116 protein-coding genes, 9 tRNA genes, 1 other RNA gene and 1 other annotated feature (1 of these 127 running past the window's edge) are annotated in these 115343 nt (G+C 47.5%); of the genes, 50 read left to right on the top strand and 76 right to left on the bottom strand.

From position 1 onward, the window contains the following. Together alaS and AWU56_RS05855 are read right to left on the bottom strand one after the other, a co-directional pair. Positions 1–175 carry the beginning of an alanine--tRNA ligase gene (gene alaS, locus AWU56_RS05860; RefSeq protein WP_006956591.1) on the bottom strand. Its footprint begins 2429 nt before the window's first position, so only the first 175 of its 2604 coding nucleotides appear in the window; the start codon lies at positions 173–175; the stop codon falls past the left edge of the window. Between the two features lie 73 nt (positions 176–248). Next, a complete protein-coding gene (locus AWU56_RS05855) occupies positions 249–716 on the bottom strand; it encodes a regulatory protein RecX (RefSeq protein WP_286681996.1) in 468 nt (155 codons plus the stop codon). A gap of 46 nt (positions 717–762) precedes the next feature. Between AWU56_RS05855 and AWU56_RS05850 the strand changes: the two genes are divergently transcribed. Then, positions 763–1467 carry an SIMPL domain-containing protein gene (locus AWU56_RS05850; RefSeq protein WP_006956582.1) on the top strand — a complete coding sequence of 235 codons (705 nt, stop codon included), beginning with the start codon at positions 763–765 and terminating at the stop codon, positions 1465–1467. On the opposite strand, the gene AWU56_RS05845 is transcribed toward AWU56_RS05850, so the two are convergent. From AWU56_RS05845 to AWU56_RS05815, 7 genes are read right to left on the bottom strand one after another with little or no spacing between them, the layout of a single operon-like run. Further along, the gene (locus tag AWU56_RS05845) at positions 1460–2449 is read right to left on the bottom strand and encodes an agmatine deiminase family protein (protein WP_286681995.1); all 990 of its coding nucleotides are present in this window, start codon (positions 2447–2449) and stop codon (positions 1460–1462) included. The genes AWU56_RS05850 and AWU56_RS05845 overlap by 8 nt on opposite strands. Before the next feature lie 8 nt (positions 2450–2457). Beyond that, positions 2458–3333, bottom strand: coding sequence for a 23S rRNA pseudouridine(2605) synthase RluB (gene rluB / locus AWU56_RS05840; RefSeq protein WP_286681994.1), 876 nt, complete (start codon positions 3331–3333; stop codon positions 2458–2460). Continuing rightward, positions 3326–3892 carry an SMC-Scp complex subunit ScpB gene (gene scpB, locus AWU56_RS05835; protein ID WP_006956576.1) on the bottom strand — a complete coding sequence of 189 codons (567 nt, stop codon included), beginning with the start codon at positions 3890–3892 and terminating at the stop codon, positions 3326–3328. Before scpB ends, rluB begins: the two co-directional genes overlap by 8 nt. Then, entirely contained in the window at positions 3861–4685 is an 825-nt protein-coding gene (locus tag AWU56_RS05830; RefSeq protein ID WP_006956575.1) for a segregation and condensation protein A, read from the bottom strand. Before AWU56_RS05830 ends, scpB begins: the two co-directional genes overlap by 32 nt. 18 nt (positions 4686–4703) lie before the next feature. After that, the gene (locus tag AWU56_RS05825; RefSeq protein ID WP_006956574.1) at positions 4704–5327 is read right to left on the bottom strand and encodes an L-threonylcarbamoyladenylate synthase; all 624 of its coding nucleotides are present in this window, start codon (positions 5325–5327) and stop codon (positions 4704–4706) included. 26 nt (positions 5328–5353) lie between these two features. Beyond that, entirely contained in the window at positions 5354–6169 is an 816-nt protein-coding gene (locus tag AWU56_RS05820; protein ID WP_286681993.1) for a PHP domain-containing protein, read from the bottom strand. Between the two features lies 1 nt (position 6170). Next, the gene (locus AWU56_RS05815) at positions 6171–8201 is read right to left on the bottom strand and encodes an NADPH-dependent 2,4-dienoyl-CoA reductase (RefSeq protein WP_286682008.1); all 2031 of its coding nucleotides are present in this window, start codon (positions 8199–8201) and stop codon (positions 6171–6173) included. A gap of 173 nt (positions 8202–8374) precedes the next feature. On the opposite strand from AWU56_RS05815, the gene AWU56_RS05810 reads away from it, so the two are divergent. From AWU56_RS05810 to AWU56_RS05765, 10 genes are all read left to right on the top strand, one after another. Then, positions 8375–9928, top strand: coding sequence for a S10 family peptidase (locus tag AWU56_RS05810; RefSeq protein ID WP_416361502.1), 1554 nt, complete (start codon positions 8375–8377; stop codon positions 9926–9928). A 111-nt stretch (positions 9929–10039) separates the two neighbouring features. Then, positions 10040–10142 (top strand) — a sequence feature (Trp leader region). 33 nt (positions 10143–10175) lie between these two features. Next, positions 10176–11774: an anthranilate synthase component 1 gene (locus AWU56_RS05805; protein WP_006956563.1), complete on the top strand. Its 1599-nt coding sequence runs from the start codon at positions 10176–10178 to the stop codon at positions 11772–11774. Beyond that, positions 11771–12400, top strand: a complete 630-nt coding sequence (locus tag AWU56_RS05800; RefSeq protein WP_006956562.1) for an anthranilate synthase component II — start codon at positions 11771–11773, stop codon at positions 12398–12400. The genes AWU56_RS05805 and AWU56_RS05800 overlap by 4 nt, the downstream gene beginning before the upstream one ends. Continuing rightward, positions 12393–13409: an anthranilate phosphoribosyltransferase gene (trpD, locus tag AWU56_RS05795; RefSeq protein WP_006956561.1), complete on the top strand. Its 1017-nt coding sequence runs from the start codon at positions 12393–12395 to the stop codon at positions 13407–13409. The genes AWU56_RS05800 and trpD overlap by 8 nt, the downstream gene beginning before the upstream one ends. Continuing rightward, on the top strand, positions 13399–14835 hold the full coding sequence (gene trpCF / locus AWU56_RS05790; protein ID WP_272977864.1) for a bifunctional indole-3-glycerol-phosphate synthase TrpC/phosphoribosylanthranilate isomerase TrpF: 1437 nt from the start codon (positions 13399–13401) through the stop codon (positions 14833–14835). Before trpD ends, trpCF begins: the two co-directional genes overlap by 11 nt. Then, a complete protein-coding gene (gene trpB, locus AWU56_RS05785; protein ID WP_272977865.1) occupies positions 14832–16028 on the top strand; it encodes a tryptophan synthase subunit beta in 1197 nt (398 codons plus the stop codon). The genes trpCF and trpB overlap by 4 nt, the downstream gene beginning before the upstream one ends. An 11-nt stretch (positions 16029–16039) precedes the next feature. Next, positions 16040–16843, top strand: coding sequence for a tryptophan synthase subunit alpha (gene trpA / locus AWU56_RS05780; protein WP_272977866.1), 804 nt, complete (start codon positions 16040–16042; stop codon positions 16841–16843). Positions 16844–16854: 11 nt separating this feature from the next. Beyond that, on the top strand, positions 16855–17397 hold the full coding sequence (locus tag AWU56_RS05775; protein ID WP_286681992.1) for an inner membrane-spanning protein YciB: 543 nt from the start codon (positions 16855–16857) through the stop codon (positions 17395–17397). Between the two features lie 3 nt (positions 17398–17400). Beyond that, positions 17401–17700, top strand: a complete 300-nt coding sequence (locus tag AWU56_RS05770; RefSeq protein ID WP_006956556.1) for a YciI family protein — start codon at positions 17401–17403, stop codon at positions 17698–17700. 6 nt (positions 17701–17706) lie between these two features. Further along, positions 17707–18579 carry an alpha/beta hydrolase family protein gene (locus tag AWU56_RS05765; protein ID WP_272977867.1) on the top strand — a complete coding sequence of 291 codons (873 nt, stop codon included), beginning with the start codon at positions 17707–17709 and terminating at the stop codon, positions 18577–18579. Here AWU56_RS05765 and AWU56_RS05760 read toward each other — a convergent pair. Genes AWU56_RS05760 through AWU56_RS05750 form a run of 3 tightly spaced genes read right to left on the bottom strand, consistent with a single transcriptional unit; the run spans position 18536 to position 22617 of the window. Next, on the bottom strand, positions 18536–19426 hold the full coding sequence (locus AWU56_RS05760; RefSeq protein ID WP_286681991.1) for a TIGR01777 family oxidoreductase: 891 nt from the start codon (positions 19424–19426) through the stop codon (positions 18536–18538). The two genes, AWU56_RS05765 and AWU56_RS05760, sit on opposite strands and share 44 nt — an antisense overlap. A 13-nt stretch (positions 19427–19439) precedes the next feature. Continuing rightward, a complete protein-coding gene (locus AWU56_RS05755) occupies positions 19440–21947 on the bottom strand; it encodes an ABC transporter permease (protein ID WP_272977869.1) in 2508 nt (835 codons plus the stop codon). Further along, positions 21937–22617 carry an ABC transporter ATP-binding protein gene (locus AWU56_RS05750; protein ID WP_006956552.1) on the bottom strand — a complete coding sequence of 227 codons (681 nt, stop codon included), beginning with the start codon at positions 22615–22617 and terminating at the stop codon, positions 21937–21939. Before AWU56_RS05750 ends, AWU56_RS05755 begins: the two co-directional genes overlap by 11 nt. Positions 22618–22620: 3 nt before the next feature. On the opposite strand from AWU56_RS05750, the gene AWU56_RS05745 reads away from it, so the two are divergent. Beyond that, complete coding sequence (locus AWU56_RS05745; RefSeq protein WP_006956551.1) at positions 22621–23256, top strand: arylesterase; 636 nt, start codon at positions 22621–22623, stop codon at positions 23254–23256. A 51-nt stretch (positions 23257–23307) separates the two neighbouring features. On the opposite strand, the gene AWU56_RS05740 is transcribed toward AWU56_RS05745, so the two are convergent. From AWU56_RS05740 to gltX, 5 genes are all read right to left on the bottom strand, one after another. Then, positions 23308–23383 (bottom strand) — tRNA-Glu (locus tag AWU56_RS05740). A 27-nt stretch (positions 23384–23410) separates the two neighbouring features. Next, positions 23411–23486, bottom strand: a tRNA-Glu gene (locus AWU56_RS05735). A 30-nt stretch (positions 23487–23516) separates the two neighbouring features. After that, positions 23517–23592: transfer RNA gene (locus tag AWU56_RS05730), tRNA-Glu, on the bottom strand. A 32-nt stretch (positions 23593–23624) separates the two neighbouring features. Further along, a tRNA-Ala gene (locus tag AWU56_RS05725) sits at positions 23625–23700 on the bottom strand. 140 nt (positions 23701–23840) lie between these two features. Beyond that, a complete protein-coding gene (gene gltX, locus AWU56_RS05720) occupies positions 23841–25250 on the bottom strand; it encodes a glutamate--tRNA ligase (protein WP_286681990.1) in 1410 nt (469 codons plus the stop codon). Positions 25251–25442: 192 nt separating this feature from the next. Between gltX and AWU56_RS05715 the strand changes: the two genes are divergently transcribed. Together AWU56_RS05715 and AWU56_RS05710 are read left to right on the top strand one after the other, a co-directional pair. Next, positions 25443–25518: transfer RNA gene (locus tag AWU56_RS05715), tRNA-Val, on the top strand. Between the two features lie 31 nt (positions 25519–25549). Next, positions 25550–25625, top strand: a tRNA-Val gene (locus AWU56_RS05710). Between the two features lie 42 nt (positions 25626–25667). Here AWU56_RS05710 and AWU56_RS05705 read toward each other — a convergent pair. Continuing rightward, positions 25668–26546 (bottom strand): LysR family transcriptional regulator, encoded by an 879-nt coding sequence (locus AWU56_RS05705; RefSeq protein WP_006956549.1) that lies wholly within the window; start codon positions 26544–26546, stop codon positions 25668–25670. A gap of 123 nt (positions 26547–26669) precedes the next feature. Between AWU56_RS05705 and AWU56_RS05700 the strand changes: the two genes are divergently transcribed. Then, positions 26670–27788 (top strand): S-(hydroxymethyl)glutathione dehydrogenase/class III alcohol dehydrogenase, encoded by a 1119-nt coding sequence (locus AWU56_RS05700; protein WP_006956548.1) that lies wholly within the window; start codon positions 26670–26672, stop codon positions 27786–27788. Positions 27789–27806: 18 nt separating this feature from the next. Then, entirely contained in the window at positions 27807–28634 is an 828-nt protein-coding gene (gene fghA, locus AWU56_RS05695) for an S-formylglutathione hydrolase (RefSeq protein WP_272977334.1), read from the top strand. An 11-nt stretch (positions 28635–28645) separates the two neighbouring features. On the opposite strand, the gene AWU56_RS05690 is transcribed toward fghA, so the two are convergent. The 4 genes from AWU56_RS05690 to AWU56_RS05675 all read right to left on the bottom strand — a co-directional run bounded on the left by AWU56_RS05690 (position 28646) and on the right by AWU56_RS05675 (position 32765). Continuing rightward, positions 28646–29176, bottom strand: coding sequence for a DUF2919 family protein (locus AWU56_RS05690; RefSeq protein WP_006956546.1), 531 nt, complete (start codon positions 29174–29176; stop codon positions 28646–28648). Further along, positions 29121–29315, bottom strand: coding sequence for a DUF2061 domain-containing protein (locus tag AWU56_RS05685; protein ID WP_083404989.1), 195 nt, complete (start codon positions 29313–29315; stop codon positions 29121–29123). Before AWU56_RS05685 ends, AWU56_RS05690 begins: the two co-directional genes overlap by 56 nt. 68 nt (positions 29316–29383) lie before the next feature. Then, positions 29384–31414 carry an excinuclease ABC subunit UvrB gene (gene uvrB, locus AWU56_RS05680; protein ID WP_006956544.1) on the bottom strand — a complete coding sequence of 677 codons (2031 nt, stop codon included), beginning with the start codon at positions 31412–31414 and terminating at the stop codon, positions 29384–29386. Beyond that, a complete protein-coding gene (locus AWU56_RS05675; RefSeq protein WP_006956543.1) occupies positions 31407–32765 on the bottom strand; it encodes an MATE family efflux transporter in 1359 nt (452 codons plus the stop codon). The genes uvrB and AWU56_RS05675 overlap by 8 nt, the downstream gene beginning before the upstream one ends. A 135-nt stretch (positions 32766–32900) precedes the next feature. Here AWU56_RS05675 and AWU56_RS05670 point away from each other — a divergent pair, with 135 nt between their 5' ends. The 3 genes from AWU56_RS05670 (at position 32901) to AWU56_RS05660 (ending at position 34996) form a co-directional block, all read left to right on the top strand. Continuing rightward, the gene (locus AWU56_RS05670) at positions 32901–34091 is read left to right on the top strand and encodes a pyridoxal phosphate-dependent aminotransferase (RefSeq protein WP_272977333.1); all 1191 of its coding nucleotides are present in this window, start codon (positions 32901–32903) and stop codon (positions 34089–34091) included. A gap of 727 nt (positions 34092–34818) precedes the next feature. Beyond that, positions 34819–34895, top strand: a tRNA-Asn gene (locus tag AWU56_RS05665). A gap of 24 nt (positions 34896–34919) precedes the next feature. Beyond that, a tRNA-Asn gene (locus tag AWU56_RS05660) sits at positions 34920–34996 on the top strand. A gap of 20 nt (positions 34997–35016) precedes the next feature. On the opposite strand, the gene AWU56_RS05655 is transcribed toward AWU56_RS05660, so the two are convergent. Both AWU56_RS05655 and AWU56_RS05650 read right to left on the bottom strand, forming a co-directional pair. Then, the gene (locus AWU56_RS05655) at positions 35017–36042 is read right to left on the bottom strand and encodes a glycosyltransferase family protein (protein ID WP_286681989.1); all 1026 of its coding nucleotides are present in this window, start codon (positions 36040–36042) and stop codon (positions 35017–35019) included. A gap of 8 nt (positions 36043–36050) precedes the next feature. Further along, positions 36051–36587, bottom strand: a complete 537-nt coding sequence (locus tag AWU56_RS05650) for a phosphatase PAP2 family protein (protein WP_286681988.1) — start codon at positions 36585–36587, stop codon at positions 36051–36053. A gap of 188 nt (positions 36588–36775) precedes the next feature. On the opposite strand from AWU56_RS05650, the gene rsxA reads away from it, so the two are divergent. The 7 genes from rsxA to nth are packed head-to-tail and all read left to right on the top strand — an operon-like array spanning position 36776 to position 42856. Then, entirely contained in the window at positions 36776–37357 is a 582-nt protein-coding gene (rsxA, locus tag AWU56_RS05645) for an electron transport complex subunit RsxA (RefSeq protein ID WP_006956531.1), read from the top strand. After that, positions 37357–37941 (top strand): electron transport complex subunit RsxB, encoded by a 585-nt coding sequence (gene rsxB / locus AWU56_RS05640; protein WP_286681987.1) that lies wholly within the window; start codon positions 37357–37359, stop codon positions 37939–37941. The genes rsxA and rsxB overlap by 1 nt, the downstream gene beginning before the upstream one ends. Positions 37942–37945: 4 nt before the next feature. Next, the gene (gene rsxC / locus AWU56_RS05635; protein ID WP_286681986.1) at positions 37946–39820 is read left to right on the top strand and encodes an electron transport complex subunit RsxC; all 1875 of its coding nucleotides are present in this window, start codon (positions 37946–37948) and stop codon (positions 39818–39820) included. Continuing rightward, complete coding sequence (gene rsxD / locus AWU56_RS05630; RefSeq protein ID WP_286681985.1) at positions 39820–40893, top strand: electron transport complex subunit RsxD; 1074 nt, start codon at positions 39820–39822, stop codon at positions 40891–40893. Before rsxC ends, rsxD begins: the two co-directional genes overlap by 1 nt. Continuing rightward, a complete protein-coding gene (rsxG, locus tag AWU56_RS05625; protein ID WP_286681984.1) occupies positions 40880–41533 on the top strand; it encodes an electron transport complex subunit RsxG in 654 nt (217 codons plus the stop codon). The genes rsxD and rsxG overlap by 14 nt, the downstream gene beginning before the upstream one ends. After that, positions 41526–42215, top strand: coding sequence for an electron transport complex subunit E (locus tag AWU56_RS05620; protein WP_286681983.1), 690 nt, complete (start codon positions 41526–41528; stop codon positions 42213–42215). Before rsxG ends, AWU56_RS05620 begins: the two co-directional genes overlap by 8 nt. 5 nt (positions 42216–42220) lie before the next feature. Then, positions 42221–42856, top strand: coding sequence for an endonuclease III (nth, locus tag AWU56_RS05615; protein WP_006956537.1), 636 nt, complete (start codon positions 42221–42223; stop codon positions 42854–42856). A gap of 5 nt (positions 42857–42861) precedes the next feature. Here nth and AWU56_RS05610 read toward each other — a convergent pair whose 3' ends face one another. After that, positions 42862–43773, bottom strand: coding sequence for a flagellar protein MotY (locus AWU56_RS05610; RefSeq protein WP_286681982.1), 912 nt, complete (start codon positions 43771–43773; stop codon positions 42862–42864). A 128-nt stretch (positions 43774–43901) separates the two neighbouring features. Here AWU56_RS05610 and rnt point away from each other — a divergent pair, with 128 nt between their 5' ends. Next, positions 43902–44534 carry a ribonuclease T gene (gene rnt / locus AWU56_RS05605; protein WP_040488155.1) on the top strand — a complete coding sequence of 211 codons (633 nt, stop codon included), beginning with the start codon at positions 43902–43904 and terminating at the stop codon, positions 44532–44534. A 57-nt stretch (positions 44535–44591) separates the two neighbouring features. Here rnt and AWU56_RS05600 read toward each other — a convergent pair whose 3' ends face one another. Beyond that, complete coding sequence (locus tag AWU56_RS05600; RefSeq protein ID WP_006956540.1) at positions 44592–45197, bottom strand: peroxiredoxin; 606 nt, start codon at positions 45195–45197, stop codon at positions 44592–44594. Positions 45198–45303: 106 nt separating this feature from the next. Beyond that, entirely contained in the window at positions 45304–45648 is a 345-nt protein-coding gene (locus AWU56_RS05595; protein WP_272977324.1) for a Grx4 family monothiol glutaredoxin, read from the bottom strand. A gap of 235 nt (positions 45649–45883) precedes the next feature. On the opposite strand from AWU56_RS05595, the gene AWU56_RS05590 reads away from it, so the two are divergent. Beyond that, entirely contained in the window at positions 45884–46465 is a 582-nt protein-coding gene (locus AWU56_RS05590; protein ID WP_272977323.1) for a superoxide dismutase, read from the top strand. Positions 46466–46549: 84 nt separating this feature from the next. Here AWU56_RS05590 and fadR read toward each other — a convergent pair whose 3' ends face one another. Further along, the gene (gene fadR / locus AWU56_RS05585) at positions 46550–47260 is read right to left on the bottom strand and encodes a fatty acid metabolism transcriptional regulator FadR (protein WP_286681981.1); all 711 of its coding nucleotides are present in this window, start codon (positions 47258–47260) and stop codon (positions 46550–46552) included. A 137-nt stretch (positions 47261–47397) separates the two neighbouring features. Here fadR and dsbB point away from each other — a divergent pair, with 137 nt between their 5' ends. After that, complete coding sequence (gene dsbB, locus AWU56_RS05580; RefSeq protein ID WP_286682006.1) at positions 47398–47913, top strand: disulfide bond formation protein DsbB; 516 nt, start codon at positions 47398–47400, stop codon at positions 47911–47913. Here the strand turns inward: dsbB and AWU56_RS05575 are convergent. The 11 genes from AWU56_RS05575 to AWU56_RS05525 form a co-directional block, all read right to left on the bottom strand. Beyond that, positions 47910–48338, bottom strand: a complete 429-nt coding sequence (locus AWU56_RS05575; protein WP_272977321.1) for a YcgN family cysteine cluster protein — start codon at positions 48336–48338, stop codon at positions 47910–47912. The genes dsbB and AWU56_RS05575 overlap by 4 nt on opposite strands. Next, positions 48335–49366: a lytic murein transglycosylase gene (locus tag AWU56_RS05570; RefSeq protein WP_286681980.1), complete on the bottom strand. Its 1032-nt coding sequence runs from the start codon at positions 49364–49366 to the stop codon at positions 48335–48337. Before AWU56_RS05570 ends, AWU56_RS05575 begins: the two co-directional genes overlap by 4 nt. Further along, positions 49363–49608: a YcgL domain-containing protein gene (locus AWU56_RS05565; protein WP_006956524.1), complete on the bottom strand. Its 246-nt coding sequence runs from the start codon at positions 49606–49608 to the stop codon at positions 49363–49365. Before AWU56_RS05565 ends, AWU56_RS05570 begins: the two co-directional genes overlap by 4 nt. Before the next feature lie 15 nt (positions 49609–49623). Beyond that, on the bottom strand, positions 49624–50781 hold the full coding sequence (rnd, locus tag AWU56_RS05560; RefSeq protein WP_040488130.1) for a ribonuclease D: 1158 nt from the start codon (positions 50779–50781) through the stop codon (positions 49624–49626). Then, positions 50778–52445 (bottom strand): long-chain-fatty-acid--CoA ligase FadD, encoded by a 1668-nt coding sequence (gene fadD / locus AWU56_RS05555; protein WP_286681979.1) that lies wholly within the window; start codon positions 52443–52445, stop codon positions 50778–50780. Before fadD ends, rnd begins: the two co-directional genes overlap by 4 nt. Positions 52446–52543: 98 nt before the next feature. Then, complete coding sequence (locus AWU56_RS05550) at positions 52544–53419, bottom strand: alpha/beta fold hydrolase (protein ID WP_286681978.1); 876 nt, start codon at positions 53417–53419, stop codon at positions 52544–52546. A 1-nt stretch (position 53420) separates the two neighbouring features. Then, positions 53421–54005: a Slp family lipoprotein gene (locus AWU56_RS05545; RefSeq protein WP_286681977.1), complete on the bottom strand. Its 585-nt coding sequence runs from the start codon at positions 54003–54005 to the stop codon at positions 53421–53423. A 9-nt stretch (positions 54006–54014) separates the two neighbouring features. After that, entirely contained in the window at positions 54015–54320 is a 306-nt protein-coding gene (locus tag AWU56_RS05540) for a hypothetical protein (RefSeq protein WP_006956519.1), read from the bottom strand. 62 nt (positions 54321–54382) lie between these two features. Beyond that, positions 54383–55093: a tRNA (adenosine(37)-N6)-threonylcarbamoyltransferase complex dimerization subunit type 1 TsaB gene (gene tsaB / locus AWU56_RS05535; RefSeq protein WP_286681976.1), complete on the bottom strand. Its 711-nt coding sequence runs from the start codon at positions 55091–55093 to the stop codon at positions 54383–54385. Then, positions 55068–57005, bottom strand: coding sequence for a DNA repair helicase YoaA (gene yoaA, locus AWU56_RS05530; protein WP_286681975.1), 1938 nt, complete (start codon positions 57003–57005; stop codon positions 55068–55070). The genes tsaB and yoaA overlap by 26 nt, the downstream gene beginning before the upstream one ends. Positions 57006–57138: 133 nt before the next feature. Further along, complete coding sequence (locus AWU56_RS05525) at positions 57139–57408, bottom strand: hypothetical protein (RefSeq protein ID WP_286681974.1); 270 nt, start codon at positions 57406–57408, stop codon at positions 57139–57141. 307 nt (positions 57409–57715) lie between these two features. On the opposite strand from AWU56_RS05525, the gene hisG reads away from it, so the two are divergent. From hisG to hisIE, 8 genes are read left to right on the top strand one after another with little or no spacing between them, the layout of a single operon-like run. After that, positions 57716–58609 (top strand): ATP phosphoribosyltransferase, encoded by an 894-nt coding sequence (hisG, locus tag AWU56_RS05520; protein WP_006956515.1) that lies wholly within the window; start codon positions 57716–57718, stop codon positions 58607–58609. Between the two features lie 5 nt (positions 58610–58614). Beyond that, positions 58615–59940: a histidinol dehydrogenase gene (gene hisD / locus AWU56_RS05515; RefSeq protein ID WP_286681973.1), complete on the top strand. Its 1326-nt coding sequence runs from the start codon at positions 58615–58617 to the stop codon at positions 59938–59940. Beyond that, positions 59937–61004 (top strand): histidinol-phosphate transaminase, encoded by a 1068-nt coding sequence (gene hisC / locus AWU56_RS05510; protein WP_286681972.1) that lies wholly within the window; start codon positions 59937–59939, stop codon positions 61002–61004. The genes hisD and hisC overlap by 4 nt, the downstream gene beginning before the upstream one ends. Beyond that, a complete protein-coding gene (hisB, locus tag AWU56_RS05505; protein ID WP_286681971.1) occupies positions 61001–62077 on the top strand; it encodes a bifunctional histidinol-phosphatase/imidazoleglycerol-phosphate dehydratase HisB in 1077 nt (358 codons plus the stop codon). The genes hisC and hisB overlap by 4 nt, the downstream gene beginning before the upstream one ends. Further along, entirely contained in the window at positions 62074–62664 is a 591-nt protein-coding gene (gene hisH, locus AWU56_RS05500) for an imidazole glycerol phosphate synthase subunit HisH (RefSeq protein WP_286681970.1), read from the top strand. The genes hisB and hisH overlap by 4 nt, the downstream gene beginning before the upstream one ends. Further along, positions 62661–63410 (top strand): 1-(5-phosphoribosyl)-5-[(5-phosphoribosylamino)methylideneamino]imidazole-4-carboxamide isomerase, encoded by a 750-nt coding sequence (hisA, locus tag AWU56_RS05495; RefSeq protein WP_286681969.1) that lies wholly within the window; start codon positions 62661–62663, stop codon positions 63408–63410. The genes hisH and hisA overlap by 4 nt, the downstream gene beginning before the upstream one ends. Then, the gene (hisF, locus tag AWU56_RS05490) at positions 63380–64171 is read left to right on the top strand and encodes an imidazole glycerol phosphate synthase subunit HisF (protein ID WP_286681968.1); all 792 of its coding nucleotides are present in this window, start codon (positions 63380–63382) and stop codon (positions 64169–64171) included. Before hisA ends, hisF begins: the two co-directional genes overlap by 31 nt. Before the next feature lies 1 nt (position 64172). Next, positions 64173–64781, top strand: a complete 609-nt coding sequence (gene hisIE / locus AWU56_RS05485) for a bifunctional phosphoribosyl-AMP cyclohydrolase/phosphoribosyl-ATP diphosphatase HisIE (RefSeq protein WP_272977457.1) — start codon at positions 64173–64175, stop codon at positions 64779–64781. Here the strand turns inward: hisIE and AWU56_RS05480 are convergent. The 16 genes from AWU56_RS05480 to AWU56_RS05405 all read right to left on the bottom strand — a co-directional run bounded on the left by AWU56_RS05480 (position 64778) and on the right by AWU56_RS05405 (position 79319). Further along, positions 64778–66157 carry an MATE family efflux transporter gene (locus tag AWU56_RS05480; RefSeq protein ID WP_272977458.1) on the bottom strand — a complete coding sequence of 460 codons (1380 nt, stop codon included), beginning with the start codon at positions 66155–66157 and terminating at the stop codon, positions 64778–64780. The genes hisIE and AWU56_RS05480 overlap by 4 nt on opposite strands. 13 nt (positions 66158–66170) lie before the next feature. Further along, complete coding sequence (locus AWU56_RS05475; RefSeq protein ID WP_286681967.1) at positions 66171–66953, bottom strand: alpha/beta fold hydrolase; 783 nt, start codon at positions 66951–66953, stop codon at positions 66171–66173. A gap of 11 nt (positions 66954–66964) precedes the next feature. Beyond that, the gene (locus AWU56_RS05470; RefSeq protein ID WP_286681966.1) at positions 66965–67363 is read right to left on the bottom strand and encodes an MAPEG family protein; all 399 of its coding nucleotides are present in this window, start codon (positions 67361–67363) and stop codon (positions 66965–66967) included. Positions 67364–67450: 87 nt separating this feature from the next. Further along, entirely contained in the window at positions 67451–68095 is a 645-nt protein-coding gene (gene adk, locus AWU56_RS05465; protein ID WP_006956504.1) for an adenylate kinase, read from the bottom strand. A 117-nt stretch (positions 68096–68212) separates the two neighbouring features. Then, on the bottom strand, positions 68213–70129 hold the full coding sequence (gene htpG, locus AWU56_RS05460) for a molecular chaperone HtpG (protein WP_286681965.1): 1917 nt from the start codon (positions 70127–70129) through the stop codon (positions 68213–68215). Between the two features lie 68 nt (positions 70130–70197). Continuing rightward, a complete protein-coding gene (recR, locus tag AWU56_RS05455) occupies positions 70198–70806 on the bottom strand; it encodes a recombination mediator RecR (RefSeq protein ID WP_286681964.1) in 609 nt (202 codons plus the stop codon). 9 nt (positions 70807–70815) lie between these two features. Then, positions 70816–71142 (bottom strand): YbaB/EbfC family nucleoid-associated protein, encoded by a 327-nt coding sequence (locus tag AWU56_RS05450; protein WP_006956501.1) that lies wholly within the window; start codon positions 71140–71142, stop codon positions 70816–70818. A gap of 24 nt (positions 71143–71166) precedes the next feature. Further along, positions 71167–73089 carry a DNA polymerase III subunit gamma/tau gene (dnaX, locus tag AWU56_RS05445; RefSeq protein WP_006956500.1) on the bottom strand — a complete coding sequence of 641 codons (1923 nt, stop codon included), beginning with the start codon at positions 73087–73089 and terminating at the stop codon, positions 71167–71169. 18 nt (positions 73090–73107) lie between these two features. Next, entirely contained in the window at positions 73108–73638 is a 531-nt protein-coding gene (locus AWU56_RS05440; RefSeq protein WP_286681963.1) for an adenine phosphoribosyltransferase, read from the bottom strand. Positions 73639–73646: 8 nt separating this feature from the next. Beyond that, positions 73647–74024: a response regulator gene (locus tag AWU56_RS05435; protein WP_006956498.1), complete on the bottom strand. Its 378-nt coding sequence runs from the start codon at positions 74022–74024 to the stop codon at positions 73647–73649. A gap of 284 nt (positions 74025–74308) precedes the next feature. Continuing rightward, entirely contained in the window at positions 74309–75589 is a 1281-nt protein-coding gene (locus tag AWU56_RS05430) for a tetratricopeptide repeat protein (RefSeq protein ID WP_006956496.1), read from the bottom strand. Positions 75590–75604: 15 nt separating this feature from the next. Next, positions 75605–76219 (bottom strand): energy transducer TonB, encoded by a 615-nt coding sequence (locus tag AWU56_RS05425; RefSeq protein ID WP_006956495.1) that lies wholly within the window; start codon positions 76217–76219, stop codon positions 75605–75607. Position 76220: 1 nt separating this feature from the next. Beyond that, positions 76221–76622 (bottom strand): ExbD/TolR family protein, encoded by a 402-nt coding sequence (locus tag AWU56_RS05420; protein ID WP_006956494.1) that lies wholly within the window; start codon positions 76620–76622, stop codon positions 76221–76223. A 12-nt stretch (positions 76623–76634) separates the two neighbouring features. After that, positions 76635–77159, bottom strand: a complete 525-nt coding sequence (locus AWU56_RS05415; RefSeq protein WP_006956493.1) for a MotA/TolQ/ExbB proton channel family protein — start codon at positions 77157–77159, stop codon at positions 76635–76637. 4 nt (positions 77160–77163) lie between these two features. Then, positions 77164–78534, bottom strand: coding sequence for a MotA/TolQ/ExbB proton channel family protein (locus AWU56_RS05410; RefSeq protein ID WP_006956492.1), 1371 nt, complete (start codon positions 78532–78534; stop codon positions 77164–77166). Beyond that, positions 78531–79319, bottom strand: a complete 789-nt coding sequence (locus AWU56_RS05405) for a DUF3450 domain-containing protein (protein ID WP_006956491.1) — start codon at positions 79317–79319, stop codon at positions 78531–78533. The genes AWU56_RS05410 and AWU56_RS05405 overlap by 4 nt, the downstream gene beginning before the upstream one ends. A gap of 470 nt (positions 79320–79789) precedes the next feature. Here AWU56_RS05405 and priC point away from each other — a divergent pair, with 470 nt between their 5' ends. Further along, positions 79790–80302, top strand: a complete 513-nt coding sequence (priC, locus tag AWU56_RS05400) for a primosomal replication protein PriC (protein WP_286681962.1) — start codon at positions 79790–79792, stop codon at positions 80300–80302. After that, positions 80302–81210, top strand: a complete 909-nt coding sequence (locus tag AWU56_RS05395) for a histone deacetylase family protein (RefSeq protein ID WP_286681961.1) — start codon at positions 80302–80304, stop codon at positions 81208–81210. The genes priC and AWU56_RS05395 overlap by 1 nt, the downstream gene beginning before the upstream one ends. 22 nt (positions 81211–81232) lie before the next feature. Here AWU56_RS05395 and ffs read toward each other — a convergent pair. The 3 genes from ffs to AWU56_RS05380 all read right to left on the bottom strand — a co-directional run bounded on the left by ffs (position 81233) and on the right by AWU56_RS05380 (position 83331). Next, an RNA gene (ffs, locus tag AWU56_RS05390) (signal recognition particle sRNA small type) lies at positions 81233–81329 on the bottom strand. A gap of 73 nt (positions 81330–81402) precedes the next feature. Further along, the gene (locus AWU56_RS05385) at positions 81403–82152 is read right to left on the bottom strand and encodes an enoyl-CoA hydratase-related protein (protein ID WP_286681960.1); all 750 of its coding nucleotides are present in this window, start codon (positions 82150–82152) and stop codon (positions 81403–81405) included. A 90-nt stretch (positions 82153–82242) separates the two neighbouring features. Further along, a complete protein-coding gene (locus AWU56_RS05380; protein ID WP_286681959.1) occupies positions 82243–83331 on the bottom strand; it encodes a ketoacyl-ACP synthase III in 1089 nt (362 codons plus the stop codon). Positions 83332–83475: 144 nt separating this feature from the next. Between AWU56_RS05380 and AWU56_RS05375 the strand changes: the two genes are divergently transcribed. Genes AWU56_RS05375 through AWU56_RS05360 form a run of 4 tightly spaced genes read left to right on the top strand, consistent with a single transcriptional unit; the run spans position 83476 to position 86827 of the window. Next, positions 83476–84036, top strand: a complete 561-nt coding sequence (locus tag AWU56_RS05375; protein WP_006956486.1) for a YajG family lipoprotein — start codon at positions 83476–83478, stop codon at positions 84034–84036. A gap of 1 nt (position 84037) precedes the next feature. Then, a complete protein-coding gene (locus AWU56_RS05370; protein ID WP_006956485.1) occupies positions 84038–84625 on the top strand; it encodes a peptidylprolyl isomerase in 588 nt (195 codons plus the stop codon). Next, positions 84622–85944, top strand: a complete 1323-nt coding sequence (locus AWU56_RS05365) for an AmpG family muropeptide MFS transporter (protein WP_272978382.1) — start codon at positions 84622–84624, stop codon at positions 85942–85944. Before AWU56_RS05370 ends, AWU56_RS05365 begins: the two co-directional genes overlap by 4 nt. Continuing rightward, complete coding sequence (locus tag AWU56_RS05360; RefSeq protein WP_272978381.1) at positions 85937–86827, top strand: ketopantoate reductase family protein; 891 nt, start codon at positions 85937–85939, stop codon at positions 86825–86827. The genes AWU56_RS05365 and AWU56_RS05360 overlap by 8 nt, the downstream gene beginning before the upstream one ends. Here the strand turns inward: AWU56_RS05360 and ribBA are convergent. From ribBA to glyA, 4 genes are read right to left on the bottom strand one after another with little or no spacing between them, the layout of a single operon-like run. Further along, positions 86805–87923, bottom strand: coding sequence for a bifunctional 3,4-dihydroxy-2-butanone-4-phosphate synthase/GTP cyclohydrolase II (gene ribBA, locus AWU56_RS05355; RefSeq protein ID WP_006956482.1), 1119 nt, complete (start codon positions 87921–87923; stop codon positions 86805–86807). The genes AWU56_RS05360 and ribBA overlap by 23 nt on opposite strands. Positions 87924–87931: 8 nt before the next feature. Beyond that, on the bottom strand, positions 87932–89053 hold the full coding sequence (ribD, locus tag AWU56_RS05350; protein WP_286681958.1) for a bifunctional diaminohydroxyphosphoribosylaminopyrimidine deaminase/5-amino-6-(5-phosphoribosylamino)uracil reductase RibD: 1122 nt from the start codon (positions 89051–89053) through the stop codon (positions 87932–87934). Beyond that, positions 89046–89495 carry a transcriptional regulator NrdR gene (nrdR, locus tag AWU56_RS05345; protein WP_006956480.1) on the bottom strand — a complete coding sequence of 150 codons (450 nt, stop codon included), beginning with the start codon at positions 89493–89495 and terminating at the stop codon, positions 89046–89048. Before nrdR ends, ribD begins: the two co-directional genes overlap by 8 nt. A 20-nt stretch (positions 89496–89515) precedes the next feature. After that, positions 89516–90772: a serine hydroxymethyltransferase gene (gene glyA, locus AWU56_RS05340; protein WP_006956479.1), complete on the bottom strand. Its 1257-nt coding sequence runs from the start codon at positions 90770–90772 to the stop codon at positions 89516–89518. 183 nt (positions 90773–90955) lie between these two features. Here glyA and ettA point away from each other — a divergent pair, with 183 nt between their 5' ends. Continuing rightward, positions 90956–92620: an energy-dependent translational throttle protein EttA gene (gene ettA, locus AWU56_RS05335; protein ID WP_006956478.1), complete on the top strand. Its 1665-nt coding sequence runs from the start codon at positions 90956–90958 to the stop codon at positions 92618–92620. On the opposite strand, the gene AWU56_RS05330 is transcribed toward ettA, so the two are convergent. From AWU56_RS05330 to radA, 4 genes are read right to left on the bottom strand one after another with little or no spacing between them, the layout of a single operon-like run. Next, the gene (locus AWU56_RS05330) at positions 92617–93363 is read right to left on the bottom strand and encodes an ABC transporter ATP-binding protein (RefSeq protein ID WP_286681957.1); all 747 of its coding nucleotides are present in this window, start codon (positions 93361–93363) and stop codon (positions 92617–92619) included. The genes ettA and AWU56_RS05330 overlap by 4 nt on opposite strands. Beyond that, positions 93356–94327 (bottom strand): FecCD family ABC transporter permease, encoded by a 972-nt coding sequence (locus tag AWU56_RS05325; protein ID WP_272978377.1) that lies wholly within the window; start codon positions 94325–94327, stop codon positions 93356–93358. The genes AWU56_RS05330 and AWU56_RS05325 overlap by 8 nt, the downstream gene beginning before the upstream one ends. After that, a complete protein-coding gene (locus tag AWU56_RS05320) occupies positions 94324–95091 on the bottom strand; it encodes an ABC transporter substrate-binding protein (RefSeq protein WP_286681956.1) in 768 nt (255 codons plus the stop codon). The genes AWU56_RS05325 and AWU56_RS05320 overlap by 4 nt, the downstream gene beginning before the upstream one ends. Further along, entirely contained in the window at positions 95081–96445 is a 1365-nt protein-coding gene (gene radA, locus AWU56_RS05315; protein ID WP_286681955.1) for a DNA repair protein RadA, read from the bottom strand. The genes AWU56_RS05320 and radA overlap by 11 nt, the downstream gene beginning before the upstream one ends. 63 nt (positions 96446–96508) lie before the next feature. Between radA and AWU56_RS05310 the strand changes: the two genes are divergently transcribed. Next, a complete protein-coding gene (locus AWU56_RS05310) occupies positions 96509–98983 on the top strand; it encodes a PilZ domain-containing protein (RefSeq protein WP_286681954.1) in 2475 nt (824 codons plus the stop codon). Here AWU56_RS05310 and serB read toward each other — a convergent pair. After that, on the bottom strand, positions 98980–99621 hold the full coding sequence (gene serB / locus AWU56_RS05305; protein WP_286681953.1) for a phosphoserine phosphatase SerB: 642 nt from the start codon (positions 99619–99621) through the stop codon (positions 98980–98982). The genes AWU56_RS05310 and serB overlap by 4 nt on opposite strands. Before the next feature lie 35 nt (positions 99622–99656). Here serB and AWU56_RS05300 point away from each other — a divergent pair, with 35 nt between their 5' ends. Beyond that, positions 99657–100304: a hypothetical protein gene (locus tag AWU56_RS05300; protein WP_272977784.1), complete on the top strand. Its 648-nt coding sequence runs from the start codon at positions 99657–99659 to the stop codon at positions 100302–100304. On the opposite strand, the gene AWU56_RS05295 is transcribed toward AWU56_RS05300, so the two are convergent. Next, the gene (locus tag AWU56_RS05295) at positions 100297–101070 is read right to left on the bottom strand and encodes a TatD family hydrolase (protein WP_272977785.1); all 774 of its coding nucleotides are present in this window, start codon (positions 101068–101070) and stop codon (positions 100297–100299) included. The two genes, AWU56_RS05300 and AWU56_RS05295, sit on opposite strands and share 8 nt — an antisense overlap. Positions 101071–101075: 5 nt before the next feature. Then, the gene (gene prfC, locus AWU56_RS05290; RefSeq protein WP_006956469.1) at positions 101076–102674 is read right to left on the bottom strand and encodes a peptide chain release factor 3; all 1599 of its coding nucleotides are present in this window, start codon (positions 102672–102674) and stop codon (positions 101076–101078) included. A gap of 184 nt (positions 102675–102858) precedes the next feature. Here prfC and AWU56_RS05285 point away from each other — a divergent pair, with 184 nt between their 5' ends. Both AWU56_RS05285 and AWU56_RS05280 read left to right on the top strand, forming a co-directional pair. Next, the gene (locus tag AWU56_RS05285; RefSeq protein WP_286681952.1) at positions 102859–103941 is read left to right on the top strand and encodes a cache domain-containing protein; all 1083 of its coding nucleotides are present in this window, start codon (positions 102859–102861) and stop codon (positions 103939–103941) included. Then, entirely contained in the window at positions 103935–104549 is a 615-nt protein-coding gene (locus AWU56_RS05280) for a methyl-accepting chemotaxis protein (protein ID WP_286681951.1), read from the top strand. Before AWU56_RS05285 ends, AWU56_RS05280 begins: the two co-directional genes overlap by 7 nt. On the opposite strand, the gene AWU56_RS05275 is transcribed toward AWU56_RS05280, so the two are convergent. From AWU56_RS05275 to AWU56_RS05245, 7 genes are all read right to left on the bottom strand, one after another. Beyond that, a complete protein-coding gene (locus tag AWU56_RS05275; RefSeq protein ID WP_286681950.1) occupies positions 104546–105742 on the bottom strand; it encodes a phosphopentomutase in 1197 nt (398 codons plus the stop codon). The genes AWU56_RS05280 and AWU56_RS05275 overlap by 4 nt on opposite strands. A 5-nt stretch (positions 105743–105747) precedes the next feature. Beyond that, on the bottom strand, positions 105748–107070 hold the full coding sequence (gene deoA / locus AWU56_RS05270) for a thymidine phosphorylase (RefSeq protein ID WP_286681949.1): 1323 nt from the start codon (positions 107068–107070) through the stop codon (positions 105748–105750). Between the two features lie 9 nt (positions 107071–107079). Continuing rightward, a complete protein-coding gene (gene deoC, locus AWU56_RS05265; protein WP_286681948.1) occupies positions 107080–107808 on the bottom strand; it encodes a deoxyribose-phosphate aldolase in 729 nt (242 codons plus the stop codon). A 9-nt stretch (positions 107809–107817) separates the two neighbouring features. Continuing rightward, the gene (gene rimI / locus AWU56_RS05260; protein WP_006956464.1) at positions 107818–108258 is read right to left on the bottom strand and encodes a ribosomal protein S18-alanine N-acetyltransferase; all 441 of its coding nucleotides are present in this window, start codon (positions 108256–108258) and stop codon (positions 107818–107820) included. After that, positions 108246–108575, bottom strand: coding sequence for a hypothetical protein (locus AWU56_RS05255; protein WP_006956463.1), 330 nt, complete (start codon positions 108573–108575; stop codon positions 108246–108248). Before AWU56_RS05255 ends, rimI begins: the two co-directional genes overlap by 13 nt. Before the next feature lie 75 nt (positions 108576–108650). Then, positions 108651–108727 (bottom strand) — tRNA-Trp (locus AWU56_RS05250). 78 nt (positions 108728–108805) lie between these two features. Next, positions 108806–109663: an HDOD domain-containing protein gene (locus tag AWU56_RS05245; RefSeq protein WP_286681947.1), complete on the bottom strand. Its 858-nt coding sequence runs from the start codon at positions 109661–109663 to the stop codon at positions 108806–108808. A gap of 70 nt (positions 109664–109733) precedes the next feature. On the opposite strand from AWU56_RS05245, the gene AWU56_RS05240 reads away from it, so the two are divergent. Then, positions 109734–111491: an autotransporter assembly complex protein TamA gene (locus tag AWU56_RS05240; RefSeq protein ID WP_286681946.1), complete on the top strand. Its 1758-nt coding sequence runs from the start codon at positions 109734–109736 to the stop codon at positions 111489–111491. A gap of 2 nt (positions 111492–111493) precedes the next feature. After that, positions 111494–115042, top strand: a complete 3549-nt coding sequence (locus tag AWU56_RS05235) for a translocation/assembly module TamB domain-containing protein (protein ID WP_286681945.1) — start codon at positions 111494–111496, stop codon at positions 115040–115042. Positions 115043–115343: the final 301 nt, after the last annotated feature.

Raw genomic sequence — 115343 nt, 5'->3', positions numbered from 1 at the left:
AGTTTCGCTTATCAGTACCTAAGAACACATCTTTAAAAGGCACCATACCCGCATTAGTAAATAATAATGTGGGGTCATTAGCAGGAATCATTGAGGCGGAGGGTACCCGTTGGTGACCTCTTTGCTCAAAAAACTGAATAAATTTTTCTCGAATTTCAGCGCTTGTAATGCTCATTAAACACCCTGTTTTTTGCACGCATTTGTCATAATTTATGATCCCCTAGATTACCATGTGAAGGTTTTGATCACTAGTCATCATCATGCGCTTGTATTGCAAATTTGATGTGTTCTTGCGAAAAGCCGCGTTGCATCAAAAATCGTGCTCGTTTGGCCCAGTCTTTGCGATCACTCGGTTGTGTCGAGCCAAACTTGCTTTGATAAACCTGCTGACATAGCTCAAACCAGTCCACTTCTAATCGTTGCAAAGCTTGTTCAATAAGTGCTTTATCGACGCCACGCTGTTGCGTTGCCTGTGCCACAATTTTGGTTCGTCCTTGTCGCTGCATGACTTTTTCTCGTGCAAAGCTCTGAGCAAAACGTTCATCGCTTTGCCAGCCCTCTTCTTGCATGCGATCAACAACCTGCTCCACAAGCGGGCGTTCAAAGCCGCGTTGGCTCAGTTTGTAAATTAATTCAAAACGACTATGCTCTCGCTTAGTTAATAGTTTAAAACATTTCTCTCTGAGCACCTGCTCATCATCATGTGAACTTTTCAAACTGTATTTACTCCAACGTACAACCGAATAGCAAAGGATAAGCTCTATGAAACCATTTTTTCCTTCACGGAATATTATCATCGCTACCGCGATAGCAGTACTCGCCAGTGTATCATTCGGCGCTACCGCACAGACTAAAACCGCCGATCAAATTCGAGTGACCGGTGCAGCATCCGCGTCAGCAGTGCCAGATCAAGTCAGTCTTCAGTTTAGCATCGAGCAACGCGGCGATAAATTGAGTGCCATGAAAGGTTTAGTAGACCAAACGACAGAAAAGCTATTGCGCGATCTTGTCAAACGAGATGTCCCGGAGCGCAATATTCGTTCTTACCAGCTGCAGGTGTATCCCCAGTATCAAAATGACGACGGGCAAACTAAACAAGACGGTTTCGTGGTCATGCGCGAAATATCTATCACGCTACCCGACATCGAGCAATATGATCAGATCGTAGATTTAGCGCTCGCTCAAGGTGTCACGCGCGTGAGTCAGGTTCGGTTTGAGGTATCAAATCAAAAAGACTTGTATCAACGCGCTCTAGCAGATGCCTTTGCTGCGGCACGTGACAAAGCAGGTCAATTAGCGGGCGTCGCACAACGCGAATTAGGTTCAGTGTTAGAGATTACAGAGCAATCTTATCCACGCCCCGTCGTTTTCCATATGGCTGAGGCACGAATGGACGCCAAGTCTCCATCGATGCCCGGCGAGCAGCAAATTGAAGCTCGCCTAGAGGTCGTTTTCTCGCTCAAATAACAGGTAAAGCAATATCTGCTGGCACTTGGTGACTAACGCAGTGTAGTCCACCCCCACCCAGTACGAGTTCACGCGCTGGGTGGCTAACCACTTTCCTATTGCCAGCATAGCGTTGAATAACATCCAACGCAGGTTCGTCCGTACTGAGATCAAATTGTGGAACAACAATCACCTTGTCAGTCGCAATGAGATTCGTATAGCTACAACAAATCGGTAAGCTCAGATCGCGTACAAGACTTTGACTATCGCTAATAATGCCAGCTCGATCCTGAGCTAGCGGTTGTTGTGGCTTCGGTAATGGCAGAGGCACTTTGGTGATTTCCGGTGGAAGCTGTTCAATAACCTCTGCTAACTTTTGACAAGTTAAAAAGTCTGGATGAGTCGGATCTTCAGTTGCACAATATAACAGCACGTCATCAGCAATGAACAAAGCGAGATTATCCATGTGCCCACTCGTTTCATCAGCGCTCAGCTTGCCATCAAAAAAGTAGACTTCGAGTCCAGCTAAATTTTTCTCGACACGACGTGACAGTTGTTTCACAGTCAATTCGGGTTGTCTTGATTTCAGCGCCGCCAAGCCCATCAAAGCCACTTGGCCATTATGAGTCAGCATGCCACCCTCACCAATCAATTTGGATACTGGATACAGCTGTTCAGCAAATAACTGTTCGGGCAACTGGCTGTCTTGCTCTATGGTCTGTTGCACATCCCCCCAACCGTCAAATTCCATCAATAGCCCACGCCATTTGCCTGACTCTTCTTGATACCAAAGCGGCAGAATATCGCGCATCCAAATATCATCGTATGAGACCGTCTGCGGAGTCAGTAAACAAATAGGGTGGTACTGCCGTAACAGCTGCGCGAGCGATTCGATACACTTACGCGCAGGGCGCGCAGACTGTCGCCACACGTCACGACGGTAGGGCTGAGCCAACACAATCTGCTGGCCCGGAGCAAAATCTGGGCGCCAATAAACCATCATCAGCCTGCTTATTTACGCTTATTCTTGTTTACACGTTGTGCTTCGCGTAAGCGGTCCTTGCGCTTAGACGTCGCTTTGCGGATTTTTGCGAACTTACGCTGCTTAGATTCCTGATGACGCGGATCAACGAAGGATTTATCTTCTGGCGGCAATCCCACCTTTGCGCGTAATTCATTAACCTGATCGAGTTCAAGCTCACTCCATCCCCCTTGAGGGAGGCCTGACTCAAGCTTGATGTCGCCGTAGCGCACTCGAATCAAGCGGCTCACTTGAACTTCTTGGCTTTCCCACAAGCGTCTAACTTCACGATTCCGACCTTCTTTGAGTGTCACGTGGTACCATCGGTTCATGCCTTCACCACCGCCGACCGCTTTTATGGTATCGAAGTGCGCCAGCCCATCCTCAAGTTGAACCCCCTTCTTGAGGCGATTAATCATGGCGTCGGTCACCTCACCGAAAATACGTACGGCGTATTCCCGCTCGACTTCTTGACTCGGGTGCATTAACCGATTAGCAAGCTCGCCATCCGTCGTAAAAAGAAGCAGGCCAGAAGTATTCACATCCAAACGACCGACAGCAACCCACCGTGCTCCACTCATCCGCGGAAGACGCTCATAAACTGTTGGCCGACCTTCGGGATCTTTTCGGGTGCACAATTCGCCTTCTGGCTTGTGATAGGTCAAAACACGGCAGACAACTGAGTTTTCCGACTTAATCACGACCTCATGACCGTCTATACGGACTGACGCATCGGCATCAATTCGCTCACCCACCTGCGCTACCTTGCCATTCACACGGATGCGGCCAGCACCGATCATCGCCTCAATTTCGCGTCGTGAACCATAGCCAGAACGGGCCAATACTTTTTGTAACTTCTCAGTCATGAAGATCGTCTCTCTCAGTTATCGCTGTCTCAGCGGTAGTCTCATCAGAAAAATCAATCGATGGTAATTCTGACAAGTTTGTTAAATTAAAATCATCCAAAAATTGCGCAGTGGTGCCATAAAGCTGCGGTCGTCCAGGCACTTCTTTTTGCCCAACAACCGCGATCCACTGTCGCTCTTGTAATGTTTTAATAATATTCGAACTTACGCTAACACCCCGCACCTGCTCAATTTCACCTCGCGTAATTGGCTGCCGATAAGCAATGAGAGCCAAGGTTTCTAACAAGGCTTGCGAATAACGTGTAGGCCGCTCTTGCCACAAGCCAGCGAGTAACTCGCCAAACTCTGGGCGTGTCTGAAAACGAAAGCCAGATGCTACATTAACTAACTCAATGCCACGGTCATGGTAGTCGTCTTGCAAACTTTTAATGGCGCCTTTCACCCCATTCAATGATACACCTTGCGCCTCAAACAGCTCATACAGCCGCTGTACAGACAGCGGCTGAGGGTGCGCAAACAATGCAGCTTCAATCAGTTGTTTCAATTGCTTCTTGTTCATCAAAAGAGGCTTTTCTGCGTAGATGAATTTCGCTCATGGGTGTTACTTGTGATAATTCTATCATTGATTCCTTCACAAGTTCCAAAATTGCTAAAAAACTTACCACCGCGCCAGCACGACCCTCGCTTTTATTAAATAACTGTCCAAAGCGCAAATACGGTTGCGTTTGTAATCGCTGCAAGATCTGGCTCATGCGCTCGCGAGTCGATAGCTGTTCACGCTGAATATGATGGTGCGCATTTAATTTAATTTGGTTAAGAATACGGCTAAAGGCCAATGTTAAATCTTCGAGGCTCACTTCAGGTGGCGCTGTAGTAACATGATCACGCGCATTGCTGCTCACTTCGGACAACCACATATCACGGCCGATTTGCGGCTGTTCATCAATATACTCGGCACCGTGCCGAATCGCTTCGTACTCACGTAAGCGGCGCACTAACTCAGCCCGGGGATCGTCTTCTTCATCATCCTCTTGCGGGGGTTTAGGTAGCAATAGTCGACTTTTTATTTCAGCCAGCATCGCGGCCATTACAAGATAGTCAGCCGCCAACTCTAATTTCAACTCTTTCATCATCTCGACGTAGTGAACATACTGCCGAGTGATGGTTAACACGGGAATATCAACGACATCAAACTTTTGTCGACGAATTAAATACAACAGCAAGTCCATTGGTCCGGAAAAGGCATCAAGGATAACTTCGAGCGCATCCGGTGGAATATAGAGGTCTTCCGGCTTTTCAATGACCGGCTCTCCACGTACGAAGCCAAGCGGTAAGGATTGCTGTTCTGCCACGTCCTTGCTATGACTCCATTAAAATTCAAACGGCTGAGTATCACCTGAACCGCCACGAATGACCACGGGGGCGCCCTCAGATAAGTCAACCACAGTCGTTGGTTCTTCGCCTTTATGGCCGCCATCGACAATCAGATCGACACGCTTCTCGAGTTGTTCGCGAATTGTCTCAGGATCGGATTCCGCCAATTCATTATTACCGAGAATCAAGCTCGTCGACATTAAAGGTTCATTGAGCTCTTCCAACAAAGCCAGTGCAATACGATTAGTAGGCACGCGGATACCGATTGTTTTACGTTTTGGATTCAATAGCCGCTTAGGTACTTCTTTAGTGCCTTTAAGAATAAAGGTATAAGGTCCAGGCGTGTTATTTTTCAACAATCTGAATGCATCGTTATCGACTCGAGCGTAGGTCGACAACTCAGAGAGATCACGACACATCAAGGTAAAATTGTGTTCCTTGTCAATGTCTCGGATTTGGCAAATACGGTCGACCGCCTTTTTATCGCCAATTTGACAGCCAATTGCATAGCCCGAATCCGTTGGATAAACCACGATACCACCTTGACGAATGATATCGACGGCTTGCTGGATAAGGCGCTTCTGTGGATTCATCGGATGTACTTCAAAATATTGGCTCATAGCCCCTCCATACCCGAGTGTGGTCTTTAACTGAACCAGTCATTCCATACTGGCACACAAGCATCCGGCAGACAAAGATTTTTGCCTAAATCACGCCACTGCGAAGGATAATGAAAATCAGAGCCTTGCGAAGCCTTTAATTGGAAATCCTTAGCAAATTCAGCTAAAGCTGAGCGCTGACCAAAAGTTTGCTGACCGATGCTGACTTCAATACCATCAAGCCCCCAAGTTTTCGCTTCACCGATGAGCTTTCTCAGCCATTTGTTAGACAGTTGATAGGCATGTGGGTGCGCTAACACTGCGCTACCTCCGGCGTCATGTATCGCTTTAATCGCATGCCCAATTGAACACCACTGCGGCCTTACGTAAGCAAAATTACCTTTGCCGATAAATCGATCAAAGGCTTTTTGAACTTGATCAACATAACCGTGCTGAACGAGCTGATCGGCAATATGCTTTCGGGTAGGAATACCGTCGCTATCAATCTCAACATTGATATCACGGGCGGCAAGCTTTTGGATTATCGAATCAATGCGCTCCCGGCGGCGATTTTGCTGCGTTTGCAGCAGCCGCTGTAAGCTTTCACTGCGTGTGTCGACATTCAAGCCAACAATGTGAATTTCAAAATTTTCCCACCAACAGGATAACTCAACCCCCGCCACCAACGTCATATCATAATGCGCTTGCTCAATATACTGCTGAGCTTCATCCACGCCGTCAATATTGTCGTGGTCAGTCAGCGCTAACACCGAAACACTGTTATTGTGTGCCCGATCAATCAACTCGGGCACAGTCAGGCTACCGTCAGAATGCGTACTATGGCAATGTAAATCGATTATCAAATTAAATCCTTGCTGCGAGTTCCGCGCCTTGACGAATCGCACGTTTCGCATCGAGTTCAGCGGCTACGTCAGCGCCGCCAATCAGATGCACGGGTTTGCCCTTTTGCTCTAGCGAAGATTGTAACGCGCGTAACGGAACCTGTCCTGCACAAATAATAATGTTATCCACTTCAATCAGTTGCTCTTTACCATCGCGCTCAATCAATAAACCCTCGGCTGTCACTTTCTTGTACGTCACGCCATTCCACATGTGCACTTTTTTACTTTTCAGTTCAGTACGGTGTACCCAGCCCGACGTTTTACCCAAGCCTTTACCCACTTTGCTCTCTTTGCGCTGTAGCAACCAGACTTCGCGAGGACTGGCTTCGGGGTGTTGCTCTTTTAAACCGCCACGCGTTTCATACGATTTATCGATTCCCCAACGCTCGCTCCAAGCCGATTCATCAAGTGTCAGTTGCTCTTCAGTCGTCAGATACTCTGCCACATCAAAACCAATACCGCCTGCACCAATCAGCGCTACACGTTGGCCGACCGCTTTATGATCACGTAAGACATCCAAATAACTCAACACATGGGGCTGATCGATACCTTCAATATCAACTTGGCGAGGTAGTACTCCGGTGGCCAAGATGACTTCGTCAAAACCACCCTCGGTGAGACTTTCAGCCGATTGTTCCTCACCCAAGACGCGTTTCACCCCCGCGTCTTTTAAGCGCTCATCGAAATAACGTAAGGTTTCGAAAAACTCCTCTTTGCCAGGAATTTGCTTCGCGTAATTAAACTGCCCACCAATGTCGCTCGCTTTATCAAACAGTGTTACATCATGCCCACGCTCAGCGGCGAAGCAAGCAAACGCTAACCCCGCAGGGCCTGCTCCAACCACCGCGAGCCGTTTTGACTGTTGCGTTGGCTGCATTAATAACTCAGTTTCGTAGCATGCGAGTGGATTAACCAGACATGACGCCCGCTTATTCGAGAACACATGATCAAGACACGCCTGGTTGCACGCAATACAGGTGTTTATTTTTTCAGGTTGTTGACGTTGCGCCTTGATCACGAGTTCGGGATCGGCCAATAGCGGGCGTGCCATCGATACCATATCCGCTTGCCCACTGGACAATATATGTTCAGCAATTTCAGGCGTATTGATACGGTTAACAGCCACAACGGGTACTGACAGTGATTGCTTCACACGCTCAGTGATCCATGCAAACGCGCCCCGTGGCACCGACGTCACAATCGTTGGCACACGCGCTTCGTGCCAGCCAATACCGGTGTTGATGATGGTCACTCCGGCTTTCTCAAGCGCTTGTCCTAATTCAATCACCTCGTCGAGCGTATGACCGTCTTCAACCAAGTCCAGCATGGACAATCTAAAAATAATAATAAAGTCCTTACCCACTTGCTCTCGCACGCGATTAACGATTGCAAGTGCTAAGCGACTACGTCCGTTAAAATCGCCCCCCCACTCATCCGTGCGCTTATTTGTGCGTGGGCAGAGAAATTGATTAATTAAATAACCTTCCGAGCCCATAATTTCAACACCATCATACCCTGCTTTCTGAGCCAGCTTGGCACAACGCCCGTAGTGACTAATGGTATTGGTGATTTGTCGCTCACTCATCGCTTTGGGACTAAAAGGCGTGATAGGCGCTTTAATTGCACTCGGAGCAAGAGAGAACGGGTGATAGCTATAACGTCCCGCATGCAAGATCTGCAGGCAAATTTTACTGTCATGCTTATGAACAGCATGCGTAACTTTGCGATGTTTAGCGACGTGCCACGGCTTTGACAGTTCACTCCCCAAAGGCGCCAGTCGACCTCTAAAGTTTGGACTAATACCACCGGTGACAATCAAGCCGACACCGCCCTTAGCACGAGCCTCGTAAAAAGCCGCCAGCTTTTCGAAGCCGTTTTTCTCTTCTTCGAGTCCCGTATGCATTGAACCCATGAGTACGCGGTTTTTTAATTGAGTAAAGCCAAGATCAAGCGGCGTGAAAAGCGTCGGATACTGTTGTGTGTTAGCTACCATCTTCATTATTCTCTATTTTAAACGGGCGTTTAATTTTAGCTCACTCTATACCTTTATAAGTATTTGCTCAAGCCTATCAGTAGTCGTGTTTGTTCGCACGATGGTCGCATTTGTTTTGACCCCTACGGGTAAAAACCTGCTAGTCTGATATGGAAAATTCCAAGGAGAGCGTTATGACTTTAGCAACAAAAACTATCGTAGGCACATTAACTGCGACTTTATTAACAACCGCCTCAGTCATGACATTAGATGCTCAAGCACAGACTCAAGACGTGACAGCGCACCAGCGTTTAATTCCGATTGAATCAAGTAAAACCACTGAGCACAGTGTCGAAATTCGTGGCGAAACTGTTGATTATACGGCAACGGCCGGCACCTTACCGGTATGGAACGACGAAGGTAAACCAACCGCCACGTTGTTCTATACCTATTATAAACGAGAAGACATCGATAACCGTGAAAAACGCCCCATCGTCTATTCATTCAATGGCGGTCCAGGCTCTGCTTCCGTGTGGATGCACTTGGCCTACACGGGTCCTAAAGTCCTCAAGATCAGTGATGAAGGTTACCCTGTACAACCATATGGTGTCGAAGATAACCCGTATTCAATTTTAGACGTTGCTGACATCGTATTTATCAACCCAGTCAACACGGGTTACTCGCGTGTTCTACCCAACGAAGACGGCGAAATGCCCTCACGTGACGCTCAACAAAAAATGTTTTTCGGAGTTAACTCCGACATCCAATATTTAGCCGAGTGGATGAATACCTTCACCTCACGTTATGACCGCTGGCGTTCACCCAAGTTCTTAATTGGTGAAAGTTACGGCACGACACGTGTATCGGGTCTGGCTCACGCTTTACAAAATCAACAATGGATGTACCTCAATGGTGTTGTCCTAGTCTCTCCGACTGAATTGGGTATTGAGCGTAGCGGTCCGGTTGAAGAGGCGAATCGTCTACCCTACTTTGCTGCCGCCGCGTGGTACCACGACGCATTACCAAGCGACCTACAAAGTAAGGATCTGCTAGATGTACTCGACGAAGCGGAGTCATACACACTCAACGAATATCTACCCGCGCTAGCAAAAGGTGCTTCACTGACCCAACAACAACGCGAGCAAATTGCCTCTCAGGTGGCACACTACTCTGGCCTTTCAGAAGAAGCCGTGTTGAGTAATAACTTAGCGCCAAGCACTTGGTATTTCTGGAAAGAACTCTTACGTGACCGCGATCGCACAATTGGTCGTCTGGACTCTCGCTATTTAGGTATCGATGGCAGCCGTTCAGGTGATAGTCCTGACTACAATGCTGAGCTGACTTCATGGTTACACTCGTTCACTCCCGCAATTAACTACTATCTACGCGAAGAGTTAGGTTACAAGACCGATGTGAAATACAATATGTTCGGTCCTGTGCATCCGTGGGATCGCAGCAATAACAACACCGGCAAACAACTACGCGAAGCGATGGCAGCGAACCCTTACCTGAATGTGATGGTACAGTCGGGCTATTTTGACGGCGCGACCAATTACTTTGATGCGAAGTATACAACTTGGCAGTTAGACCGTAGTAAACTGATGCAAGATCGCATTAGCTTTAAAGGGTATCGTAGTGGTCACATGATGTATTTGCGCCGACCTGACCTACAAAAAGCAAATGATGATCTGCGTGAGTTCATTATGAACGCGCTTCCAAAAGAAGGTCAGCCAGCACAATACAAGTAATGCATTTTGGGTGTTGACACCGCGCTCTTTGCGCGGTAATTTGTCAATCACTGAATAGCAAACTAAAACGAATTGGACATTATTACGATGCAACTCGCACAATTTTCACTACAAGCTTGGTGGTGGCACTTCCCGAATTAGCGGGTGGTGGTTCTGTGCGCATACGTAAATAAGTACAGTTTCGAAAACCCGCTCAACGAGCGGGTTTTTTTATGCTTGTTGGGCGGTCTCAAAAGGAAGTAGTTAAATGAATTCAAACACTCAACAAGCGCCAGCAGCGGTTACATCGATTCAGGTCGAGTTACCCTATCAAGCCGATACTCAGAGCGTGTACCAACAGGTTTGCCAACCTCATGGTCGTCACGTGCTACTCGATTCAGCCGATATCGGCACTAAACAAGCGCTAAAAAGCCTGTTACTCATCGATGCCGCCCTCGAACTCAAATGCAACGGCCAGCGCGTTACCGTACAAGCACTAACGAATAACGGTAAGCCACTTAAAGCGCTGTTAGACCAACAGCTCACTGATTATTTGCTGGCGACCTCGGAGTCAACGAGCGAATTCAAATTCCCTGTTTCTAACCGTGATCTCGACGAGATGAGTCGCCTTAAAGAGGTCTCTAACTTCGAGCCATTGCGGCTTATCCAACACACGCTAGAGCGTCGTAACGCAGCTTCAAGCCACGATTTTGCGGTATTCCTTGCAGGCTCATTTGGCTACGACTTACTCGCGAGTTATGAGCAATTACCACAAGTTGAAACCGGCGAAAATCGTGCGCCTGATTATGTGTTCTATGTGTCTGAAACACTGCTAGCGGTCGACCATCAACGCCAGTCGAGTCAATTAATAGCTAGCTTGTTTACGCCCGAAGTGTCATCCGACGCATATGCGCAAATGAGTCAGCGCATCGGAGAGCTCGCAGCTCGGTGTCAATTACCGCCACGTCAGCAAACCCATTACACACCGCTAGCCGCAGACTACCAGAGTATTACAGCAACGCCGTCACAAGCGGTATTTAAGCAACATGTGTCGGAGTTGAAAGAACATATTCTCGATGGCGATATTTTTCAGGTGGTGCCCTCGCGTCGCTTTAGTTTACCGTGCCACGATGCACTTGCCAGCTACGCAGTATTAAAACAGACCAACCCATCACCCTACATGTTTTATTTAAGTCATCCAGATTTTACGCTATTCGGCGCTTCACCTGAGTCCGCTTTAAAGTACACCGCGGCGAGCAATCAGGTCGAACTCTATCCGATTGCAGGCACCCGGCCTCGCGGCAAACAGCCGGACGGTAACCTTGATCACGATCTCGATAGTCGTTTAGAACTCGAGTTACGCATGGATCAAAAAGAATTATCAGAACACCTGATGCTAGTCGACCTTGCACGAAACGACCTTGCGCGGATTTGCCAACCTGGTACACGCAATGTCGCTGACCTACTCAAAGTTGATCGTTACTCCCACGTAATGCACTTGGTCTCTCGTGTTGTCGGCCAACTACGTGAAGACTGCGATGCGCTTCACGCTTACCGCGCCTGTATGAATATGGGCACATTGATTGGTGCTCCCAAAGTCAGTGCGGCACGGTTAATTCGACAAGTCGAACAACAAGGCCGTGGTAGCTACGGCGGTGCTGTGGGTTACCTAGCTGGTAATGGTGATATGGATACTTGCATCGTTATACGCTCCGCCTTCGTGAGTGGCGGTCGTGCGGTGGTTCAAGCCGGTGCAGGGGTGGTACACGATTCTGATCCGCAGGCGGAAGTTGATGAAACAGAAAACAAAGCACGCGCCGTAATCGCCGCAGTGCAAACAGCAAATGCACAAGGAGAGCGCTCATGAAAGGTCGTATTACGCTCATCGATAATCTTGACTCGTTCTCTTATAACTTAGTTGATGAGCTCAGCCAACTCGGTTATGAACTAAAAGTGTATCGCAACACGATCAGTGCCGAACGCCTATTACGTGAACTCGATAGTTACTCAGGTCCACAAGTCGTATGTCTATCGCCCGGTCCAGGTAACCCTTCGCAGGCGGGAAACTTGATGGACATGATCGACGCATGCCAAAAACGGTATCCGATGCTCGGTATCTGTTTAGGTTTTCAAGCTCTGGCTGAAAAAAGCGGCGCCCGAGTCGACCGCTGTGGCGAGGTCGTGCATGGCAAAACCGCACAAATGTTGTTTCGCTCTCACCCACTGTTCGCGAGCCAACCGCAACAAAATCATTGCGTCATCGGTCGTTATCATTCGCTCAGTATTTACGACTTACCAGCGACCATTAACGTAATCGGCGAATGCCAAAGCGTCAACGGAATGATTCCGATGGCGGCGGAGTTTACCGAGTTGAATGCTGTGGGCTTTCAATTTCACCCTGAATCTTTATTAACACCGACCGGCAAACTTATGTTGCAGGATGCGGTTCACTACCTTTTTACACAGTTTAGTCAAGGACACAGTCATGAATGAGATCACCACCCTGCTTGAAGGTCGACCTCTGTCCCAGGACGAGAGTCAAAAGCTATTTCGTCACCTGGTAAAAGGTGAGCTCAATGATGCACAAATCAGTGCCGCATTGGTCGCCATGAAATTACGCGGTGAAACGCCAGCGGAATTGGCCGGTGCAGCGCGCGCTGTGCTCGATGTGAGCAAGCCTCTGACCAGCACCAACGGTATACTTGCGGACAGTTGCGGTACCGGTGGTGATGGATCCAACAGTATTAATCTATCGACCACATCGGCGTTAGTTGCCTCTTCAATGGGGTTACCCATGGCAAAGCACGGTAATCGCAGCGTATCATCGCGCTCAGGATCAGCCGATGTATTAGAGTCTTTGGGTCTGCGCGTTGATCTCGATCCGCGCGAGGCTTCAAAGCAGTTAGCTGATCACGGCTTTTGCTTTTTATTTGCGCCGCATTATCATCCCGGTATCAAACATGCGATGCCCGTGCGCCAAACTCTGAAAACGCGTACCCTTTTTAACCTTATCGGTCCGCTAGTGAATCCAGCACGGCCCAACATTCAGTTATTAGGCGTGTATAGTCCAATTTGGCTACAACCGATGGCCGAAACCTTACAGCGTCTTGGCACTGAGCGAGCTATGGTCGTACATGGCTCTGGCGTTGACGAGTTTGCTTTACACGGCACGACGGAAGTTGTTGAGTTACGTGATAACCAACTTGAACAATACACACTGTCGGTCAGTGACTTTGGCTTGAATGAAGCACCACTGAGCGAGCTAAAAGGCGGCGATGCCGATTTTAATGCCACGGTATTAAAACGTATCTTAGCAGGGCAAGGTTCCCGCGCTCAAAACCATGCCATTGCAATAAACACAGCACCATTGCTAGTGATGGCGGATAAGTTTTCAGACTACAAACAAGCGGCCCAGGCAGTGCTTGAGCATCTTGCGAGCGGCGCAGCCATGACACACTTAGAGGCGATTCAAGCGGTACAAGGAGGCATCTATGTCGAGTAATATTCTGACTGAAATTATTGCCCGCAAACGAGTGCAGAACGAGCAGCAGGAGCAACACTACCCGATGCCGAGTGACAAACACGCGCTATCGCGCAGTGAGCGTAGTTTGTACGATGCGTTGAACCAGCCTCAAGCGGGCTTTATTTTAGAGTGCAAAAAAGCGTCCCCTTCCAAGGGACTTATTCGCCCCCATTTTAATCCAGTGGAGTTGGCAAAAACCTACCAACCCTATGCTGCCGCGATTTCGGTATTAACTGAACCTGAGTATTTTCAAGGCAGCTATGAATACCTTGCGGCTGTCAGTCAACAGGTTAACCTACCGATATTATGCAAGGATTTCTTTATTGATGAACAGCAAGTTTATCGAGCACGCTACTTTGGCGCTGATGCGATCCTACTCATGTTATCGGTACTCGATGATGTGCAGTATCAACATCTACACGCAATCGCGGACAATTTAGGTTTAGATGTACTGACGGAAGTCGCCAATGAGACTGAGATGCGTCGCGCCGCGCAGTTAGGTGCGCGCATTATTGGTATTAATCACCGTGATTTGACCGACCTCAGCATCAACCCGAATCGCAGTCATGAGCTCGCACCTTATGCTCCCGAGGGTGCCTTACTTGTTGCTGAGTCGGGCTTTAGCCAACACAAAGATATTCGCCGCTGCAGTGATGTCGTAAATGGCTTTTTAGTCGGAAGTGCATTAAGTGCTGAAAACGATGTCGACCTGGCTTGCCGTAAGTTATTGTATGGTGAAAACAAAGTCTGTGGACTAACTCGAGCGGAGGACGCCTTAAACGCTCATGCAGCCGGTGCGGTATTTGGCGGACTCATCTTTGCCGAGCGTTCACCTCGATGCATTGAACCAAGCCAGGCCGAGGCGATTATCCGTCAAGTTCAGGGTCTTCAGTATGTCGGCGTATTTGCCGACCAGCCGCTATCCTTTGTTGTTAATACAGCTTTCGAACTGGGTTTACACGCAGTTCAATTGCACGGACATGAAGATATCGACTTTACCGTTGAACTCAAGAACCGCTTTAAGCAAGCCGGTATCGCACACGTACAGATTTGGAAAGCGGTCACCGTTGACGCACCATTCAGACTCAATGAACATCCATTGCGTCACTCAGTTGACCGCTTTGTACTCGATCATGGTCAAGGGGGTACCGGCAAAACCTTTGATTGGCAGTTACTGAACGAATTAGATACCGATGAACGAGGACGTTGTCTCCTCGCTGGTGGCATTAGTCCCGATAATGTTTGCGACGCAATTGAACAAGGCTTCAGTGGTGTCGATGCAAGCTCTAAATTAGAGTGGCAAGCAGGCATCAAAGACGCACGGTTAATTTCTTCTCTTTTTAAACGCATTCGCCACTACGGTGCCAATGCAAACTCAAATCAGTCACAGGAGGCCGCAGCATGAGCCAGTCACTTTCAGCTTATTTTGGTGATTTTGGTGGTCAGTTCGTACCTGAAATCCTTCTACCTGCGCTCGAGCAGCTAGAAAAAGCATTTATCGATGCGCAACAAGATGAGGCGTTTCAGCAGGAGTTTCGTGGGCTGCTGAAAAATTATTTAGGCCGACCAACACCTCTATCACTATGTCGTAACTTGCCACTTGAAAGCCCTAACGGTACAAAAATATATCTCAAACGCGAAGATTTGCTACATGGTGGTGCACATAAAACTAACCAAGTACTCGGGCAAGCCTTGCTTGCCAAGCGTATGGGAAAAACACGAATTATCGCTGAGACCGGTGCGGGACAGCACGGTACAGCGACCGCACTGGCGTGTGCATTGCTCGACCTCGAGTGCATCATCTACATGGGTAAAAAAGACGTCGAACGTCAGCAGCCCAATGTGTTTCGTATGGAGTTGATGGGCGCTAAAGTAGTGCCTGTTGATACCGGTAGCGGTACATTAAAAGACGCGGTGAACGAAGCATTACGTGACTGGACGGCTAGCTACCCAACCACTCATTACTTGCTCGGTACAGCAGCCGGAGCTCACCCCTTCCCAACAATTGTGCGTGAGTTCCACAAAATGATCGGAGAAGAAGCAAAGCAGCAAATTATTGAGCAAGCAGGTCGTTTACCCGATGAAGTCATTGCTTGTGTAGGCGGTGGTTCGAATGCCATTGGCATGTTCACTGATTTTATCGACGAACCTAATGTAGCTCTCGTGGGCGTTGAACCCGCAGGTAAAGGCGTCGATACGCAACACCACGGCGCTACACTCACTGCGGGAAGTCCTGGTATCTTGCACGGCTGCTTGACCTACTTGATGCAAACCGACGAAGGGCAAGTGGAAGAATCCTACTCGGTCTCAGCGGGTTTGGATTACCCGGGCGTAGGACCACAACACGCGCACTTAAAGGCCATTGGTCGTGCACGTTATGAGTCGGTTACAGATGATGAGGCATTGGCGGCATTTCAACTGCTTTCCCGCCATGAGGGCATTATACCTGCGTTAGAATCTGCACATGCGCTTGCCTATGCGCTAAAACGCGCGGCTGAGCCTGATGCTCCAGAAATTCTATTGATCAATTTATCGGGTCGTGGTGACAAAGATATCGATCACGTCCGTCGTATTTTCAATGCTCAAGAACAATCATAGGGTGTCCACACATGAGTCGTTATGAACAACTATTTGCAAACCTAGACAAGCAACATCAAGGTGCTTTTGTGCCTTTTGTGACGCTGGGCGACCCGACTCCTGAGGTCAGCGTTGAGGTGATTAAGCGATTGATCGATGCGGGCGCCGATGCATTGGAGCTGGGTCTTCCATTTTCTGACCCGGTCGCCGACGGTCCCGTCATTCAGCGCGCTAATGTTCGCGCCCTCGAGGGAGGTACGCGATTTGAAGACTGTTTATCGATTCTAAAACAGGTCCGCGAATACGCACCTGATATACCGATTGGCTTGCTGGTTTACGCAAACCTGATTTTTGCCAAAGGTATCGATACCTTTTATGAAAAAATGGCCGCTGTCGGTGTCGACTCGGTGCTCGTCGCCGATTTACCAACCAAAGAGGCAATTCGCTTTTCACAACCGGCTATCGATCGTCAAATAGCGCCCGTGTTTATTTGTCCGCCGGATGCTTCAGATTCGTTGATCGAGGCGATCGCCAAACAAAGCCAAGGCTATGTTTACTTGCTTAGTCGCTCTGGGGTTACGGGAACAGAGACACAAATGCAGGTGCCGGCCGAGAAACTCATTTCACAACTGCGTTCAGCCGGCTCAGCTCCGATTATGCTGGGTTTTGGTATCTCTCAACCTGAACATGTAACAGCCACGATTAAGGCGGGCGCTCAGGGCGCTATCAGTGGTTCCGCAGTCGTTGCTATTATCGAAAAAAACATCGACAATACAGCACAAATGCTCGACCAACTTGGGCAATTTGTTGAGTCGATGAAGTCAGCCACATCGTAGTAGGAGTATCCATGGCGCTGGTATTAGAGTATTTACCATTAGTTGTCTTTTTTGTTGTTTATCAGATGGTCGATATTTTCGCGGCAACCTGGGCTTTAATGGGATTAACGATTATACAGTTAGTCGGTCTTAAGCTGCTTAAGCAACCTATTACTACGCGTCATTGGATCGTGTTAGGTGCCGTGCTGGTTTTTGGCGGCATCACCGTTTTTCTACACGATGATTGGTTTGTTAAAATCAAAGTATCCATTATTTATGTGCTGATTGCCGCATTGTTAGCTGGCACACTTTGGATAAAAAAAACCAGTCCACTAAAAAGCCTATTTGATGCAGACATAAAAATGCCAGATAGCGCTTGGAACCGACTCACATATGCTTGGGTTATTACTTGTTTGGCTATCGCCGCTGTGAATGTTTATGTTGCTCAGTATATGTCACAAGATGCTTGGGTTAATTTTAAAGTCTTTGGCATTATTGGCATTTCGTTGGTGCTTGTCGTTGCTACAGGAATGTATATCTACCGACACGCTGAGGACATGGAAGGAGATAAATAAGCCATGTGGTTTGTGATTTTTGCAGAAGATCATGACGATTCACTCGCCAAGCGTAAGCAAGCGCGTCCAGCGCATATTAAACGCTTAGAGGCGTTAAAAGAGCAAGGACGTTTACTTGTCGCCGGCCCTTGCCCTGCGATTGCAGAGAAGGATCCAGGTATCATGGGCTTCACCGGCTCAGTCGTAATCGCTGAATTCGACACCCTTGAACAAGCAGAGCAGTGGGCGCACGCCGATCCTTACTGGGATGCAGGCGTCTACCGTTCAGCGCAGGTTAAACCGTTCAACCCGGTGCTACCCTAACTCTGTATGCAATCCACACGGCTCAAATATGCTAACCGCGCATTAGCAATTAATTATTTCCCTGCCGCAGGGGCGCAACAACATGTTGTGATTGCGCCAGCCCTTGGCGTAAAACAACGGTTTTATCATCGATTTGCGCAGTGGTTGGCAGAACAGGGTATTGCCGTGACGTGTTTCGATTATTACGGCATTGGCGACTCTATAGATAAGCCGCTCAGTAAAATTGAGACCGATATTATCGACTGGGCGACCTTAGACCTTGATAACGTGCTCACTTGGGCACGGGAGCAGCTTCCCAGCGCCGAGTTAATTTGGCTGGGTCATAGTTTAGGCGGTCAACTTTTGGGATTAATTCCTCACCCCGAGCGTATCGATAGGATAGTCACGGTGGCTTCCGGAACCGGGTACTGGCGACAAGCCAGCTCTCAAGTCAGACGCACATCTTGGCTGTTGTGGTATTTGGCGATACCACTTGCGACACCGATTGCGGGTTATTTTCCAGGTAAGCGGCTCAACATGGTGGGTGACATGCCAGCGCAGGCAATGCGTCAATGGAGCCGTTGGTGTCGCAGCCGCAATTATTTATTCGACCATTTATCGACTGAGCAACTCAAAGGCTATCAACGTTTAACCCAATCGTATCATGCCTTCGCTATTAGTGATGATGAGTTGTTGGTAGAAGATAACGTTCGTGCACTGTTACAACGTTATCCTAATACACAACAAAAGGTGACGCGTTTGACTCCGCAACAGGCGGGTCGCCGCATCGGACACTTTAATATCTTTAAGCCGACCCACCAGCAGACGCTTTGGCAAAAAGCGTTGTTACCTGCCATTAAAGCAGATCAGACAACGCGTCTTGTAACTGAGGAAAGTTAAAGTTAAATCCCGCTTGCTCAAGCTTTTTCGGCACGACCGCTTGCCCCTCTAACAACATCGAAGCCATTTCTCCCAACATTAGGTTCAACGCAAACGCTGGAACGAATAATACATGGGGCCGGTGCAACGTTTTCGCTAAGGTTTGGCTAAACTGTTTATTCGGCGTTGGATTAGGTGCCGTCAAATTAACCGGCCCCGAGATGCTGCCGTCCTGCAGAATAAATTCTATCGCACGGATCATATCCTCAATGTGAATCCACGACATCATTTGTTCCCCTGAGCCCATCGGACCACCTAAACCGAATTTATAGGGCAGCGACATGCGTGGCAATGCACCTTGGCTGCTGTCGAGTACGACGCCAGTGCGTAAACATACGACACGCGTGTGCTCCTTGACTTGTAGCGCAATGGACTCCCATTGCTCGCAAAGTTCGACGGCAAAGTCGTGTCGGTTTGCCGTAGCGGATTCGTCCACCGGCTCGCTGTTTCGCGGACCATAGACACCAATTGCAGAACCACTGAGCAAGATAGGTGGCGCTGGGCACGCGCGTATTCGCTGCACTAGATCTTCAGTGACTTGCCAGCGACTATTTTGCAATTGCTGTTTACGCTCGGCCGACCAGCGCTTATCGGCAATTCCAGCGCCTTGCAGGTTAATCACCGCATCAAACGAGGTGAGCGCCTCAGCAGTTGGCAGTTCACCCACAACATCGACATTACAACCTCGAAATTGCTGCTTGACGCGCTCTACTGAGCGCGTCGTCACCGTAAATGAATGTTGTTGGCTGAAGTAGCGAATAAAGCGAGAGCCGATAAGCCCAGAGCCACCAGTTATAAGAATATTCATACTTCGCCTCCCATTAAATCAATTTACGTATCAATTGTGCCGTGTTGCGGCGAATCAAACGCGAACACGCGAGTCGACCTAACAAAGCAACGACAACCGCGCCTGAAATAGGACCCACCAACCACAAACGCCAATGCCAGGTGGCATCCATGTTAAACACTTGGGTCTGTAAAATGAGCAGCGATAAATCCATCGCAATGGTCGCTATTAGACCACTTATGGCCCCTAACATAAGAAATTCATAGCTGATGCTCCGACTTAGCAACTTACCTGAAGCACCCAAGGTGCGTAGAATAACCAGTTCTTTTTGGCGCTCCTCCATGCTCGCCTGTACTTGCGCTATCAATACCAAGGCGCCTGCAATCATCACCAGAACTAAGACGAAAAGAATCGCAATACTGACCTGCGAGATGACTTCACGGATTTGGTCAATAATCGCGTCCAAATCGATTAAGGAAGCCTCGGGAAACGGTCTAAATAATTGGTATAGCTCATCTTTACGCTCACTGTCTAAGTGAAAGCTGGTTATATAGGTTGCAGGAAAATCAGCGAGTGTGCTGGTATTAAAAATCATGTAAAAGTTGGGCTGAAGCGAGCCCCAGTCCGCCTCTCGCAAACTCGTTACTGGCACGGTAAATACTTCACCGCCGATATTAAAGGTCAGCGTGTCGCCTACTTTGATTTCTAATCGTTCTGCCGCTTGTTTTTCAACGGACACCTGTGGCTCGGCATTATCGCCCCACCACTCGCCGCTCACAATTTCATTGTTGGGCGGTACCGTATCGCGCCATGTCAATGAGAGCTCACGACCAAAACCTTCCTCACGATCGCCCTGCTCGACTTCCTCGCGGTTTTCTTTGGTCACTTCATCAATCAGTTCAGTACCGTTATGGTGAGTTACCCGACCCGGGATTAGCGGATATTGATCGGTTGCTTCGATGTCCTCTCGAGCGAACATAGCGCGCAAATCGTCAACTTTCTCTTCAGCGATATTCAGCGCAAAATAATTCGGTGCATCCGCTGGCAGTTGACGCTGCCAGTCCGCAAGTAAATCATTGCGCATGACGATAACCAACAGCAACAACATAATGGCGGTTGAAAAACTCAACATCTGTACGCTGTTTGCTGACGCGCGTCGTTGTAAGCCGGCCATCGCTAAACGCCAAGCACTCCCTGCTTGCATGCCTGCTTTTCGACCCGCACCGATCAGCAGACGACCAATCAACAACAGGATACCCGCAGCAAAAGCCCCTCCCACGAACAAGGCCGTCGATAACCACCATTGCTGTGAGTACAGCACCAATAACCCATAAATCGTGCCGCCGCTTAATATCCATTGCAGCCAGCGAACCGCCTGTACACCGACCATTTGACGGTGTAGTACACGTAACGGTGGAATAGAAATCAATCTAAATAGCGGGTAAAGCGTAAACATCACCGCACTAATTAGGCCCGTTGCAATAGCGAGCGCATAAGGTCGCCAACTGGCTGATGGTAGTGAAGCGCCCAACTGTTCAGCGACCCAGTTAATCACGTAGGATTGAATGAGCCACCCTAACAAGATGCCAATACCGACGCTGATTCCCGTAAGCAATAGCAAGTGAAGCACAAAGATCTTACGGATCTGCTGTTTGCCCGCTCCTAAGGTTTTAAATATGGCCACCACGTCATAATTACGCTGGCAGTAGCGTTGGGCGGCTACGGCAACAGCCGTTGCTGCAAGTACTACACCTAACAGACTCGCCAGCATCATAAAGCGTTCAGCGCGATTTAGGGCGCGCGCCAAGGGGCTGTCGCCGTCTTCGATACTGCGCCAGCTATGAGTGTCATCATTCAATTGTGGGAGAAGCCAATTCTCGTAGTTATCCAGTTGCGTTGGCGTTCCGGCGAATAAGACGTTGTAACGTACGCGGCTTCCCGGTTGAATCAACCCGGTCTCAGCTAACTGTGAATAACGAATGATGACATTGGGACTGTCGGTGAACACTGAGAAACCGACATCAGGTTCGTAAGTCACCACCTTAGTCACTTTAAAGCGGCTATTCCCCACTTCAATAAAGTCGCCCATTTCAAGCGATAACGCTTGGAATAGACTCGATGCGACCCAAGCTTCTCCAGCCGGGGGGAGAGTGTTGGTGACTTGCCCTTCAACAAAGGGCTTATCGGCTACTTTAAGCTCACCTCGTAGCGGATAACCATCAGATACCGCTTTGATATCGACGAGCTCAAGCTTATCGTTAGCAAACGCCATTGAGTTAAATATCACTCGCCACGCGCTCTGAATCCCCTCCTCATCCGCTCTATCAAGCCACTCTTGAGGGATATCTCTGCGTGAACTTAATACTCGATCAGCTGCGAGAAATTCACTACTGCGTTCGAGTAATCCGGATTGTAGGCGCTCACTAAATAACGACAGTGATAAAACCGCGGTCACCGATAAAATGATAGCGAGCGCCATGATCGTGAGCTCACCGCGCTTGAGCTCCTGCTTGAGTAAGCGAAACGATATTTTATGCCACATCTCGCGACGCCTCCGCTAGCTGCCCAGCCTCCATGTTTAGGATACGCTGACAGCGTTTCGCTAACGTGGTGTCGTGAGTCACCATTACTAAAGTGGTGCCGTAATCCTTGTTCAAGTCAAAGAGCAACTGTTCGACTTTGTCACCGGTTTTACTGTCGAGGTTACCGGTGGGTTCATCAGCAAATAAAATCTTTGGCTGACCAACAAACGCGCGCGCAATAGCGACGCGCTGCTGCTCGCCGCCCGAGAGTTGATTAGGGTAATGGTGCCAGCGGTCAGCGAGCCCGACCTTTTCTAACAGCTCACGAGCTTCCTTTTCAGCGCCTTTGTGGCCAGCAAGCTCTGCCGGTAACATCACGTTTTCTAACGCGCTTAAGCTAGGCACTAGCAAAAACGACTGAAAAATAAAGCCTACTTTATCGGCGCGCAGCTTCGCACGTTGTTCCTCATCCAAATCGCTTAACTTTTCGTTTTCTATAAGAACATCGCCGTGGGTGGCAATGTCTAACCCAGCGAGTAGTGATAGTAACGTTGATTTACCTGAGCCGGACGCTCCAACAATCGCAACAGTCTCGCCAGCATTGATTGCGAGGTCAATTGGTTGCAAAATCTGTAATGGTCCCTCAGAGGTTTCGACTATCTTTTCGAGTTGTTGAGTTTGAATGAGCATAAAATGAAAAATTTCCTATTAAAGTTAGCTTGTATTACTTTGATTTTTATATCTATACGTAGTGTTGCGGCAAATGTTTCACTTGTTGTATTAGGAGATAGCCTAAGCGCAGGTTATGGTCTTTCGCAACAACAAACTTGGGTAGCAGAATTGCAAAACCGTTGGCAGCAGGCGTACCCGAACATTGAAATAGTCAATGCCAGTATCAGTGGTGAAACCACTCGTGGCGGTCTCAATCGTTTACCAGGCATTATTGAGCGCCACCAACCGGATGCTATTTTTATTGAGTTAGGCGGCAATGACGGGTTGCGTGGATTCGATTTAGCGACGGTGGAAACGAACTTGTCTAATATGATCGAGCAGGCACAGGCGAAAGGGATTAAAGTGGCGCTCAGTCAGGTCATGGTACCGCCCAACTATGGTCCGCGCTTCTCAAAGCGATTTCAGGCGGTGTTTACGCGTGTGGCAGAAAAGTATGATGTAACACTGGTGCCATTTTTTATGACCGAGTTAGTAGAGAACCCAGACTTCGTGCAAGATGATGGCATCCACCCCACTGCAGCAGCGCAAGACGCTATTGCGGATTTCCTCTCACCGTACTTGCTTGAGCTGGCTAAAAACGCCGAGGCATCGGGTTAAGCGTTGATAAATTGCAGACACAAAAAAACCACCTCGAAGGTGGTTTAGTGTTGGCGTCCCCTAGGGGATTCGAACCCCTGTTACTGCCGTGAAAGGGCAGTGTCCTAGGCCTCTAGACGAAGGGGACCCAGAAACTGTTTGTGATGCTTTTGAATGGCGTCCCCTAGGGGATTCGAACCCCTGTTACTGCCGTGAAAGGGCAGTGTCCTAGGCCTCTAGACGAAGGGGACGCAATCAAAACTGCATCGTGTTAGTAAAATTGGCGTCCCCTAGGGGATTCGAACCCCTGTTACTGCCGTGAAAGGGCAGTGTCCTAGGCCTCTAGACGAAGGGGACGCAATCACTAACGTTGCTATCAAAATTTCACTTGGTGGAGCTAAGCGGGATCGAACCGCTGACCTCTTGCATGCCATGCAAGCGCTCTCCCAGCTGAGCTATAGCCCCACTGCTTTAGCAGCGAAACTGCCTTGACAGCGGGGCGCATTCTATTGCGAGGAGCGCTTAAGTGTCAACTGTTTTTTGAAAAAATATCGCTAACTGGCGATTTTTATATCAAGTTGATTATTTTACATGCAAATCGCAGATTATGCGTTCGCTTCGCGCTCAGCAATGAACGCAAGTGCCAGATCAATACGCTCGATAACCTTTTGCTGATCCAACTGAGCTAAGGTAACATCCAACGAGGGTGAGTTGCCCCCACCGGTTGCTGCAACGCGCAACGGCATGCCAATTTTGCCCATGCCCACGCCAAGCGCTTCAGCCGTGCCATTAATCGCTTCTTGAATTGATTCAGCAGTCCAGTCCGTTAAGCCTGACAGACTTGCCCTCACCGCTTCTAATGGTTCTTTAGCTACAGGGCGCAAGTGTTTCTTAGCTGCTTTTTCTTCAAACTCAGTCACTGGTTCATAGAAATAACGGCTAATCGCGGCCATTTCTTTCAACGTTTTCACACGATCAGCTTGCAAACCAACAATGGCTGTCAGTGCTGGACCCGTCGACGTATCGACGCCGAGTTGATCAAATTGCCATTTTAGCGCATCAGCCACTTGTTCAGCGGGCAACGTCTTCATGTAATGCTGGTTTAACCAATTAAGCTTTTCGGTGTTAAACGCAGAAGCCGCTTTATTCACGTCCTCTAGTTTAAACAGTTTAACCAACTCTTCTTTACTGAATATCTCTTGATCACCGTGCGACCAACCTAAGCGTGCCAAATAATTAATGACCGCTTCGGGCAAGTACCCGTCATCGCGATAGTGCATCACACCCACCGCACCATGGCGTTTAGATAATTTTTTACCGTCATCACCCAGAATCATCGATACGTGCGCGTAATAAGGCACCGGCGCGTTTAACGCTTTTAAAATATTAATCTGGCGCGGCGTATTATTAATATGGTCTTCGCCTCGCACCACATGCGTAATACCCATTTCCCAGTCATCCACGACAACACAGAAATTATAAGTTGGCGTACCATCACTGCGGGCAATGATTAAGTCATCAAGTTCTTGGTTTGAAAACTCGATACGACCGCGGATCAAGTCATCAAAAATCACGCTACCCTCTTGCGGGTTACGAAAACGAATCACGTAACTATCACCAGACGCATTTGGATTATCACGGCAATGTCCGTCATAACGAGGTTTTTCGCCATGCTCCATTTGCTCTTCGCGCATTTTTTCCAACCGCTCGGTCGAGCAGTAACATTTATAAGCTTTGTCTTCTTCAAGCAATTGATCGACTAATTCTTTATAGCGGTCAAAACGCTTAGTTTGATAGTAAGGACCTCGGTCCCAGTTCAACCCTAACCATTCCATACCTTCTAAGATGGCATCAATCGCCGGCTGCGTTGAACGCTCCCGATCGGTATCTTCAATGCGCAAGACAAACTCACCACCTTGGGCCTTTGCGACCAGCCAAGAGTAAAGCGCTGTGCGAGCACCGCCAACATGTAAATAGCCAGTCGGGCTTGGAGCGAAACGCGTAACTACACTCATTACTGTGTTCCTTTATTTAATTCAGTGATTAGACGTGTTGAATTTTACCAGTCCTAGCCCAAAAGCGCATTATTCAATTAAAATGATTAAAAAGTCAGCAAACAGAAAAAACTTTGCATTTTTTGTTTGACACTTTGGCGCGTATCCCTATAATGCCTCCTCGCAACGACGCAGAAGTGCGATGACAAAACTGGATGGTTAGCTCAGTTGGGAGAGCATCGCCCTTACAAGGCGAGGGTCACTGGTTCGAGCCCAGTACCATCCACCACTTCTTCCCCTTCGTTGTTTTCCTTGGCGTTGGATGGTTAGCTCAGTTGGGAGAGCATCGCCCTTACAAGGCGAGGGTCACTGGTTCGAGCCCAGTACCATCCACCACCTTTTTTTACTCTCCGAATTATTCTAAGTAAATCCACGACTTCAACCGTTATCGGTTAGCTTCACCTTCAAAAAGTCTATTAATACTCTGACTTTCGCAATTCGATGTCGCGACTCGGGATACAATGCCCAAATACCATCGTCCGGTTGACGATACTCTGTCATCACTTCCTGTAAGACACCGGCTTCAAGCTCATCAGCGACATAATAATCAGGCAGAATCGCTATCCCCAGGCCTTTACACACCGCATCTTTTATCGCTAAGCCACTATTACAATGAACTAATGCGTTTGGTTGCACTGTCTTTACTTTTCCATCCACCTGAAAACGCCAACTTTTGAGCGTGCCCGTTAAACAACGGTGATCAGCCAGCGAAGCTAAGTGAGTTGGTTCTCCAAAACGTTCAAAATACGCCGGCGCCCCCACTAGAAAGTGCCGGCGACGACCGAGCGGACTCGCCTTTAAACGCGGCGTGCCCAAATGCCCTAACCGTATCGCTAAGTCATAATGTCCCTCTATCAAGTCGAGCGTGTCGTTGGTGAGGTTAAAGTCGAGTCGACAATCGGGGTACTGATTTAAAAAATCATTTACTAAAGGAGCAATCACGTGTTCGCCGTAAAATACTGGAGCGGTCAGTCTGATTAACCCTTGTGGTTTTTCTGATCGCTGTTGGATAGCCTGATCCGCATCATTGAGACTCGCCACTAAATGTTGGCAATGCGGTAAATAGAGTGAGCCCTCCTCCGTTAAACTCACGCTGCGCGTGGAGCGATAGAGTAATGGTAATTTAAGCCGTTGCTCTAGCGCTGCAATATTACGGCTCACTTGCGCAACGGACAGACCTAACTGCTTCGCTGCACTGGTGAAGCTGGATGTTTGAGCCACCGCAACAAACTCACTGATTCCTTGCCATTGTTTCATTATTACGTATCTGCAAAAGTTATTTGTAAAAAGTTTAGATTACCTTTAAAACAGAAAAAGTTAAACTTGTTCCTGTCATTAACGTATAACTAGCCAATCACATACTGAATAAAGGAAGCTAAGATGGAAACAATTAAGTCGCGTGCAGCCGTGGCGTGGGGCCCCGGCGAACCGTTGAAAATGGAAGAAATCGATGTAGCACCACCTAAAAAAGGTGAAGTGCGCGTCAAAATCATTGCGACAGGCGTTTGTCATACCGATGCTTATACGCTATCAGGCGCTGATCCTGAGGGCATCTTCCCAGCCGTTTTAGGCCACGAAGGCGGCGGTATTGTTGAATCGGTCGGCGAAGGCGTGACTTCTGTCGAGGTGGGCGACCACGTGATTCCACTTTACACCGCCGAGTGTGGTGAATGTAAATTCTGTACTTCAGGGAAAACTAATTTGTGCCAAGCCGTGCGTGCAACGCAGGGTAAAGGCTTAATGCCTGATGGTACCACTCGTTTCTCAAAAAACGGCGAGCCGATTTACCACTACATGGGTACTTCGACATTTTCTGAATACACCGTATTGCCAGAGATTTCCGTCGCTAAGATTCCAAAAGAAGCACCGCTTGAAAAAGTCTGCTTACTCGGTTGTGGTGTCACTACCGGCATGGGTGCAGTTAAGAACACAGCTGATGTACAAGAAGGTGATACGGTCGCGGTATTTGGGCTTGGTGGTATCGGTCTAGCCGTCATTATCGGTGCCGTACAAGCGAAAGCGTCACGCATTATTGCGATTGATGTGAACGAAGATAAGTTCGAAATTGCCAAGCAGCTCGGTGCGACTGATTTTGTTAATCCAACAGATTACGACAAGCCTATCCAAGAAGTGATTGTCGATATGACCGACGGCGGTGTCGACTTCTCGTTCGAATGTATCGGTAACGTCGAAGTCATGCGTTCGGCGCTTGAATGCTGCCACAAAGGTTGGGGCGAATCGGTAATTATTGGTGTCGCCGGCGCAGGTGAAGAGATCTCAACCCGCCCATTCCAACTGGTCACCGGTCGCGTATGGCGTGGAAGCGCTTTTGGTGGCGTCAAAGGTCGCAGCCAATTGCCCGACTACGTGCAACAGTACATGGATGGGAAGTTTGATTTAGATACCTTCATTACTCACAACATGTCACTTGAAGAGATCAACGAAGCGTTTGAGCTCATGCACGAAGGTAAGTCGATTCGTTCAGTTATCCACTACTAAGCGACAAAGGTATCCACTATGGAAATCGTAAGCGAAGTACGTACGTTTGGCGGCCGTCAAGTCCGCCTTAAGCACCGCTCTTCGACACTCAACTGCGATATGCAGTTGAGTGTGTTTCTACCGCCCCAAGCAGAGCATCATGCAGTCCCCAGCGTGTACTTTTTATCAGGGCTAACGTGTACTGATGAGAATTTCTCTACTAAAGCAGGTGCACAGCGCGTCGCTGCGCAGCTCGGTATCGCACTAATTATTCCTGACACCAGCCCGCGCGGTGATGAGGTACCTGACGAAGATCGTTATGACTTTGGCAAAGGTGCAGGTTTTTATCTGAATGCGACCGAAACGCCTTGGGCTAAACACTATCAAATGTACGACTACATTCTTGATGAGCTCCCAAAATGCGTAGAGGCACAGTTCCCGCTAACGGATAAACGCTCGATTGCCGGTCACTCCATGGGTGGCCATGGCGCGCTTGTCATTGGTGTGCGGAACCCAGAGCGCTATCAAAGCATTTCGGCATTCTCACCGATCACCCATCCGACTCAATGCCCCTGGGGTGAATATGCGTTTACGCAATATTTGGGAGGCAACCGTGATGCTTGGAAAGACTATGATGCGGTTGAACTTATCAAAGCTTATGGGCAAGTCAGACCAATTCGCGTCGACCAAGGTTTAGCAGACAACTTTCTCGAAGAGCAACTCAAGCCTGAGGCTTTGCAAGCTGTATTCGACGAAACAGATGGACCGGGCGCTATCTATCTGCACGAAGGCTACGATCATAGTTACTACTTTATCAGCAGTTTCATTGAAGAGCAGTTACGCTTCCACGCGCATTATCTGCTCTAACACGCTCGCCCTTATTGCGCTGATTTATCGGTGTCTTCGGACACCGATGATTCAGGCTTTTCAGCAAGATGACGCCGATAAAAGCGCCATTGCCGCGATTTACTGACGTACCAAAGGCTAATAAACCATGCCAAGATAATACTCGCTTTCCCCCAAGAAAAACTGCCATGCTGATGCATTAACAAACTACTAATTAATATCGCATCTAACACGAGGGAGACCAACATCAGGGGCTGAGCAGCTCGCATCACATGATTAGCCCAGTTGTAACCATCCTCTTTGGCGAAACTTGTTGCCAACAGAACGAGTAACGCAGGCAAGCCGACCACCAGCATGAGACCAAATTGTTCTGAGCTTTTATAAAATAACGAGAGTAAACGCGTGCGATCTTCATTGAAGGTAAGCGAGACAATACCTGCGAGATAGCCACGGCATAAAAAGAATGTGACCCAAATGAAAAATAGAGGGGTGCTCGCGCGCCCCTCTTTATCCAGATAGCGCGCTCGTTCGACGAACGCCGCTCCGTTGCCAGATCTTTTCATGAAAATAATAACCTACCGTGTTTACCAATGGCTCAATTAATGCCACGGCACCACCCATAACGATATCGCCTGTCATCACCCAAACCACTGTAAAAGCGATTGAGAAATGCATCACGGCAAAACTAGCTGTCTTTATCATAATGCCCTCCATTCCTGTCTAACGAAATGATAGCAATTACGATTTACATTTCTAATTATAAAAACCGATTAAACTGCTCGTTTAAGTTGTTCACGTAGTGTTTTGATATCGTCACGTAACTGTGCCGCCTTCTCAAACTCAAGGTTTTGAGCCGCTTCATACATTTCTTTTTCTTTTGCTTCGATTTCTTTAATCACCGCATTCGTATCTTTGATCATCACGGTGCGTGGATCATAACCTGACGCCACCTCGGCAACGGCTTTCGCCGCACGGTTTTTACGGTTTGCACCGCCTTGCCCTAAGTCCATCACGTCGGTGACTTTCTTATTCAATTTTTGTGGCGTGATACCATGCTCTTCGTTAAATGCAATTTGCTTTTCACGACGACGATCCGTCTCCTCAATCGCGCGTTGCATCGAACCGGTAATCCGATCGCCATAAAGAATCGCCTTACCATTCACGTTACGTGCTGCACGACCAATGGTCTGAATCAAAGAACGATCAGAGCGTAAGAAGCCCTCTTTATCAGCATCAAGAATGGCGACTAGGGAAACTTCCGGCATATCAAGACCTTCTCGCAGCAAGTTAATGCCGACTAACACATCAAACTCACCGAGTCGCAAGTCGCGAATAATCTCCATTCGTTCGACCGTATCAATGTCTGAGTGAAGATAGCGTACACGGATGCCGTGCTCATCGAGGTAGTCACTTAAGTCTTCGGCCATCTTTTTGGTCAATGTTGTCGCAAGTACACGTTCTTCTTTTTCCACGCGCAAACGGACTTCAGACATTAAATCATCGACCTGCGTCGCTACTGCCCGCACTTCAATAATGGGATCCACTAAACCTGTGGGTCGCACGACCTGCTCAACCACCTCGCCACTACTGCGTTCAAGCTCATATTTCCCAGGTGTTGCAGAGACATAAACTGTTTGTGGTGCGATAGCCTCGAATTCATCAAACTTTAACGGTCGGTTATCCAACGCACTCGGCAGTCGAAAGCCATACTCCACCAGATTTTCCTTTCGTGAGCGGTCCCCCTTATACATAGCGCCGACCTGCGATACCGTCACATGAGACTCATCAATGATAAGCAGCGCGTCATCAGGTAAGTAATCCATCAAGGTGGGTGGTGGCTCGCCCGGAGCACGTCCAGACAGATAACGTGAATAGTTTTCGATACCGGAGCAATAGCCAAGCTCCAACATCATTTCAATATCAAACTGAGTGCGCTGATTAATACGTTGCTCTTCAAGCAATTTATTTTGTTTCAGCAATACATCTCGACGATCTTTTAACTCGTCTTTGATTTTCTCAATTGCTTCGACTAAAACTTCACGTGGCGTGACATAGTGTGTCTTTGGATAAATAGTCGCACGCGCAACATCCGCTTCGGTCACTTGCCCCGTGAGCGGCTCAAAAAAGCTGATACGGTCGACTTCGTTATCAAATAGTTCAACGCGCACTGCAAGCTCTTCCGATTCAGCGGGGAAAATGTCAATGACCTCACCGCGCACACGATAGGTGCCCCGCTCGAAGGCCGCATCGTTTCGCTTATACTGTAGCTGCGCCAAGCGCCGCAAAATATCGCGCTGGTCAATAATGTCGCCACGACGCAAATGCAGCATCATCTTCATATATGATTCGGGATCACCCAAACCATAAATCGCCGAAACCGAAGCCACCAACACAACATCACGGCGCTCCATCAACGCTTTTGTCGCTGACAGACGCATTTGTTCAATGTGGTCGTTTATCGATGCATCTTTTTCAATAAAGGTATCAGTGGTGGGCACATAGGCTTCGGGCTGATAATAATCGTAATAGGACACGAAATATTCGACAGCATTATTAGGAAAGAATTCTTTCATCTCACCATAGAGCTGTGCTGCCAACGTTTTGTTGTGGGCTAGGATAAGCGTCGGGCGTTGCGACTGGGCAATCACGTTAGCCATGGTAAACGTCTTACCCGAGCCTGTGACGCCGAGTAAAGTTTGATGGGCAAGACCCGCGTCTAAATTCTCTAGAATTTTTTCAATCGCCGCAGGCTGATCACCCGCAGGCTGGTAACTCGATATTAATTCAAATGCTTTACTCACCAACCCTCCTCAACGCTCGCGTAAACCATATATAAGCGATAGCCGCTGTGATGATATTAGCCACCACACCGCCAATAAATAAGCCGTGTAGGTCCGCTAGTAGACTACCTAAGTAGGACAAGGGTACGAAAAAAACAAATAAGCGGATGACACTTAAGCCGAGCGCACGCATGGGTTTATGAATGGCATTAAAACTCGAGTTCGAGAGAATGATCCAACCCTGGAAGCCATAACCGATGGGCATTATGTAGATAAACAATTCAACGATACGCGCCACTTCTTGCTCTTTCGCAAATGCCATCGCAATCCACGGTGCCGTTATTGCCATCGCCGCATAGATAACCAGTTGAATGGCAAATACCGCTTTTAAGGCTTTGCCATAGGCCTCTCGTACCCGATCAACTCGGTTGGCACCAAAGTTTTGGCTAATCAACGGCGGCAACGACATGGATAGCGCCAGAATAATGATACTCGCGAGCGACTCGAGTCGAGTGCCAACGCCAAATGCCGCCACTGCCGCCGCACCATAAGATGCAATAATAGCCGTCATGACCGACATCGCGAGCGGAGTCAGAATATTGGCGCCTGCCGCTGGCAGACCAATTTTCAGAATAGCGCGAGCAGCATCGACCCATTCGCGAAACAACCCGCGTGTCGTTTCGATACGTACCCGAATAAGCTGCTTACGATTAAGTAACCAAAACACGAGAACCACACCACTCAACCACGAAATCACGCTCGCTAAAGCGGCTCCCTCAATACCCATCGCAGGGATCGGTCCCCAACCAAAAATAAGGATCGGATCAAAAATGGCATTCGCCAAACCGCCCGAGGCCATAATCAATGATGGTGTTCGTGTGTCGCCCGATGCGCGCAATACCGCATTGCCGACCATTGGCGTGACCAACATGACGCTGCCCGCAAACCATAGCGTCATATATTCACGGATCAGCGGCAGTAAACGTTGTTGTGCTTGCAGGAGGGTAAAAATACTGTCCATGAAAATATAGCCAACGGCTGACAGTATCAGAACAAGTAAAGCGGAAACCGAGAGTGCAGCAAAACCATCGAAATGAGCTTCTTCGGGTTTATCCCGACCGTACTTACGCGCGATAACAGCGGATGTACCAATACCCAAGCCGATGGTGAGGCTAACAACCGTAAAGGTGATTGGAAAGGTAAAGCTGACGGCAGCAAGTGGGTCAGTACCTAACAGACTAATAAAGAAAGTATCTACGACATTAAAACTTATCAGCGTAGCGACACCAAAGATAACGGGCCACGTCATTTCCCATAGCGTTTTTCCAACCGGCGCGTTGATAAGACTTCGAGATGCGTCGGTTGTAGCCATGAAAATACCTCCTGTTGAATTAACCTCATTAGTGTACAGCAAACATCTATTGTTTGGCTATGTTGATAGACTTTAACGCGACCGATCCGTATAGTAGAGAGCTGTTTACATAAGCAAAATCGGAAGGAATACGTAGTGGACTATCAGCTCTCAAAGCGCGTTAATTCTATCCAACCTTCTCCTACGCTGGCAGTAACGCAAAAAGCCAACGAATTAAGAAGCGCGGGTAAAGATGTGATTGGTTTAGGTGTGGGTGAACCCGACTTTGATACACCCGATTTTGTCAAACAAGCTGCTATTAAAGCCATCGAAGACGGCAAAACCAAGTACACTGCGGTTGATGGTATTGTCGAACTTAAACAAGCAGTTTCCGATAAGTTTAAACGTGATAACCAGTTGGAATACGGTCTTGATGAAATCATCGTCTCGGCAGGCGGTAAACACAGCATTTTTAATTTACTGAGTGCTTGGCTCAACCCGGGTGATGAAGTGGTGATACCGGCGCCTTACTGGGTTTCTTATCCAGATATGGTAAAGCTGGTTGAAGCAGAGCCCGTGATCGTCCATACCGATTTAGAGCAGCGGTTTAAAATCACTCCTGAGCAATTGCGCGACTCATTAACCGAAAAAACCCGTTTAATGTTTATCAACAGTCCATCTAACCCGAGTGGTACAGCCTACTCAGCAGAGGAACTACGTGCACTTGCTGATGTACTGGTTGATTTCCCAAATGTGCTGATCGCGACAGATGATATGTATGAGCATATTTTATGGGATCGTAGCCAATTCGCTAATATTGTGATGGTTGCGCCTGAATTACGCGACCGCACAGTTATCTTATCCGGTGTTTCGAAAGCCTACGCAATGACCGGCTGGCGTATTGGTTATGCAGCAGGTCCAGCACCTATCATTGCGGCGATGAAAAAGATTCAGTCTCAGAGCACGTCAAATCCAGCCAGCATTAGCCAACATGCGGCAGTAGCCGCTTTAAATGGCGACCAAAGCTGCATCGATACAATGGTCAGTGCGTTTAAGGAGCGCCACGATTACTTGGTGAGTGCACTTAACGAGATAGAGGGTATTGAGTGCGTAAAAGGTGATGGCACCTTCTACACTTTCGCGCGTATCCAAAACCTAATTGAAAAAGCAGGTGTTGCAAACGATGTTGAGTTGTGTGAAAAACTGCTGACCGAAGCTAATGTCGCATTAGTGCCCGGTTCAGCCTTTGGCACTGAAGGCTACTGTCGACTCTCATTTGCAACAAGCCTCGATACACTAAAAAAAGCAGTCGCTCGCATCAATCAATTTGTCAAAGCATTAAAATAAAACATCTATTTATCAGCATTAGAGCCCTATTAGCGTACTAATAGGGCTTTTTTTATATTTTCACCTTAGAAATAAGGCGCGATCCCGCTATCAAAATCGAGAAACACACAAGACATTTTTATTACAACAACCCCACTTTTATATGCTTATTTATTACAAAAAAATCAATTTGATGGCTTGACAAATGGGACCTGAAAGCCTTCAACAGACGCTTAAAGCGTGCCTAAAAATCACCCAAATTAAATAAGAAATACACAAGTTGCTGATTCTTCGGGCAATCTTGGGTGCTCACTCAGTCAATTCAGCCATGTTTTTGTTTTGTTTTTATAAGACATTGTTTTTATTAGTTTTTTAATGATTTATGCATTTTCTGAACAATCGCTAACCTTAGCTGAAAACCGCACTAAACGTACTATTTCACATACTTAAACACAGGGTTATCCACAGAATCCGTGGATAAGATCCTGTAGGCTTTAACTGATGCGGATTTCAGCGGTATGTGGATATCCTCAGCGAGCAACAATTTATAACATAAGGCATAACTGGCTTTATGACAGGTACTTGACATTTACATGGACAGCCTTTAGCACACAGTTTTTGGTATAAGGCTACAAAATATACACTCGCACAAGATTTAAGCAGTTAAATGAAAAAACAATAAAAATACCGCATCATTAGTTGACAGGCGCCGCATAGGTCTTTAATATTCGACGCCGTTAAGACGTGTTCCCCAGTAGCTCAGTTGGTTAGAGCGGTGGACTGTTAATCCATGTGTCGTTGGTTCGAATCCAACCTGGGGAGCCAACACGTTTTAATCCTACAATTTGTTCCCCAGTAGCTCAGTTGGTTAGAGCGGTGGACTGTTAATCCATGTGTCGTTGGTTCGAATCCAACCTGGGGAGCCAACCTCAAGCTTCCAAAGTTGTTATCTCCAAAGCGCCGTCAATCTAGTTTTTTCGTTTTCCTGTGCACCCGATTTTATCCATTGCGCGATATTGTCTGCCATATTTGGCCATTCACAATTGAGGGCAGCGCGTTGATGGTCCGCTAACCATGCACGCACATTATCCTCTGAAATTTCATGCATTACGTAAGCAAGCTGACTGTCAGCTAAAAGCTTGCTATTCCAGTGTTGCTCGAACTGACCTCGCAAAGGTTTAACAGCAAACTGTTTATCGCTCTGAAGTGCCTCACACGTGGTTTCAAATCCGGCATTAGCTAATACATACTCCGCAGTTTCGAACTGACATTTAAAGCCCTCACGCGACGGAGGGAAACCCAAAATATGAGGCGCATCTAGGTTGTCCGTTTGCTTTATGCTTGGATGAAAAACTGAAAATTGATACGACTTTAATGGTATGAGGGCATCTACGACTTGCTCGAGATTTTCAAATGGCAAGTAAACCAATACATGACGCTCACTGAGCTCAGTCTCAGATTGCTGTTCACGTACAATCGGTGGAATGCAATTGTCCAATGGTTGCCAATGCATACCCAGCCACCGTGAAGCCGGCGCAAAATAGTCGATGAGGCCGCGCTGAAGCAGACTAAGCTTCGAGTATAGCGAAGGCTCTTTGAATGCGTACTGACGCCCAATACCAATACACGGCTTGTGTGCCAGTCGCGCAGCCCATGCAGTTACGGGTTCATAATCGGTTAGAATTAAATCATAAGTCGACAGATCGAGCGCTTTTACATCTGACCAAAACTGTTTAAATGAATTTTGTCGATAGGTATTGAAGTAATCAACCCGACCATTCTGAGTCGCAAAGCTCAGACCTTGCCGCCATTGATACTCACCGAAAGCACTCATATCGAATAGCGCGCTTGGCGCTCGTCCAGATATGAGGTAATCAACATCAACCGAGTAGTGATTCAACCACCTTGATAACGTGTGACAACGGCTTAAATGACCATTGCCGGTTCCTTGAACACCGAACAAAATACGCATATTCGACCTTAAAGTGCAAAGTAGATAAGAAAGAAGGTTTCGACAAAAGCAATGCCAAGCAAGGCGCCGACACAGACATCCGACACGTAGTGTGCTCCCACTACGACGCGGGAAACTCCGACAGCACATGCCCACGGCAAAAGATACAGTGCGAAAACGGGGTAGTAGTAGGAGAGACAGGTCACGAAGATAAAGGCGGTGCAAGTATGACCCGAAGGAAAGCTAAACTCATCCTGAGCGACAAACAGTTTCTTAGAAGCCATTAAAGTCGTTGGTCGTGCCCGTTTGAACTTGTTTTTTAGCCACCAATAAAGCGGACGCTCGAACAAAAAGATAGCCGCACATGCGGTAAAGAAGGCTTGTCCATCGGCACTGTGTAAAACAAATACTAATCCAACAATAAAGTACCAATAGCCGTCCCCCGAACGCGAAAAACATTGCGCAACAGCGGCAATCCAGCGATGTTGGTTTAAACGATGAATACGAGTGAACCAGCTTAAATCGACTCGTAACGCGGTTTCTTGCAATGCTGTTAACCAGACCATGACAATGCCCCGTTTATTGGCTTGCCTGTTACATTGCGCTAACAAAATGACAGTCACGCGTCAGTTACGTTAAATAACAGTGACAAAATTCAACGAATCTTGTCCGTTCTATTGACCTCTGTCTGTTGTTTATCAATGTCAAAACACCGATAATAGGCACCGGTTTAAATCACGTGTGGAAGAATTGAATGACGGATTACTTGCTGCTGCTTATAGGCACCGTACTGGTCAACAATTTTGTATTGGTAAAGTTTTTGGGACTTTGCCCATTCATGGGCGTATCTAACAAGCTAGATACGGCGATTGGCATGTCAGCGGCAACCACATTCGTACTAACCTTAGCATCGGTATGCAGCTACTTAGTGAATCAGTACTTACTAGAGCCCTTAGGGTTGATGGCATTACAAACCTTAAGTTTTATTTTGGTTATCGCGGTGGTAGTACAATTTACTGAAATGGTGGTGCATAAAACAAGTCCTACACTCTATCGTCTGTTGGGTATTTTTCTGCCGCTTATTACCACCAACTGTGCGGTTCTAGGTGTTGCACTTCTGAATATCAATGAACAACATAATTTCGTACAGTCAATCGTTTATGGCTTTGGCGCGGCAGTCGGTTTTTCACTCGTTTTAATTCTATTTTCTGGCATTCGCGAGCGCTTGGCTGCGGCCGATGTTCCGAAAGCTTTTAAAGGCTCAGCGATTGCGATGATAACAGCGGGCTTAATGTCACTCGCGTTTATGGGCTTTAGCGGATTGGTGACCCAATAATGAGTTTTGTAGTTGGTTTAATCGCTATCGGTGCGCTTGCGCTGATATTTGGCTTAATCCTCGGTTTCGCAGCTATCAAGTTTAAGGTAGAAAGCGACCCTATCGTTGATCAAATCGATGAGATCCTGCCGCAAACTCAGTGTGGACAATGTGGCTATCCGGGTTGTCGTCCTTATGCAGAGGCGATTGCTAATGGCGACGAGATCAACAAGTGCCCGCCTGGCGGTGAAGCTACAATAAAAAAACTCGCGGACCTGATGGGTGTCGAGGCCAAGCCTCTCGACGCAGCGCATGGTGAAGAGAGTGTCAAAAAAGTCGCCATCATTCGCGAGGATGAGTGTATTGGTTGCACGAAGTGCATCCAAGCCTGCCCTGTAGACGCCATTTTAGGTGCCGCAAAACAAATGCATACCGTTATTGAGCATGAATGTACCGGCTGTGATTTATGTGTCGAGCCCTGCCCTGTCGATTGCATTGATATGGTAGAAGTCAAAGCTAAACCCGAAACCTGGCAGTGGAACCTCGATAGCGTGAAACAGAATATCCACAAAGCCGATACCATTCCCGTCAAACTGGTGGAGTAAGACGATGCAAGACATCAAGCAGTTCGTTGAGTCAGGTCAAATTGCACGCTTTCCCGGCGGTATACATCCACCAGAGCGCAAACAACCCGCGAGTGAGCAGCCGTTGCGCCGAGTTCCTTATGCTGATGAGCTTATTCTTCCGTTACGTCAACATATCGGCTTATCGGGTCAGTGCACAGTGCGCGTGGGAGAACGTGTACTAAAAGGTCAACCATTAACTGATGCGGCATTGCATCAAGGCCTGCCACTGCACGCACCCACTTCAGGCACAGTAAAAGCGATTGAACAGCGACCTATGTCGCATGCTTCTGGTCTCCCAGAACAAGCTATTGTGATTACACCGGATGGCGAAGATAAATGGCGAGAGCGTCAGCCACGGCCCGATTATCAGCAACGCGATAAAGCCGAGTTGTTAGATATTATTCAAGCTGCGGGCGTTGCAGGTTTGGGGGGAGCTGGCTTCCCCACCTCGCAAAAGCTCGCCCAGCAAAAACCGGTCAGTTATCTAATCATTAATGGCGTTGAGTGCGAACCCTATATTTGCGCCGACGATCGCTTAATGCGCGAACATGCTAGAGATATTGTGCTCGGTATGCGAATTCTAGCTTACATCACGGGTACCGATAAAACGTTGCTGGCGATTGAGGATAACAAACCAGAAGCTATCGACAGTATGCGCGTCGCTATAGCGGAATATGATGATATTGAGCTTCGCATCGTGCCGACGAAGTATCCATCAGGAGGGGAGAAGCAACTTATCCAACTGCTCACTGGCCACGAAGTGCCGAGCAAACAACTCCCTATTGAGATGGGTATTATCATGCAAAACGTGGGGACTGCATTTGCTGTAAAAGAGGCAGTAATTGACGATAAGCCGTTAATCGAGCGTGTGGTAACCCTGACGGGTGAATGTATTGAGCAACCAGGCAACGTCTGGTCACCATTAGGAACGCCTGTTGATGCCCTGCTTGAATACGCTGGTTTTAAACCAGAGCAACAACAGCGAGTTATTATGGGCGGTCCCATGATGGGCTTTACGTTGCCAATTACCGCAGTGCCCGTCATCAAAACTACTAACTGTATTCTCGTGCCGAGTACCCGAGAACTGCCACCACCGGGCGATGAAATGGCGTGTATCCGTTGTGGAGCCTGCGCAGAAGTATGCCCTGCAACGCTTCAGCCGCAGCAATTGCAATGGTTGGCAAAAGCCAAAGATTATCCAGCACTAGAAGAAAATAATCTGTTTGATTGTATTGAGTGCGGTGCATGTGCATTTGTTTGCCCAAGTGAAATACCACTTGTGCATTACTACCGTCAGGCAAAATCTCAGATGCGTAACCAAGCGCGCGAACAAGCAAAAGCTGAACTCGCGAAAAAACGTTTCGAAGCGCGTCAAGCGCGTTTAGAGCGTGAAAAAGAAGAACGTTTAGAGCGTCACCGAAAGGCAGCCGAAGCGCGTAAACAAATGCAGCAACAACAGGCCCAAGAAGCGTCTGAACAGCCGTCGGATAACGACGGTAAGTCATCAGCGGTTGCTGCCGCCATTGCTCGTGCGAAAGCAAAAAAAGCAGCGCAAGAGGACGGTAGCTCGACCCCGGCTCAACCTGCAGACGCTGAACCCGAGCAAAAGTCTAAGAAATCAGCAGCAGTAGCCGCAGCTATCGAACGTGCTAAGGCAAAGAAAGCGGCCCAGCAAACGGCTCGTGAAAGCGATGTTGAAGCCGAAAGCCCAGCCACTGAACAGCAACGCCCAGCACAGGATAAATCAGCTGCGGTCGCGGCGGCTATTGCTCGCGCTAAAAAGAAAAAGCAAGCACGCGAACAGCAAACATCAGACGATCGCGCCAGCCAAAGCCCTGATCAGGAGGATAAACAATAATGAGCTTTAAAGTGGCCGCCGCTCCGCATGGACATAGCCAAAAAAAGACGAACCAAGTAATGGCCTGGGTGGTGTTCGCGCTTATTCCTGGCGTGATTATCCAATCATACTTTTTTGGTTGGGGCGTTTGGTTTCAGATTCTGATCGCCGTCACTGTCGCGTACCTATCTGAATCTATTTGTGTTTGGGCGCGTGAACGTAGCGCGCGTCAGGCATTGCGAGATAACACCGCATTGGTGACAGCGGTTTTATTAGCCATTAGCATCCCCCCCTTGGCGCCTTGGTGGATTATTGTAATCGGGACGCTATTTTCGATCGTCGTCGTAAAGCAAGTTTATGGCGGTATGGGACAAAACATATTTAACCCTGCAATGGCGGGCTACGTCCTGCTACTCATTTCTTTTCCTGTCCAAATGACACACTGGCTACCTGCTGCTCCTATTGCACCCTACGATTTAGGACTGTGGCAAACACTACATACTATTATTTTTGAGTACACACCCACTGGCTACGATGTTGAACAACTACGCACTACCGTTGATGGCATGTCGATGGCGACCCCACTTGACGGTGTTAAAACCGCGCTCGATCAAGGCAAGATCTTAACCGAGGCATATCAGCAACCCATGCTAGGAAGTTTAGCGGGTATTGGCTGGCAATGGCTTAACTTGGGTTTTCTGCTAGGCGGCATTATCTTACTGCAACAACGCATCATCCGTTGGCATATCCCTGTTGGCTTTTTAGCGGGTCTACTTGTACCAAGCTTTTTAGCACACATGTTCGCCCCTAGCATTATGCCAGGACCTATCTTTCATGCACTGAGCGGCGCGACGATGCTGGGTGCGTTTTTTATCGCTACGGATCCAGTCTCGGCAGCAACATCGGATCGCGGGCGGTTATTATTTGGCTTACTCATCGGTTTATTGATATGGGTGATTAGAACCTGGGGCGGTTATCCCGATGCAGTGGCTTTCGCAGTGCTACTGGCGAATCTGTGTGTCCCCATTATTGACCGTTATACTCGCCCAACTGTTTACGGACATCACTCAGGAGCGAAACATGACGCTGAATAGCATGCAGAAAAACGGCTTGTTGCTGGGGCTGTTTGCTTTAGTATCGACTGCGTTGGTGCTTGGTGTGGAAGCCGTCACAGAAGATGCCATTGCGGAGCAACAGCGCACGCAAACACTCGCCTCGCTGAATGAAATTATTCCTCCTGAGCTTCACGACAATGACCTCTATCACTCCTGCGGCCTGTTGTCAGATAAAGCACTGAGTGAGCAGCCTGTTCCAATTTACCGCGGTTACCTGAATGGTAAACCCAGCGCTTTAGCTGCTGAGGCCGTAGCCCCTAACGGCTACTCAGGAAAAATCCGCTTATTGGTTGCCATCAAACCTGATGGTGAAGTATTGGGTGTGCGAACACTACAACACCAAGAGACGCCGGGCTTGGGTGATAAGATCGAAAAACAAAAGAGTGACTGGATACGTTCATTTGCGGGCAAACGCTTGACAGGTGAGGATGACGAACGATGGGCGGTGCAACGTGATGGTGGTATGTTCGATCAATTTACGGGCGCGACGATAACGCCACGCGCAGTAGTGGGTGCAGTAAAATCCGCAACTTGGTATTTACAGCAAAATAGTAACCAGCTGTTCCAAGACTCGTTACCGCAATGCAATTCAGCTTCACAAGGTGAATCCCATGAGTGAATTTAAAACACTGACTAAACAGGGTTTGTGGGAAAATAACCCGGCTTTAGTTCAACTTTTAGGTTTATGCCCGCTACTTGCCGTCACCGCCTCTGTGACCAACGCCTTAGGACTCGGCTTAGCTACGCTATTTGTTTTAATGGGCTCAAACATTACAGTTTCACTGGTTCGCCAATGGGTGCCTCAAGAAATACGTATTCCTGTTTTCGTTATGGTAATAGCCACCTTTGTTACCATTATCCAGTTGTTGATGAATGCCTACGTCTATCAGCTTTACCAAACGCTTGGCATTTTCATTCCATTAATCGTAACCAACTGCGCTATCATCGGCCGCGCAGAGGCTTATGCATCCAAAAATAAATGGCACCATGCGGCTATCGATGGCCTGATGATGGGGCTGGGTTTTGCTGCCGTGTTAGTCGTCTTAGGCGGAATACGCGAAGTGCTCGGCAATGGCACGCTATTTGATGGCGCAGAACTATTGCTAGGCGAGTGGGCCAAGCAATTGCGTATCGAACTGTTTAGTCTCGATTATCCATTGCTGTTGGCGATTTTACCTCCAGGTGCTTTCATTGGTATGGGCTTCATTATTGCGATAAAAAACCGTATTGACGCAAAGCGCGCGCAAATCCAATCCTCTGAGAAAACAGTTACACGCGCACGCGTGACAGCCGAAAGCTAATTGATATGAATAAAGATAAACGTTATCAAATTTTAAGTCGTTTGCGTGACAACAATCCTAACCCAACCACTGAGTTAGAGTATGAGTCGCCTTTCCAACTGCTAATTGCCGTATTGTTATCAGCTCAAGCAACCGATGTGGGCGTCAATAAAGCCACACGTAAGCTTTTCCCGGCGGCGCCTACGGCAGAGACCATGTTAGCGCTTGGCGTAGATGGTATTAAAGAATATATCAAAACCATCGGCCTATTTAATTCAAAAGCAGAAAACGCTTATAAAACCTGTAAGATACTAGTTGAACAGTACGATGGCGAAGTCCCAGAAAGCCGAGAAGCTTTGGAAGCTCTACCCGGTGTTGGACGTAAAACGGCTAACGTAGTGCTTAATACAGCATTCGGCTGGCCGACTATTGCTGTAGATACGCATATCTTTAGAGTCTCTAATCGTACTAAACTGGCTCCCGGCAAGAACGTCAATGAGGTTGAACAGAAGCTAATTAAAGTCGTGCCCAAAGAATTTAAAGTGGATGTCCATCACTGGCTTATTCTACACGGCCGCTACACCTGCGTTGCGCGCAAACCGCGCTGCGGTAGCTGTGTTATTGAAGACCTTTGCGAGTTTAAAGAAAAAACCAGCGATTGATGCAACTATAGCTCAACGTCTGAGGATTTATTTAACTGCACGATAACTCGGCGGTTCTTCTGGCGGCCTATTTCATTATCATTATGGTCGATCGGACGATCCTCGCCGTGAGCGACCGTTTGAATGCGATCCGCTTTTATACCCCGTTCGACAAAAAAAGATTTAATAGCATTGGCGCGTTGCTCTGTTAGCGTCTGATTCGGCTCACGAGCGCCTAGCGCATCCGTGTAGGAATCTATTAATACTAACTTCAAGTCGGCATCTACTTTCAAGTAGTCGCTGATTTGTTTTAGCTTCCGCCGCGAAGGCGCGGTTAGCTCATCACTATCCGCTTTATGGTTCAGTACGGTATATGCAATATCCTCGAATGAGAAAGGCAATAACGCATTAATACAACCTTTAAATGCGTCGTATGCACTGCGAAAGTTCACTGCTGAAATTGCCACAGCAACTTGATCTTTTGGGTTATACCAGTCTTGGTACAAAAATGTTGGGTAACGACCCTTATCGAGTTCAGACAGCAACGTCCATGCTGCTTGCTTTTCAAGCTCGCCATTAAATTGCTTATATAGGTCCATGCTACCAATAGAGTAACTGTTTTGTCCGGGCTGCCACTGCGGAGGAACCGATTCAATACGTGCCACACTGTAGTTGTCGGGAAGCTGGTTCATATCGAAGGTCATGGTTAAATTGAGTTGCTTACTCGCTTCGCTATGAAACTGTACTTTGCCGAAGCGAGGAATGACGTGCTCCAACTCACAGTTAAGCTGCGTGTTGTTGGCCATATACCAAAGTGAATTATCCAAGTTTGCGCTGTAGTATCTGACCGCGTTTGCTTCTGCGAACGAACTGATACTGACCAACGCGCTACCCAGCACGATTAACGCTGATAGCCGAGTCGTATTATTCACCTGCACACGCACCTCCTTTAATGACTTGTCTTTTATATCGGTCGTGTTGCAATAACCTTTAACCAAATCACAAGCAAAAACGCCCGCTCTTTGGCATAATGGGCATTAGCAATTTAGCAGATACAGGTAATTTCATGTCAGGTTCCGAAGACTCTCTTATGAAGCAACGTTTTCGCGGCTACTTACCCGTAGTCATCGACGTCGAAACGGCGGGCTTTAATGCCTCGACCGATGCCTTGTTAGAGATCGCTGCCGTCATACTGAATTTTGATGAACATGGACAGCTTAAGCCGGTCGAAAGCCATCAGTTTCATGTCGAGCCATTTGAAGGCGCCAATATTGAACAAGCAGCAATTGAATTCAATGGTATCGATCCGCATTCGGAATTACGCGGCGCACTCCCCGAAGACGAGGTACTTAAAGCCTTATTCAAACCGATTCGAAAGGCACAAAAGGCGGCTGGCTGTCAGCGCTCTGTGTTGGTTGGACATAACTCGAATTTTGATCATAGCTTCCTGATGCGAGCAGCTGAACGAGCTAACATTAAGCGCAATCCGTTTCACCCCTTTGTTAGCTTTGACACGACATCTTTAGCGGCGTTGACGTTAGGACAAACTGTACTTATCAAAGCGTGCAAAGCCGCAGGTATCGAGTTTGATCAAAAGCAAGCGCACTCAGCGCTGTATGACACCGAAAAGACAGCCGAACTGTTTTGTTGGATGGTCAACAAATGGAAGGCACTAGGCGGTTGGCCACTCGCTGACTAAAAGCCAAAAAAAAACGCGCCATTTGGCGCGTTTTTTAAGAGTCACTGAAAACTAATATTACAGCTTGTCAGCGTTCTTAGAAAGGTATGCTGCTACGCCTTCAGCGTTTTCCTTCATACCTTCTTTACCTTCTTCCCAACCTGCAGGGCAAACTTCACCGTGTTTCTGGTTAAAGTTCAAAGCATCGACCATACGCAACATCTCGTCAATGTTACGGCCCAATGGTAGGTCGTTAACGACTTGGTGACGCACAACGCCATCTTCATCGATTAAGAACGAACCACGGAATGCAACGCCCGCTTCTGGGTGTTCAACATCGTATGCTTTACAAATGCTGTGACGAACGTCTGCAACAAGTGGGTACTTAACTTGGCCAATACCGCCATCTTCAGTTGCAGTGTTGCGCCATGCGCTGTGAGTGAATTGTGAATCGATTGAAACACCAATTACTTCAACGCCGCGCTTTTTGAACTCGTCCAAACGCTTATCAAATGCGATAAGCTCAGAAGGACATACGAATGTAAAGTCCAGCGGGTAGAAGAACAAGACGGCTTTCTTGCCTTTGATCGCATCAGAAAATTTAAAATCTTCAACGATTTCGCCAGAGCCCATTACCGCTGCTGCGGTAAAGTCAGGTGCTTTACGTCCTACTAAAACTGCCATTGATACTCTCCGTCTTTAGTGAATGTTGGGCTGCCACTTAGCAACCTAAATTAAAAGCTTTTATAAATATGGGGTTCAACCGTAAAAGATCAACCCCAAACGCCGATTATTGCGCGTCGCTTTCAGGCTGAGGATGACGCGCGGCCACCTCGGTAATCAGTTCCTGTAACTCGCCTTTTTGGAACATCTCAACGATGATGTCACAACCACCGATGAGCTCGCCCTCAACCCAGAGTTGTGGGAATGTCGGCCAGTCTGCGTATTTAGGCAATTCAGCACGAATATCAGGGTTTTGTAATATATCGACATAAGCGAATGCTTGACCACAACCCATGAGTGCTTGTGAGGCCTGTGAAGAAAAGCCACAGCTCGGCAACTTAGGTGAGCCCTTCATATAAAGAAGGATGGGGTTTTCTTCAATCTGCTGTTTAATCTTGTCGATGGTTTCCATGTCACCTCAAATCACTGTTTACGAATGGAATGGTTGATAAAAATACTCAAGTACTTTAACACATGCAACCCCCGATTGCTCTCTTTGGGTGGTTTACAGCCAGCTGTGGAAATAATAAAAACTTATACTTGAAAAGAGAACCAGTCACCCCTATATATCGTATGAATAACAACAACAGCTTGCACATTCATTTTGTGTAAGACGCTATTTGCACTAAAAACTATGGAGAGAGATTATGGCATTTGAACTTCCCGCTCTTCCTTATGAGAAGAACGCACTCGAGCCGCACATTTCAGAAGAGACACTCGAATACCATTATGGCAAGCACCATGCGACTTACGTAAGCAAGCTAAATGATGCAGTTAAAGGCACCGATTTAGAAAGCAAATCGCTTGAAGACATCATCAAGTCTGAGAAAGGTGGTTTGTTTAACAACGCCGCTCAAGTATGGAACCACACGTTCTACTGGAATTGCTTGAGCCCCAATGGTGGCGGCGCTCCTAGCGGTGCTATCGCAGACGCGATCAACGATAAATGGGGTTCTTTCGAGAAGTTCCAAGAAGAGTTTAACGCGAGCGCCGCGGGCAACTTCGGCTCGGGTTGGACATGGCTGGTTAAGAAGTCTGATGGCTCTGTCGATATCATGAACACGGATGACGCAGACACTCCAGTTGCACACGACGGCGTAACTCCACTATTGACTGTTGATGTGTGGGAACACGCTTATTACATCGACTATCGCAATTCACGTCCTAATTATTTAGAAGCTTTCTGGAAGCTCCTCAACTGGGATTTCGTGAACAAAAACTTTGCGTAATATAGCCAAGTTCCTTATCAAAAAAGCCAGCATATGCTGGCTTTTTTTATGTCTATTTAACTCGTTTCGAAAAAAACGATTGCCTCAATCGACTAAGTTGGACGGGATATCCCCACGCAAGCTATGCCAAATTTCTGCTGACTCATAACCATAGCGACGAACCAAGTTTACTGATTCATTGTAATCGCCCTGCTTCGCCACGCTATTAAGGTTGTGATAGTAATCACGAGCCAACTGGCGAGCCTCTGGCGAAGAGAAATAAAATTGGCCGATACGCGAATATAGACCTTTAAAGCCGTTGAGCACTAGCACATAGATGGGGTTACCCGACGCCATCGCAAGATCATGATTCAACTGATAATCAAAGTCTGCGAAACGCTCGGCATCGTCAGCAAGCTCATCATTCTTAGACAATAGCTCAACTACCTTTTCTGGGTTGTGACGGATCGCAGCTCGAATATAAATCGCGCTAATATTAGTGCGAGCCGACAACAATTGGTCGACCAGTTCCGGCATACCATCTTCGTCTAAACGAGCTAGCGTCTCTAAAATATTAAGCCCAGACGTCTCCCAGAAGTTATTCACTTTGGTTGGCTTGCCATGCTGGATTGTAAGCCAACCATCTCGCGCTAAGCGCTGTAATACTTCCCGTAGCGTCGTACGAGTCACACCAATGAGCTCGGACAGTTCACGCTCTGCAGGAAGGATCGTACCTGGAGCAAAATGACCGTTCCAGATTGATTTAACGATATATTCCTCGGCAAAACCTGCCGGACTCTTTGCTTTAATGATCATTGTTACGCCTGTTTCATTATCAATCGTGTGATTCTACCAGTGTTATATGAGGTCGGACAAGCAAACTGATTGTTATCGACAAGCCATTTACTTTTCGGCTATGTTATAGCGCTTAGATTCAGACACGGATATATCAAATCATGCAAATATACCTTTGGCCAAGTCAACGCAGCGCTTGGTTAGCGTTATTTATCATCTGTTTATCGCTATTGGCTGCTGCCGCGTACTTTCAGTACGGTCTCGGACTTGAACCCTGCGTAAAGTGTGTATATCAACGTATGGCAGTGATAGGCATTGCGTTGTTTGCTTTGCTTGGCTATTTAGGGGCGACACGTCCATTCATACGCTTAGTAGCACTCGCTGGCGTACTATATTCCGCCATCGAGGGCTTATTCATCGCTTATGACCACTGGGACCTACAAACGTCGAAAAATGCTTTCTTTGCAGTCTGTGAAAGTAACCCGAATTTTCCATCTTGGGCTCCACTGCATGAATGGCTACCTAGCTATTTTGCAGCTCCAGGACTCTGTGGTGACATTGACTGGTCGTTTTTAGGTGTCACCATGCCGGCATGGATGACCTTTATCTTTGCAGGAGTAACGATTATTGTTGCGGTCGCCAGCCTAAGCCATATTATTTATAAACTACGCTAAAGCGGCCAGGTCACAATACGATCTTCTAACTCACCTCTAAATTCCGTTTCAGTGATACAATGACCGGCTACATGGTAGCCGGCTTTTTTCATCGCTTGCTGACTGCCATGGTGTCGTAATGGATGCCAGTCAGGAATCGGTTGCCCTTGTGCTCTGAGCCGATATGCACAAGTTTTAGGCATGAAATAAACTGCATCGAGATTTTCGAGTGTCAGTTGAACACAACTGGGGACCCGCTGAGTACGGTTTTCATAGTCACTGCACACTGCATTGTCAGTATCCAACAATCGGCACGCGACATCGGTTTGATACAGGTTATCCTCTTCATCTAATAGTTGGTTTAGACAACATTGCCCACAACCATCGCAAAGGGCTTCCCATTCGCGATGATTGAGCGCATGAAGCGGTTTATCATACCAATTCATCGAGGAAAACGGATACGATCAGAAAGGTAGCCGACTGCAGCAACGAAGTAATGTGAGCGATTCCAACGCATCAGCGCATCGTAGTTTGCATAGGCAAGGTACACTCGACCTTCCTTATCATCAGGAATTACAACCGAAGCTTCAATATCATCTCGTTGCGGTAACGGGCTTCCGTCCATGCGCGTAATACCAAGCTTTTGCCATTCAGCGAGTCCCTTTTTAGTATCTAGCCCCGCTAACGATGTATCAAACTGTTCAGGTAACTGTACTTGGCGTCCCCACGTCACATCATCTCGCCAACCCACAGAACTCAGGTAGTTTGCGGCTGACGCAAATACATCACCGTAGCTGTTCCATATATCCTTTTTACCATCACCGTCGTAATCGACCGCAAAACTCATAAACGAGCTTGGCATAAATTGCGTCTGACCCATGGCGCCCGCCCATGAACCTTTCATTTGCTCAGGGTCGATATGACCGTCTTGAATAATAGTCAGCGCTTGCCAGAGTTGTTTCTTAAAGAAGGCTTCACGTCGACCATCAAAGGCTAAAGTTGTTAATGCTGAAACAACATCAAATCCGCCGGTGTAAGAACCAAAGTTGGTCTCTATACCCCACAATGCAACTATAAATCGTGGTTGTACACCATATTTCTTTCCTATCTCATCGAGTAGCGCTTTATGTTCCTGATACTTTTCAAGCGCTTTTTGAGCTTTCCAATCAGGTACTGCTCTGGGAAGGTAAGTATCTAAAGTAAGTTTGAACTCTGGCTGATTATTATCGAGCTCAACTGCACGTTGGTAATATTTTACGTTGGCAAACGCACGATCCAGCGTATCTTTCGTGTAGCCTTGCTCAAGCGCCTCAGAGCGCAAATTATCAACATAAGTTTGAAACTTCTGCTCGGTACTTTCGCTTTGTTCGATCATCGAACTCTGCTCAGCCTGAGAGGCGTTTACAGGGCCGATAAATCCCACTGTCGACGCACTTACGATAAGCGCCAAAGTGCTCAGGGTTAACTTTTTCATAGCATTGACTCCTTTTGTGGCGGAAGCTGCAAATAATAGCCAGGTTCCACCAAGTGCTGTTTTAATTCTTCTACGCTAATCCGAGCAAGTTGGTCGCGTTTGTCTAAATTTATTGTCATTATTTTTTGCGGAGTGCCAAAGTGGCTTACTAGCGCTTCAGGCAACTCATCAAATTCACTTCCCAACGGGAGGTATAGATAGGTATCGCTTTTTTTCGAGCTTTTAAATACGTCGCACAGCATGGTCTTAAACTCGCGTTAAATATATTCTTTTAATTCAGATTCTAGCGCTCTCCAGCGCCAGCCCTGTTGCAAATCAGGTCTGGGTAATTCAGCACGGTGGTCATCACTAAACTGCCAGTGATACATCAAAAAGTCATTAATTTGTTTGCGCGAAGTTACCAATGCCGTATCAATACCGAGCAACGAAGCCAAGCCCTGTGCTGCTTTCTTAATACCACTAAACGCCATCTTATAGTTTGGCATGTCGTCGAGTCTTTGCAAAGTTTGCGGCCATTGCGATGGATCCACCGCAAGTGCTAAACCAATCTGCTCAATTATTGCTTCGCCCGAATATTTGCGCGTCATCGGAGCTAAATCTTTAATCTTGTACAGGTCAGACTTAGACTGCGGCATTTTTCTCGCTAACTCCAATAACACGCCGTCCTTAAAAATAAAGCCCAGAGGCATATTTTCACTCATAGCCTTATCTAGACGCCAAGCAGCGAGTGCTTTCATCACTTGTAATTGCTTTTGGTTAAGCTGCCAAGCGTTCCCAACGAACAAATAAAGTAAATGTCTTGGAATAACTTGCGTGCGTTTACTGACCTGCAATTGACTTTCCTCAACGACAATATCTGCCACATGAGCTTGTGCGACCTGTTCAACTAACCAAGGATACATGCTATTTAGATAGCTCACATCGGCAGCTGCGTAAGTCAGTTGCTCTTCGCTGAGCGGACGCTTTAACCAATCCGTACGTGACTGGCTTTTATCTAAGGTTACACCATCAAATAATTGCTCAACTAGGCTGGCGTAGCCAAGCGACGACCCCATGCCAATAAATCCCGCCGCAATTTGCGTATCAAATACGGCACGCGGTTTCTGTCCATTTGACTGATGGTAAAACAACTCAATGTCTTCGCCACCAGCATGCAAAACCGTAACGACGTCGGGATCGGCTATCAATTGCCAAAGTGCTGTTAAATCAATATCAATGAGTGGATCGATAATAAATGTCTCACCATCAACATTCAGCTGCACGAGTCCCAAATTGGCAAAGTAAGTCTTTCTTCTAACAAATTCAGTATCAATAGCAAATGAGCCCGCTAAGCGGGCTCTTTGACAAAATTCAGTCAGCATCTCAAGGCTACTGATATAACGATATCCACTCTGTGGCTGTATTAACTTAGTCAATCTTTTTTCTCGTCTCTTAGCTCTTTACGCAAGATTTTACCTACGTTTGATTTGGGGAGTTCATCACGAAACTCGACTAACTTAGGTACTTTATACCCCGTTAGATTTTCTCTAGAGAAATCAATAATCTCACGTTCCGTTAAGGATTTATCTTTTTTGACAATAAAGACCTTAACAACCTCACCGGAAGACTCATGTGGCACTCCAACTGCGGCCACTTCAAGCACTTTTGGATGATCGGCTAGGACATCTTCAATCTCATTAGGGTAAACATTAAAACCAGACACCAGGATCATGTCTTTCTTACGATCAACAATCTTAAAGTACCCGCGTTCATCACAGGTTGCCATGTCGCCAGTCGCAAACCAGCCCTCTTTAATCGATTCAGCCGTGGCGTCAGGACGATTTAGATAACCAACCATCACTTGTGGGCCTTTCACGTAAAGTTCACCCGCATCCCCTAGGGCAACTTCCTCGCCACTTTCCGGGTCACAAATTTTAACGTCGGTGCTAGGTACAGGTAAGCCGATACTGCCCGTATAATGCTCGATATCGTAAGGATTGACTGTAACCACAGGTGCACACTCGGTTAAACCGTAGCCTTCTAGCAAGCGAGACTTCGTGACACGTTCCCAATGTTCCGCGACTGATTTTTGCACCGCCATCCCGCCACCAAGAGCCACCTTCAGGTTAGAGAAATCGAGATCTTTGAAGCCCTTGGTATTCAATAGTCCATTAAACAACGTATTAACACCCGAGATCATTGAAAACTTAACTTTACCAAGCTCTTTTACAAACCCAGGCATATCACGCGGATTGGTGATTAAAATATTGCGCCCACCGTGCTTAATGAACGTCAAGCAGTTCGCTGTTAGAGCGAAGATATGATACAGCGGTAAGGCGGTAATAATGATTTCTTCACCATCAGACATGATGGGTGTAATGACCGATGAAACCTGCTCTAAATTGGCGACCATGTTGCGATGAGATAACATGGCACCTTTCGCAACGCCCGTTGTGCCCCCTGTATATTGCAAAAATGCAATATCGTCGCCCGTTAAACTAGGTCGCTGATATGTTTTTTGCTTACCTTTATTGAGCGCCACATTAAAATCGATACGTTGACTGATTGAATGGCTTGGTACCATACGTTTCACGTACTTAACCACGAAATTTACCAACCAACGTTTAGGAGCGGGCAGTAAATCACCAATTTGTGTCGTAATGACTTTTTCTAGTTGTACATCTTTTGCAATCTTCTCATAAGTATTGGCAAAGTTTTCCAGAATCACGAGCGCTTTCGATTGCGAATCGGTCAGTTGGTGTTTTAATTCTCGCGGTGTGTACAAGGGGTTGACGTTAACGACGGTCATGCCTGCCGCTAATACCCCGAACAGCGCAACCGGGTACTGCAAAAGATTTGGCATCATAATCGCAACTGCATCGCCTTTTTGTAGCCCAATACTCTGCAAATAGGCAGCAAATTGCTTTGCCTTTTCACCCAGCTCGGCAAACGACATTTCGCAATCCATATTAACGAATGCGGTTTTATCACCATACCTCTCAATACTCTCTTCGAGAATCTCAAGCAAAGACGTATAGTGGTCGGGATCAATCGTATCTGGCACTCCCGCTGGGTAATGTTTAAGCCAAATCTTTTCCATACTAGGCTCCAAAATTTATTGCTTTAATTATTATGTATCGTTCACGTCAACGTGAGCTTATCCGACCAGTTTATCTCAATCTCGCCCTTCGGCACAATCTAAGATGATGACACTTCACGGACAATGCCCGCAATATCACTCGGACTTTGCATATGAACATGATGCCCACCACCCAACTCAAGTACGCGTAATTGCGGAACACAGTCTTGCCATCGTGCCAAGGCGTTATCCAGTTGAGCATAACCATCACGCCCTTTTATTAATACCACGGGCACGCGTAACTGGTTCAAAATTTGTTCAACGGCTTGTGAGGACAAACGATAGGGCGATGTAGACCGAACTTTGGGGTCGGCGCGCCAATACCAGTGTCCATCAGCCATTAACTTAATGCCACGCTCAACGATAATTTCGACTAACGCGTCACTAAAATCGGCTGTCTTGGCACGTGCCGCGACTGCTTGTGACTTATCGGTATATGGACGCCACTGCGCCATCTGCGACTTCTTTCGCGACTGAAAGCCTGCTAACAGCTGCTGGTGAGCGTTCTCCTCGTCACTGGTGAGCAAACCAAAGGCCTCAATCAACACCAAGTGCGATACATGCTTTGGTAGCAGCGTCGTAACCATATTGCCGACGAAGCCGCCCATCGAATGTCCAATAATGGTAACGCCAGACCACTCCTGTATCTTAATCAATTGCCAAATATCATAGGCATAATCAGTAAAGTGATAGTAGTTACCCGTGGGGCGGTGATCCGAGTAGCCATGACCGGCCCAATCAAGCGCAATGATTCCGTCATCAGATTCATGTAAATGCTCAATCAGCGGAAGAAATGAGTGACAATTATCCAGCCAACCATGCAACAGGATATAGCGAGGTTTATCGACATTGCCCCAACCGAGACCTCTGAGACAGCCCCAGTCAAGAGCGTACTCAAGAGGCTGAGCACGCTCAATTAGTGATTGATACAACACGCTACTGATTGCTAGACACGTTAGGTTTTTCTTCCTGAACCCTTACGCGCGTGGGATACCGATAATAATAAGGGCGGTAAGGGTACGGGGCATAAAAATTATGTCTAAACCACAACGGCGAGTAGTCAATCCCCGAGTCAGCACGGTCGACTTCTTTCGGCCACAAATAATAGCCCGATGTCTCAATAACGGGGTATACGTAGTTATAGTCGCCTATCTTGCCTTCTTGCGCTTCACCGACCTTCCCTAACACAGTCAGACTACGGCCTTGTTGATAGACTTGAGGGTCGACGAAGCCATTAATAACAGCGAGAAAACGCCCTTCTGTGTCATCACTCACCAACGGACGCCCCCAACTTTTCAATGGGAAATGAACCATCTCGATAATCGTGTAGCCTTCATCATTGCGAACATCAGCAATAACTCCACCCCAGCGCGCCGCTTGTCCAACGGTTGCTTCGGTATTGTTTTTCACTTGTGAATAGGATACTAAGGCATCTTCATCTTTCGTTGCGATAGCATCTGGGAATGTACTACAGCCCGCTAACAATAGCGCACCAAGTGCTAAACTCGCGATACGTAACATAGCGCCTCCTCAGGCATACAGATCCAAACTGAACATTGACTCAACTTGCTCTCGTTTCTCGTTAAGCGCGACAGTTTGATAGGCCGATAGTGCTTTTTGTGCAGACTGCGATGGTTGGTCATACACAATGTTCAAATCCTTCCAACGTTGCGCCTGATCAGAGCTTTGCTGTCGACTCGGAATTTCAATCGAAGCGCGAGCCGATTGCGGTTCACTCTCTCCAGCCACGCGATCTCGCGGATCAGGCACGACCCGACGTGCCGGTGACAAATTACCTTGCACACCATTAACATGACTTGACGAAACAGGATTCAACGCTTGCTCCTTTCATTAGTTTGACCCGAGTTATTATGGCGAGTTCCAAAATAATCTACAAGTTAACGACCTGGCAACTTTTTCCAAGTTACCTCATTACGGACGTAAAGTGGCTCCAGTTCATCTGCAGCAACAGCCGGCTCATTATAGAGCTGTGCCCAACGTAACATCGCTTCGGCGGTCGGAAGCACACAATTAAGCGACTGCGGGGTTACCGAGACTGTCGCAGCTAATTGTTCACGATAGGTCTCCCATCCCGTCCCCACATAACCAATTGACTCCGACGCTTGATATCCATGGCGCTCTAACTCAGCTGCCAAATTCAACTGCTCCGGCTTGTCCACTTTTGCGGTAGCACACGCCTGAAGATGCCCATCACGATGCTGATACACACGCCAGTAGACTTCGCCCATTCGCGCATCAATAGCACTAATAATCCAGTCTGTTACTCTATTTTGCGAACCCTCAAGAGCCATAGCATCAAGACTACTGACACCATTTACTTTTAAGCTTGCACCAAATGCCAAACCTTGTGCAATCGAAACACCGATTCTAACGCCTGTAAAACTACCTGGACCGATGCCAACGATCAGCCCATCAACATCAGACAACTTAATATCGGCTTCTTCTAACACAGCTTGAACAAAAGGTAACAAACGCTGTGAGTGCTCGCGTGGACTCTCCATTTCGCGGCTAATGACCGTATTATCAACCTGAAGAGCGACCGAGCAGTTCTCCGTCGATGTATCAATGGCTAGCAAGGTTGGTTTCATTATATGTATCCTTTAAAAACAGCATTGCCCGGCTCAGATCACGTGTGCGAGCCATAGGCGGTAAACTTTTGATAAAGCGCGCACCATACTGGCGCGTAACAAGTCGGTCATCACAGACAATCAATACCCCTGAGTCGCGCTGGTCACGTATCAAACGCCCTGCTCCTTGCTTCAGCGCAATAATGGCTTCAGGTAGCTGAATAGTATGGAAGGCATCCACGCCCCGTAACTTAGCGTCCTCTACCCGCGCATTCAGTAACGGGTCATCGGGCGAGGCAAACGGCAATTTATCGATAATGACACAACGCAACGCGGCGCCACGCACATCGACGCCTTCCCAGAACGACGAAGTGCCTAGTAATACGGCATTACCTGCATCAGTAAACTTCTGCAAAATACTGCGTTTACTGCCCTCACCTTGAACCAGTACGGGCCTGTCTAGTTTTTCGTCCAATAAATTGGCGACGCGCTTTAACATGCTGTGACTGGTAAATAATAAGAACGTGCCGCCTTGGTTGGCCTCGATACACTGTTGCGCCAGCTGCGCGAGTCGCTGATCGCGATTAAACTGGTTCGCAGGTGGCAGATAGCGCGGCAGACACAGCATCGCTTGGTTCTCAAAGTCAAACGGACTCGCTAATACGAGCGTTTCGGCATCCCACAGCCCGAGCCGATTAACAAAGTAGTCAAACTTTTCGTTGACTGAGAGCGTTGCCGAAGTAAACACCCAACCTCGGTCACTGTGCTTGACCAAATTGCCAAAACGCTTGGCGACGCTCAGTGGCGTTTGGTGCAGAACAATATGACGTACCGTTGTCTCATACCAAAAGCTATACCCCGTCTGCTCCGTTTGCATCAACTGTTGCCACAAGTCATAGGCTTCCTCAGCGCGTTCAATGAGGCTATCCATTTCTTTATGACGACCACGCGCTGTTTTGATCACATCGATAAATAAGGTGAGTTTCTCTGCGACACGGCTACACACCTCGGTCATTGCTGAGTCATCACGTTTATCACGCCAGTTGCCTCGGCTCGGATCGGATGGAAACTGTAACCGCCAATCCCGCACTACCTGTGTCAGAATACGGGCCATTTGTGCCGCTTGAGAGAGGTCTTTTAGCTCTGTTAAACACAACCGCTGAACCTCGTCAGCAATTTCTATCAGTTGTCGTGATGACAATGAGTCACCAAAATATTGACTTGCTATATCTGGTACTTGGTGTGCTTCGTCAAACACCACCGTGTCTGACTCGGGTATGATTTCGCCGAACCCCGTATCTTTGATCGCCAGGTCCGCAAAAAATAAATGATGATTGACGACCACGACATCAGCTTGTTTGGCTTCATCACGCGCTTTCACTAAGTAGCAGTCATCGTAATTCGGGCACTCGCGACCTAAACAATTGTCTTTGGTGCTAGTCACTAAGGCAGTCAACTGAGGATCATCCTGCAGTACCACCAACTCACCAATATCGCCATCCCGGGTCTGAGTTGACCAACGTTTCACTTTAACCAGCTTGGTTTGTGTTTCACTGTTAAACTGACCAGCTTGCAATTGTGCCTGCTCAAGACGATGGGTGCACAGATAATTTGAACGCCCTTTTAATAAAGCGATGACCTTTTCTGGCGCCAGCGCGGCCCGTAAAGTGGGCAAATCTCGATGATAAAGCTGTTCCTGTAGTGCTTTGGTACCCGTGGAAATGATCGCCTTACCTTTGGCTTGAAGCACAGGCGCTAAGTATGCAAAGGTTTTACCGGTACCGGTCTCGGCTTCGACAACCAAAGTACCTTTTTTACGAATGGATTTTTCAATAGCCTGGGCCATGGTAAGCTGAGCATCGCGCGGCTGAAAGCCTTCTATCGCCTTTGCCAGTTGACCCTCGGGCGTAAAAACAGCTGCCACTTTGCTCATTAAATGCCCACACCTAATTCTAATATCGACCGATTAAAGCGCTATAGTATGACATAGTTGCCAGCTCGCTGTTAATCATAAATCCTCTGTCGTCGCGTAGGTTTCCGCTCAATTATTGCGTCTCCATCATGCGCTAAGCGTACGTGTCGATATGACCATCGCTACTTTGCTCATCATCGTCATTGTCCTGCGCGCTACCCTGTTCACCCTCATGATGCTGTGCCGCCTGTTGCTGTCCATGCTCGGCGTCGCGAACGCCGACACTATTTTCCTGTTCCTCCTCAACCTCAGCCAGTTTCTGTGCTTTTTCTACCTGTTCAACTTTCAATTGTTCTTCATTGTGAGTTACAGGGATACGCGAATCTTTTGGTATTAAAGGGATCATTGCGTCGAAATTGACCATTGTGGCGGTCTCCAGTGGTTGCTCATCATGAGTTTAGACTATTGTCGACCAATTTTTATACGTCAATAGAGTTGCGTTCAGTGCTTTTTTTATTTATAGTGCTATACAACTTAACAGTTACATCCATTTTTTTAAGGAAGCGAACAAATGAACCTTAGCCAGCACCACCACCATCATCACTCGAAATCACTGGGCTAGCTACGTTTATTATTCAGGCTAGTCCATATTTTGACTAGCCTTTCGCATGACTATACAACCCTTCGAAAGGCAGCTTTCGAAGGGTTTTTTTATTATCAGGAGTAGATCAATGAGTGAACGACTTACTATTGCGATTCAAAAGTCAGGCCGTTTAAGCAAGGAGTCTTTATCTTTGCTTAATGCATGCGGTGTCAAGTTCAGCATTAATGAAGCACGCCTTATCGCCCACAGTACCAGCCACCCTATTGATTTGCTCAGAGTACGTGACGATGACATTCCAGGCCTAGTTATGGATGGCGTTGTCGACCTCGGTTTAGTGGGTGAAAACGTATTAGAAGAGGTCGCGCTTGAGCGCTCCGCGGTCAATGAAAATGCAGAGTATAAGGCTCTACGTAGCCTTGACTTTGGCGGTTGCCGCCTGTCCATTGCGGTGCCACGCGAAAGCGACTACAACTCTATCGACGATCTGCAAGGTAAGCGTATCGCAAGTACTTACCCGTACCTACTGCAACGCTACCTAAAAAATAACGGCATTAGCGCAAAGAATGTCGTTCTAACCGGCTCAGTCGAAGTCGCGCCACGCGCTGGGCTTGCCGATGCCATTTGTGATTTAGTATCGACCGGCGCCACATTAGAAGCTAACGGTCTCGTTGAGAAAGAAGTCATCTTTCGTTCACAGGCGCAGTTGATTCAAAACGCCAATCCATTATCCGCTGAAAAGCAGGCTATGATGGACCAGCTACTACCGCGAATTGACGGTGTGCAAATGGCGAAAGAAAGCAAATACATTATGCTGCACGCACCCAAAAACCGCCTGGATGAAGTCAACGCATTACTTCCTGGCGCCGAAACACCTACCGTACTGCCACTGAGTCACACTGATGAGCAAGTGGCTGTGCACGTCGTGAGTACAGAAAAGCTGTTCTGGGAAACAATGGAAGATTTAAAAGACCTTGGCTGTAGCTCAATACTCGTATTACCAATTGAAAAAATGATGGGATAATCGGTATGTTATCGCGACAAAGCATTGCCATCACACAATGGTCACAGCTTAGCAATTCAGAGCGACAAGCCACGCTTGCTCGCCCTGAACAGAGCCGCTCACTTGAGCTGAAAGAAACCGTGCGCTCAATCATTGAGCGCATGAAAACTGAAGGTGACGCAGCGTTACTTGACTACACCCGTCAATTTGATTGTGCAGACATCTCGCAATTGGTGTTAAACGGTGAACAGAAGCAAGCGTTACTGGCACAGGTTTCCGAGCGAGCTAAAGCGGCGATTGATAAAGCCTATGACAATATTCGTGCCTTTCACCTCGCGCAAACACCTGAAGATATTACGCTGAACACCTCACCAGGCGTGCGCTGCACACTAAAATACACGGCGCTTGAATCGGTCGGTCTTTATATCCCTGGGGGGTCGGCGACCTTACCTTCTACCGCACTCATGTTAGGCGTACCCGCACAGATTGCAGGCTGTAAAACCCGTGTACTGGTGACGCCGCCTAATAAACAAGGTCAGATGTCACCGGAAGTCGTCTACGCTGCAGAAAAATGTGGTATCGATACCTTAGTTATGTGTGGCGGTGCGCAGGCAATCGCAGCGTTGGCATACGGAACCGAGTCCGTACCTAAAGTTGATAAAGTATTTGGCCCGGGCAATGCGTTTGTGACAGAAGCAAAGCAACAATTAAGTCAAAACGATAGCGGCATTAGCATTGATATGCCGGCCGGTCCTTCAGAGCTGTTAGTGCTCGCTGATGACACCGCCAATGCGCGTTTTGTCGCTGCTGATTTATTATCTCAAGCAGAGCACGGACCTGACTCACAGGTTATTCTAGTCACACCATCAGCTGCGCTTGCCCAAGCGGTGCAAGCTGAGCTTGTTGCGCAATGCAATGCATTACCTCGCGTCGACATCGCGCGGCAAGCGCTTGCTTCAAGTCGGTTAATTGTCACTGAAAGCTTAGCCGAGGCGGTTGCTGTTACACAAAGTTACGCACCCGAGCACCTTGCTGTACAAACCGATGCGGCAGCAGCATTGAGTGAGCAACTAACTACAGCAGGGTCGATTTTTGTGGGTCACTATACCCCTGAGTCGGGTGGCGATTATGCAACTGGTACAAACCACGTCTTACCGACCTATGGCTACGCAAAAAACTACAGCAGTTTGGGGCTATTGGACTTTTATCGCCGCTACACGTTGCAAGAGGTGACTCGCGATGGTTTAGCTGATCTCGCTGACAGCATTACCACGCTCGCCGAAATCGAAGGCTTAGATGCGCATAAACGCGCCGTGACCATTCGCTTAGAGGCGCAGGAGGACAAAGTATGAGCTTAGCCGAACAGTTACAGCGTCCACACTTAAAAACCTTGGTGCCCTACGCGTCAGCACGGCGCTCGATGAGCGGCGGTTCAGTATGGCTAAACGCCAACGAGTCACCCTACGCATACGATTACACGCTGGATTGCTCGCAGTTGAACCGATACCCATCGTTTCAGTCGCAGCGCCTCAATCAAGCTTATGCGGACTATGCTAATGTTCGCCTTGAACAGGTATTAAGTTGCCGCGGGTCTGACGAAGCAATCGAACTACTTATCAAAGCGTTTTGCGAACCTAAACAAGACCGTGTGCTTATCTGCCCACCGACCTACGGTATGTATGCAATTTCTGCGCAAACGCATGAGGCTGACGTTGTCTCGGTACCGTTAACTTCGTCTTATCAACTCGATTTAGACGCTATCAAGGCGCGTTGCGCAGACGCTCGTCTCATTTTCTTGTGTTCTCCTTCCAACCCTGTCGGTAATCGGCTTGCGCAAGAAGATATCGAGGCAGTGCTTAAGTTCGCGACGACCAGTCTCGTGGTCGTTGATGAGGCTTACATCGAGTTTTGTGCCGAGGCGAGTGTCGTCGATTGGTTAGCGAAATATCCTAACTTGGTGGTGTTGCGTACTTTATCTAAAGCGTTTGCGCTCGCGGGAGCACGCTGTGGTTTTGCGCTCGCCAACGAGGACGTCATTACCGTATTGCAGAAAGTACTGGCGCCTTATCCGCTGCCAGACTTGACCATTCAAATTGCTAGCCAGGCGTTATCGCCTGTGGGCATCGAACGCGTTCAAGCCGACGTAACACGCACCGTCAAACAACGCCAGCGCATCCGCGATGAATTAGCGGAACTGCCAATGGCGTTAGTTGCCGAGAGTGAAACGAACTTTTTATTGTATCGTGTTGCCGATGCCGAAAGCCTCATGCAGACCATGCAGCAGAACGGTATATTAATACGTAATCAATCAGCACAAGTCGGACTCGACAACACAATACGCATCAGCGTCGGTAATGAACGAGAAAACACACTTGTTATTGATGCACTGAAACGCTTTTTTGGAGATATTCAATGAATCAGCAACGTTGGCTATTTATCGATCGTGACGGCACACTGGTGCTTGAACCACCTGTCGACAAACAGTTAGACAGCGTCAGTAAGCTCGAATTTGAGCCGAATGTGATCCCTGCCCTGCTTAAGTTACAGCAGGCGGGTTATCGCCTCGTCATGGTGTCCAACCAAGACGGGCTGGGGACAGACAGTTTTCCACAAGCCGACTTCGACGCGCCCCATGACTTAATGATGGCTGTCTTTGCAAGTCAAGGCGTGCGCTTCGACGACGTACTGATTTGCCCACACTTTGAGGAAGACAACTGTAGTTGCCGGAAGCCAAAACTCGGCTTGGTGCAGGATTACCTACAAAAAGGCCTTATCGACTTCACCGATAGTTATGTGATTGGCGATCGCGAAACGGACATGAAACTTGCAGAGAGTATGGGTATACGCGGTATTCGATATGACCGTGCCAACCTAGATTGGAACGCTATCGTGCGCGACCTGACCCAACGCTCGCGTTCTGCTAAGGTGATCCGTACCACCCATGAGACCGATATTCGTATTGCAGTTGACCTCGATAATGCAACACCGCGCTCATTTTCGACGGGTATTGGCTTCTTTGATCACATGCTGGAGCAAATTGCGACACACGCTGGCATCAGCTTAACCGTCAATGTGACAGGTGATTTACACATTGACGACCACCACACCATTGAAGATACGGCGCTGGCACTAGGTCAGGCACTACGCCAAGCCTTAGGTGACAAACGCGGTATTGGCCGTTTTGGTTTTGCATTGCCGATGGATGAGTGTCGTGCTGAGTGTCTTATCGATCTTTCAGGTCGACCTTACCTCAAGTGGCAGGCGGATTTCACGCGCGACAAAGTGGGCGAATTATCAACCGAAATGGTTGAGCACTTTTTCCGCTCGCTCACCGATGCAATGGCGATTAGCTTGCACTTGTCAACGACTGAGGGCAACACGCACCACCAGGTTGAAAGCTTGTTTAAAGTCTTTGGTCGCGCGCTGCGTCAAGCCGTGGCAAAAACGGGCGACCAACAGTTACCTTCAAGTAAAGGAATGCTCGCGTGAAAATTGTAATTGTCGATACCGAGTGTGCGAATCTCACCTCGGTAAAGTTTGCCATTGAGCGCCTAGGCTATCAGCCTGTAATTACTGACGATGAGGCGATCATCGGCGCCGCTGATCGCGTCATCTTGCCGGGTGTGGGAACAGCAGCTGCAGCGATGCGCAATCTGCAACGTAAACAGTTAATTGAGCCCATCAAAGCGCTCACCCAACCTACATTGGGTATTTGTCTTGGTATGCAACTGATGACAGCACACTCTGAGGAAGGTGACGTGGAGTGCTTAGGCTTAATTCCTGCGCAAACTAAACGTATGCAGGTCGGTGATAGACCTTTGCCGCATATGGGCTGGAATAACGTCTGTGCAACCAACACCAATCCGTTGCTCGATAATGACACCGAGCCTTATTGTTATTTTGTTCACAGTTACGCCGTTGCAAAAGATGACTACACCATCGCCACCTGTGATTACGGTGATACCTTCGCGGCCATGATCCGCAAAGATAATTTTATCGGTGCTCAATTTCATCCTGAGCGCTCAGGTGCGGTCGGTCGTGCCATGCTTAAACGTTTCTTGGAGAACGCATTATGATGATTCCTGCATTAGACTTAATTGGTGGCCGGGTTGTGCGCCTCTATCAAGGTGACTTTAATCAACAAACCACCTTCGACATTGATGCAGTGGAGCAGGCGCAAAGCTACCAAGCTGCGGGGGCAGAATGGCTACACTTGGTCGATTTAGATGGTGCGAAGAACCCGCAAAATCGCCAACTCGAAACATTGCGTACAATTTGCACAGCGACCACTTTAAACTGTCAGGCGGGTGGCGGCATTCGCAGCACCGAAGATATCGAAGAAATTCTTGCCTGCGGTATTAAACGAGTAGTCATTGGTTCAAAGGCCGTTACCGATCCGGAACAGGTTGAGGCTTGGTTTAAACAATTTGGCGCTGAGAAAATCGTACTCGCACTTGATGTCAATATTGACGCGGATGGCATTGCGCGTGTTGCGACTCATGGTTGGCAGTCATCCAGTGAAGTGAAATTAGACGACATACTCAAACGTTTCTCCGCATTGGGTTGCACCCATGTATTGTGCACCGACATCAGCCGTGACGGCACCATGCAAGGCAGTAATGTGGCATTGTACGAAGCGTATAAAAAGCGTTTCCCAGCCATTCAATGGCAGGCATCGGGCGGGGTTAATAGTCTCGAAGATATTCAACGCTTGAAAGCCGTCCAGTGTGACCATGTCATCTTAGGTAAGTCATTACTGACGGGTGCATTTAGTTTAGAGGAGGCGATCCAATGTTGGCAAAACGCATCATCCCCTGCTTAGATGTTCGTGACGGTCAAGTCGTCAAGGGCATTCAATTTCGTAATCACGAACTGATCGGCGACATCTTACCCTTAGCAAAACGCTATGCGGAAATAGGCGCTGATGAATTGGTTTTCTACGATATTACGGCATCCTCCGATGGTCGCACGGTCGACAAGAGTTGGGTTGAACGCGTCGCGCGCGAAATCGATATTCCGTTTACCGTCGCAGGTGGTATTCGTACGCTGGCTCATGGTCGTGAGCTCCTTTCCATGGGCGCTGATAAGTTGTCGATTAACTCGCCTGCACTGATGAACCCTGAACTGATCAATGAGATGGTCGATGAGTTTGGTCAGCAATGTGTCGTCATTGGTATTGATAGCTATTTTAATGCGGACAGCGGTGAATACGAGGTGCATCAGTTTACCGGTGACGAGAGCAAATCACGTCGCTCGCAGTGGCAGACCAAAGATTGGGTCAACGAGGTCATCGCGCGCGGTGCCGGTGAGATCGTTCTCAACTGTATGAATCAAGATGGTGTACGAAAAGGCTATGATGTCGAACAACTGGCATCAATACGACGTCACTGTTCAGTGCCGCTGATCGCGTCTGGTGGCGCAGGTGCCATTGACCATTTTACCAATGTATTTAAACAAGCCGATGTTGATGGCGCCTTAGCCGCTTCGGTGTTTCATAAGAATATCATCGCCATGGCGGAGCTGAAGCAACAACTGATTGACGAAGGCATCGCTATTCGTCCAATCGAACAAGGAGTTTTGTAACATGCTAATTACTGAAAGCACGGTAGACCAACTTGCTTGGGAGAAAATGAATCAGCTTGTTCCCTGTATTGTACAGCATGTCCTAACCGGCGAAGTACTTATGCAAGGTTACATGAACCGCGATGCATTGCTACAAACCTTGCAGACCAAAGCGGTGACCTTTTACAGTCGTAGCAAGCAGCGACTTTGGCAAAAAGGTGAGCAGTCGGGTCATGTTTTACAGTTCACTGGCGCTTACCGCGACTGTGACAATGATTCGATTCTTGTCCAAGCAATACCGCAAGGACCGACTTGCCACTTAGGTACGCGTTCATGTTTTGCCGAAGCGCCTGCACCCTTTTTAGTGCAGTTAAACAACATCATTAAAGCGCGTCGCAGCGCCTCACCTGACGAAAGCTACACCGCAAAACTATTAAGCCAACCCATTAAGCGTATCGCTCAGAAGGTGGGTGAGGAAGGTGTTGAGGTTGCGCTTGCCGCCACTGTGCAGGATGAAGATGAATTACTTAATGAAAGTGCCGATTTACTTTATCACCTACTGGTGACTTTAGAAGCGAGTGATTTGAGCCTCGAACAAGTGCTTGAGGTACTACACCAACGCCACCGTTAAGTGGCGTTGTTGACTGTTTGCTCGAACTGCTTGCGCTCGTAATGCTTAGATACGTAGCGCAAGCGGATGGTGAGCATCACCGCGGCGACTGTTAAGCCACTAATAAAGCCAATCCAAAAGCCCGCGGCCCCCATGCGAGGCACCCACCAGTCAGTGCGTCCAAGAATGTAGCCGACTGTTAAGCCGAATGGCCAATACGAGATAAACGCCATGATCATCGGCCATTTGGTGTCTTTGTATCCCCGTAAGGTTCCCATAGCAACGGCTTGAAACGTATCCGACATCGTAAAAATCGCCGCCAATCCCATCAGCGTTGCGGCAAGATTAATAATCGCGGTATCAGGCGTATACAAGCTTGCCAGCCAAGCACCACCTAAATACATGATGATACCGTTAACCGCGGCGAATACCATGCCGAATACCATCGCAATTTTAAAACTCAGCATGGCATTTTTGGGCTCACCAGCGCCTAAAGCAAAACCCACTCGAAGTGTCACGGCCATCGAAATGCTCAATGGCACCATATATACCAACGAGCTGATGTTCAATGCAATTTGGTGAGCAGATACCACTGTTGGACCTAATGGTGCAATCAGTAACGCCACTGCGGCAAATAGGCTGACCTCAAAAAACAGTGACATCGCTATAGGAAAGCCTATTTTTATAATATACGCCACGTCATCGAACTTAGGTGGATACCAGCGTCTGAGTAGGTGAAGCTTCTTATAACGACGACTGGTGAATACATAGATCGCCATCGAAATAGCCATGCCCCAAAACACCAAAGCCGATGCTAAACCACACCCTGCACCACCGAGTTCGGGCGCGCCAAAGTGACCGTAAATAAAGATATAGTTTGCCGGAATATTAATGAGTAACCCAATAAAGCCAATCACTAAGGATGGCATGGTATTGGATAATCCCTCACAGAAGTTTCTTAAAATCACATAAATAACAAAACCGGGTACACCCCACGCAATGTAATTAACGTAATCTAGCGTCACTTGCCGGAAGCGATCCTCCACCTCCATCCAATCAAGAATGTAGGGCGAAAACTGCAAGACCACCAAAGCTAACACGCCAAAAATAGCACACGCATACAACCCTTGCTGTAGCATGTTCGCCATGCGGCGATACTTCTTTGAGCCGTCAAAGTGCGAAACGATAGGCGCCAACGCGAGTGCAATACCAAACATCAACAAAGTGACCGGTACAAAAATACTGCCACCCACCGAAACGGCTGCCAAATCCACCGCATCTTTACGCCCTGCCATCACTGTATCGACTACGCTCATGAGCATCTGCGTCAGTTGCGCGACTAATATAGGGCCGGTCAGTTTAGCGAGCTTTCTAATTTCGTGCGTGTGTTTGGCCATGACTTACAACATCCTAAATAAAGTCAAGAATAAGTGGGTTAACCTCAGCCGGATGCGTAAGAGGTCCCATGTGTCCAGCTTGGACGGGTTTTACAGTCACTGATGTCAGCGCCGTGGATAATGCTTTAACCACCGCTCGCGCACTGCGACGTGTGTATTCACCTTGTAAAATCAATACAGGCGCTTCAACCTGCTGATAATCTTTAAGCGTTAGTTCATCATTTAATAGTGCGTCGAAATCCAGCGCAACTTTTGCCGCTTGCGCAACCATACCTTTTTGAACACGCTCTGGCAGAGCATCGAAATAACCGGGTTGGTTCCAGTAATCAATAAAGGTGCGCGTGCATTCTACCTCATCTTTCCCGTGCATCGCATCACTCACCTGCCGAATTTCTTGCATGCCAGGAGAATCTTCCTCCAACACATGAAAACTGACTGGCTCATACACAACCACGCGCTCAATATTAAAATGTTTTTGTTGCGCCATTTTTAGCGCAACCGCCCCACCGTAAGAATGACCAATCAAAATTAGCGACTGATTACCCAAGGTTGGCTTGAGTGCTCTTTCGATGCGCGTAATTTCTTGCTGCAAGCGAAAATGCGGCGCAGACTCCACGTCAGGCGCACGTCCGTAGCCCAATAAATCGATCCCTACAACGTTATAGTCATTGCTTAACGTTTGTTGCAGTATTTTCCATTGCGCGTTAGAACTTTGCGAACTGTGAAGCAATACACAGGTGCCTTTGACTTCGCCCTGCGAGGGCAGATAAGAAATTCCGGGTGCTAACTCCTGCACGTCAATGTCTCCTATAGCTGGCCAACAAAGATGCCGATTAAAATGCCCGCTTGCAGTAACAACACGCTGAATGTGCCGAGGACACCGACCGTACGAGGCCAGGACACACCTGCGTTAGAGGATAGACCCGCAGCGTGAGCAATACGAGCGATGGTCAACGCACCACCTAAGCCATAGATCCATGCACTGCCAACCCCACTAAACTCGATAAGAGCAAGCATCAACAACATCAACGGAACGTATTCTATAAAGTTACCGTGCGCGCGCACAGCGCGTTGTAATTCTTCAACTTTATTGGTCCCAATACCTACACGATGACGCCAACGGAGCTGAATAATGCGAACCGAAAGTACAACGTAGATCAATGCCAGAATACCAGCAAATAAACTCGTTACAGTGAGGGTTGCCATGATGTTCTCCGATAAATTAGTAACGCATAAAATTAAAAAGGCTCACCAGTGGGGTGAGCCTCTATCAAAGCCTTTCAGTGCAACTGTCTATTTAAGTAGCGCACCAAGTTCCTTGCTAACCGCTTCGACTGGCTGAGTTCCATCAATACGATGATACTCGGTGTCCGTTTCTTTTGCGAGTGATTGATAATATTCAACCAAAGGCTCTGTTTGCTCATGATAGACCGCTAAGCGTTTGCGCACGGTCTGCTCTTGGTCGTCTGGACGAATAACCAGCTCTTCACCGGTCTCATCGTCTTTGCCCTCTTCTTTAGGTGGGTTGTGTTTAATATGATAAACACGACCTGAACCTGGGTGTACACGACGTCCACTCATACGCTCAACAATCACGTCGTCAGGTACCGCAAACTCAAGTACGTAGTCAACTTCGATACCGTTTTCACGCATGGCGTCAGCTTGTGGAATCGTGCGCGGGAAGCCGTCGAGCAAGAAACCGTTTTGGCAGTCCGGTTCCGCGATACGTTCTTTGACTAGTTCGATGATGATTTCATCAGAAACCAGTTGTCCTGCATCCATCACTTGCTTTGCTTTCTTACCAAGCTCTGAGCCGGACTTGATTGCGGCTCGTAGCATATCACCCGTTGAAATCTGTGGGATACCAAAGGTATTCATCAAAAATTGAGCTTGAGTGCCCTTTCCCGCACCCGGAGCGCCGAGCAAAATAATGCGCATAAACAGCCTCGTTTATATTTGTATTCAAGTGTCTGAGGGGAACTTTACCCCGATGAGGGCGTTTTTACAAGAAAAGAGGCGCACAGCAAGCGTTTGTTGCTGTGCGCTATAGCGTGATTATGCGTTAAGCATTAACTTATTAAGACGAGCCACGAAAGACGCTGGATCCTTAAGGTTTCCGCGCTCTGCGAGCGTAGCTTGATCAAGCAGTACTTGAGCCCACTCGGCAAATTCCTCATCGTTCTTGCCTTGCATTTTTACGACTAAAGGATGATCCGGGTTAACCTCAAAAATGTATTTTGTTTCAGGTACTTTCTGACCCGCAGCTTCCATCAGCTTAGCCATCTGCGTGCTCATATCATTGTCATCGGTAATGATACACGCAGGCGAATTAGTCAAACGGTGCGTTACACGCACTTTTTTAACGCGCTCACCGAGTGCTTTCTCAAAGCGTTCTAACTGTTCTTTAAACGCTTCTTCTGACTTTTCTTGCTCGGCCTTGTCATTTTCATCATCTAAGTCGCCTAAGTCTAAATCGCCGCGCGTTACCGACTGCAACGACTTCTCTTTAAACTCAGTTAAATGGCTCATTAACCACTCGTCAATGCGTTCAGAGAGCAATAGTACTTCGATGCCTTTCTTACGGAAGATCTCAAGGGCAGGATTATTCTTCGCGGCCTCAAAACTGTCGGCGACGATATAGAAAATCTTGTCTTGGCCTTCTTTCATCCGTTCAACGTAATCATCTAAACTGACATTTTGAGTTTGCTCATCAGTATGTGTCGACGCAAAACGCAACAGCTCAGCGATGCGTTCCCGATTACCACTGTCTTCCGCAGGACCCTCTTTTAACACATTACCAAAAGTATCCCAGAAGCCTTGATATTGCTCGGCGTCGTCTTTTGCCAATTTCTTGAGCATCTGCAACACTTTCTTAGTACTACCATTACGCATTGAGCGAGTAATCTTGTTATCTTGCAAGATTTCACGGGATACGTTCAATGGGAGGTCATTAGTATCAATAAGACCTTTAACAAAGCGTAAGTAGGTCGGCATTAATTGCTCAGCGTCATCCATAATAAAGACACGCTTCACATAGAGTTTTACCCCCTGCTGTTGCTCACGATTCCAAAGGTCCCAAGGAGCTCGTTTAGGAATATAAAGAAGGCTGGTGTATTCGTGTGTGCCCTCAACCTTGTTATGGCTCCATAACAGCGGATCGTCAAAGTCATGCGCTACAGTCTTATAAAACTCTTTATATTCTTCGTCGCTGATATCGGCTTTATCGCGCGTCCATAAGGCTTGACCCGAGTTCACAGTTTCCCATTGAGCCTCTTGGGCAGGCGTCATAACTTCGCCGTCATCATTTTTTTGTTCTTCAACCGCTTCTTTCCACATTTGGACGGGGATACTCAAGTGTTCTGAGTATTTGTTAATCACCCCACGAATACGGAAGTCATCTAAGAACTCATCTGCATCTTCTTTCAAATGCAAAATAATATCTGTTCCGCGCTGCGACTTATGGGTGTCTGCAACTTCAAATTCGCCTTCACCCTTAGAGTGCCACTCGACACCATGTTCCGGTGACTCATAGGCAGAACGCGTACGCACAGTAACTTCGTCGGCGACGATAAATGCTGAGTAAAAACCAACACCAAACTGACCGATTAACTTACTATCTTTCGCCTCATCACCCGATAACTGACCGAAGAACTCAGCCGTACCCGACTTAGCAATGGTGCCTAAGTTAGTCATCACTTCGTCACGCGTCATGCCGATACCGTTGTCGCTTATTGTTAGCGTACGGTTGTCTTTGTCGATCGCGATTCGCACACGAAGCTCGCCATCTTCACCATACAACGAGTTATCGCTAAGTGCTTTGAAACGCAACTTATCGGCCGCGTCAGACGCATTCGATACCAGTTCACGTAAGAAGATTTCTTTATTTGAATATAGAGAATGGATCATCAGGTTAAGCAATTGCTTAACTTCTGTCTGAAATCCATGTTTTTCGGTTTGAGCGGCTTCCGCCATAATTGTGTTCTCCTACTTCAACCACCTTTTCATGTAAGAAATGGGGGCGATGTAGGCAATTTCAAGCGTCAACCAAATTTTTTACGTCCAGTGAATGCATGTCCAAGGGTAGCCTGATCAACATAGCCTAGTTCGCCGCCAACGGGCACACCATGAGCTATTCGAGACGTGTTTACATTCAAAGATTCGGCAATATCGGCGATATAGTGAGCTGTTGCATCGCCTTCTACGGTAGGATTAGTCGCCAAAATAATCTCTTCAATCACAGCGCTCTTAAGCTGTGCTTCGAGCTCATCAAGACCAATGTCCTCTGGGCCTATACCATCAAGGGGAGATAGGTGACCCATTAAAACAAAATAACGACCTTTAAATTGCGATGTTTGTTCAATAGCCAATACGTCAGCAGGTGTCTCTACTACACATAACGTACCTTGCTCACTGCGCGCGGGGTTGGCGCAAATACGACATAAAGGCTCTTCGGTCAGTGTGCGGCACTGTTGACAGTGAGCTACACGCTCAACTGCGTTGTGCAAGGAATCAGCCAAACGTTGCGCACCCTCTCGGTCTCGTTCCAATAGATGGAACGCCATACGTTGCGCCGTTTTTTTACCCACGCCTGGTAGACGTTTTAAATCGTCAACCAAGCGATCAATCGCGGGACTGATTCCTTCACTCATAGAATGAACCTAGAACGGCATCTTAAAACCAGGTGGTAGACCCATACCACCAGTGATTTCCGACATACGTTCTTTGCTCGTTTCCTCTACGCGACGGACTGCATCATTAGTTGCCGCTGCAATCAGATCCTCAAGCATCTCTTTATCATCGTCCATCAGGCTTTCATCAATTTCAACGCGCTTGATGTTGTGGTTGCCTAACATGGTTACTTTAACAAGACCTGCACCGGACTCGCCGGTCACTTCCATTTCAGCGATCTCTTGCTGGGCTTGCTGCATGCGCTCTTGCATTTGCTGCGCCTGCTTCATCATATTTCCCATACCACCTTTAAACATGGTCAAATCCTCTATTGCTAAATTTTATCGTGCGCTGATAGACGTTTCGTCAGTCACCGCGTCAAATGAATTCAATAACTCATTAAATCCCGAGTCATTCTGCAACCATAACTTCGCCTGCTCCAACCGGTAATGATCAATCGCCTGCTGAATTAGCAACGGCGTGCTCATTTGTTGAGAGCCAACCAAAAAGCGGTACTCCCCTTGTGCCGACAACACTTCGCATAAGGCCTCTCTGGCAAGGGCTACCGTTTTTTCACTTAATAAACTTTGCTGTTCTTCAGTCACCCAAATACACCACTGTTGATGACCTACTTTTTCCAACACCGAATTTAGCAAGAGTTGTCGAGTCAAGCCTTGTACCGCTGTCGCATCGACCAGCGCAGCCCAGCTGTCTACATCGGCTGCGCGTCGTGTCGACGAATCAAACCGCTGTTGTATGTGACTCAGACTAACTGGAGTCGTTTGCACAGGCTCAGCATGCTGTTTATCGGGCTGTCTACTTGGTAAATGAGGCTGTTCGGACGGCGTTTCAATATCTATTTCAGAATTTTTTTTTTCCGGCTCTTGATGACCAGACAAGTCCTGTCGCATGTTCAACAGTGATGCTAGTCCTTCATCAGGCGCAACCGAGTTATCTTCAGCAACACCCTCTGCTGGTCTCGACATTCTATGTTGAGCGGCTTGCGCTTCAATATCGCGCTGCTGAGCCTCCAGTGCGGACGTATCATCAGCTTCGCTCTGTATCGAAGTATCGCCACTGTGCTGACCTGCGTGAGCTGCTTCTTCAGCCTGCTCCGACTGCGTTATTGTGTCTAAATTCGATTCAGGCGGACGTGTTAAAGCCTCCTCGCCTGATTCGGGATTCTCGAACGTAAAAGATAGCAGTCGCAACAATGTCATTTCGACAGCGCTCTGCGGGTCCACCGCATAAGGCGCCTCTTTTTTGCCCTCTATTACGATCCGATAATATAACTGCAGTACTTCTGCGGGTAACTTTCGCAGTAATGCTTCAGTCGTGTTGGTTTTGTCCTCAGCGCCCATCATGGCAGGAATTTGCTGTATTAACGCGATCCGGTGTATAACACGCTGTAATTCGTTAAGAATCATTAACGGATCAGGTACCAAACTTTTTAATTCATCAAATTTTTCGAACACTGAACCGCTATCACCGCTCGCGAGCGCATCCAAAAGGGGATGTACATGCGCATCAGCGAGGTGTCCAAGCATACGCTGCACAGATTCAACTTGAACTTTACCCTGCCCTTGCGCTATCGCTTGATCAGTGAGGCTTAATGCGTCACGCATACTACCTTTGGCTGATTGCGCCAATAAGGTTAAGGCTTGGGCATCATGAGGTACATTTTCATTTTCTAGAACATATTCAAGTTGCCCTACAATTTGCTCACGATCGAGCGCACGTAAATTAAATTGCAAACAGCGTGACACCACCGTCACTGGTAGTTTTTGCGGATCCGTCGTAGCTAAAAGGAACTTAACGTGCTCAGGAGGCTCTTCTAAGGTTTTTAGGAGTGCATTAAAACTATGGCGAGAAAGCATATGTACTTCGTCTATTAAATAGACCTTATACCTTCCACGCGTTGGACGGTATTGTACGTTATCAAGCAACTCTCGCGTATCTTCAACTTTAGTACGCGAAGCAGCATCGACCTCGATAAGATCAACAAACCGACCTTGCTCTATCTCTTCACAACTTGGGCATTCTCCACACGGTCGAGCACTCACCCCACGTTCACAATTCAGCGCCTTCGCTAAAATACGCGCGATGGTGGTTTTACCCACACCACGTGTGCCGGTGAACAGATAGGCGTGATGCAGTCGTTGCTGTTCAAGTGCATGGAATAAGGGCTCGAGCACGTGCTGTTGACCCACTACTTGATCAAACTGCATCGGGCGCCATTTACGAGCAAGCACTTGATAAGCCATTAACCGCCTCTTAATTGATTAGAATCGACACAAGGTATAGCACGATATGCCAAGATCCTGCAATTTTTGTTCGCCTGGAAGATCATCTAATGTTATGACGAATGCAGCCTCTAACAATTCCGCTTGAGTCCGAGATAGAAGCTTTGCCGCGGCCGCGACTGTCCCGCCAGTAGCGAGTAAGTCGTCCATCAAAAGAACTCGTTGGGGCTCTTTAAATGCACATTCTTGTATCTCGAGTGCATCCTCGCCATACTCCAACGCATAGGTCTCTTTGACCACAGGCCCAGGTAACTTTCCTGGCTTACGCAACAAAGTCAGCCCACAACCGAGCCGTTGCGCAAGTGCTGCACCAAAAATAAAGCCTCGCGCTTCTACCGCCGCAATTTGGTCAATGCCTAGCCCTTGATAGCGTTGCGCAAAAGCCTCGATGGTCGATTTGAACGCATCTTTAGACTGCAACAACGGTGAAATGTCCCTAAAGGTAATTCCTGGCTTAGGGTAATCTGGGATTGCTCGAATACTATCCCGGATAGACTTGATCAAATCCATAGTTATCCTTAAGCAACCGAACGTTTTGTGTAATAGCTCACCACATCACACAAAAACTGTGCCTGTAACGGTTTACTCAAACAGCGCGTAGCACCATGTTTAAGCGCTAAAGGCTCTACCTCTGTCACGTCTTGTGTGGTAACAAACAAAATCGGCGTATGGTGGTATTGGCCAAGCTGACGTAAGTTTTTAAGTAACGTGAGACCGTCCATTAATGGCATTTTATGATCAATGATCAAGAGATCAAAACAGCCCTCTTTGGCTTGTTTTAATCCGTCTAAACCATCGTTCGCAAACACCAGGTTGATATCCAAGCTAGACAAACTGCTTCCAATATCAGCTCGTGTATTGGCGTTATCGTCGACCACGAGCGTAGAAATCGTCATAACATTAAGGTCCTTTTCAGGAACGCACGTAGTCTTTACGCACCGATCAATTGAAAAAAGCGCAAAACTAGTGGGAGACATCCTGCGAAAACAAAAAGTAAGACGGCAATCAACAAAAATTTACCGCTTGAAGGATCTTTATAATTGTTACTACCCATGAAAATTCCTCCGAATAAAGTCGGCGCTGATCATACTCTAAATCTAATCGTTATAAAAGTGGCTGACATAGGTGAATATAGGCAAAAAAAAACCCCGCGAATGCGGGGTTTCTATCAACTTAAGCTTTATAAATCGACGCCTTTGCGTTTCGCTGTGGATTGGATATAACCTTTCCAACTGCGCGCACTACGACGCTGATTGCTAAACTTAGCCGCTTCGTTCACATAAGTCAGTGCCTGACGATAATCGCCACCATAGAAGAATGCTTCTGCTAGTGACATGTAGATACGACCTTTATCATCACCCTGTGCATAATCTAATGCATTTTTGAGCGGAGTCGTCGCAGCTACATACTGCTCGTTTTGCACTAGCAGGTTACCCTGCTTACGCAAATACTCGCCTTTGTTATCACCGTCATCTGCCAACTCAGCGGCTTTACCGTACCATTTTGCTGCTTGTGCAAGCTCTTTAGCGCGGTGAAAGCTATTCGCTGCGGTAGAGTAGTTCTTAGCTGTACCCTCAATATCGCCTGACTGGATGTGTTTTATCATCGTCGTCGCAGCTTTATAAGGGACGCCCTCGTTATCATAGAGTTGAACCAATAACTTAAATTGGTTTTCCTCTTTCAGATAACCCGCTAAATACGCAATTTCCATTGTCTGCAATGCTTTTGCAAGGTTCTCCTTGAGCATATACATTTGTGCAAGTTGCGGCCACCACGAGATCGTCTCAGGCAACACATTTAAGCCTTCCTCGACCGTCGAAATAGCTTTGTCGTACATCTTACGTTCAAAGTAAGAGGCCATCAGTAGCGTATAATAGTCTTTCTTCGGCTCATCCGCATACTTCAGTGCCGCTTCTGCATAAGGTACGATCTTAGCGAATTCCTTTTGTTGATAATAAGCATTAGCAACATAGAACAAGGACTGAGGATCCATCTCACCAGTGAATTCGAACCATTTCTGTAAGTAAGTCACTGACTGCTCGAATTTTTCCTCTTGCAGACTCAGTTGTCCCACTAACTTCAAAACAGCCGCTTGGTCACTCCATCCGAGTACATCTTCGTCAGCCGCGTTTTTCAACATTGGCAATGCTTCATCGGTACGCTCTGCTTGCGCATAGAGTGTACCTAAGAAACGACTTAGATAAGCTCGATCGTAACCCTCTGTATCTGGCAATTCTTCCTCAAGCATAGTGATAGCTGCTTGTAACTGCTCTTGCTCGTACAACTCGAACGCATCCATGATCGCCCGACCAACGCGCTGTGAGGCGACTTGGTTTTTACGAGCTTTCTTCTGCGCTTCAACGGTTTCTTTACTTGGCAAATCAAGACCGAGGTCTTGAGCGGCTACCGGAGCGGTAGCCACAACCAAGCCAAAAGCAAGGGCAGTAACAAATGTCTTCATTACAGTTTTCATTTCTTATTGCCCATCCATGTTGAAGTCGAGCTGAACAGTCATACCTTCTTGACGAACAGGCTTACCGTCTACGACCTTAGGCTTGTACTTCCAACGCAATAACGCGCGGCGTGCCTCTCGGTCGAACACTCGACGAGGTTCTGAGTCAATTACTTCAACGTCGGTAACACCACCTTGTTCGTCGATAGTGAATCTCAACTGTACCCAACCTTCGGTGCCATTACGCGCCGCAGAAGGTGGATAACGAGGCTCAATTCGAACGATTGGCGTAGCATCACCATCTTGGTTCAACAAGTTGCCGGGGCCTGACAAACCAGTGTCAGCGCCACCCACATCGACGTCGAAGCCCATACTCATGTTCATACCACCCGAATCTGAAGTATCTGGTTCAGACTGCGGTGTCTCAGGCGGAGCCTGAGGCGGCGGTGGTGGCGGCGGAGGAGTTCTCCGGCGCTCTTGAACGTCGGACTCTGGCGGCGACGTTACGATGTCAATGACCGGAGTGGGAGGCGGAGCTTCGTTACTCTTAGCCCCCCCACCGATTAAGTAAGCCATAAAAGCAAACAGAGCAAACGTAACGGCCGCACCTAGTATTAAAGATACTAAAAAGCGCACCATATTAGTTAGTCTCCGCTGCTATGGATATCTTATCGATACCCGCTTCCTTAACCTGGTCCATGACTTCTACAACACGACCATGCTCAGCTTTCTTGTCTGCCTGAATAACCACTAAGTCAGTAGGTTGCTCAGCAAGCATACGCTCAAGGTTTGCTGCCACGCGTTCTACGTCAACTTGACGCTTATCCATCCAGACTTCACCTGTGTCGCGAATCGCGATAAAGATGTTAGCTGAAGGCTCCTTGTTGGCCTGGTTTGCTTCAGGTTTATTCACCTGAATACCAGCCTCTTTAACGAAAGAGGTTGTTACGATGAAGAAGATCAACATGATGAATACGATGTCCAGCATCGGCGTCATGTCAATCGCTGCATCTTCCTCTTCACGAATACGATTTCTTGCCATAGTAATACTCTCTTAGTGATGTGGCAGACTGTCGACCAAGTTCTGCTTAGCGCGACGAACACGACTCTCGAGTCGGGTCGCAAAGAACATACCGGATAACGCTGCAACCATACCCGCCATAGTCGGGATAGTTGCCATCGAGATACCCGACGCCATTAGACGAGGGTTACCGGTACCTTGCACTGCCATGATCTCGAATACGGTAATCATACCGGTTACTGTACCGAGCAGCCCCACTAAAGGACAAAGTGCAACACAAGTTTTAATCAACAGAATACGTGCATTCAATTTATCGTTCGCTTCGGAAATCCATGCTTCGCGGATTCTATGTGCGTACCATGAGGTGGTATCTTTACGAGCATCCCAACGTGCGATGATATCTTTTCGCAATTTAGGGAAAGCACTCGTTAAGTACCAATAACGCTCAATCATCAGTACCCACATTAGAAAGAGTACCCCCATGACGACGTACAATACGTCGCCACCGGTCGCAATAAAATCCCTGATAGATTCCCATAGTTCCATCAGGTAAAGCATGAACTTACTCCTTCTCCGAGTGAGCGGCTACGATGCCCGCAGCTTGCTCATCCAACAAGTGAATAATTGATTTACTACGTGATGCCACAATACTGTGAGCCAAAATCAATGGAATCGCTGCGATAAGACCCATAGCTGTTGTTACCAACGCCATAGAGATATCACCCGCCATGATTTTCGGGTCACCTGTACCGAACAATGTGATTGATTGGAACGTACCAATCATACCCACAACGGTACCCAAGAGACCAAGTAATGGTGCGATAGCTGCGAAGATTTTCACTACGTTGATGCCGCTTTCGATCTTCGGCGTTTCACGCATGATTGCTTCGTCAAGTTTTAACTCAAGGTTCTCAGCATCAGCATTTTTGTTCTCATGGTAAACCTTCAATACGCGACCCAATGGGTTTTTGTCTGAAGGATTCTCGATGTTTTTAAGCTGCGAACGCATCTTGCCACCTACGACTGTAAGCGTCACAAGCTTGAACAAAGAGATAATCAAACCGATGATTAATACCACGGTGATTACATAACCTACTGTGCCACCTTGGTGATAGCGTTCCATCAACGTCGCTTTCTGAGTCAATAGACCCAAGATTTGGCCTTTTGATGGATCCAAGTAAACACCTGCATAGCCACTGTCAGTGCTAGTGAAGGTATCAGCTTGGCTTGTTACATAACCATCTGGCTGACGACCCAACGGCTGAATTTGTTCAGTCGTGTCGTTATACGTCAGGTATTGGTCATCAGAAATCAGGTTGAAAACACCCACACGAGTTACCGTGCGCTGCTCAGAACCACCCGCTAAGCTGAATACTTCCGCGTCAAACTGAACAACTTTACCTGATTGAACCATTTCGGTTAACAATGCAGTCCAAAGGTCTTCAAGTTCAGACAAAGTCGGAAGCTCTTTAGCTTCAGAAAGGCTTTGAAGAACATCTTCACGGCCTGGGTATTGAGCGCTTACGATTGAAGTCGCGATACGACCGATAGTTTCAGTTGCCGCACCACGTACAACACCGAACATCTCACCCAACGTACCTTTAGCATTTTCGAGCTCTTGCTCTTTGTTCGCCAAAGTGATTTCGTTTTCTGAGAATTGGTTTTGTAAACGTTTACCGCGTGCCTGTTCGTCTTTCAGCTGCTGCTTAGCTTTGTTCAACAACGCCTGCTTATCGGCACGCGCTGACATGAACTCTTGCTCACGCTCTTCGCTGATTTGACGAGAAGAAATACGATTTTTTTCAACCAATTGAAGCAATTCGTCTAAGCTCTTTGCTTCTGGCTGATTGTCTTGTGCTTGCGCAGCGAGCGTCGTACCTGCAGAAAGGCTGACTGCTGCTGCAATCATTAACGAACTAACTAATTTTTTCATTCTGCACTCTCCGCTGCGAATACTGGAAGTTTCACCAGATCGTAAGCAGTTTGCTTACGTGACATACGAATCGCTGTGGTAAGAGGATTCAAGAACTCGTCTTCCAACTTAGTCCACTCATTGGTGTCTTTGTTGTATAACCACGCATTTTTCAAGTCTAATGACTGTGCTGCGAATACAACGCGACCCATGTGGAAAAAGTCTACAGCAACTTCTTCGCCGTCGACGTTCAGGTTACCCTGATAAGCGTTAAGCATTTGACCGTAATCCATCTCCGCTTGGTACGCTTCAATGATTTGACGGAATTGCTCAGAGGTAGATACGTTCGCGTTACCCATGATATCGCGAAGACGTTCAACACGCTCTAAACGCTTCTCTTTGTGGATTGGAATGTCGAGTTTAACGAACTCTTCCAACGCGTCGATCATTTCATACATCAATGGAACCACGCCTTGCTTGGTTTCTTCGATGGTGTCGATCTGACGCTGAAGTGAATCGATGTTGGACTGCTGGTCAGCAACCAAACGAGCCACGTGGTCGTTGTAGACCTTGAGGTTCTCGTATTCAGCAACAACAGAGCGATACTCAATCAACAAATCTTGGCTTTGCTCATACAAAGAATCAATCTTCTTTTGAGATTGCTCTTGCGCATTCAAGATTTGCTGCTCTTCTTTCTGTAGCTTAGCTACATCAACTTGCTGTGCAGCAGCAACGCTGGTGCCAGCAACCGCCATTGCGCCCATTAAGGCTGCGGCGAGTTTGGTTCTCTTGATTACTTTGGTCATAGTTCCCAACCAATTTGAATTAACTTCCGCTCCAACGTTTTACAACGTGAAACACCAGTTTTATTGAGTGACGAAAAGATTAAATTCTATCCGCGTACGCGCCTTAAAAAGTGCGCACATTCACAGGAATAGTCCCACGATGACCATACGCTGTCAACCTGCTGAAACAGCGTTAACTGCGTTATGATAGCCGTGCGACATCAATCCATGTTACCAACGGAATTCATTTCCAACCGCTATTCGCGGTAACTTCCTGTCAATCAAGTGTCCAGTTCTAACTCAACTGCCGAGCAGTTTTGCATAGCTGAACCCTATTTCGCATAGTATCACTTTTTGATCGACGAACAACACTCCGTTACAAATTTCAACGTTATTTAAACAACTAATAACTTAACTATTATCGATTGTTAAAAGGCAAGCTACTTTTAATTTAGGTAGAATACTCTAAATCCGCAAATTTACGGCAAGCCATGACCCCAACATATTTACAACAATTTACTCGAGCATTGGCAGTGTTACGTGAAAAAGCGCAGGTTTTCGACCAACAACAAGCCAATAAACGCTTTGCCGAGCAATGGTTTGCGGAAAATCTGTTTACTACGCGGTCCCAATTTGCGGTTGCTTACGTAAATGAAACTGAGCAGCTTATTAATAAATTAATAACAAGCGATGATAACGAGAGAAAGCAATATCTTGCCGAAAAAATCAGCGAGCAAGTTCTTTCTCTAAGCGCGTTACTGCAAAACAGTCGTCCGCCCGACGCTGATTTCGATCTGCGCGCCCAGCTCCAAGCGCAGCATGGGCAGCTTCATCGAACGCTAGCCAAGTATCGCCAATATGAAATAAGACTCAGAAATAAAGCGGAACTGTTTCAGCAGTCAGGAGATCTTGTTCAGGCACAGGCTTATCAAAAGCGTCTCAACCGATGCCAACAGGCAATCAGTCAGGTTGAGCGGCAAATTCAAATAATGGACGAAGGCTGATGAAGGTTCCATTTATTTACCATCCAATCTATAGCGAGCTACAGCTACCAGAGCGGCACCGTTATCCAATACATAAATATAAGATGCTATATCAATGGGCATTAGCGCACGGCGCGCAGCCCGATCAGTTTATTCAACCGACACCAATGAACTGGTCCCAAGTAGCGTTAGCTCACAGTTCAAACTACATCAATAAGCTCATCACGAATCAGTTTGACAAAAAGGAATGGCGCAAAGTGGGCTTTCCATGGTCAACGCAACTACTGACCCGCACCCTGACATCAGCTGGAGGTACGTTCGAGACGGTGAAGACAGCACTCGATAAGCGCATTGCTATTCATTTCTCAGGTGGCTACCACCATGCACACCATGATTGGGGCAGCGGCTTCTGCTTGATCAATGACCTCGCGATGAGTGCGGTTTTAGCCACAAAAGCACAACCCAATTTAAAAATTCTGATATTCGACACCGACGTTCACCAGGGTGACGGTACAGCGACGCTTTTAAGAGACCACGAGAATATCTTCACCTGCTCTATTCATGGTGAACGAAACTTCCCTTTTACTAAAGTGGACTCTGACCTCGATGTCGCCTTACCCAAGGGTACCACCGATGGCGCGTACCTCGATGCCGTGAAACATACATTGCACAAAGTAACCAAAGACTTTAAACCCGACTTGATTTTATATGACGCAGGGGTGGACATATATCGTCGCGACGATCTCGGACATCTTGATGTATCTATCGAGGGCATTTTTTCACGTGACTATTTTGTGCTGGACTACGCGAAGCAAAATAATATTAGTTTAGCTGCGGTAATCGGGGGTGGTTATCAACGCAACCTATCGCGCCTAATTCTTGCTCACGCTCAATTACTGCGTGCAAGTCATCAAGTATGGAGTGATTAGGATATAAAGAGACGGGTGGCGACCCTACCAGCCACACCTCGGCGCCCACATCCCCGACTACGGCTGCTCCCTTCCGGGCCTGACCGGGTTTGCCAGTTAGTGTCGCGAGGGGACCCGCAGGGTCACCATAACTCGTGAAAGCGCATTATCGCGCACTCAGCTAAGGTAAACAAGCCCCAGTGCGCTGACTGCCTAGTTTTTCTTCAGTTTGGCCGCTATTGCTTGCTTAGCAGTATCAGAGCTGAGCGCTTTGGCAAAGTAGCCAGCCTCTAGACTAATACGTTCAGATACAGTATCCGACTCTGTTTTGATCAATTTCTTCGAGGTTCTTAAAGCACCGCGCGACTGTTTAACCAGATGTTCGACTACCTCATCAACACGCGTATTAAGTTTGTCGGCCTCCACCACGTCATTTACCAACCCATACTGCCGTGCCTTGTTCGCAGAGAACGAATCACCTAGTAGCAATAATTCGGATGCACGTTGGTGTCCCATGATGCGCGGTAGCAATAAACTTGAGCCCGCCTCTGGAAGTAACCCTAACTGCACAAAAGGTAAAGCGAATACTGCATTATCAGCCGCATAGACAAGATCGCAATGCAACAGCAAGGTTGTACCAATGCCGATAGCTAAGCCATTGACCTTCGCGACCAACGTCACTTTCACTTTATTGAGTAAATGAAGAAACTTAAAAGGAGGAGCCGTTTCATCCAGTGACTCGATGGATAGGAAGTCGTTAAGATCATTACCCGCAGAAAAACTATCACCGCTCCCTTCGAAAACGACCACTTTAATCGTCTCGTCCTCGTCAGCGGCTTTCAGCGCGGCAGTTGCTTCCGAATACATTTGTTGCGTAAAAGCATTCTTCTTAGCAGGCCGATTAAGTCGGATAGTGACTACACTGGCGTTCTTATCAATAATAATGTGCTGTTGTTCTGTCATAAAAAAATCTCGTGAAACTGGTTGTACCACTCTCACGAGATTATCAGTTTTTCACCACAATATCAGTGCTATTTGTACTTTAAAGACGAATTATTTATCTCGCTTTGCCCAAGCCGCCGCCGTCTTCTCGTGCATCGGCACAATCATATCTAAAGCGGTTAAGTCGGTGGGCTCCAATTCATAGAACGGAGGGTTAACCGGTGTGACGCGCTGACCCCAACGGATCAAGCCGGCGCCGCAGGTTAGTCCGCCGCCAAACACTGCCGAGACAATGGTATCTCCTGGCTTAACAGTGCCGTTTTCTACCGCTTCACAAAAAGCGATCGGTAAGGTTGCAGAAGATGTATTACCGTAATTCTGAATATTTATCACGGTTTTCTCAGAAGGCACCTTACATAACTTCGCGAGATAATCGATTAAACGTTTATTCGCTTGATGCGGAATAAGCGCATCAACATCTTCGGTACTTAAGCCGGTTTGCTGAAATACTTTCTCAACCGCTGCGTTCATGCCTTTGACCGCACGCTTAAAAATTTCTTGTCCAACAAAATCGAACTGCATAATGCCATCAAAGCCAAAGCGGTCGAAGCTCAAACCAAAATCAAGACTCAACACGTCACGCGCATCAGCATCACAGCTAATATGACTGGCAAGTAGACCTACCTCTTCATCACTCGCTTCCAAAACCATTGCTCCTGCGCCATCGCCAAATAGCACTGCACTCTCACGTTTGGTCCAGTCGAGAATACGCGTCAGGCGCTCGGCACCAATCAACAACACTTTTTTATGAGCGCCTGTTTGAATAGCTTGGGTTGCAACATGCATGGCGTAAAGAAAGCTACTACACGCCGCATTGAGGTCAAACGCTGCTGCATTCGGTGCGCCAATGTTTTGTTGCACTGCTGAAGCGACATTAGGAATGATCTCATCGGCAGTACAGGTACCGACAATAATCAGGTCGATATCATCTGGGTTCAATCCAGCGGCCGCGAGCGCATTCTGTGCTGCAACCGTCGCAAGTTTAGACGTCCCTACATGACTGACTCGTCGCTCTGAAATTCCGGTTCGCGATACAATCCATTCATCCGAGGTATCTAGAAATGTTGCCAAATCATCATTGGTCATGACTGCTGGCGGTAAGCACTTTCCCCATCCTGTAATTTCTGCGTATTTTTTCACGACAAAACCTTTAACTTCATTGACAACGCGTTGCCTTATCACCGTATCGCTTTGCTAGATATCAGTAAAGCATTTTTGCAAGGCACAATTTTACCGTATGATAGCATGAAACTGTGTTACGTGAATGACTAAAACGAGGAAGCCATGCGTCAACTAGTAAAGCTCACAGCCCTCTCCGCCCTGGCACTGCTGTCAATTAGCAGTTGCTCGACAATTGATTCTGATCTGATCGTCGAACCGCCGACGGTAACATCACAACTTTCAGGCAGTGTTTCTCGCTTGATGGTGCAAGATAAACGACCTCACAGCTACCTCTATCGCCACATCGATACAGAGACCCAAAAAGCTAATCAGTTTTCCGCACCATCACAGCCGCTGACAGCGATCGTCAAACAAGCGTTTCAACAGTCAGGGATTGTCAGCGGTCAGGGCGACCTCAATTGGTATGTGTCTATCAATAAGGCGGTGGTCGAGCACACCGAGACAGCATTAAAATATCAACTCGACTATCAATTAAACATTCGCGTCGAAGCGCAAAGAATGAATCGTTCTTATGCACGGACATTCACGGGAACCAGTAAGTCGGAGGGAGTTTCTAACCCCGATGAAGCAACTATCGAGCGTGAGTTTAAGCGTCTGCTACAGCAGGTACTCAACGATATTGCTAACGATCCCCAGCTACGTCTGACGGAAACGCGAGGTTAAAATGAAAACAATTATCGCACTATTAACATGTTTTATTGTCTTAGCAAGCCCATATTCGCAAGCACAAGTGCAGCCCGACAATCCCTTTCCAACCGTCGTTTTTGTCACCTCTGAAGGCAATTTGACTGTCGAGCTTAACCGCGAAGCAGCGCCTATCACCGTCGCTAACTTTCTCCGCTACGTTGCTAAGGCGCAATACAACAACACTATCTTCCATCGTCTAGTACCTGGCTTTGTTATTCAGGGCGGCGGCTACGATGCTGAATTCTCTGATAAGCCGAGCTATGAAACGATCGTAAACGAATCGGGCAACGGCCTGTTAAACACCTACGGTACCATCGCTATGGCTCGGGAACGTGAGCCTCACACAGCAACTCGCCAGTTCTTTTTTAATTTAAACGACAATACCTCACTCAACCCCGACGACGGTGACTGGGGCTACGCCGTATTTGGACGTATCACTAAAGGTTTAGACGTGCTCGAAAAATTAGCCGCTCTTGAATCCTTGCCATTTGACGAAAAAACCGGTTGGCGCGATGTTCCTGCTAACCCGCCCGTGCTTAAACGAATTGAAATCGTGCCGCAATGACAGCGCAGCATACGTTAAAGACCGATCTTAACGTTTACCGTCAACCACGTGTGATAGCGCTCTTTTTCTTAGCGCTTTCCAGCGGTTTTCCTTGGGTGATGATTGGCTCAGCATTGTCAGCATGGTTGCAAGAAGAAGGCTTAAGCCGATCAGTTATCGGTTATTTCGGTGCCGTATTCGCGGTCTACTCAATCAATTTTCTTTGGTCTCCTCTTGTCGATAGCGTTAAACTTCCAGTATTGAATCGCTGGTTAGGACAACGTCGTAGTTGGATCTTACTCTGTCAACTTCTTATAGCCGCGCTCTGTATCTTTATATCGACTTTAACCATCGCTGATAATTTACATCTAGTCGGTATCGCCGCCCTGCTCATTGCCATTAGCTCTGCGACCCAGGATATTGCCATTGACGCTTATCGCATTGAGACATTCTCTGAATCGGAAGGACGCATGCAAAGTGCTGGAGCCGCCATGGCCACATCAGGTTGGTGGAGCGGCTACGCGGGTCTCGGCGCAATTCCGTTTCTGTTAGTCGACGGTACCCGTTGGCAATGGCAGGATGCCTATATCGTGCTCGCCGCGCTTATGCTTTCGTTGGCTTTGGTCACTCTATTTATAAAGCCTGCACGTTACACACAGGTCAAAGCAACTACCATAGCGACCCTATCCTTATTAAAACGGATCAGTACTGTCGTCATTGAGCCCATTAGTTCTTTCTTCTCACGCAACGGTGCGAAACTGGCAATACAAATTTTGCTGTTTGTGTTTCTTTTTAAAATAGGCGAAGCCTTTTTAGGTCGAATGTCGATTGTATTTTATAAAGAGATCGGCTTTTCAAATGAGCAAATCGGCACTTACTCTAAACTCGTGACTTGGTGGATAACTATCTTCTTTTCACTAGTCGGAGGCGTGGTAACTCTGCGTATTGGTCAATTCAAAGGTCTTCTGATTGCAGGCATCGCTATGGCGGGCTCAAATCTAATGTTCGCTTGGATTGCTAACGTTGGACCCAGTGAGAACCTGTTTCTTGCGGCCGTGCTAGTCGATGGCTTTACGAGTGCTTGGTCGACTGTAGCTTTTGTAGGTTTTATCAGCTTTTTATGTGACCGAACCTTTACCGCGACTCAGTATGCGTTACTCGCGTCACTGAGCACCTTTGGCCGAACCACTTTATCCGCCTACAGCGGTGTACTGGTTGATAAGCTCGATGGCAATTGGAGTCTGTTCTTTGTGCTTACCAGTTTAGCAATCCTGCCAAGCTTGCTATTACTTGGCTATCTAAAACGAAGCTATCAGGCACACTGGGGTTCAAATGAGTGAACATCCTAAACAGTTACTACTCGTCGGCGCGGGTGCGATAGGTCAGCTTATTGCCCATCAATGGCAATGTGCCAAGCTGCCTATCGTTACATTGCCTCGCTCACCTAGTCCACACGCAGATTTTTTTGATTATCACTTTAGAGATTATCAGTCAGCGCGTACTGAGCTTTGCCGAATTCCTATCATCAAGGATAGCGACTTCAGCTCAATACAAGCGGTTTTTATAGCCGTTAAGGCCTATGATCTTGAGAGTGTATTTCGACGTCTAGATACACTGGGTGTACCTCACGATCGACCTATTATCTGCGCGCATAACGGCCTTGTAGACTTAACCACATCACGCCCCTGTTATACATGGATAACCACTCATGGCGTGACGCGCAGTAACCGAGTGACCGAGCACAAAGGATTGGGTTCAGACTGGATCGATGCGCGCATACAACATCATCAACAACTAACCGAACAGTTGCATACCGCCTTTCCAAAACTGCACTTTGATGCAGACATCAAAGCACGACAATGGCAAAAATTTTGCCTTAATTGTGTAATTAATCCATTAACAGCGGTGAACCAGTGTCTCAATGGTGAACTGCTCAAAGAACAATACCATGAACAGCGACGTATGCTGGTTTCTGAGTTGGTCAGTCTGAGTCAAGCGCTTGGCTATCGTTTAAATACTGCGGATTTGCTCGTATTAGTCGAACAGGTATGCGAGGCGACCGCCGAAAACCAGTCTTCAATGCTGTCGGATATAAAAGCTAACCGAAAAACAGAAATTAAGGCCCTGACTGGCTACGCGCTAAAAAAGGCCGCTGAGTTAGGCGTTAATCTACCTACTCATGCGGCTCTATATCATCAATTCAATCAGCTTTATCTTCGATGAAGTCAACAACTTCAAGCCCGAATCCCGACAATGCCGAATAACGCTTCGGTGAACTGAGCAGATGCATTTGGTGAATGCCTAAATCAGCAAGGATTTGCGAACCAACCCCCACATTTCGTGAAGCATTAGATGCCGACGCAGTCGGTTTGTGCTGTCCTTGATCCTGTGCCTCAAATTCTTTCACTTGTGCAATGATATCCTCAGGCGTTTGCTGACGACCAATAAGCACTAGAACACCATCGTTTTCGGCAATATATTGCATCGCCTTGGCAATCGGCCAGCTACGCTTCGCCGCGCGTTCAGTTGATAAAGTATCATGCAAACTGTCTTGCAAATGCACGCGCACGTTAGTTACCTTTTCGGCATTAATTTCGCCATGCACTAACGCATGATGAACTTGTTGATCGATTGAGTCTTGATACGTGATCATATTGAATTTGCCAAAACTGGTCGGCAACTGACACTGGGCTACACGGCGAATGGTTTTCTCGCGCACTGAGCGATACTCGATCAAGTCAGCAATAGTACCCACTTTAATATCGTGTGCTTCGGCAAACTTTTCTAGGTCCGCCCGGCGCGCCATGGTGCCGTCTTCATTAAGCACTTCGACAATCACTGCAGCAGGTTCATAGCCGGCTAGGCGCGCGAGATCACAACCGGCTTCCGTGTGCCCCGCACGGTTGAGTACACCGCCCTGCTTAGCTTTCAGTGGAAATATATGACCCGGCATTACCAAGTCTTCCGGCTGAGCATTACGTGCTACGGCTGCTTTCACTGTTTGTGCGCGGTCAGCTGCCGAAATACCTGTAGTCACACCCTCGGCGGCCTCAATGGATACCGTAAAAGCAGTCGAGTATGGCGCATTGTTGCGATCAACCATCAGCGGCAGGTTAAGTTGCTTACAACGTTCCTCGCTGAGGGTCAGGCAGATCAGTCCCCGACCATAACGCGCCATGAAATTTATCGCTTCAGGGGTCACGCAGTCTGCTGCAAGAATAAGATCGCCCTCATTCTCGCGGTCCTCGTCATCCATTAGAATGACCATCTTACCTTGCTTGATATCTTCAATAATCTCTTCTGTCGAATGCAATGACATAATAGTTCCTACTTCATTGGCTGAGCGATCACGCGAATATCCTCGCCGACCATTCTGCGCTCAAGCACGTTAAATGAGAGCGCATCATCGAGTTGAGTCAGTTCCTGCAACGCAATCATACTGCGTGCGTCACTGCCTAATACTTTGTTGGCTTGATAATAGACCAGTTCATTCACTACCTGAGCGTTAAAAAGAGCACCCGCTAACTGAGCTCCACACTCGGTCCATACCAAATTAATCTCACGCAATGCGAGTTCTTTCAGTGCGTCATGTAAGTCTACGCGACCCTGGCTATCTGCTTTAGCAATAATCTCGTGGCAATGACGATGTCGAGAAGCAGGAGCTTCCGTAGTGCGGACGACAAATACAGGCGTTTCAACCTCAAATAGTCGCAAATCATCATGAATGCGGTTTTTCCCGTCAATAATCACACGCACGGGCTGCTTGAAAAATAATGGTTTTTCGATCCCGTCAGGCCACTGTTCAGGGCGTACATTCAGTCTCGGGTTATCCACCAGCACCGTATCCGCACCAGTTAATATTGCGTCGGCTTGTGCACGCCATACCTGAACGTCAGCACGCGCTGCAGCACCGGTAATCCATTGACTCACTCCATTACTCAACGCCGTACGCCCATCAAGCGAGCTCGCGAGCTTAACCCGCACATAGGGTAATTGAGTCTGCATACGATGAATAAAACCAGGATTAAGCGCTCGCGCTGCAGTTTCAAATAAACCAACACGAACTTCGATATCAGCATCGTGTAATTTATGAATGCCACGACCTGATACAATCGGATTGGGATCTTGCATCGCGATAACCACGCGAGCTACTTCCGCATTAATCAATGCATCAACACAGGGCGGTGTGCGACCTTGGTGACTGCATGGCTCAAGCGTAACATAGGCGGTTGCATGTTTGGCTTGTGTGCCAGCCTGGCGTAACGCAAAGACCTCGGCGTGGGGTTCGCCCGCCTTCTGATGCCATCCTTCGCCAACGATACTGGCGTCTTTTACGATGACACAACCGACGGCAGGATTAGGTCCAGTCGTAAAGCGCCCTTTTCTTGCCAATTCCAAGGCGCGATGCATATAAAGATGGTCGTGCTTATCTTGTGCCAAACTAATCATTGAGCCGCGCGATCTCCTCGCCGAACTCTTTGATATCCTCAAAAGAGCGATAGACCGAAGCAAAACGAACGTAGGCGACTTTATCGATTTGCTTAAGGTTATCCATCACCAGGTTGCCAATAAAGTTAGAGGTAATCTCTCGCTCGCCGGTTGCACGGATACTGGATTTGATTTTATTGACCGCTTGTTCCATTTTTTCGAGACTGACCGGACGCTTTTCAAGCGCACGTAATAGCCCACTGCGAAGCTTATCTTCATTAAAAGGTTCACGCCCACCGTCTGTTTTAATTACACGGGGCATTACCAGTTCAGCAGTCTCAAATGTTGTAAAGCGCTCGCGACAATGGCTACATTCTCGGCGCCTGCGCACCGATGCACCGTCCCCTACTAACCGCGAATCGATGACCTTGGTATCTTGTGTTCCGCAGAATGGACAGTGCATAGCGCGCTCCTTTTCAAACGTTATTTATAAACTGGAAACTCGGCACACAACGTTTTGACATCGTTACGAACGCGATCAATCGTCTCTTCGTTATTAATGTCATCTAATACATCGCAAATCCAATTAGCTACTTGCTCAGCTTCTGCTTCCTTGAAGCCGCGACGCGTAATTGCAGGCGTACCTAGACGAAGACCGGAAGTGACGAACGGCGAACGCGGGTCATTCGGTACCGCATTTTTGTTGACCGTAATGTATGCACGGCCTAATGCAGCATCGGCATCTTTACCCGTGATGTCTTTGTCGATTAAATCAACGAGGAACAAATGGTTCTGCGTGCCATTCGATACGATTTTATAACCACGTGCTTGCAGAGCTTTAACCATCGCATTAGCGTTCTTTAGCACTTGTTCTTGATACGCTTTAAATTCAGGCTCAAGGGCTTCTTTAAACGCCACCGCTTTCGCTGCGATAACGTGCATCAACGGACCACCTTGATTACCTGGGAATACCGCACTATTTAATTTCTTGTGCAGTTTCTCATCATCTTTGCCAGACAAGATCAGACCACTACGCGGACCTGCGAGGGTTTTATGTGTTGTCGTTGTTACTACGTCTGCGTAAGGAATTGGACTTGGGTATACACCTGCAGCAACCAGACCCGCTACGTGCGCCATATCTACCAACAAATAAGCACCCACTTCGTCAGCAATTTGTCTGAAACGCTGCCAATCAACAATACCCGAGTATGCAGAGAAACCAGCAACGATAACCTTCGGCTGATGCTCTTTAGCTAACTCTTCAACTTGGTTGTAATCGATTTCACCGGTTTCTTCTGAAATACCATATTGTACGGCATTGTAAAGCTTGCCCGAGAAGTTAACACCCGCACCGTGAGTCAGATGGCCACCGTGTGCCAAACTCATTCCCAAGAAGGTATCACCGGCTTCCATAAGTGCCATGAATGCAGCGGTGTTGGCTTGTGAGCCTGAATGCGGTTGTACGTTCGCGTATTTAGCACCAAACAATTCTTTAGCACGTGCAATCGCGAGGTCTTCAACTACGTCCACATATTCACAGCCGCCATAGTAACGCTTATGAGGATAACCCTCGGCGTATTTATTAGTTAACTGTGAGCCTTGTGCCTCTAGCACACGTGGGCTGGTATAGTTTTCTGAAGCAATCAGCTCAATGTGTTGTTCTTGACGCTCAACTTCCTGATTCATTGCTTGCCATAACTCCGCGTCAAACGCGGCAATTGTCTGATCTTTTTTCTGCATCTCGGACATCCATCAATTTCATTAGCCAAATTATGACGTGCAGTTTACCGCAAAATACCCCAAACTGCCTAGCAAACCGTCACATGCCGTTAAGAAAAAATTCGGCAACAAATTTGGGCATTTGCTGTATTTACCAGTAAACTAGGTCCTATTTTCAATCCAACAGTAGGAATGTTCGTCGCTATGGCGCAATATATCTATTCAATGTCGCGGGTGAGCAAAGTTGTTCCACCCAAAAAAACTATCTTAAAAGATATCTCATTATCGTTTTTCCCAGGCGCTAAGATCGGTGTTTTAGGTCTTAATGGTGCCGGTAAATCGACCTTGCTTCGCATTATGGCGGGTGTTGATACTGAATATGAGGGAGAAGCGCGTCCCTTAGCAGGAATTAACATTGGCTACCTTCCGCAGGAGCCACAGCTCGATGAAGAAAAGACCGTTAAGGAAACGGTGGAAGAAGCCGTCGCTGACGTTAAAGAGGCCTTTACTCGCTTAGATGAAGTCTATGCGGCCTACGCCGATGAGAATGCTGATTTTGATGCGTTGGCAAAAGAACAAGCTCAACTCGAGGCGCTGATTCAGGCCAAAGATGGTCACAACATCGAAAATATCCTTGACCGCGCCGCTGATGCACTGCGTTTGCCACAGTGGGACGCTAAAATCGGTAACCTATCAGGCGGTGAACGTCGCCGTGTTGCTATTTGTCGTCTGTTACTTTCCAAGCCCGACATGTTGCTGCTCGATGAGCCCACCAACCACTTGGATGCAGAGTCAGTCGCATGGCTAGAGCGCTTCTTACATGATTACACAGGCACCGTCGTTGCTATTACCCACGACCGTTATTTCTTAGACAACGTAGCAGGCTGGATCCTTGAACTTGACCGTGGTTATGGTATTCCATGGGAAGGCAACTACTCTTCTTGGTTGGAGCAAAAAGAGAAGCGTCTTGCACAAGAAGAACGTCAAGAGAAAGCTCGTCAACGCACCATCAAACAAGAACTTGAGTGGGTACGTACTAATCCGAAAGGTCGTCAGGCGAAAAGCAAAGCGCGTATGGCTCGCTTTGAAGAATTACAAAGTAGCGACTATCAAAAACGTAATGAAACCAATGAGCTATTTATTCCACCAGGTCCGCGCTTGGGTGATAAGGTCATTGAGGTTAACGGGATTAGCAAAGCCTACGAAGGGCGCCAGCTTATTGATAACTTGAGCTTTAGTGTCCCTAAAGGTGCTATCGTCGGTATCATTGGTCCGAACGGCGCGGGTAAATCCACCTTATTCCGTATGATCAGTGGCCAAGAACAGCCCGACAGTGGCTCAATTGAACTCGGTGATACCGTTGAATTAGCGAGCGTTGATCAGTTCCGCGACAGCATGGATGATAGCAAAACCGTATTCCAAGAAATTACCGATGGTAACGATATCCTGCGCATTGGTAACTTTGAGGTTCAAGGGCGCGCTTACGTCGGTCGCTTTAACTTTAAAGGCACCGACCAACAAAAACGTATCGGTGAGCTGTCGGGCGGTGAACGCAACCGCGTGCACCTTGCGAAACTGCTTAAAGCGGGCGGCAACGTCTTATTATTAGATGAACCCACCAACGATCTCGATGTTGAGACGTTACGAGCACTGGAAGAAGCCATCCTCGAGTTCCCAGGTTCAGCTTTGGTTATCTCGCACGACCGTTGGTTCTTAGACCGGATCGCCACCCATATTCTTGATTATCGCGATGAAGCTGAAGTGGTCTTCTACGAAGGTAACTACAGCGATTACGAAGCTTATATGAAAGAGAAGTTTGGCGAACAGGCAATGGAGCCACACCGCATTAAATATAAACCGATCGGTTAATCTTTTACTGCTTGCAACGGCGTTGGTATCCAACCAACGCCGTTATCTTTACAAAACCACTCGGCTTGTACACCAAAACAGTGAGCTAAGTTTTTTTCAGTCAACACCTCAAACGGCTCCCCGCTCTGCACTAATTCCCCATTGTGCATTAACAGTAAACTGTCACAAAAACGTGCTGCTAGCGCTAGATCGTGAATCGCCGCCAAAACCAGACCGTGCGTGCGAGCGTGATTATGCAACTGCTGCATAATGGTTAATTGATGCGCCACATCGAGACCACTGACGGGTTCATCACAAATAAGCAATTGTGGCTCCGACAACGTTGCCCGAGCTAGTAATGCGCGCTGTCGTTCCCCTCCCGATACTTGTGAAACTCGACGTTCCTTTAAAGTCAGTAGCGCATACTTTTCTAAATGCTTCATTAATTGTGAATGCGTGACCTGCGCCGACAGATTGACCAGCTCATCAATACGAATATCCCATTCAGGCGCTTCTGTCTGAGGCAAATACCCCAAGTACTTTTGTCGCTGACGATGCGATAAGCGCAACCAGTCCTGATGTTTAAATCGAATATGGCCCTTTAGTTGAGGTTCAACTGCGGCTATTCCGCGCAATAATGAGCTTTTTCCCGCACCATTAGCGCCAATAACACCAATCAGCTGATTGCTTGTTAGCTTCAGATTGATATGTTGCAAGCGTGGCCGAGAAATCCCGGCAAGATAAAGATCGTCAAGCTCAAGCATGGCTGTTTCGCTCTCGAACCAGTAGCACAATAAGCAGTGGCGCGCCGACTAACGCCGCTAATATGCCCACGGGTAATTCACGCGCGGTGCTCATTAGCTGTGCTAGCGTATCAAAACTAATGAGTAAAAGAATTGCGGTCACTGGAGACAGCCACAGTACGTACTTCGGATGGTTAAATCCTAACAATCGTACTGCATGAGGTGCTAATAAACCAACAAATCCAATCACACCAACGGCTACGACCGATGCGGTCGTCAGTAGCGCCACAGCTAACAACATCCAATTGCGGTAGCGCGCCACATTGAACCCCATCGTCGCGACGGTCTCTTCAGACAATGTTAGCGCGTATAAAAAGCGACGTCCCAACCATACGATAGGAAACGCGAGCACAATGCCCGGTAGCGCCAGCATCACTGAGTGCCAACTTTTATTTGCCAAGCTTCCCATATGCCAAAAGGCCCATTCTTGGAATGCAAACGGATTCGGCGCGAGATAAAGCAACAATCCCATCGCTGCGCTACTCATGGTTGCAATCGCAACCCCTGCTAAAATCACTCGCGTAGGCGAGGCCCGTCGTCCAGCAAGCACCATCAGCAACGAGACACCGAGCAAACCGCCAACTAAAGCCAATGCCGGCAGCCCAAAGGAAAAGGCGGGTAACCAGCCAAAGTAAAGACACGCAATAGTCACTAAAGCAGCGCACCCGGATACACCCGTGATGCCCGGCTCAGCCAATGGGTTTCTAAGTAATAGCTGCATCACTGCGCCAGCAAGCCCAAGAGCACTAGCAATCAACCAGGTTAACAACGTTCGTGGAACACGGATATCCCAGATGATATCTTTCTCTAGTGCATTCGGCATCCACCAATTAATTGAGCTTCCCCCCACGGTGAGCTGTAGAGCGCTAAGTAAAATAACAATGGCAAACAGGATAATAAAACACTGTCTCTGACTCAGTTTCATAATTTTCCTTGAATAGCCTTCAAATAATCATCAGCAAACACCACTGGGCACGAGGAAAGTCGTGGAGGAATTTGTTGAGTCGGTGTTTTTTCTAAGTGTTCTCGCAGTAAGGGGTGGTAGAGCCACTCATTTGCAAGAGCGTAATGAGCCCGGCTAAACCCCTCTAGCAAATAACGATCCGGCGTAAGCTTTATCACTTCTTCTAGGGTTAAGGAGACCAGGTTTTCTCCAAAAGGCGCGGCTAAGTTTTTCCAGTGCATCGCACTAATTAATTCATCAGCCCAACTCGCCGTTCCCCAACTAAACTGATTGGGCATCAATATAATAACCTTCTGTGCAACCTGTTGTGCTTGCTTCATCGCTTGTTCTAACTGCTGTTGATGAGCACGTGCATGAGGGGCTAACTGAGCATATTGGCTCAGTTGTGTCACCCACTCATCATATCGCGCAAGACTGGAAGGCTGGGGCAAAACCTCGACTTCAGTATACTGACGTAATAACCGAATCAATTTAGGATTATTGTACTCTGTTGCAAACACGCGATCGGGCTGTAACCTTAAAATATTCTCTAAACGCCCAAAGTGGGCACGGTGCTTCTCATTGATTAATGTCTCATCGAGCCCCGTAATCCCAACCACCTGCTCGGGTGCCCAGTCGATTAGCAAATAATCGAGGCACTGATTTAAACTGACCCAGCGAGAAGAAGCCTCCGCCGCAACCGAGAACACGAGAAACAGGCATGCGACCAGCCCTTTAAATCGCATCGAGCGCTTCCTGCAGGTTCTTAACGGGTGTCACTTGCATCCCTTCAATCGCCTGCTTAGGGGCATTACCATGTGGGACGATTGCACGTTTAAAACCGTGCTTTGCCGCTTCATTCAAACGCTCTTGTCCGTTCGGCACCGGTCGTATTTCACCGGCGAGCCCAACCTCTCCCAGAATAATTAACTCGCGTGCTAAAGGTTCGCCTTTAAAACTCGATACGATGGCAAGCATCAGCGCCAAGTCAGCCGATGTCTCAGACACTTTTACCCCACCAACCACATTAACAAACACATCTTGATCAGAGACATGCAGTCCGCCGTGCCGGTGTAATACAGCTAATAGCAAAGCAAGTCGAGTCGCTTCTAAACCCACGGCTACGCGGCGCGGGTTAGCTAATGCGGAGTAATCTACCAAAGCTTGAATTTCGACGAGTAATGGTCGAGTCCCTTCCCAAATAACCGTTACTACCGAACCATTGCCTTGCTCTTCACCGCGCTGCAGGAAAATGGCTGATGGGTTAGAAACTTCTTTTAACCCACTGCCTGTCATGGCAAAGACGCCCAACTCATTCACCGCGCCAAAACGATTTTTAGTACCGCGTAACGTACGGTAACGGCTATCTGACGAGCCATCTAAAATGACCGAGCAATCAATACAATGTTCCAGAACCTTAGGTCCTGCCAACGAACCATCTTTGGTAACATGCCCTACCATAATAATGGCAACACCTTTCTGTTTAGCATACCGCGTTAAAAACGCCGCTGACTCGCGTACCTGTGACACGCTGCCCGGCGCAGACGCAATGTCATCTAAATGCATGACCTGTATTGAGTCAATCACCATCAACTGAGGCTTTTCTTGGTCGGCAAGCTGACAAATCGTTTCGACCGACGTTTCGGCAAGCATTCTTAACTTATCCATAGGCAAGCCGAGTCGTTTTGCTCGCATAGCGACCTGCTGCAACGACTCCTCACCGGTGACATATAGGGCTTTCATTCCCCCCGCCAGGCGGCATAGGGTTTGCAATAGCAAGGTACTCTTTCCCGCTCCCGGAGAACCACCAATCAATATGGCCGACCCCGGTACGACACCACCTCCCAAGACGCGGTCAAACTCCTTAAAAGTAGAACTAAAGCGCGGAACCTCTTCCAAAGAAACTTCATTTAACGTCGTAACCTTAGCTTGAGTGACTCCCGCGAATCCACTGCGTGTTGCAGAGACAGCTCCTTTATTATTGCCCAAACGCACCTCGGATACGGTATTCCATGCTTTACATTCACTGCACTGACCTACCCACCGGGGGAAGTCAGCACCGCATTCGGTACACACGTACGCTGTTTTTGTCTTTGCCATGTCACTGCTCTCGTTCTATGATGCTCTCAGTTAAGCTCATCATTATAAATATAAAAGAGAAGAATGCCGAACCTACAATTATCACCGCTAATCGACCAACTCAAACTTGTTGCTTTGGATGACGACTTTGAGAAGCACTTTAATTTGCTGACGTCAACGTTGGACGGACCTAGTAAATTCAAAGTAAGAGCGGAAGTACGTCGTTTAACGCGAGCATGCCCACGCACGGTCGATTTACGCAAACGGGTGGATGGCGATTGTAGGCGCATAGAACACCGCGGACGGGTGCATTACTTAGATGAGGTTGCTCGAGACATTTTTGAGCGTGGTCTTAGAGACTACAATGGTGTTTTTACGCAAGACACCTATGAACGAATCATGCAGGCCGAGAATAACTATCGTGTTATGTATGAGCAACAAAAAGCTGCGCAAGCTGAGAGTGCTGAAGACGATACGTTTGACGATGAAAGCGCATTTGAATTATTCAAGTTAGGCTTTTATCCCTACCGCGATGAAGAGCGCATGAATTATACGGTGGAGGTTTATATTGAGCTGGAAGGCGCTTCCTCTTGCCGCGCCATTACCAACAACATCTCTCAAGGTGGCTTAAGAATTCGAGTCGATCGCAGCCAGATGCAATTGCAAGTGGGACAACAGGCAAACATCTATTTCACTGGATTTGCGAAAGAGTTCACCATTGATCCGCAATTACCGATTCGTTACGAAATAGCACGAATAAATGAAGAAAACCAACGTACGTACATCTCCCTTAAGCGCGCCGACGGCGACTTAAATAAGGACTTTGACGCATTCATCACTCGATTCATTAGTGGCTATAAACGCCGTTATCGGGTTAACACCGACAATACTGAAATTGCGCTTCTCAATAAAGCTCATGAACAGTTCTACTTGCCTCGCATGCGACGTCTAACACTGTATTTGCAACGCCACTCAAAAGAGCTTTCATGTAAGTATGTACTGACAACCTACAATAATGAAAGTACCCTAGCTCATTGGTATAACGAAACCAATGAACTCGCAATTGGACCGATATTCAACAAACGCCGTAGCCAATACATGATTAAAAAGCTCGAGCGTAACGAGTCCTGTGAACTGACGCTACTCACGTTCAATATTGTCGCTAAAGGCAAGGTCTACTTTTATTCTGCGCTGGTCGAAGAACTCAAGAAAATAGAATTGTGGGACACATTTGCTAGTTTTGCCGTACAAAAATCATCTTTTCAGGCGTTTCGGCTTAGTCTTTCCCCAGTCAATCACAAGCAGGCGTGGCGACCTCAGGCTGTGCCACAACATATCAATTTGCCCTCAAGAGAGCAGCCATTCACCGAATCCGTGCAACATGCGCTATCAGAAATAGACTATGTCGCAACTCTTGATGATGTCACTGATCTCATCAAGCCCTTTTGCGGACTCAGCTACAATAAAGATGAACTCGCCAAATTACGTGCATTTGTTCATCCTCCATCTCCACCACACCGTTCTCAAGCTATCAAACTAGAGTTCGTTAACCTCCGTAGTGAACAGCGCTACCACTTGCGCAGTCGCTGTCGTGTTCGCAGCGGTTCATTTAGTCGAGACGGGTTGGTGCTAGATATTTCCGAGCACGGTTTACGCATCCAAGTCGACGAGCCTATCCCGGGTTCAAATCGCTCAGAAATGCAGGTGAGTTTTACGCAGCTCTTGCAACACCATAAAAACGAACCACTCACAGACGTTCAGTATCAAATAGTCAATGTTGATAAATCACGAACCGCATTTAATCTAAAGCTGTCCGAGCAACCTGCATCTCGAGCAGCCGCCCAGTTTCTTACTCGATTCATACAGCAAAGAGAACAACGGCTTCCGAAAATATATGAAAATAACTCGTTAAAAGGTTTTGAACTAGGCTTGCGAAATCTTTACTGCGATGCTGCCAGCGCTGTACCTTTATTTTTTTATCAAACGAAAACTAACGAGGACTTTCTTGGACGCATTGGTGTACCACCTGTGATTTCAGACTGGAGTCGCTTGCTGCAGATGCCTAATTCGCTATTACCCAAGGCGACATTGCCCACATTGCTAAACACCAGTGGATTATTAGATAAATGGAAATCATGGTTGATGAGCGCAGATAAAAGCGAACGTCCCATGAACCAGTTGCTACTTTTTCAACTCGGTTGGGATGACCAAAATAAACGCACCGTATCTGTATTAGCCTTCGATGTTGAAACTGTGACACTAGATGATATTGAGCATCACGTGATTCAAGCGTTACTCAACGATACCATCATCGCCGTAAACATCGAATTAAGCCGCACGGGACGTCCCGATCGACAATTCATTGAAGCAGAAATGCAGTATTTATCGGCGTACGCACAATATAAAGTTGATCGCGTCGAGCGCCAGCTAGATAGTGTACTCGGCGTTGCCGATAGCTTTAGCGTTACGCCATTATTGACTCAAAGTTTGGAACTGTCCGAGTCGCTACAAGCCGTCGCTGCTAAGCGGTTAGAACAGTGGTTGTCAGCGACAAATTAAAATCTTTTTTCCAGTTCCGGAATAATGAGTGCTAAATCTGGCTGATTAATGGTGACATCAGCTACCTCTTGAAGTAACGGTTTGGCGCAAAATGCGATACCGAGGTCGGCAGCACGTAACATCCATTGATCGTTTGCGCCGTCACCAACGGCAACCACCGGCACATCTTCTGGCAATTGCTGACGCAACATTTGCAATGTTTCAGCCTTTTTTTGGCCATCGACGATAGCGCCTAATACGCGGCCCGTTAGCCTGTTATCGCTCATTTCAAGTTCATTAGCAATGTGTAAATCCAACCCTAATTCACCGGCAACTTTTGCAGAGAACCAAGTGAAACCGCCTGAGACTACAACACAGTACCAGTTTTTTAGTTTACAGAAATCAATCAGCTGTTGTGCTCCTTGAGTTAAAGGGATCGGGTTAAATAGCGAGTCAAACAACGAAACATCCACTCCCTCCAATAGGGAAACACGCTGCTTCAAGCTTGCCGCGAAATCAATCTCACCCCGCATAGCTTGTTCAGTAATTGCCGCAACAGCATCACGCTGCCCTAGCAAATGAGCTATTTCATCGATACACTCAATTGAAATCAGGGTCGAGTCCATATCAAAGACAATCAACCCAGAATGGTTTAGCATAAGGTTTCCTTATCCGCACGCATAGGTAACTCAGAGTGAAGCAAAACGCACTGCCCAAATACACCTTAAACGAGCTAATTAACCGTGTTTCAACGGCTAAATTACAACGTTTAACTCGGGTCGCATTCAAGCGCCTACTGCGCTTTATGGCAGCTGCTGCGCTTCTCACACTCATGTACAGTATCTGGAATATTGCCACGAACCAGGCACAACAACAACTTGAACAAAATACACGAGAGCACTTAAATTGGGTGCTGAGTCAGACCGCGGCTGGCAGTCAAGTTTTTCTAACTAATGGCAACCAAGAAGGTTTGCAGCAACTTATCATTCGTCTCAACGAACAGCCCGGAGTGCTGGCAGTAACGCTACGTGATGCTGCCGGCATCAATCAGTTCAGCGTGGGTCAAACTAGCTCTATTATTGACTACCCGAGCACGCTACCTGAACCCTGGGTACTTATTCATCCCATCGGCGATGAGTTTGATGATCAAGGCTATTTACAGGTGACTTTTGACAAGAATCAGATCTTACATGCTAACGAAAAAACGCTATTAGGACTCACCTCACAAGGCAAGACATTACTTTTGCTGGCTCTTATTACGGGCGGATTAATCGTGCTTGGATTTAATCGAATACGCGATAGACGCTGGGTTAAAAAACAGAAACAAAAACACTTCAGTTAAACAGTGCGGTGCTATTTTTCCAGAGCACTGGCGATATCGCCTCAGTGGAGGTTTCTAATAGCTTAGCCAAACTCTCTAGCACCTGCGCGACCCTTTTAGGTTCGTTGCGCCGACCTTGATATCCGCACAAAGGCATATCGGGCGCATCCGTTTCGAGCACTAAATGCTCCACGCCAATACGTTGAATAGCATCTCGAGTCTTCTTGGCTCTCTCATAGGTAATCGTACCGCCGATGCCGAGTTTAAACCCTTGATCCACCCACGCCGCAGCTTGTTCATAACTGCCAGAAAAAGCATGTACCACGCCGTGCTCAACCCGTTTCTCTCGAACGGATTTAAGCAGCTCATCTAAAGTTTTTCGATGATGCAATATAACCGGAAGTTGGTAGTTTTTTGCTAATACGAGTTGCTGATCTAACAACGCTTTTTGTAATTTTGGCTGTTCACAGGTGGCATCTAACCCAATTTCACCAATCGCCTGGCATCGCGCACGAGCGGAGTCTGATAAAGACTCAAAACAACTCGCCAGTGCGTTGATATGAGTCGATTGATGCTGATGGATAAAGTAAGGATGTAACCCAAGAGAGAAACGAAATGCAGGTGAGAAGTCATCACATAGTTTGATTAAGTTCGACCATTGTTGCTCGGTTATACCGAGCAACATAAAACGCTCAACTCCCACCCTTTGAGCCCCAGCGACAACCTGAGAACGATCCTTATCAAAAGCAGAAAAGTCCAAGTGGCAATGGGTGTCGTACAAACGCATGTTCGTTAATGCTCTCGCGTGTGACTAAAGGTGATATCCGGATAACGCTCTTCCGCTAAGCTCAAGTTGACCATGGTCGGCGCGATGTACGTTAAATTATCACCGCCATCAAGCGCCAAGTTAGCCTCGGCTTTGCGGCGAAATTCGTCTACTTTTCGCTCATCACCTGACACCCAGCGTGCTGTAGCAACATTAATGTTTTCGTACATCGCATCCACTTTATACTCAGTTTTAAGTCGATGTACAACAACATCAAATTGCAGAACACCCACCGCACCGACGATAAGATCATTGCTGATTAAGGGGCGAAATACCTGTACCGCACCTTCTTCCGATAGTTGTACCAAACCTTTTAACAACTGCTTCTGTTTGAGCGGATCTTTTAATCGAATACGACGGAACAACTCTGGAGCAAAGTTTGGAATACCACTAAATTTAAAATCAGAACCACTCGTGAACGTATCACCAATCTGAATCGTGCCATGGTTATGCAGACCAATGATATCGCCGGGATAAGCCTCCTCGACATGAGCACGGTCACCGGCTAAAAATGTAAGCGCATCACTGATACGCACATCTTTACCTGTACGTACCTGCTTCATCTTCATGCCTTTTTCATACTTACCCGAGACAATTCGCAAGAAAGCGACACGATCTCGATGGCGAGGATCCATATTCGCCTGAATTTTAAATACAAATCCAGAGAAATTTGCGTTATCAGCCGTCACGGCTTCGCCTTCATCTGTTTCGCGAGCCTGCGGTTTGGGAGCCCACTCCACCAATCCATCTAACATATGGTCAACACCAAAATTACCAAGCGCTGTACCAAAGAATACAGGGGTGAGCTCTCCTGCTAAAAACATTTCTTTATCAAACGGGTTCGACGCACCATTCACTAACTCAATTTGCTCGCGTAACTCGTCTGCCCATACACCTAAACGCTTGTCGAGCTCTGGATTATCAATACCTTTAATAATATCAACATCTTGAATGGTGTGGCCCTGTCCCGTTTTATATAGGATCGTTTCATCTCGCAATAAATGATAAACGCCTTTAAAGTTCTTACCTGAGCCAATGGGCCATGTAATCGGCGCGCACATAATCTTAAGAACGTCCTCGACCTCATCTAATAATTCCAAGGGATCGCGAATATCACGGTCAAGTTTGTTCATAAAAGTAATAATCGGCGTATCACGTAATCGAGTAACTTCCATTAACTTGATAGTACGATCCTCGACACCTTTAGCCCCGTCTATCACCATCAAGCAGGAATCAACGGCGGTGAGCGTCCGATAAGTATCCTCTGAAAAGTCCTCGTGACCTGGTGTATCCAACAAATTTACCAGTGAGTCGTTGTATGGAAACTGCATAACGGACGTGGTCACGGAAATGCCGCGCTCCTGTTCCATTTCCATCCAGTCAGATTTCGCGTGCTGACCCGATTTCTTACCTTTCACAGTGCCTGCTTTTTGGATCTGTTGACCATGCAAGAGCACTTTTTCTGTGATGGTGGTTTTACCAGCATCCGGGTGAGAAATAATGGCAAAGGTACGACGTTTATCTACCTCTTGCTTAATTTGTTTCGCGACACTCACATCTGACATTTAACTTTCTCGCATATCGGCCGATTTAAAGGGAGTATTTTCGCTGATTTAAGCGTTAGAAACAATGCCGAGAGGCGACTCAGAGTTTACAGTTTTTTCACTAAGCCAAGACAAATGTCTTAGTGAGGCGCTTAATCGTCTGTTATAGAATTTTAAAAGTCATTCCAAATAAAGTGAAACGCCCATGAGATTCAATATTCGCGCTAAAGTATTTATTTTGGCACTCGTACCACCCGCATTGATTGCCATCTTCCTAACTTGGTTTAACTTTCAGCAATCGAATAACATCGGCGACGCTGCGGTTGATCAATTTACCGAACAAATGCAAAAAGACGCGCGTAATTCATTGTCAAACTATCTCGCCTTAGCTCGCTCCTCCATAAAACACTTAGTTAATGATCCATCCCTAGGCACATTGGCAGAACGACAAGCGCGGGCCAAGCAAATTATCGAGCAACTGCGCTTTGATGACTCGGGTGATACCGGGTATCTATTCGTCTATGACTCGGACGGAATCAATGTAGTACACGGCGTTAACCCATCACTGAATGGACGCGATTTGTATGACTTTCAGGATCCAAATGGCGTTTACCTTATTCGTGACTTAATTAAAGCAGCGAAAAACGGAGGAGGCTATGTCGCTTACGATTGGCAGAATAACAGTAAGCGTGTAGCGCCTAAGCTCGGCTACGCGGAGTACATTGAAGCTTGGGATTGGGTTATCGGAACAGGATTCTGGGTTGAAGGTCTACAGCAACGCGCAGCAGCACTCGAGGGTAATGTTCAGAAATCTATCGCTGAGGCGCTTTGGCAAACCTTGTTAGCTAGCATTATTGCACTATTAATTACCGCGTTTATCGCCCTGGCCGTAGTCCGTAGTATCACCCGACCACTCGCCAAAGCATTGGCAGCGATGGATGAAATAGCCACAGGTGATGGTGACTTAACACGTCGCTTAGCAACGGATAGCCATGATGAGCTCGCTGATCTAGGCGCTGCATTTAATCGTTTCGGTGATCAAGTCTCTGATTTAATAGTGCGCGTCCGCGAATCTGCGTCCATGGTGAATGACTCGACACAACAATTATCAAGTGTGCTTCAACAAGCTCAGGACGGTGTTGGCGAACAACAGTTAGAAAGTGAACAGGTGCGACCGCTATCAATGAGCTCGCCGCCGCCTCTCAGCAAGTTGCGGCAAGCGCATCTGAAGCATCTGGAGCGGCTGAAAACGCAGAAAAACTCGTTTACGACGCCTCAAGCTTGTTAAAGCAAGCCGTCAACGTTATTCACGGATTGGCGGATAAAGTCGAACGCGGCAGTCATTCGGTAGACAATCTTGCAAATCAGTCGGCTCAAATTGGCGGTGTGCTCGATGTGATCCGCTCCATAGCCGATCAAACCAATTTATTGGCACTCAACGCCGCTATCGAATCGGCTCGCGCAGGCGAAGCTGGAAGGGGTTTTGCTGTGGTCGCGGATGAAGTAAGAACACTGGCTAAACGTACCCAAGACAGTACTCACGAAATTGAGCAGATGATTGATCAACTGCAATTAAGCAGTGACGAAGTGTCTGATGTCATGGGGGCGATACGAGAAGGCAGCAGTCAAAGCGTTGAGCGCGCGGGCGAAGTAGAACAATCGCTTAAACAAGTGTTAGACGCGGTGAACACCATCAACTCACAGAACGCTCAAATCGCTACGGCCGCTGAAGAACAAACTTCAGTATCACAAACTATCGACCAAAATATGTCCACGATCGTTGAAATTGCAGAGCGAACCGCAAAAGGTACGCGCGAAGCAGGCGATACCATGGGTGAGCTAACCGATACCGCACAGCGCCTCGAACAATTGGTCAAGCGTTACAAAGTCGATTAAGTAAACATGTTGACGCCACTCTCCGTGGCGTCAACTGCCAACCAATGGGCTAGCGTTTGCCCTAAATCAGCAAAGCTTTGACGCTGACCCAAACAACGGCCCTTCAAACGAGGACTGTAACAGAGCAAAGGCACAAACTCGCGGGTATGATCACTGCCAGGCGATGTCGGATCGCAACCGTGATCCGCTGTCAGTACCAGTAAGTCATCAGGTAGCATCGCCTGTATAAGCTCAGCTAACTTTTTATCAAAATCTTCGAGCTCACGCGCATAGCCTTCAACATCCCGTCGATGACCGTAAAGCGTGTCAAAAGCGACCAGGTTAGTAAAAATTAAGCATTTGTCTTGTTGTTTAGTTTGCATCAATTCCAATGTCTTATCGACTAAACTCGCTGTATCATTGGCTTTATAACTTGCGCTGATACCTCGACCAGCAAAAATATCGCTGATCTTACCCACCCCATGCACTTCACCTCCGTGGGAAATCACGTGATCCAATAAGGTTTTCCCGTGCGGCGGCGTCGCGTAGTCTCTACGATTACTTGTGCGAACGAAACCTTGGTTGGAATCTTCGACAAAGGGGCGCGCTATGACACGACCGATGTTGTATTCATCAACTAAATCGCGAGCAATTTCACACACCTGATATAAACGGTCTAAGCCAAAAAATTCCTCATCAGCTGCGATTTGAAAAACCGAATCAGCTGACGTGTAAACAATCGGCTTTCCAGTGGCCTGATGCGCCTTGCCGAATTGTTCAATGATTTGCGTACCCGAAGCATGGCAATTGCCTAAAACCCCATTCAGTCCAGCGCGTTGACACAATTCAGTTAATAACGTTTCGGGAAAGCTGTGTTCTCGCTTTAAAAAGTAACCCCAGTCATAATTGACAGGTAATCCCATTAGCTCCCAATGACCTGACGGCGTATCTTTCCCAGATGAGCGCTCTGCAGCCCATCCGTAGCAACCCATGATGTCGCTCTTGAGTTCGACAAGCTGTTTACCTGTTGCACCATAGTGAGCGTGCCAAAGTCCAAGTTTGGCCATATTAGGGACACGCAACGGTCGGTCATTTTTGAAGCAGTGTTCCGCTATATGACCAAGCGTATCCGCGCCCTCATCGCCAAATAGGTGGGCATCAGGAGCCGCACCTAAGCCAAAGGAATCGAGTACCACAACAATTGCTCGTTTCATACAAATTATTCCTGCAAACTCGCATAAATTACCTCGGTCAACTGAGGCTTTTGACTATCAATTTTGATGGTATCTATTACTTGGTTAGCTGCTCGCTGCCAGTCACTTTCATTGGCTGCGTGAACCACAGCTAAAGGCTGTCCCTTTTCAACAGCTGCACCGAGTTCTGCAATTTCTGAAATGCCAACACTATAGTCCAATTTATCAATGGAAGTTAAGCGTCCCCCACCCAGGCTCACTACGGCATTACCTAAGTCCCGTGCATGAATTTGCGTAATATAACCGTTTTGCTGAGCGAGCACCGGTTTTATCACCTCTGCTTGCGGTAAGTAATCCTCCATACGTTCAATCAGATCATGAGGTCCGCCTAACGTATGTACCATTTTCTCGAATACTTCCAGCGCTTTACCTGACTCTAGCACCCTATTGACACTCTCCTTCGCGCTGTCCGAGTTATCTGCAAGGCCCCCAGCTAACAACGCCTCTACCGCAAGCGCCACCGTCACTTGGTGCAAACGGTTGGGGCGATTATTACCTGAGAGGTAATCTATCGCACTTTTGACTTCAATCGCGTTACCGGCGCATGGCGCTAACGGCTGATTCATATCAGTGATTACCGCTCGCGTCGGCACACCCAACTGCGAGCCAACGCGGACTAACGTATCAGCTAACTCTCGTGCCTTTTGCTCATTATCCATAAAAGCACCGCTACCCGCTTTTACGTCAAGCACTAAACCATCCAAACCCTCGGCAAGCTTTTTTGATAAAATCGATGCAGTGATAAGGGGAAGCGACTCTACCGTAGACGTAACATCCCGAGTCGCATAAAACCTCTTATCGGCGGGAGCAAGTGACCCTGTTTGACCAATTATGGCGACTCCAACATCGTGGACAGCACGGCGGAAAAGGTCATTGGTCGGATGAGTTTGATAACCAGGTATCGAATCAAACTTATCGAGCGTTCCCCCGGTATGCCCTAACCCGCGCCCCGAAATCATAGGAACATAGCCACCACAAGCGGCGATGATGGGTCCTAACATGAGACTCACGTTGTCACCAACGCCCCCCGTAGAATGCTTATCCAGCACTGGACCATCTAGGTTTAGCGAGTGCCAGTTGAGCACATCCCCAGAATCCCGCATGTAGCGCGTGAGAAGGCGGGTTTCACGCTCAGACATACCATTTAAGAAAATCGCCATTGCCATCGCTGCGATCTGTGACTCGCTCACAGTCTCGTCGGTAATACCTTTAATGAACGCGGCAAGTGAGGCTTCATCGAGCTCACCTCCATCACGCTTAACGCGAATAATTTCTCGTGTAAGCGACATCGTTATCTCCTAGCTGTGTTCGATCAAATCTGTAAGTAGACTACTGGCTCCCAGGCGAAAGAATTTAGGGCATAGATATTCAGAGCCTAAAATACTTTCAGCTAGCGCAAAATATTCAACAGCGTCAGCCAGTGTGCGGATCCGCCCCGCGGCTTTAAATCCACATGCAAGATTATCCGTTGCTATGACGTGAAGCATTTCCTTAGCCGCCATTAGCGTCGCGTTGATAGGCACTTTCCCTGTCGATGTTTTGATAAAATCGGCACCATTAGCAATGCTCAACTGGCTTGCAAGGCGTATTTGCGCTGCGGTTTGTAGTTCACCGCTTTCAATAATAACCTTGAGTAACGCAGTATCACCGCACGCGTCTTTCACGCTACCAACAAGCTGTTCGCACACTTTTTTATCACCCGCCAACAACGCGTGATACGGCAGTACAACATCAATCTCATCAGCGCCTGCAGCAAGCGCTCGTTGGGTTTCTTCAACCGCTCGTACAACGTCAGTACTCCCTTGAGGGAAATTGGTTACAGTAGCAACCGGTACGGTCGGTCCGACTTGAGCATTCAACGCTCGTTTTGCAGTCGTGACGTGCTCAGGAAAAACACAAATAGCTGCCACTTGATGCTCGTGATACCGCGCTTTTGCACATAGTGCTTCAATCATTTCAGGCGTATCTTGATTGCCCAATGACGTTAAATCCATGCACCGAAATGCCAACGCTGCCTGCTGATTCATAATAACCTCTTAGCTTATTTCTCTACGCATTACCAAGGCATCCTCTCGCCCCGAATCTGATGCGTAATAATTAGGTCGACGACCTACAATCGAAAAACCCGCCTGCTGATAAACATGTATCGCCGACGCATTCGATTCTCTAACTTCTAAAAACATCAATGCGTTATGTTTATCGGCATAATTTAGAATATCGTTCAGTAAAAACTTACCAAAACCTCTTCCTTGGTACCTCGGATCGATAGCGATATTATGCAATGTCAGTTCATCTGCGACTAACTGTGTATTTGCAAATCCCACAATGCGCTTGTCCACCGAGATCGACCACCAAAGTGTGCCTGCACTCAAGGGCTGAAAAAATACAATTTCCGACCATGGGTAAGCGTGTGCTCGTTTTTCAATGTCAAACAGCACCGAGGAGGGTTCAGTGAGCGTTACCTCTATTTTTGACATTGTTGAATCGTGCGCCAGAGTGCCTTTTTTGCCGCGGGCGTCCTAATTTTTGAATTGACCTCATCCACGGAAATGACTAAATCAGCTTGTAGCGGAGGCTTTACTGCGGTGGGTCGCGTATCAAATAAAATTATTAGGTCTCGCAGCCATCTTGGCAATTGTACTGGAAGTGGTTGTGCGGAATTCAAGTATAATGAGCCAACGCGATACCAATGTATTCGCTCGTCGCTTGGTACCCGAGCTGACTGTGGCTTCAGCGTCCAGCGAGGGATCCCCATTTTATCGAGCACTTGAGACTGTTGTTTTGATAATTTCATCAGCTTTAGTTCCGCATAATTTACTACGCAGTTTAAAGCAGAGCGCTTAGATATGCTAGGTAAGAAAGGAAGCAGTGGCAGGGGCGGAGGGATTCGAACCCCCAACCGTCGGTTTTGGAGACCGCTGTTCTACCAATTGGAACTACGCCCCTACTGCAAGCGAGAATTATACTGACCTTATTGAAGGTAGCAAGCATAAACTGCCATCATAGACACCGATCGCTGTTTATTTAATCAGATGACAAATCAAAGACCTTTTCTACCGTGTCCTCGACCAGTCTCGATACGTCGCGCTCAGACAGTTTAAAAGTCATCATTACGTTTTCTCTGAAGACTTTCCAGTCTCTATCGCCGGCAATACTGCGGGTTTGCTTATCAATCGCATAACGCGCCAATCGATGAATCGCCATCAACTCGTCAATCGTCGATTTATTGCCGTCAAATTCAGTTAAAGCATCCGGCTCATAATAAAAATAGAACATCTTCACTAAGGTAGCGGGTAGTTGCCAATACTGAGCCAGCACGGCACTGGCAACAGCATGAGAAACATTCAATGATGCTTCTTCCTTTACTGCGATCTCGCGCCAACCTAATCGGTCAGATTGTTTAACAAACGCGTCGTAGCCATCAAAATTTAAATATAACAGGGGTACTCCCGCGCCTTGGAATAAGCCAAACTGATAAGCATAATGTGCGAGTGATTCCCGCTTTAATAACCGAGCAACCACCATACATGCTTGCGCAGTCCATTCGTTGTAGCGCCAATAGTCTGCCAAAAAACCATGACTAATTAAGGATGCTTTAAGTGAAGCGGCCCTAATCAGTGGCATTAACTGGTTGATGCCGAGTATCATGACGGCATGCTTAATCGATTCCACTTTATGAACGGGTCGATAAGCAGATGAGTTAACGACGCTTAAAACTTGGGCAGAAAGACTAATATCTTTTGTTATCAGCTCTGCCATCTTCTCAATACTAGGTTCGTCTTGCTCAACTTCTCGCTTCAACGCGGCAAGGGTTTCAGAACGCGGCGGAAGCGTCATGCGCATAATTTGCTGTCTTTGCTCAGAACTTAAAGCAACCGGCATTTAATAAATCTCCTCAACAAGAGTTTACTTTGCAGAGATCAACGTGCGATTATTTTTCGTAGTTAACCGCATGAAAAAAAACATTATGTCCACCCGCATCAAGAAACAATTTAAATATCTCTTAGCACTGTGCGCCCTGCTTATTTGTACTCATCTTCAAGCGAAGGTGGATGTGGCGTTCGACGGTGTCGAAGGCAGGCTGCTAGACAATATCAAAAGTTACGTGCAAATTGCCAACTTAAATCAAGATAAAGACTATCGTGCTTTTCAAATTCGCTTTCTGTTTAAGCGGGCAGAAGACGAAATTCGCACCGCTCTTGAGCCATTCGGTTATTATAACGTAGAAATAAAGAGTCAGCTCGACTCAACTGAATCGGGCTGGCAAGCGCGCTACTCGATAGCCTTAAATGATCCTGTTCGTATCGCTAGGGTTAACTGGAAACTTAAAGGGGATGCTGAAGACGATAAAGTATTTCGTTCGGTGTTGTCACAATCACCGTTAAAACACGGGGCTGTATTTGAACATGCACCTTACGAACAAATAAAGACCCAATTACTCAGTCTCGCGGCACAACGAGGTTATCGCGATGCCGAATGGGAAAAAGCCAATGTACGAGTTGATATCGAGACTAATACGGCTGTCATTGATGCCATTTTTAGCAGCGGCGAACGCTATCACTTTGGCGATATTGAGTTCAATTCGGAGTACATCAGTGAGGACTTACTTCAGCGCTACCCTCGGTTTGAAAAAAGCGAAGCATTCAATACAAGTAGCTTGAGTGATTTACAAGTTAATCTATCTGAAAGCGGCTATTTTGAAACAGTGCAAGTAAATGCATTATGGGATCAAGCTGCCAAAAGCCAGGTTCCAATTCAAGTCGATACGACACCCAACCAACGCAGTCATTATCGCTTTGGTTTAGGGTATGGTACGGATACCGGCGCGCGTATTAGTGCAGGCTTTGATCGTCGCTGGATTAATCCCAGAGGACACCTATTTAAAAGCCAACTACAGCTGTCACAATTTGAAAGTCGGCTTACTGCGTTATATCAGATTCCAGGACCGCGCCCGCAAACGGACTCCTATCAATTCCGCTCTCAGCTCGCTGATAAGACAACAGATAGCCAAGAAAGCCAGCTTATTAAAATTGGCGCAGCAGAAATTCGAGCGTTCAACCACTGGCAATACGATATCGGCGCGTTCTGGTTGAACGAAGATTTTGAGATTGGTGAGCAACGAGGGAATGCTCAGCTCCTTGTTCCTACTGTTGAGTGGCGATTTCTCTCGGCTGATGAACGAATTAATATTAACCGAGGTTGGCGAGCTAATTTCAGTATTCAGACAGCTTCACGTGACTTACTTTCGGAAGCAGATTTGATTCGTGGACGATTTGAACTTAAATCCGTGGTTCCTTTACTCGATAGTTGGCGTTTGTTAGCCCGCGCCGAAGTTGGCGCGATGTACACCGATAGCTTTGAAGCGATTCCCCCTTCCTTACGCTTCTTTGCGGGTGGCGATCAAAGTGTACGAGGTTATGCTTATGAACAACTCGGACCGGAAGACGGTTCTGGCGATGTTATCGGTGGGCGCTACTTAGCCGTAGCCAGTGCTGAGATTGACTATCGCTTTGCAGAAAACTGGCGGATCGCAGCATTTACCGATATTGGTAATGCGATGTTAGAGCCCAATCAACCACTTAAGCAAAGTGTGGGTATTGGTTTTCGTTGGATTTCGCCTATCGGCTCAGTTCGTATCGATTTTGCTCAGGCAATTGATGAACCTAATAAGCCGTGGCGCATCCACTTAACCATTGGACCGGATCTATAACTATGTACAAACGACTTGCAAAAGGCTTCTTGTTAGGATTAGCAAGCCTAATTCTGCTTCTGACAGTGTTGATTTACTCCGTATTAGGCACACAAACAGGAAGTCATTACTTGGTTAATAAGTTAAGTGAGTACTTACCAGACCAACTATCTTTCAGCCGTTATAAAGGCACATTACTCAATCAATTCGAATTTCACGGTTTAAAGTTAGATAGTCCAGCCTTTAGTTTACACAGTGAACAGGTAATGGTTGACTGGTCGCCAAGCGACTTGTTAAGAGGCACAGCGCGCATTAATTCGGTGACTTTCAAAAACGCTGAAGCCTGGATCCGCACGAGCACATCGTCTACCGAAAGCACCAACGAAGGACCTAAATGGCCGAGAGTCAGCTTACCTATCGACGCAGTATTATCAAATATAACTATCAACGATGTGATACTACATCTACCGAATCAACCTGCACAAGAGCTGTCTGTCACCGGCGGTTTAGCAATGCAACAGAATGGTGAACTGCAGGTTGAAGGCTTGAAGCTAACCCACCGTTACGCTGAAGTACGTGTTGATGCTGGCATTCAATTGAATAGCAGTGAGTCGATTAAAATCGATTCGACGATGAATATGCATGTGCCGGACTTACCTCAGACAAGTATGACACTCAAAACTCAGGGCGATATCCAAACACTTAACGGAAGCATAGTGACAAACGGCTCAATAGAGAGTGTGACTAAATTTACGGTGACCGAGCTTCTGGATCAGTTAAATTTTAAAACGCGTACAGAGGTGGCCGAGACAGATTTGGTGCCATGGGTAAAGAGTTTTGCAATAGCTGGCATTCAGAGCGCGAGTATTGAAGGCGATATTAATACGCAAGGAAGCCTCAATGAAATCGACATAACACCGAGCCTTAACTTATCTGTTAACGACCAAACCGGTGAATTCGACGGTTACGTTCTATATCAAAAGCAACATATTCGGTTCACGCCACTCAACGTCTCGCTAAACGGTCAAGTAGCTGCTGATCTCGCTATCGAGGGTGCTATCGCACTCGACTCCGTGCCTCAATTTGACCTTGAAGTCACCAGTAAGCAACTTAACACGGAGCGACTTCGAGGTACTTCGATTAGTGACCTCAGGCTACTCGTTGAGGGGACTTTACGTGAGCTTTCTGTCTTACCTGAGTTCAAGATCAAAACAAATGCTCAACCAGAAATAGAGGTCGCTGCTGATATCGACGTCACGGATGAGCAACTGAACGTTACACAGTTGACGGTTGTACAAAACAATAACCAAATAACGGGTACGCTACATGCAAACCTCGCAAACCAACAGTTTGAGACAAACTTGCAAGGCGAGTGGCAAAATGACCCCATACAATTAAACGCGAATGTCCGCTATGACTCACCCTACATTTTTATTAATCGCTTTGCGTTAAATTGGCGCAGCAACACAGTAACCGCTAGTGGTGACTTACGCCCTGGCTCAGCTTTAAAATTTGATGTCGATATAACTGACTTAGCTGCACTACCCGTTCCAAACCTCGATTTGTCAGGAAGCCTAAATGCGAAAGGTAACCTCTCTGGCTCTATCAACGATCCTCAGGTTACCGCGCATGTTCAGTCGCCACACATTAACATCGGCGAAAGACGACTTAACGACATCAATTTAAATTTCGACGGTGATTTGTCTGAACAGACGACAAAGCTCAAACTCAGCTATCAAGATATTGCACTAGCCTTTGCGACAGATACAACAATCACTGAGAAAGAGCTGACAGCAAACATAACAGCGTTCAATATTGAGCAGCCGGATATTGGTCGTTTTGCCTTACGAGAAGTGAGCAAGCTTGAATATCAATTTAACCCCCAACAAGTAAAACTCACTGAACTATGTGTAAGTCAAAAAGACGAGCACGTCTGTGTGAGTGCGACGACGAACGACCGTCGACTAACCAGTTCATTATCTGTTTCAGACCTTCCTATAAGCTTAGTTGAGCCATTTTTGCCTCTAAATAATCTTGCATTAAGCGGTTCTCTTTCAGGCGAACTCACGAACGAAGTCGACTTAGTCGATGCTCTCTCGGTAAATCAAATGGATGGTCGATTTAATGTTACCGATATGCGGATCGAACAAAATGAACAACATATTGACTTCGAGAAAGCTGAATTACGGATAGCAAAAGGCGCGGATGAAAAACGCATATCAACACGACTCAATTTACTGAGTGAAGATGCAGGCGCCGAAATTACAGCTGACCTAACACTTCCATCGCTGTTAAAGGCTCCCTCACTAGAGGGAACGATTAAAGCCCAACTGGACGACTTGAGTATCGTACAAACTTTTACCAACCAAGTTGCTCAAGTAAATGGCTCTTTAGATGCCGCAGTCACCATTGAAACTCGGGATGAACAAATACTGCTAACTCCAACGGCACGGGTTAATATCGCCAATGCCTTAGTCACTCGAACAGGTACATCAATTTCCGACACGACCGTCAACGTTTCCGGCAACAAAGGTTCTCCGCAGCTAACGTTGTCTGGTGAAGGAAAAGTAGGTGATGGAGACTTTACCTTGAGCGGTGAATTTAACTTAAATGATTTGACCGGCACCTTAGACCTCAAAGGCACCGACCTTGTTGTGATGGATTCACCAAGAATTCGTATCACTGCCACCCCTAATCTCAAGCTTAATCTGACAAAAGATATTATTGCACTGAACGGTGAAGTAAAGATACCAGAAGCAAACATTACACCTCCTAACCTATCGTCCACGATCACTCCTTCTCCGGACGTGACAGTTATACAACGCGAACGGGTTAAAGAGCAGTCTCGAACAATTAAAACTGACCTAAAGATAACGCTCGGTGACAATGTGCGGGTAGATGCCTATGGCTTTAATGGCCGATTAGAAGGCGCTCTGAATCTCGCGCAAACCGGGCAGTCTGTGCCTATCGGTAATGGCACAATATCGGTGGCCAAGGGCGATTATGAAATTTACGGTCAAGAGCTCTCCATTGACCGTGGCCAATTCATTTTTAACGGCGGTCCGCTATCAAATCCCGCGTTAAATTTACGAGTAACACGCTCACTATCGGAAGTTACAGACGGACCCAATACAGTGGGTGCAAGAGTGATGGGTACCCTTAACCGACCCGAGTTAGACTTGTTCTCTGATCCCGCTATGCCAGACGCGAGTGTGCTTTCGTACTTGCTTTTTGGTCGCGGTCCATCCTCTAATAGCGAAAGTCAAAACCTAGAGCTACAAGCTGCTTTATTAGTCGGTGGTAAAACGACTGGCGCGCTTACTCAGTCATTAAAAGACACATTCAGTCTGGATGAAGTAGCCATCGATTCAGAAACATCAGACGTCAACGACACGTCGCTTTATATTGGGAAATACCTTTCGCCGAACCTATATATCAAATATGGCATAGGGTTAATTGAATCAACTTCAAGCTTTTATCTTCGTTATCGCTTTACCGATAACCTATGGTTCGAATCCACATCATCAACAGAAAGCCAAGGCGCAGATATCATCTACAGCATCGAACGGTAGCGTGCGCCTTGGGCGCACGGGGCGATATGGATTGTCGCGCACAATGCGCGACGTACGTGGCGCGGTGGTAGCGTGCGCCTTGGACGCACGGGGCGATATGTATTGTCGCGCAAGATGCGCGACGTACAGGGCGCGGTCGTAGCGTGCGCCTTGGGCGCACGGGGCGGTGTGGGTTGTCGCGCACAATGCGCGACGTACGCGGTGCGGTCGTAGCGTGCGCCTTGGGCGCACGGGGCGATATGGATTGTCGCGCACAATGCGCGACGTACGTGGCGCGGTGGTAGCGTGCGCCTTGGACGCA

Origin of the sequence: Idiomarina sp. T82-3 (assembly GCF_001577655.1) — a bacterium.
Lineage (GTDB): Bacteria > Pseudomonadota > Gammaproteobacteria > Enterobacterales > Alteromonadaceae > Idiomarina > Idiomarina baltica.
Note: the sequence above shows the minus strand (reverse complement) of the source record. Positions and strands in the feature narration are given on the sequence as shown.

Excerpts from the sequence above, each read along its gene's own strand:
- AWU56_RS05850 (WP_006956582.1), top strand. The coding sequence starts at position 763 with ATGAAACCATTTTTTCCTTCACGGAATATTATCATCGCTACCGCGATA.
- AWU56_RS05845 (WP_286681995.1), bottom strand. The coding sequence starts at position 2,449 with ATGATGGTTTATTGGCGCCCAGATTTTGCTCCGGGCCAGCAGATTGTG.
- rluB (WP_286681994.1), bottom strand. The coding sequence starts at position 3,333 with ATGACTGAGAAGTTACAAAAAGTATTGGCCCGTTCTGGCTATGGTTCA.
- scpB (WP_006956576.1), bottom strand. The coding sequence starts at position 3,892 with ATGAACAAGAAGCAATTGAAACAACTGATTGAAGCTGCATTGTTTGCG.
- AWU56_RS05825 (WP_006956574.1), bottom strand. The coding sequence starts at position 5,327 with ATGAGCCAATATTTTGAAGTACATCCGATGAATCCACAGAAGCGCCTT.
- AWU56_RS05815 (WP_286682008.1), bottom strand. The coding sequence starts at position 8,201 with ATGGTAGCTAACACACAACAGTATCCGACGCTTTTCACGCCGCTTGAT.
- AWU56_RS05810 (WP_416361502.1), top strand. The coding sequence starts at position 8,375 with ATGACTTTAGCAACAAAAACTATCGTAGGCACATTAACTGCGACTTTA.
- AWU56_RS05805 (WP_006956563.1), top strand. The coding sequence starts at position 10,176 with ATGAATTCAAACACTCAACAAGCGCCAGCAGCGGTTACATCGATTCAG.
- AWU56_RS05800 (WP_006956562.1), top strand. The coding sequence starts at position 11,771 with ATGAAAGGTCGTATTACGCTCATCGATAATCTTGACTCGTTCTCTTAT.
- trpD (WP_006956561.1), top strand. The coding sequence starts at position 12,393 with ATGAATGAGATCACCACCCTGCTTGAAGGTCGACCTCTGTCCCAGGAC.
- trpCF (WP_272977864.1), top strand. The coding sequence starts at position 13,399 with ATGTCGAGTAATATTCTGACTGAAATTATTGCCCGCAAACGAGTGCAG.
- trpB (WP_272977865.1), top strand. The coding sequence starts at position 14,832 with ATGAGCCAGTCACTTTCAGCTTATTTTGGTGATTTTGGTGGTCAGTTC.
- trpA (WP_272977866.1), top strand. The coding sequence starts at position 16,040 with ATGAGTCGTTATGAACAACTATTTGCAAACCTAGACAAGCAACATCAA.
- AWU56_RS05775 (WP_286681992.1), top strand. The coding sequence starts at position 16,855 with ATGGCGCTGGTATTAGAGTATTTACCATTAGTTGTCTTTTTTGTTGTT.
- AWU56_RS05770 (WP_006956556.1), top strand. The coding sequence starts at position 17,401 with ATGTGGTTTGTGATTTTTGCAGAAGATCATGACGATTCACTCGCCAAG.
- AWU56_RS05765 (WP_272977867.1), top strand. The coding sequence starts at position 17,707 with ATGCAATCCACACGGCTCAAATATGCTAACCGCGCATTAGCAATTAAT.
- AWU56_RS05760 (WP_286681991.1), bottom strand. The coding sequence starts at position 19,426 with ATGAATATTCTTATAACTGGTGGCTCTGGGCTTATCGGCTCTCGCTTT.
- AWU56_RS05755 (WP_272977869.1), bottom strand. The coding sequence starts at position 21,947 with ATGTGGCATAAAATATCGTTTCGCTTACTCAAGCAGGAGCTCAAGCGC.
- AWU56_RS05750 (WP_006956552.1), bottom strand. The coding sequence starts at position 22,617 with ATGCTCATTCAAACTCAACAACTCGAAAAGATAGTCGAAACCTCTGAG.
- AWU56_RS05745 (WP_006956551.1), top strand. The coding sequence starts at position 22,621 with ATGAAAAATTTCCTATTAAAGTTAGCTTGTATTACTTTGATTTTTATA.
- gltX (WP_286681990.1), bottom strand. The coding sequence starts at position 25,250 with ATGAGTGTAGTTACGCGTTTCGCTCCAAGCCCGACTGGCTATTTACAT.
- AWU56_RS05705 (WP_006956549.1), bottom strand. The coding sequence starts at position 26,546 with ATGAAACAATGGCAAGGAATCAGTGAGTTTGTTGCGGTGGCTCAAACA.
- AWU56_RS05700 (WP_006956548.1), top strand. The coding sequence starts at position 26,670 with ATGGAAACAATTAAGTCGCGTGCAGCCGTGGCGTGGGGCCCCGGCGAA.
- fghA (WP_272977334.1), top strand. The coding sequence starts at position 27,807 with ATGGAAATCGTAAGCGAAGTACGTACGTTTGGCGGCCGTCAAGTCCGC.
- AWU56_RS05690 (WP_006956546.1), bottom strand. The coding sequence starts at position 29,176 with ATGAAAAGATCTGGCAACGGAGCGGCGTTCGTCGAACGAGCGCGCTAT.
- AWU56_RS05685 (WP_083404989.1), bottom strand. The coding sequence starts at position 29,315 with ATGATAAAGACAGCTAGTTTTGCCGTGATGCATTTCTCAATCGCTTTT.
- AWU56_RS05675 (WP_006956543.1), bottom strand. The coding sequence starts at position 32,765 with ATGGCTACAACCGACGCATCTCGAAGTCTTATCAACGCGCCGGTTGGA.
- AWU56_RS05655 (WP_286681989.1), bottom strand. The coding sequence starts at position 36,042 with ATGCGTATTTTGTTCGGTGTTCAAGGAACCGGCAATGGTCATTTAAGC.
- AWU56_RS05650 (WP_286681988.1), bottom strand. The coding sequence starts at position 36,587 with ATGGTCTGGTTAACAGCATTGCAAGAAACCGCGTTACGAGTCGATTTA.
- rsxA (WP_006956531.1), top strand. The coding sequence starts at position 36,776 with ATGACGGATTACTTGCTGCTGCTTATAGGCACCGTACTGGTCAACAAT.
- rsxB (WP_286681987.1), top strand. The coding sequence starts at position 37,357 with ATGAGTTTTGTAGTTGGTTTAATCGCTATCGGTGCGCTTGCGCTGATA.
- rsxC (WP_286681986.1), top strand. The coding sequence starts at position 37,946 with ATGCAAGACATCAAGCAGTTCGTTGAGTCAGGTCAAATTGCACGCTTT.
- rsxD (WP_286681985.1), top strand. The coding sequence starts at position 39,820 with ATGAGCTTTAAAGTGGCCGCCGCTCCGCATGGACATAGCCAAAAAAAG.
- rsxG (WP_286681984.1), top strand. The coding sequence starts at position 40,880 with ATGACGCTGAATAGCATGCAGAAAAACGGCTTGTTGCTGGGGCTGTTT.
- AWU56_RS05620 (WP_286681983.1), top strand. The coding sequence starts at position 41,526 with ATGAGTGAATTTAAAACACTGACTAAACAGGGTTTGTGGGAAAATAAC.
- nth (WP_006956537.1), top strand. The coding sequence starts at position 42,221 with ATGAATAAAGATAAACGTTATCAAATTTTAAGTCGTTTGCGTGACAAC.
- rnt (WP_040488155.1), top strand. The coding sequence starts at position 43,902 with ATGTCAGGTTCCGAAGACTCTCTTATGAAGCAACGTTTTCGCGGCTAC.
- AWU56_RS05600 (WP_006956540.1), bottom strand. The coding sequence starts at position 45,197 with ATGGCAGTTTTAGTAGGACGTAAAGCACCTGACTTTACCGCAGCAGCG.
- AWU56_RS05595 (WP_272977324.1), bottom strand. The coding sequence starts at position 45,648 with ATGGAAACCATCGACAAGATTAAACAGCAGATTGAAGAAAACCCCATC.
- AWU56_RS05590 (WP_272977323.1), top strand. The coding sequence starts at position 45,884 with ATGGCATTTGAACTTCCCGCTCTTCCTTATGAGAAGAACGCACTCGAG.
- fadR (WP_286681981.1), bottom strand. The coding sequence starts at position 47,260 with ATGATCATTAAAGCAAAGAGTCCGGCAGGTTTTGCCGAGGAATATATC.
- AWU56_RS05575 (WP_272977321.1), bottom strand. The coding sequence starts at position 48,338 with ATGAATTGGTATGATAAACCGCTTCATGCGCTCAATCATCGCGAATGG.
- AWU56_RS05570 (WP_286681980.1), bottom strand. The coding sequence starts at position 49,366 with ATGAAAAAGTTAACCCTGAGCACTTTGGCGCTTATCGTAAGTGCGTCG.
- AWU56_RS05565 (WP_006956524.1), bottom strand. The coding sequence starts at position 49,608 with ATGCTGTGCGACGTATTTAAAAGCTCGAAAAAAAGCGATACCTATCTA.
- fadD (WP_286681979.1), bottom strand. The coding sequence starts at position 52,445 with ATGGAAAAGATTTGGCTTAAACATTACCCAGCGGGAGTGCCAGATACG.
- AWU56_RS05545 (WP_286681977.1), bottom strand. The coding sequence starts at position 54,005 with ATGTTACGTATCGCGAGTTTAGCACTTGGTGCGCTATTGTTAGCGGGC.
- tsaB (WP_286681976.1), bottom strand. The coding sequence starts at position 55,093 with ATGAAACCAACCTTGCTAGCCATTGATACATCGACGGAGAACTGCTCG.
- yoaA (WP_286681975.1), bottom strand. The coding sequence starts at position 57,005 with ATGAGCAAAGTGGCAGCTGTTTTTACGCCCGAGGGTCAACTGGCAAAG.
- AWU56_RS05525 (WP_286681974.1), bottom strand. The coding sequence starts at position 57,408 with ATGGTCAATTTCGACGCAATGATCCCTTTAATACCAAAAGATTCGCGT.
- hisG (WP_006956515.1), top strand. The coding sequence starts at position 57,716 with ATGAGTGAACGACTTACTATTGCGATTCAAAAGTCAGGCCGTTTAAGC.
- hisD (WP_286681973.1), top strand. The coding sequence starts at position 58,615 with ATGTTATCGCGACAAAGCATTGCCATCACACAATGGTCACAGCTTAGC.
- hisC (WP_286681972.1), top strand. The coding sequence starts at position 59,937 with ATGAGCTTAGCCGAACAGTTACAGCGTCCACACTTAAAAACCTTGGTG.
- hisB (WP_286681971.1), top strand. The coding sequence starts at position 61,001 with ATGAATCAGCAACGTTGGCTATTTATCGATCGTGACGGCACACTGGTG.
- hisA (WP_286681969.1), top strand. The coding sequence starts at position 62,661 with ATGATGATTCCTGCATTAGACTTAATTGGTGGCCGGGTTGTGCGCCTC.
- hisF (WP_286681968.1), top strand. The coding sequence starts at position 63,380 with ATGTTGGCAAAACGCATCATCCCCTGCTTAGATGTTCGTGACGGTCAA.
- hisIE (WP_272977457.1), top strand. The coding sequence starts at position 64,173 with ATGCTAATTACTGAAAGCACGGTAGACCAACTTGCTTGGGAGAAAATG.
- AWU56_RS05480 (WP_272977458.1), bottom strand. The coding sequence starts at position 66,157 with ATGGCCAAACACACGCACGAAATTAGAAAGCTCGCTAAACTGACCGGC.
- AWU56_RS05470 (WP_286681966.1), bottom strand. The coding sequence starts at position 67,363 with ATGGCAACCCTCACTGTAACGAGTTTATTTGCTGGTATTCTGGCATTG.
- adk (WP_006956504.1), bottom strand. The coding sequence starts at position 68,095 with ATGCGCATTATTTTGCTCGGCGCTCCGGGTGCGGGAAAGGGCACTCAA.
- htpG (WP_286681965.1), bottom strand. The coding sequence starts at position 70,129 with ATGGCGGAAGCCGCTCAAACCGAAAAACATGGATTTCAGACAGAAGTT.
- recR (WP_286681964.1), bottom strand. The coding sequence starts at position 70,806 with ATGAGTGAAGGAATCAGTCCCGCGATTGATCGCTTGGTTGACGATTTA.
- AWU56_RS05450 (WP_006956501.1), bottom strand. The coding sequence starts at position 71,142 with ATGTTTAAAGGTGGTATGGGAAATATGATGAAGCAGGCGCAGCAAATG.
- dnaX (WP_006956500.1), bottom strand. The coding sequence starts at position 73,089 with ATGGCTTATCAAGTGCTTGCTCGTAAATGGCGCCCGATGCAGTTTGAT.
- AWU56_RS05440 (WP_286681963.1), bottom strand. The coding sequence starts at position 73,638 with ATGGATTTGATCAAGTCTATCCGGGATAGTATTCGAGCAATCCCAGAT.
- AWU56_RS05435 (WP_006956498.1), bottom strand. The coding sequence starts at position 74,024 with ATGACGATTTCTACGCTCGTGGTCGACGATAACGCCAATACACGAGCT.
- AWU56_RS05430 (WP_006956496.1), bottom strand. The coding sequence starts at position 75,589 with ATGAAGACATTTGTTACTGCCCTTGCTTTTGGCTTGGTTGTGGCTACC.
- AWU56_RS05425 (WP_006956495.1), bottom strand. The coding sequence starts at position 76,219 with ATGGTGCGCTTTTTAGTATCTTTAATACTAGGTGCGGCCGTTACGTTT.
- AWU56_RS05420 (WP_006956494.1), bottom strand. The coding sequence starts at position 76,622 with ATGGCAAGAAATCGTATTCGTGAAGAGGAAGATGCAGCGATTGACATG.
- AWU56_RS05415 (WP_006956493.1), bottom strand. The coding sequence starts at position 77,159 with ATGCTTTACCTGATGGAACTATGGGAATCTATCAGGGATTTTATTGCG.
- AWU56_RS05410 (WP_006956492.1), bottom strand. The coding sequence starts at position 78,534 with ATGAAAAAATTAGTTAGTTCGTTAATGATTGCAGCAGCAGTCAGCCTT.
- AWU56_RS05405 (WP_006956491.1), bottom strand. The coding sequence starts at position 79,319 with ATGACCAAAGTAATCAAGAGAACCAAACTCGCCGCAGCCTTAATGGGC.
- priC (WP_286681962.1), top strand. The coding sequence starts at position 79,790 with ATGACCCCAACATATTTACAACAATTTACTCGAGCATTGGCAGTGTTA.
- AWU56_RS05395 (WP_286681961.1), top strand. The coding sequence starts at position 80,302 with ATGAAGGTTCCATTTATTTACCATCCAATCTATAGCGAGCTACAGCTA.
- AWU56_RS05385 (WP_286681960.1), bottom strand. The coding sequence starts at position 82,152 with ATGACAGAACAACAGCACATTATTATTGATAAGAACGCCAGTGTAGTC.
- AWU56_RS05375 (WP_006956486.1), top strand. The coding sequence starts at position 83,476 with ATGCGTCAACTAGTAAAGCTCACAGCCCTCTCCGCCCTGGCACTGCTG.
- AWU56_RS05370 (WP_006956485.1), top strand. The coding sequence starts at position 84,038 with ATGAAAACAATTATCGCACTATTAACATGTTTTATTGTCTTAGCAAGC.
- AWU56_RS05365 (WP_272978382.1), top strand. The coding sequence starts at position 84,622 with ATGACAGCGCAGCATACGTTAAAGACCGATCTTAACGTTTACCGTCAA.
- AWU56_RS05360 (WP_272978381.1), top strand. The coding sequence starts at position 85,937 with ATGAGTGAACATCCTAAACAGTTACTACTCGTCGGCGCGGGTGCGATA.
- ribBA (WP_006956482.1), bottom strand. The coding sequence starts at position 87,923 with ATGTCATTGCATTCGACAGAAGAGATTATTGAAGATATCAAGCAAGGT.
- ribD (WP_286681958.1), bottom strand. The coding sequence starts at position 89,053 with ATGATTAGTTTGGCACAAGATAAGCACGACCATCTTTATATGCATCGC.
- nrdR (WP_006956480.1), bottom strand. The coding sequence starts at position 89,495 with ATGCACTGTCCATTCTGCGGAACACAAGATACCAAGGTCATCGATTCG.
- glyA (WP_006956479.1), bottom strand. The coding sequence starts at position 90,772 with ATGCAGAAAAAAGATCAGACAATTGCCGCGTTTGACGCGGAGTTATGG.
- ettA (WP_006956478.1), top strand. The coding sequence starts at position 90,956 with ATGGCGCAATATATCTATTCAATGTCGCGGGTGAGCAAAGTTGTTCCA.
- AWU56_RS05330 (WP_286681957.1), bottom strand. The coding sequence starts at position 93,363 with ATGCTTGAGCTTGACGATCTTTATCTTGCCGGGATTTCTCGGCCACGC.
- AWU56_RS05325 (WP_272978377.1), bottom strand. The coding sequence starts at position 94,327 with ATGAAACTGAGTCAGAGACAGTGTTTTATTATCCTGTTTGCCATTGTT.
- AWU56_RS05320 (WP_286681956.1), bottom strand. The coding sequence starts at position 95,091 with ATGCGATTTAAAGGGCTGGTCGCATGCCTGTTTCTCGTGTTCTCGGTT.
- radA (WP_286681955.1), bottom strand. The coding sequence starts at position 96,445 with ATGGCAAAGACAAAAACAGCGTACGTGTGTACCGAATGCGGTGCTGAC.
- AWU56_RS05310 (WP_286681954.1), top strand. The coding sequence starts at position 96,509 with ATGCCGAACCTACAATTATCACCGCTAATCGACCAACTCAAACTTGTT.
- serB (WP_286681953.1), bottom strand. The coding sequence starts at position 99,621 with ATGCTAAACCATTCTGGGTTGATTGTCTTTGATATGGACTCGACCCTG.
- AWU56_RS05295 (WP_272977785.1), bottom strand. The coding sequence starts at position 101,070 with ATGCGTTTGTACGACACCCATTGCCACTTGGACTTTTCTGCTTTTGAT.
- prfC (WP_006956469.1), bottom strand. The coding sequence starts at position 102,674 with ATGTCAGATGTGAGTGTCGCGAAACAAATTAAGCAAGAGGTAGATAAA.
- AWU56_RS05285 (WP_286681952.1), top strand. The coding sequence starts at position 102,859 with ATGAGATTCAATATTCGCGCTAAAGTATTTATTTTGGCACTCGTACCA.
- AWU56_RS05275 (WP_286681950.1), bottom strand. The coding sequence starts at position 105,742 with ATGAAACGAGCAATTGTTGTGGTACTCGATTCCTTTGGCTTAGGTGCG.
- deoA (WP_286681949.1), bottom strand. The coding sequence starts at position 107,070 with ATGTCGCTTACACGAGAAATTATTCGCGTTAAGCGTGATGGAGGTGAG.
- deoC (WP_286681948.1), bottom strand. The coding sequence starts at position 107,808 with ATGAATCAGCAGGCAGCGTTGGCATTTCGGTGCATGGATTTAACGTCA.
- rimI (WP_006956464.1), bottom strand. The coding sequence starts at position 108,258 with ATGTCAAAAATAGAGGTAACGCTCACTGAACCCTCCTCGGTGCTGTTT.
- AWU56_RS05255 (WP_006956463.1), bottom strand. The coding sequence starts at position 108,575 with ATGAAATTATCAAAACAACAGTCTCAAGTGCTCGATAAAATGGGGATC.
- AWU56_RS05245 (WP_286681947.1), bottom strand. The coding sequence starts at position 109,663 with ATGCCGGTTGCTTTAAGTTCTGAGCAAAGACAGCAAATTATGCGCATG.
- AWU56_RS05240 (WP_286681946.1), top strand. The coding sequence starts at position 109,734 with ATGAAAAAAAACATTATGTCCACCCGCATCAAGAAACAATTTAAATAT.
- AWU56_RS05235 (WP_286681945.1), top strand. The coding sequence starts at position 111,494 with ATGTACAAACGACTTGCAAAAGGCTTCTTGTTAGGATTAGCAAGCCTA.